The sequence below is a fragment of the Nocardiopsis sediminis genome (assembly GCF_042650565.1).
Taxonomy (GTDB): domain Bacteria; phylum Actinomycetota; class Actinomycetes; order Streptosporangiales; family Streptosporangiaceae; genus Nocardiopsis_B; species Nocardiopsis_B sediminis.
Genome location: NZ_JBHSBH010000008.1, coordinates 331635 through 444211 on the forward strand (window position 1 = coordinate 331635; position 112577 = coordinate 444211).

Here is a 112577-nt window from a genome sequence, read left to right on the forward strand (position 1 = left end):
CCCGCGGGCCGCCTGGGCACCCCTGAGGACGTCGCCGCCGCCATCGCCTACCTCGCCTCCGACGAGGCCGCCTGGGTCACCGGACAGACCCACGCCCTGGACGGCGGCCGCGCCCTGGGCGCGGGGATCGGTTAGGGCCCCGCTGGGGTGCCGAAGATCCGCCGTGTCCCACCGAACCGCAGGGGACGGGTTCCGGATTCACCCGGCCGGGGCGAAGACGGGCCTGCCGTTCGCGCCCTCGCCGAGTTCGTCGTCGGGGGCGCCGGTGTTCTGGCAGGCGGTGAGCAGCCAGCGCCCGTCCTCCTTGGCCATGACCCACAACGGAGTGCCCACATCCGGCCCGTCCGGGGTCCGGTAGAACTGGCGCACCTTGACGGCGGCGACGTCGGGGCGGATGAACAGCACGTACTCCAGCTCGAACGTCACCGAGGTGTCCTGCATCGAGCCGGGAAGCGCCTGGTGGGTGAAGGCCGCGATCGCGTCGAGGCCGAAGAGGCGCTTGCCGCCGCCCGTCGTCCAGACCGCGTCGGTGCGGAACAGGCGGAGGAACTCATCGGGGAGCTCGCTGTTCTGGGCGTGCTCGACCGCGGCGATCACCTGCCTGATCGCGTCGATCTCCGCCTCGCGTGCGCCCGTGCCGGCGCTCGATTCGCTCGTGTCGCTCATAGGGAGCACTCTGGAACATCAAGCGGACTCGAGGTCAAGGCCGCGGACCGGCGCCCCGGCGGGGAAACGGACATATCCGCATTTCACCGGCCCCGCGTTGCATGCATCTCGCCCTCTGGGGAAGATGGGAGGGGAGCGGTGGATACGGACGCCACCAGGCCGCACGCCCGCCTCGGACGCGGTCCGGCGCCCCCGCCGCCCGGCCCGGCGGCCCGGCCACGGCCCGTGCACCAGGGCGTGGCGCCATGGACGCGGGACCCCGCATCTGGAGACTCCGGCCGGAAGCCGCCTTCCGGTGCCCGTCCGGACGACACCATCGCTGGAGGTGGGCTCGATGCACACCACGAAACGCTGGAACGTCGACATCCTGGTCTCCGAGGAGACCGAAGGCGACCGCTCGCGGACGATGGCCGAGGTCGGGCTCGACGCCGACGACGGAACCAGCCTGCGCGGCCACGGCATGGCCCAGAAGAACCCGATCGACAGCGACGTCCCCGAGATCGGCGACGAGCTCGCCGTCTCCCGGGCGCTGGCCGACCTCGCCCGCCAGCTGCGGCTCGCGGCGTCGGAGGACATTTCGGACAACACCTCGACCCCGTGGATGCCGTGAGGACCCATCCCCGAACAGGAGCCGGATGACCGCCCTGCCCCCGCGTCCGGCCGCCCGGCCGGCCGCGGAGTACCCTCCGCGGCCGATCCGCGCATCCTCCGGGCCCCGGCGGCCACGGCCGGTTGTGGACGCGTCGCAGCGGGCTGATGTTCACTGGGGCGTGATCATGCTGGGGCAGACTCGGCGACTATGACGACCTCTTCTGGTTCGCAGGCGCAACCGGCCCGCGTCCTGGGCACCGCTGACGCGGTCGCGATCGGCGCCGGCGCCATGATCGGCGCCGGTGTCTTCGTCGTGTTCGGCCCCGCTGCGGGCGAGGCCGGAGCCTGGATGCCGGTCGCCGTGCTGATCGCCGCCGTGGTGGCCTACTGCAACGCCACGTCGTCGGCGCGGCTGGCGGCCCGCCACCCGCAGTCCGGGGGCACCTACGTCTACGGCCGCGAGCGCCTGGGCGACCTGTGGGGCTACATCGCCGGATGGGCGTTCGTGGTCGGCAAGACCGCCTCGTGTGCCGCCATGGCGCTGACCTTCGGCGCCTACGTGCTCCCCGGCTGGGAGCGGCCCCTCGCCGTGGCCGCCGTTGTGGCGCTCACGGCCGTGAACCACCGCGGCGTGCGCATGTCGGCGTGGCTGTCCCGGATCCTGCTCGCGTGCGTCCTCGCCGTCCTGGCCGCGGTGGTGGCGGTGTCGCTGGGCGGCGGCGAGGCCGACCCGGCCGAAGTGGCGGTCTCCTCGCACTGGCCCGGGTTCTTCGGCCTGCTCGGCGCCGCAGGCATGCTCTTCTTCGCCTTCGCCGGCTACGCCCGCATCGCCACGCTCGGCGGCGAGGTCCGCGATCCCCGCACCACCATCCCGCGCGCCATCGCCATCACCCTCGCCGGGGTCTTCGCCGTGTACTTCCTGGTGGGGGTGGCGGTGCTGACGGTGCTGGGCCGCCGCACCCTGTCCCACAGCAGCGCGCCCCTCATCGACGCCGTGGTCGCCACCGGCTGGCCGCAGCTGGTCCCGGCCGTTGCGGCGGGGGCGGCCCTGGCCAGCCTGGGCGCGCTGCTCTCCCTGACCCTCGGGGTCTCGCGGACGGTTTCGGCGATGTCGGCCGACGGGCACCTCCCGCGCTACCTGGCGGGCATCCACGAGCGCACCGGGGTCCCCCAGCGCGCTGAGACCGCCGTCGCGGTCGTGGTGTGCGTGCTGGTCCTCGTCGCCGACCTGCGCGGCGCCATCGGCTTCTCCGCCTTCGGGGTGCTGGCCTACTACGCCATCACCAACGCCTCCGCACTGCGCCTGGGCCCCGAGGAGGACCGCCCCCCGCTGCTGGTGCCCGTGGTCGGGCTGGCGGGCTGCGTGGTGCTGGCGCTGAGCCTGCCGCTGCCCTCGGTGGTCTCCGGGGCCGCGGTCATCGCCATCGGGGCCGGTGTCTGGCTGGCGCGCCGTGCCGCGGCGCTGCGCCGCGGCTGACCCCGTACCCGGCGGCGCGGCGGGCACGGGGCCGGGCTCTTATGCCTAGGCCGGGGTCCCGGACCCCAGGGCGTCCAGCGCCCGCCGGGCGGTCAGCGACAGGCGGATGCCCGGCAGCTCCTCAGAGGTGAACCAGGCGCAGTCGGCCGTGGACCCCGCCGTCTCGGTCACCCGCAGTGGGCGCGGATGGGCGATGTGGGCGTGGAAGAAGACCCACACCGCGTAGATGTCGGCGGGTCTGCCCTCCGGACCCATCTGGCCGGGACGGGCGTGGTGGGCGATGCCGACCACCCCGCCCACACCGCCGTCCTGGCCGGTCTCCTCGAAGATCTCCCGGCGCAGCGCCGCTCGGGCGTCCTCGCCGTGGTCCACGCCGCCCCCGGGCAGGTGCCAGGTGCCCGCACCGGGGAACCCCTCGGCGATCCTGGCCAGCAGCAGCCGGCCCGCCGGGTCGGTGACCACCCCGTAGGACGCGAACCGCCGCAGCGACGGTGCGGCCCGCTCCGGCTCCTCGGCGAGCAGCTCGGCGGGCCCGGGGCGGCAGGGCAGGCCCGCGGCGCCCGGCGCCCGCGGAGCAGGGCCGGGCGTGCCCTCGGTGTAGAACACCCGGTCGATGTGCAGCTCCACCGGGCCCTCGCCGCCGGCCACGGTGGCGATGTCGGTGCGGACGTCCCAGGCGCTCACCTGCGCGTCGGCGGGCAGCCCGGCCGCGGCGCGGGCGGCCTCGTCCGGATCGCCGCCGAACAGCACCCGGCGGCCCGCCAGCGCGCCGTCGGCGGGCACGAGGGGGGTACGGCCGTCGGGCGCGAGGCGCACCACGTGGGCCGTCACCCGGCGCCCGGTGCGGGGGGCGTCCTTCCCGCCGCCGTGCGGGGGTGTGGCCTGAGGGCCGTGTGCCGTGGGGTCGAAGTCCTGGTCCATGGACCCAGTCTCCCGCCGCGCGCGGCGTTCCCGACCACCGGGGCGACGCGTACCAGGGCACAACGGGGAGAAGGGGGCACAGGTGGGGCAGGCCGTGGGGGATGCGTGAACGCTCGGGCACTGCCGGCCGCCGGGGCGCGGGGGCGGTCACCGGGAAGGCCTGTGGGCGGGGGCCAGGGCCCGCGGCCGGTCGCCGCCGATGGGGTCGGCGCCGAGCGCGAGGGGGTCCGGGGACCGTGCGGCCGTGGAGCGCGGGGCGCGCCCGCGGTGGCGCGGGGCGCGCCGCCTCCGGTTGGGGTGCGGTGCCCGGGGCCGTCGTTCCGGGTGGGTGACGGCCGGGTCCGCACGTGCCCGCGGTAGCGGGCCGTCCTCGCACCGGGCCGGAGGCAGGGGCGCCGGGTGGGGCAACGAGGATCCGCCGGATGGGGCTGCGGCGGGGTCAGAGTATCCCGGAGGTGGCGGGGACGCCGGCCAGGCGCAGCAGCTGCTCCAGCCCGGTGATGGTGGGGAGTTCGGTCTGGCCGGCGTTGACGCCGTGCCGGTCGATCAGGATGGGGCGCAGCCCGCCGGCGAGGGCCCCCAGCGCGTCGGCCCGCAGCTGGTCGCCCACGTGCCAGGCGTGCTGGGGGGCCACGCCCAGGCGCTGGCAGGCGATGTGGAAGATCCGGGCGTCGGGCTTGCCGGCGCCCGCGCTGTCGGCGCACACCACCACCGGGAAGTGCTGGATGATGTCGAGCGTGGCCAGCTTCTCGTGCTGGAGCGCCTCGATGCCGTTGGTGATGACCCCCAACCGGATCCCGGCCGTCGCGATCGCGTTGAGCGCGGGGACGACGTCGTCGAACGTCCGCCAGGCGCTGCGGTGCGCGGCCAGGTAGCGCTGGTAGAGGTCGTCGCAGTGCTCGTCGGCGACCGTGGAGTGCCCCGCCTGGGTGGCCAGGGCCCGCACGCGCTCGCGGCGCTGCTCGGTCAGGGTCAGGCGCCCGGCGATGTAGGCGCCGAAGGAGAGGTCGGTCTGCACGTCCCAGAGGCGGCGGGCCGCCGGGAAGTCGGGGTGGCCCAGCAGGTCCATGAGCGCGTGCAGCCCGGCGGTGCTCGCCGCCTGGTCGTCCAGGAGGGTGTCGTCGAGGTCGAAGAAGATCGCCGCGGGCGCGGCGGAGATATCCGGCATGGTCATTTTTCCAACTCCCGTCAACAGGGCAAACAGCGACACGGTACCGGGCGAACAGCGGAAATGCGGCATCGGGGGCCATCCGCCGCGCCGTCGGCGGCCCTGTGCGGGCCGACGCGACCGAGTCGTCCAGGTTTACGCTATGCCCTGCGGGGAAGGAAAAACCGCCGCGCCGCGCCGGTCGGCGCGGAGCAGCGGTCTGTAGAAGCCTACAAACCTGGCCGGAACAGGTCAGGGCAGCCGCTGGAACCAGGCCAGCGAGGTCACGGCGGTGGCCGTGCCCAGCACCAGGGCCGCCAGCACGAACCAGTGGACGATCTCCTGGTCGACGGTCTCGCTGCCCAGCGAGGAGCCGATGTCGGCGTAGACGTCGCTCAGCTCGCCCTCGGACTCCGCCTCGTAGAAGTGCCCGCCGGTGCCGTCGGCCAGCCGCTCCAGCGCCTCCTTGTCGATGTCGGCCTCGACCGGCTCGCCGTTGATCTCGATGATCGCCGCACCGGTGCCGAAGGCGATCGTCGACACCGGGACCTCGGTGTCGCCCGCCTCGCGGCTGGCCGCCGTGATGGGCCGCCCGCTGGTGTTCTCCCCGTCCGACAGCAGCACCACCGCCGAGGGCGGCGGGTTCTCGCCCGCCTCCTCGTCGAAGGAGGTGATCGACTGGAGCGAGGTGAACACGCCCTCGCCGATCGCCGTGCCCGGCGACATCTGGAGGTTCTCGATGGAGTCGACCACGGCGCGGTGGTCCTGGGTGGGGGAGGACACCACGCTCGCCGCCGAGGAGAATGCGACCAGCCCCACATTGAACCGGTCGGGAAGGGACTCCACGAACCCCTGCGCCGACTCCTTGGCGGCGCTCAGCCGGTCGGGCGCCACATCGGTGGCGGCCATCGACGGCGACACGTCCATGGCGATGATGATCGTGGCGCGCTCACGCGGCACCTCCACCGGCATCGCCGGCCGCGCCATGGCGGCGATCAGCACCACCAGCATCAGGCAGAACAGCGAGGCGGGCACGTGGCGGCGCCACTCGGGCCGGCGCGGCGCCACATGGTCCAGCAGCGCCAGATTGGTGAACCGCAGCGTGTAGTCCTTGCGGCGGTATTGCAGCAGGACGTAGGCGGCGACGAGGGCGGCGAAGGGCAGCAGCAGCCACAGCCAGCCAAGGGACAGGAAGCTCACCCGTGGTCCTTTCCGCGTGGGTCGTGCAGGGGGCTGTGGGTCGGTGGGGTGCCCGCGCCGGGGCGGGCGTGGCGGGTCAGCGCGGGACCGCCGGTGTGTGCCGGGCGAGCCGGTGGGCCGTGCGCCGCTGCTCGACCACGAACCGGGCCATGTCCACGATCCAGTCCCGGTCGGTGCGCAGTACGAGGTGCGGGACACCGCACCGGCGCAGCCCCGCCTGGACGGCGGATCGCTGCGCCAGGGCGGCCTGCCGGTAGTCGTTGCGCACCCGGGGCGTGAGCGCGACCTCGCGCACCCGCCCGGACTCCGGGTCCTGCATCGTGACCAATCCTATGTCGGGGAGATCGAGCTCACGGGGGTCGATGACCTCGATCGCGATCACCTGGTGGCGGGTCGTGAGGCTGCGCAGGGGCCGCTCCCACGGCGCCGGCTCGGCGGCCGACGCGCCCGGCGGCGTGTCCAGGAAGTCGGAGATCACCACCCGCAGGCCCCGCCGCGCGCGGGTACGCGCCAGGTCGTCCAGGGCGTCGGCGAGCGTGGCCCCCTCGCCGCCGCCGGGATCGGTGCGCGGCGCCGCCGCCACCGTGGCCAGCAGCGACAGCAGCGCCGCCTTGCCCGAGCGCGCCGGCCACCTGCGGATACGGCCCCGGTGCAGGAAGTGCGCGCCGAAGCGGTCGCCGACCCGCTGGGTGAGGACGTTCACGGCCGCCAGCGCGCCGATGGCGATGTCGCGCTTCTCCTGCCGGCCGGTGCCGAAGTCCATGCTCGCCGACAGGTCCAGCAGGGTCCAGCTCTCCAGCTCGCGGTCGGCCACCAGGTCGCGCACGTGCGGGTGGGTGGTGCGCGCGGTCACCGCCCAGTCCATCAGCCGGACGTCGTCCTCGCCGGCCTGGTAGAGCCGGGCCTCGGCGGGCTCGCTGCCCGGGCCCAGGCGCAGGCCCAGGTGCTCGCCGTGCAGCAGCCCCTCCAGGCGGCGCACCACGCGCAGGTCGAGGTGGTGCAGGGCGGAGTGCAGGCGCGGGTCGAGTCCGCGCGAGGCCGGCGTGCGCATCGCGGGCTACCTGGCGGCCATCGCGGTCTGCTCGCCGCTGGCGGGATCGTCCCAGATCACCCGGGGCGGAGGGACGGCGGCCAGGACCCGGTCGACGATCTGGGTGGTGGTGACGCCGTCGGCCAGCGCGTCGAAGGACAGCACCAGCCGGTGGGCCATCACATCGCGCGCCAGCACGCGCACGTCCTCGGGCAGCACGTAGTCGCGACCCCGGATCAGCGCGAGCGCCCGCGATGCGGCCACCAGGCCCAGCGTCGCACGCGGGCTCGCCCCGACCTCCAGCACCCGGCGCAGCTCGGGCACGCCGTAGTTCTCGGGCTCGCGGGTGGCCATGACCAGCCGCACCACGTAGTCGGCGATGAGCTGGTGCACGTGCACGCGCTCGGCGTCGTGCTGGAGCTCGCGCAGCGTCACCGGGTCGAGGATCTGGTGGGCCTCGGGCGGCGTGGCGCTCATCCGCCGCAGGATCTCCATCTCCTCGTGCGCGCGCGGGTGCGGCACCACGACCTTCATCAGGAACCGGTCGCGCTGGGCCTCGGGCAGCGGGTAGACGCCCTCGGACTCCACCGGGTTCTGGGTGGCGATCACCACGAAGGGGTCGGGCAGCCGGTAGGTGGTGCCGCCCAGCGACACCTGCTTCTCGGCCATGACCTCCAGCAGCGAGGACTGGACCTTGGCCGGCGCCCGGTTGATCTCGTCGGCCAGGACGAAGTTGGCGAACACCGGGCCCAGCTCGACGTCGAACTGCTCGGTGGAGGGGTGGTAGATGCGCGTGCCCACGATGTCGGAGGGCACGAGGTCGGGTGTGAACTGCACCCGGGCGAACGACCCGCCGGTGACCTTGGCCAGGGTCGAGACGGCGAGGGTCTTGGCGATCCCCGGCACGCCCTCGAGCAGGCAGTGCCCGCGGGCGATCAGCGCCACCATCGTGCGCTCGACCATCTGGTCCTGGCCCACGATGACGGTGGAGACCTCCTGCATGGCGGCGCGCAGGAGGCGCGTGGGCTCGCCCGCGCCACCGGGCGCGGCGGCCCGATGCTCGCGGCCGTCGTCGCCTCCGGGCGCGGAGTCGTTTTCCGGCATGAGTCCACCCTTTCACCGAACGGTGCCGCCCCCACGGTGCCGCCGCCGGGTACGTTGGTCACGCATCGGTGATGCTACCCGTTCGAACCGTATGCGACCGGTCAATGCGGGACCGATCGGTGGCCGTGGCACAGGGGCAAGAGGAGGGCGAGAGTGCCGCTAGAGGACGCCGACCCACGTCAGCTCGGGGCCTTCAGGCTCGGCGACCGGGTCAGCACCACGCCCGAAGGTGTGGTGTACAGCGCGCGCGACTCCCGCGGGCGCCCCGTGAGCGTCGCGATGCTCAGCGCCGGCGCGGCGGCCGACCCCGCCGCGCGCGACCGGTTCATCGCGGCCGTGCACAAGGGCGTCGGCGTGTCGGGGTCGCCCAAGGTGCTGGCGTCCAACACCAGCGGCTCGACCGCCTCCTGGGTGGCCGTGAGCGGCGGCGGGGACCGGGCGGGCGCGTTCCTGGCGCCGGTGGGCGTCGGCGCCGCAGCCGCCACCGGAGGACCCTCCTATGCCCCCTACTGGGCCACGGGATCCCAGCCCCCCGCCACGGCCCGCTGGTCGTGGGCCGGCCGCGGGGGCGGTGCCGCGGGCTCGACCGAGACCGGCCCCACGTGGCGGGTGGTCGTGGCGCTGCTGCTGGTGCTGGCGTTGTTCATCGCGATCCTGATGATGCTGTTCATGTGGCTGTCGGGGCTGAACCAGCAGGCGAGCCCGCCGCCGGTGCCGCCGCCCAGCCCGTCGCCCTCGCCGTCCCCCTCGCCGGAGTCGGCGTCGCCCTCGCCTTCGCCGTCGGACGGCTCCAGCCCCACCAACGACCCGTCGTCCTCGCCCAGCATCGAGCCGTCCAGCGACATCCCCACCATCGAGCTCGACGAGGACGAGTACACCGACTTCCCGGCCGAGCCCAGCAACCAGGCCTGATGCGCTCCCGGAGGGGGCGGCGGAAAACGGTGTGACGGCGGGGGCCCGCATCGCGATGCTGGGCCCATGAGCGATCCCCGGGACCCCATCGTCGCGGGCCACCACCCCGACCTTCACCAAGTAACGGGAGGATGCCCCGGTCTTCAGGCTGGGGAGGAATCCGGCTTCCCGCGTAGCGGGGCCAGAGGTGGGCCGGATCGCCCGGGCGATCCGGTGTCCACCCTGGCGGCGTGGAGGCCGACCTCGAACGTGTACACCGGCGCGGAGCCAGAAGACAGCCGCTCGGACGGTGCGTGGGCGCGTCCAGTCACGGAGGCGGCCGGGCAGCCGAAAGCCGGAGCATTCTCACTCATCGTGGTGCTAGCATCACCGCATGTCGACGCCGGAGGGGACCGAGGACGCCGGGTATGCCCGGTGGACGTTCCGGCTGCGCGTGTCTTCCACTGCCCGCACGGCCCTTCTCGCCGAGTGGGACCGGTGCCGGTGGACCTGGAATGAGTGCGTGGCCAAATCCCAGCAGGTCCATGCCTGGAACACCTACCGGCCCGACGGCGCGGACAAGCAGACGTGCGGCCCGGCCCAGCTCGACAGGATGCTCACCCAGGCCCGGAGAGTGGCGCCGTGGCTGCGTGAGGGTTCCTCGGTACCGCAGCAGCAGATCATCCGCGACTTCGGGAAGTCGAAGGCCAAGGCGCTCAAGGACATCCGGGAACGGTTGCCGATGCACCGCCGGGCGGGGATGCCCCGGTACAAGAAGAAGCGCGAGGCGTCGGCGAGCCTGAACTACACCCGGCGCGGGTTCCGCCTCATCGACGGCTACCTGCACTTGGCGGGCGGGATCGTGCTGAGAGTGGTGTGGTCGCGCGACCTGCCCGCCGGCCCCTCCTCGGTGCGCGTCTACCAGGACGGCATCGGCCACTGGTACGCGAGCTTCGTCGTCCCCGCTGAGATCCACCCGCTGCCCGCCACCGGCCGGGTGATCGGCATCGACTGGGGCGTGAGGGAGACCGCGACCACCACCTCCGGCGCCCACGACCTCCCCCACGCCCGGCACGGCGCGAAGGCCCAGGCCAAGCTGTCCCGCTACGACCGGATGATGGCCCGCCGCAAGCCCGCGAAGGGGCGGGCCGTTTCGCGGGGCTACCGCAAGGCGAAGAAGCGGCGGGCCAGGACCTACGCGAAGATCGCCCGGCGGCGTCAGGACACGGCCCGCAAGTGGGCCAAGCGCGTGGTCCGAGACCACGACGCCCTTGCGGTGGAGGACTTCCGCCCGAAGTTCCTCGCCAGGACCACTATGGCCCGCAAGGCGGCCGATGCGGCGATCGGCGCCACCAAGCGGGCGCTGGTGGAGATGGGCCGCAAGCACGGCCGGGCCGTGTACCTGGTGCACCCGGCCCACACGACGATGGACTGCGGACAGTGCGGAGCGAGAGCCAAGCACGCACTGCCGCTGTCGGAACGCACCTACACGTGCACCGCGTGCGGATCCGTGTCCCCCCGGGACAGGAACTCCGCCCGCGTGATGCTCCTCCGGGCTGGTCTCACCCCGGCTGGTGCCGAGGGCGTAAGACCTCCGGGAGCGCCGCTCCCGGAGGCGGCCTGAGCCAGGAATCCCCCTTGTTCATGAGGGGGAGGATTCAACGGCCAGGTGATCAACACCGAGGGCGGGTTCGCGCGCTGGCGCGCCGGGGCACACGAGGGGTGACGGCGGCCGGACGGTAGTCCCGCCGATGCGGGGTAGCCACCCTAGGAGACGGCCACGGGTACCGAGGGGGCGAGGGAGGCCACCATGACGTTGCTCGACGAACAGCAGATCACCGAGGGCCTGGAACGGCTGGACGGCTGGGAATGGGACCGCGAGCGCGCCGAGATCCGCAAGACCGTGGAGCTGCCCGACTTCATGGGCGGTGTCCACCTGGTCACCGCGGTCGCCTACGCCGCCGAGGAGGCCGACCACCACCCCGACATCGACATCCGCTACACCAAGGTCACCTTCCACCAGACCACGCACGTCGCCGGCGGGGTCACGCTCGCCGACTTCGAGCTGGCGGCGCGGATCGACGAACTCATCGACGCCGCGATCCCCCGCGAATGAGCTAGCGCGGGGAACGCAGCCGGGAGCGGCGGATCTTGCCCGAGGGGGTCTTGGGCAGCTGCTCGGCGAAGGTGATCCGGCGGGGGTAGGCGTGGGCCGAGAAGCGGGTGCGCACGATGTCGCGCAGGTCGTCGGCGAGGGCGTCGTCGCCCCGCCAGCCGTCGTTGAGCACCACCGTGGCGGCGACCACCTGGCCGCGCAGGTCGTCGGGGACCCCGTAGACCGCGGTCTCGGCGACCGCGGGGTGCTCCAGCAGCGCGGACTCGACGTCGAAGGGGCCGATCCGGTACCCCGACATCAGGATGGCGTCGTCGTCGCGTGAGGAGAAGTAGAGGTAGCCGTCGCGGTCGCGGCTGCCGGTGTCGCCGGTGAGGAACCAGTGGCCGTCGGGGGTGAAGCGGGCGGCGGTGGCGGCCGGGCTGGCGAGGTAGCCCGTGAACCACATGGCCGGGCTGCCCTTGACGTCCACGGCCACGCGGCCGAACCCGCCGGGCGGGGCCTCGTGGTCGGCGACCTGGTCCAGGACGGTCACCGACCAGCCGGGCAGGGCGGTCCCCAGCGACGCCGGGCGCAGGTCGGTGGCGACGGAGTCGTGGTTGTGGTGGCCCACGCACATGCCCAGCTCGCTCTGGCCGTAGTGGTCGCGCACCGGCACGCCGAAGCGGTCGGTGGCCCAGTCGACGACGTCGGCGCCCAGCGGCTCCCCGGCGCTGGAGAGGCGGCGGACCGCGATCTCGGGCGGCAGCGTCTTCACGGTGGCGCGCAGCGACCGGAAGACGGTGGGGGAGGCGGCGAGGTTGGTGACGCCGTAGGTGGCGAGCACGTCGACTGTGAGTTCGGGGTCGAACCCGGCGCGCAGCTGGAGGGTGCGCTGCCCGGCCAGCAGCGGGGAGATCAGGCCGTGGTAGAGGCCGTAGGCCCAGCCGGGGTCGGCGGTGTTCCAGTAGACGTCGTCGTCGCGGACGTCGAGGCCGTAGCGGTGGTAGGAGTGCAGGGCGGCCAGCGCGCGCACGGGAACGGGGACTCCCTTGGGCGGTCCGGCGGTGCCCGAGGTGTGCAGCAGGACGAAGGGGGCGTCGCCGCCGACGGCGGCCGCCGGCCGCTCGTCCGGGCCGGAGGCGGCCAGCGATGCGAGGGTGTGGTCGCCCTCGTGCAGCGGGGCCGCGCCGGTGGTGGCGATGTGCCAGAGCGGCTCGGCGGGCATGTCGCGGCCGGGCTCCAGCTTGGGGCGCTGGTCGTCGTCGCAGACGATCAGGCGGGCGGCCGGGTGCAGCAGGCGGTGGGCGATGGCCGAGGGCGCGAAGGCGGTGAACAGGGGGACGTGCACCGCGCCCAGGCGCCAGATGGCCATGGCGGTGACGGCGAGGTCGATGCCCTTGCCCAGCAGGGTGGCGACGTGGTCGCCGGCGCCGATGCCCAGCCCCGCCATCCCGGCGGCCACCCGGGTGGAGCGCTCGGCGAGTTCGCCGTAGGTGAGGTCGCGCGGCAGCAGATCGGGGCCGATCTCGGTGACCGCGACGGCGTCGGCGGGGTGGCGGTCGCAGAGCAGCCGGGCCACCGATGCGGTGGGCGAGCCATAGGTGGCGAGCCAGTCGCGTATCTGCTGCGCCGGTTCGGGCATCGGTGGTCGTCCTCTTTTCGGTGGAGTGCGGTTTGGTAGCGCCCGTACCAGAATATGCCCCGCGATGTGAACTCGCCCTCACCGTATGGCGACGGCGGTCTCACCGACCGTGATCGTCGCCCGTTCCCGGGCGGAGGGTGTGCCGGACGCTTCGGCCCCCGCGGGGCGGGCGAAGATATGGGCATGGACGCTGCTGCTGTGGTCGACCGGTTGGGTCTGGACGAGTCCGTGCGCGGGTGGCTGGAAGAGGCCGCCGCGCTGCCGTTGCCGGAGGGGGGTGTGCCGCTGCCCGGCAGGGCGGGGGCGGCCGCGGCGCTGGCGCCGTTCGCGCCGGCCGAGCGCGACGCCGCGGAGCTGCTGGAGGCCTGGCCCGACCCCACCTGGCCCCTGGAGGCGTGGTGGCTGCTGGAGCGCATGTACGCGCGCGTGGCCGCCGACATCGCCGCAGACCGCCGGGAATGGCGCGCCTGGCCCAATCTCGTCGCCGCCGAGGACGTGCGGGCGCGCTGTGCCGTGGTCTACGCGCTGGCCGCCGCCGTCCCACTGCTGGACGCCGTCTACGACCGCCACGGCATACCGCCGCAGGTGCGTTCGGCCACCCTCGGCGACATCGGGCGCCACATCGGCCATACCCGCGCCATGTTCGGCCGGCTGGGCCTGGAGACCGCCACGTGGGCGGCGCTGCACTTCCGCGCCGGCCTCTTCGAGCTGGGGCGGCTGCAATACGAGCCCGCGACCCTGTTCACGGCGGGCGCGGTCACCTGGTACGGCCCCGGCGAGGCCGCCGGCCTGGGGCCGGAACTGGCCGAGGGCGCGCCTGCGCTGCGGCTGCACATCCCCGCCGACGGCCCGCTGGACCCCCCGAGCGTCCAGCGCTCGCTGGACGCGGCCCGCGGATTCTTCCGCTCCTGCTTCGCAGCCGACTACCCGGTGGCGACCTGCACGTCGTGGCTGCTGGACCCGCAACTGGCCGACCACCTGCCCCCCTCCTCCAACATCCTCGCCTTCCAGCGCAGGTTCACCCTCGTGGAGGCGGACGCGCCCGGCGACGCCGACGTCTTCCGGTTCGTGTTCCGCATGCCCGAGGTCGACCCCGAAAGGGCCCCCACCCGCACCACGCTGGAGCGCGCCGCGGCCGGCCACGTGCGCTCGGGCGGCTCCTGGCGGGTGCGCACGGGGTGGCTCCGGCTCGCCTGACCGGCGGCCGCCGCTGTCGGTGCCGGCTCCGACCGGCGCCGACAGCGGAGGACGCGCCCGCCGGGCCGCGCGCATCAGATCGCGAGCAGCCGCTGCGCGCCCGCTGTGTCCAGCTCCGCGCGCGGCCCCGCGTGGATCACCCGGCCGGCGTCCAGCACCGTGATGCTGTCGGCCAGCCGCAGCGCCACGTCGAGGTACTGCTCGACGAGCAGCACGGCCACCCCGTCGCCGGCGATGGCGGCGATGGCCTCCTCGATCTCGGCCACGATGGAGGGCTGGATGCCCTCGGTGGGTTCGTCCAGGATGAGCAGGGCGGGCCGGGCGACCAGGGCGCGGGCGATCGCGAGCTGCTGGGCCTGTCCTCCCGAGAGCAGCCCCGCCCGGCGCTCCAGCAGCGGGGCCAGCCTCGGGAACAGCTCCAGCGTCCGGTCGATCGCCTCGGGCCGTGCCCGCCCGGCCGCCTCGCGCGCGACCTGGAGGTTCTGGAGCACCGTGAGCGGGGCGAAGGACGCGTGCCCCTGCGGCGCGTAGCCCATACCGGCGCGCACCCGCGCATGGGCGGGCGCGCGGGTGACATCGGCGCCGTCGAAGGAGATCCGGCCCGCGGTCGCGGGGATCAGGCCCGCGACGGTGTTGAGCAGCGTGCTCTTGCCCACCCCGTTGCGCCCCATCACGCAGGTGACGCTCCCCGGCTCGGCGGTGAGGCCGACATCGAAGAGCACTTGGGCGCGGCCGTAGCCCGAGCACAGGCCCTGGACGGTCAGCATGTCAGCGTCCCTCCTCGTTCGCGGCGGCGGCCACCGGGCCGGCGGCGCCGGATCCGGCGCCACCGCGGCCCAGGTAGACCTCCTGCACCCGCGGGTCGGCCTGTACTTCGGCGACGGTGCCCTCGGTGAGGACGCGGCCCTCGTGCAGCACGGTGACGTCGCGCGCATAGCGGCGCAGAAAGTCCATGTCGTGCTCGACGACGATGACGGTGCGGTCGGCGGCGATCTCGGTGAGCAGTTCGCCGGTCCGCTGCCGCTCGTCGGCGTTCATGCCGGCCACCGGCTCGTCCAGCAGGAGCAGCCGCGGGTCCTGGGCCAGCAGCATGGCGATCTCCAGCCATTGCCGCCGGCCGTGGGAGAGGGTGCCGGCGCGGTGGTCGGCCAAGGCGGCGAGGCCCACACGGTCCAGGACGGCGGCGACGGGACCGCTCAGGCCGCGCCTGCGGCGCAGCAGCCCGATGGGGTTCATCCGGAACGACGCCGCGAGGTCGACGTTGTCGGCGACGGTCAGCTCCTCGAAGACCACGGCGGTCTGGAAGGTGCGGCCGATGCCGGCGCGCACCACGCGGTGCTCCCCGCGCCGCGTCAGCCGTCGGCCCGCGAAGGTGACGGTGCCGGAGGTGGGCCGGGTGCGGCCGGTGACGACGTCGATGAGGGTGGTCTTGCCCGCCCCGTTGGGGCCGATGAGGAAGCGCAGCTCCCCCTCGCCGACGGTCAGGTCGATGCCGTCGAGCGCGGTGAAGTCGCCGAAGACGACGCGGATGCCGGACAGTTCCAGGAGTGGGGTGCTCATCTGGTCCCTTCGGTGGCCGGGGAGGTCGGGGACGCGGGTGCCGCGGGTGCCGGGGAGGGCGCGGCCGGCCACCGGGCGCGCAGGCGCTCGGCGGCCGCGCGGGCGATGCCCGCCAGCCCTCCGGGCGCGAGCGCGATCACCAGGACGAACAGCGCGCCCTGGAGGTAGAGCCAGCCGCCCGCGAACGCCTCGGAGAACGTGGTCTGCGCGGCGTTCACCAGCACGGCGCCGGCCGCGGCCCCGGCCAGGCTGTACCGGCCGCCGATCGCCACGGCCAGCACCAGCATCAGCGAGGGGACCACCCCCAGCAGGGAGGGCGAGATGATGCCCATGACCGGCACGAACAGCGCCCCGCCCACGCCCGCGGCCATGGCCGACAGGGTGTAGGTGACGGTTTTGATCCAGGTCGGGTCGTAGCCGAGGAACCGCACCCGGTCCTCGCCGTCGCGCACGGCGATCAGCAGCGCCCCGTAGCGGCTGCGGGCGACCTGGCGGAACAGCAGGTACACCCCTGCCAGGGCGAGGACCGTGAGCACGTAGAGGCCCTGCTGCGCCTCAGGGCGGTAGAGGTCGATCCCCGCGAAGACCGGGAAGTCGGTCAGCCCGTTGGAGCCGCCGGTCAGGTGCTGGCGGCCGATGAGCAGGATGACGAATGCCGCGGCCAGCGCCTGGTTGAGGATCGCGAAGTAGGCGCCGCGCACACGCTGGCGGAAAACCGCCCAGCCCAGCAGCGCCGCGACGGCCCCCGGAACGAGGACCGCGGCGGCCAGGGCGAACACCGGGTCGGCGAAGGGCCGCCAGAAGAGGGGCAGCTCGGTCAGCCCGCTCCAGGACATGAACTGCGGCAGCGCGCCGGGATCGAGCGGATCGGCCGCGGAGTTGGCCAGGGTGAGGTGCATGGCCATGGCGTAGCCGCCCAGGCCGAAGTAGACGCCATGGCCCAGGGTGAGCATGCCGCCGCGCCCCCACGCCAGCGCGATGCCCACGGCGACGATCGCGTAGCACAGGTACTGGGCGAGCAGGTTGAGCCGGAACGGCTGCATCACCAGCGGCAGGACCAGGACGGCGGTGAGGAGCAGGACGGTGAACACCGCCGGGCCGCCCAGCCGCGCGAGGAGTCGGGCCGGGGCGGGGGCGGAAGGTGAAGACGTCACGTCAGGGCCCTCGTTCTCACGGTGAACAGTCCTTGCGGGCGCATCTGGAGGAAGGCGATGATCGCGGCGAAGACGACGACCTTGGCGAGGCTGGCGTCGCTCCAGAACTCCACGAGCGCGTTGAGCAGGCCAAGGGCGAACGCGGCGATCACGGTTCCGCGCAGCTGGCCCAGCCCGCCGATGACGACCACGAGGAACGCGTCGACGATGTAGTTGGTGCCCAGGGTGGGCCCTGTTGGCCCGATGAGGGTGAGCGCCACCCCGGCGATCCCGGCCAGGCCCGAGCCGATGAAGAAGGTGGCGGCGTCCACACGGCGGGTCGCGATGCCCGAAACCGCGGCGAGGTCGCGGTTGTGGATGACGGCCCGCATCTGCCGCCCCGGCCGGCTGCGGTTGAGGTAGTAGGCGATGGCGGCCACGCAGGCGATCGCCAGGGCGAGGATGAACAGCCGCGAATAGTGCAGCCGCACCCCGGCCAGGGTGATCCCGCCCGTCAGCCAGGCGGGCGCGGGAACGTCCACATTGGGTGCGCCGAACACGTCGCGCGCCAGCTGCTGGAGGACCAGCCCGATGCCGAAGGTGAGCAGCAGCGTGTCCAGAGGGCGGCCGTAGAAGTGCCGGATCACCCCCAGTTCGAGCAGCCAGCCCAGGGTCCCGGCGATCGCGAAGGCGGCGGGCAGGGCGATCACGAGCGAGGTCGAGGCCGGCAGGTGCACCCACGCCTGGAGCACGTAGGCGGTGTAGGCGCCCACCATGATGAATTCGCCGTGGGCCATGTTGACCACGCCCATCTGGCCGAACGTGAAGTTCAGGCCCAGTGCGGCGAGCAGCAGCACGGCGCCGATCGCCAGCCCGATCGGCAATTGGTTGACTATCGCGTCCATCGCATCTCTCTTGCCTTCCCGGGCGCCGGCCGGGAGGGCCGGGCACCCGGGGCGGGGGCGGGCAGGCGGACGCCGTTGTCCGTGCAGTGGGGAAGGGGGCGGGGGAGAGGGCGGAGAGGGCGTCAGCCGCCGCTGCCCGACAGGTCCTGCGCCCAGTCGTAGCCCTCCAGGAAGGGGTCGGGGGCGATCGGCTCGCCGGAGTCCCAGACCTGCTCGATCATGCCGTCCTCGCCGATCTCGCCGATCCGGGCGGTCTTGACCACGTGCTGGGTGGCGCCGTCGATGCTGATGTCGCCCTCGGGGGCCGCCAGCTCGATCCCATCCAGGGCGGCGCGCACGTCGTCGACCTCGAAGCCGCCCGCCTTCTCCACGGCCTCGGCCCACAGGTACACGGCGTTGTAGGCCGACTGCATCGGGTCGGAGGTGACCCGGTCCTCGCCGTTGGCCTCCTGGAACGCGGACACGAACCCCTCGTTGGCGGGGGTGTCGGTGGTCTGGTAGTAGTTCCACGCCACGAGGTGGCCGGCGATGTTCTCGGCGCCGATGCCCTCGATCTCCTCTTCGGCCACGCTGACCGACAGCACGGGGGTGTCCTCGGCGCTCACCCCGGCCGAGCGCAGCTGCTGGAAGAAGCTGACGTTGGAGTCGCCGTTGAGGGTGTTGAACACGGCATCGGGCTCGGAATCGGCGATCCTGCCGGTGATCGTCGAGTACTCGGTGTGGCCCAGCGGGGTGTAGTCCTCGGCGACGATCTCCATGTCGTTGGCCTCGGCATAGGCCGTGATGATCTGGTTGGCGGTGCGCGGGAAGACGTAGTCGCTGCCCACCAGGTAGATCGAGGTGTGGCCCTGCTCCTTGAGGTAGTCCAGGGCCGGGACGATCTGCTGGTTGGTCGTGGCCCCCGTGTAGACGATGTTCTCGGACGCCTCCAGGCCCTCGTACTGCACCGGGTACCACAGCAGGCCGTTGTTGCGCTCGAAGACGGGGAGCATGGCCTTGCGCGACGCCGAGGTCCACCCGCCGAAGACCGTGGCCACCTGATCGGACTGGAGCAGCTTCTGGGCCTTCTCGGCGAACACCGCCTCGTCGGAGGCGCCGTCCTCGATCACGGGTTCGATCTGCCGGCCGAGCACGCCGCCGTCGGCGTTGATCTCGTCGATGGCGAGCTGGACGGCGTCGCGGACCGTCACCTCACTGATGGCCATGGTCCCCGAGAGGGAGTGGAGCATGCCGACCCTGACGGTGTCGTCGGTGACCCCGCCCGGACCGGCGGACCCGCACGCGGTGGCCGTGAGGGCCAGGGCGGCGAGTGCGGATGTGAGGGCGGCGCCGGCGCGCATTGAGCCCACGCGCGTCCACCTCCTTGGTGTTGTGTTTCATCTGGGGATACCAAGGGGGAGTCTCGCGCCGACCTGTTTCCCTACCGGTCTCGTCCGGTTACGCAGCCGTTTCCGGATGGTTCGGCGTGTGAACGGAGGTGGTCCGTTATTCGTCGGCGCGCGGGCCGTCGTCGTGCTCGTCGACGGCCGACCAGCCCGCGGTGGTGATGCGCCCCCCGCCGGCGCAGTCGGGACAGCGCCGCGGCACGACCATTTCCCCGGCGAGGTCGCCCCCGGCGTAGCCGACGACATTGACCCGCAGCCCGCTGCCCTGGCACGCGGGACACACGATCACGATCTCCATCCCCGCAGGATAGGCGCCGGGGCCGCGCGGGACGGGGAATCCGGACGGATGGGGCGCTTCGAGCCGGGCGCGGACGCTCCGGGACGCCTCGGGGTGTGTGATCCCCCGCCCGGGCGGGTAGCGGGAGGGTTCCGCCACGCCGCGTGGCGGTGCCCGGCGTCCGCCCAGGGGGAGGCAAGGTCATGGCCCGCAACCTCATCACGCTGATCACCCGGGACCACCGCGAGCTGGAGAAGATGTTCGGCCCGTTGGGGCGGGCCCCCGAGAAGCGCGAGCGCCTCGTGCGCGAGGTGGCCGCGCGGTTCGTCGCGCACGGCAACGCGGCCGAGGAGTACCTGTACCCGGTGGCCGAGCACGAGGCGGGGGAGACCGACGGCGTCCGCGGCTGCGCCGCCGAGCACCACAAGGCCGAAGAGATCCTGGAGCGGCTGTCGGCCACCGACTGCGGCTCCCCGCTGTTCGACGACCGCCTGCACGAGCTGGTCGACGTGGTGCGCCGCCATGTCCGCCAGGAGGAGGACGAGATCCTGCCCGCCCTGGCCAAGGCGGTCAGCACCGAACGGCTGGAGGAGCTGGGTGCGGCCTTCGACCGCATGCGCCAGGAGGAGGTCCGCCGCATCCTGTCGGCGGGCAAGGCCCCGCTGACCCGCGACGAGCTCTACGAGCAGGCGGAGAAGATGGGCATCGAGGGCCGCTCCCACATGAACCGCGAAGAGCTCGCCGAATCCCTCCAGCGCCGCAAGGGGTAGCCGGCACGGGAACCCCGGCCGGGGCGACGGCGCTCAGGACACCCTGTTGGGAACCGCGGTGAGTGCAGCGGACATTCGATCCGGGAGGGCGGGGAGGTCCCTGACCCGGATCCCCGTGGCGTTGAAGACGGCGTTGGTGATGGCGGCGGTTACTCCGACGATGCCGATCTCTCCGACTCCCTTGCCTCCGACCGGACCGACCTGCAGGTCGGTCTCCTCTAGGAAGAAGGCGTCGATGTCGGGGATGTCGGCGTGTGCGGGCACGTGGTAGGAGGCCAGGTCCTGTGTCACCCAGCCGCCCAGGGTGGTGTCCGGTTCGGCGGCTTCGGTGAGGGCCATGCCCAGGCCCATGATCATCGCACCGACGACCTGCGAGCGCGCGGTCGCGTGGTTGATGATCCGCCCGCTGGCGAACACGCCGAGAAGGCGGTCCACGAAGACCTCCCCCGTGTAACGGTTGACCCGCACCTGCGCGAATTGCGCGCCGTAGCTCTGGCGGGAGTGTTGCGGGGGCAGCATCGCCTCCTCCGCGGTATCCACCGTGACTCGCAGACCCGCCGGCGGGATCGACTCTCGCGCCAGGGCACTCTTCACCTGCAGGGCCGCCTGGTGAATGGCCCATCCCCACGACCCGGTGCCCATGGAGCCTCCTGCAAACGGGGCGAGGCCTCGCGATGACCGTCCCATCTTCAGCTGGACGCTCTCCATCGAGACGCCGAGAGCTTCTGCTGCCAACTGGTGGAGCACGGTGCGTGAGCCGGTCCCGATGTCGGCGGCGCCGATCTCGACTTCGAAGTCGGTATGCGACCTGGCCACGATCGTCGCGGTCGAGGGGAACAGCAGCACGGGGTAGATGGCGGACGCGACACCCATGCCGTAGCACCAGTCGCTGTCGTGACGTGCTCCGGGTCGGGGATCGCGGTCGGACCACCCGAACCGTTCGGCACCCGTGCGCAGGCAGCGAACCAGCGACCGGCTGCTGAACGGGAGGCCGGACTCGGGGTCCACCTCGGGTTCGTTGCGGATCCGCAGCTCGACGGGGTCGTGACCGAGCTCGTGGGCAAGCTCGTCCATCGCGGACTCCAGGGCGAAGAGGCCGGGGGCTTCCCCCGGTGCCCTGACCCAGCCCGGAGTCGGGACGTCGAGCTGGACGACTCTGCTGACCGTCAGGCTGTGCGGGGCGTCGTAGAGGATCCGGGACATGCTGACGGTCTGGTCCACGTACGGGAGCAGTCGCGAACTTTGACCGGTCACCTCGTGAACGATGCTGATGATGGTGCCGTCCCGCTCGGCTCCCAGCCTGACTCGTTGCGCCGAGCGACTCCGGTGAGTCGTGAGAGTCGACGACTGCGGGCGGTTGAGGGCCACCTTCACCGGCCTGCCGACGAGCCGGGACGCCATCGCGGCCAGCATGGCCGGTGGGCGGGGGGCGGCCTTCGAGCCGAAACCGCCGCCGACGTACTCGGCCACCACCTCGACGTGATCGGTGGCGAGGCCGAAGAGCGCAGCGAACGTGACGGCGGTCCAGGACGGCCCCTGGTCGGAGCTGTACAGGGTCAGCCGGTCCGCTGCCTCCCACTGGGCGGTGGCGGCGTGCGGTTCCATCGGTTGCGCGAACTGTGCGGAGGTGGTGTAGGTCTGATCGACCTGGACGGGTGCGTCGGCCAGCGCCTGTAGCGGTGTGCCGCGCTCGACGCGGCCGGGGCTGAGGTCGTTGGTCATCTCCGGGACGATGCTCCGGGCATCGTCCGGGACCGCGGTCAGCTCAGGCTCCTCCGCGGCGTAGACGACATCGACCAGGGACGCGGCCTCACGTGCCGATTCGAGGGTCTCGGCGATGACGGCGGCAACGATCTGGCCCCGGAAGTGCACCCGGTCGTCCTGCATCAGGAGCAGGTCGGGCAGTGCGCCCGCGTGGGCCATCGCGATCTTCCCCTTGGCATCGAGCCGTGGCGCGTTCTGCGAGGTGAGCACCTCTAGGACCCTCGGGACCCTGTGCGCGGCCGCCGTCTCCACCGAGACGATGCGGCCCCGCGAGATCGTCGCCTGGACCGGCCACGCGTACACGGCGCCGGGGAGGTCATATTCGACGGCGTAGCGGGCGCGTCCGGAGACCTTGTCGGGTGCGTCGAGGCGCCTTGGTGCTTCCCCGGCCGTGCCCGGCGACGTGGCAGGTCTGCCCACGGCGGGGGCGGGGGCCGCGTGGTCGGCGCTCATCCGGCGGCTCCTTCGGGTCCTTCCGCCGGTGCCGGCGGGGTGTGGGGGGGCTCTGCTGGGCCAGGTACGTCGTGGGCTTGGTCGGGGGCGTTTTCGCCGCGGCCTGCCAGGAGGTCCCGGACGGTGGCCAAGCCGACTGCTTTGGCCATCTCGACCTTGAAGGCGTTGCCGGGCAGTGGTGTGGCGGCGGCGAACTCGGCGTTCAGCGCCGCGCGCACGAGCTCGTCCGTGAGCACGTGTCCCCGGAGGCGCTCTTCGGCCGTGCGTGCGCGCCACGGCCTGGGTGCGACACTGCCGAACGCGAGTCGCACGGTGCTCCCGTCGGGCCCCGCGGTGACCGCGGCGGCCACGCTGACGAGGGCGAAGGCGTAGGACTGCCGGTCGCGTACCTTGCGGTAGGCGGACCGATGCGGTCCCGGGTCAGGCAGGTAGACGGCGGTCACGAGCTCCCCGGGTGCCAGGACCGTGTCGCGTTCGGGTCGGTCCCCAGGCAGCCGGTGGAGTTCGCCGACGGGGAGTCTCGTCGCCCGGCCATCGGTGTGGTGGACCTCGACTTCGGCGTCGTACATGGCCAAGGCGACGGCCATGTCGCCGGGGTGAGTGGCGATGCAGGTTCCGGACCCGCCGATGACGGACAGCTCTCTGTGTGCGCCCGCCAGGGCAGGACAGCCGGTGCCGGGTTCGCGTTTGTTGCAGGGGCGGGTCACGTCCTGGAAGTAGGTGCAGCGAGTTCGTTGCAGCAGGTTGCCACCGACGGTGGCGGCGTTGCGGATCTGGCCCGAGGCGCCGGCCAGTAGGGCTGCGGCGAGCGCTGGGTGGCGGCCCCTGATGGTGCGGTGCCCTGCGAGGACGGCATTGCCGACCCCGGCGCCGATGCGGGTCGTGCCGTCGGGGAGGGTCTCGATCTCACGGGGGAGGGCGTCGGTGACGTCGATGAGGTGCGATGCCTCGAGCACGCCGAGCTTCAGCAGGTCGGTGACGTTGGTCCCCCCGGCGACGAAGTGGGCGCCGTCACGGTCTGCGAAGAGGTCGACGGCGTGGGCCGGCGTCCGGGCTCGGACGTAAGTGAACGGTTTCACTGCGACTGGTCTCCCGTCTCGGTCTCGACCTGGGTGGGCGGCGCCGACGTGTCACCGGTGGGAAGGACTGCCCGGACGGCGTCAACGATGCGCGGGTAGGCGCCGCAGCGGCACAAATTCCCGCTGAGGCGCTCGGCGATCTCGGCACGGGAGAGCGTGCCGGGGTCGACGTCGTGCGCGAGTCCAGAGGTGACGCGGCTGGGCCACCCCCGTCCCGCCTCGCGGAGGGCCCCCACGGCCGAACACACCTGACCTGGGGTGCAGTAGCCGCACTGCAGCGCGTCGTGTGCCACGAAGCTGTCCTGTAGGGCGCTCAACCGACCCTGGGGTCCGCACAGACCCTCGACGGTGGTGACTTCCTCGTTGGTCAGAGTGACCGCGAGCCGCAGGCAGCTCAGGGCGCGTTCACCGTCCAGGAGCACCGTGCAGGCCCCGCACTGGCCGTGGTCGCAACCCTTCTTGGTACCGGTCAGCGCGAGCTGTTCACGCAGGAGGTCGAGCAGGGTCGTGCGGTTGTCGACATCCACCTCGCGCAACTGGCCGTTGATGGTCAGGCGCAGGTGGGTCGTTGTCTCAGAGGGCATGTGGCGCCTCGCTTCGATGTCGGTTGTGGGGTGTGGCGAGTGCGTAGAGCAGTGCCGCTACCCAGGGCGACGTTCACGGCCGGGGGAAGGTGATACGCATCAACCTGCTGGCCGCCCAGTCTTCAAGCCGGGTCGGCCGGATGGTGCCGGGGTCGTGGGGCTGGTTGAGGTCAGCGACGATCTCTGACAGCACCGCCTGACGTTCGGCCGGGTCGGTCACGGGCGTGGCCTGAGCAGCGAGGTCCGCACGGACCCCGTTCTTCAGGTGGAAGGTGAAGCCGGGGTTGGCGAGGAGGTTCGCATGCCAGTCGGTCGCGGCCCCGCCGGCGCCGCTGCACAGGTAGGTCCTTCCGGCGGCTCGGTAGAAGAAGATCTCGATGCGGCGCGGTCTGCCCGTGCGGCGTCCCCGGGTCGTGATGTCGATGATCCGTTCGCGCGTCCCTGCGGCGGGGGTGATCTCGATGGCTCGCCGGATGCGTTCGGGGAGGTGCGACAACGACTCGTCTCGTGGGGAGTCGTTCGATCCAGCCGGGTCCTGGGTACTCACACGGGCTCGCTCTGAAGAGCGGGACCGAGCAGAAGACCACCGTCGATGACGTACTCCGACCCCGTTATAAACGCCGCTGCCGAGGAGCTAAGGAACAGGAGTAGCCGGGTGACGTCGGCCGGCTCCCCGAGCCGGGGGATGGCGAACGGCTCAGGCGAGTAGAAGTCGGCGATCGCTGCTGTGGCGCCGGCCGCCGGCTCGTTGATGAACGGCGTTGCGATCACACCGGGATGGATCGTGTTCACGCGGATACCGTCGCGGCCGAGCTCGAGAGCTGCGGTGCGGGTGAGCCCTCGCACGGCCCACTTGCTGGCGACATAGGGTGCGTAGTGGGCCGTGCCGCCGATGCTCATGGTCGAGGCGATGTTGACGATGGACCCTCCCGCAGCACGGCGCAAGGCGGGTGCGGCCACCTTCATGCCGAGGAAGGTGCCGGTGAGGTTGATGTCCAGAATGCGCGACCAGATCGCTTGGTCAGTGTGCTCGATCGGTGCCGGCGGATTTTGCACACCTGCGTTGTTCACCAGCACGTTCAGGCCGCCAAAGGTGTCCTCGGCAGCGCGGATCGCAGCAGACCATGACGTCTCGTCAGTGACGTCGAGTTTCGTGAAGTGAGCACGGGCGCCGAGCTCCTCGGCGAGCGCCGCACCGCGGTCGGCGTCGATGTCGCCGATCACCACGTTCGCGCCCTCGGCATGGAACGCGCGTACGTGGCTCGCGCCCTGACCGCCAGTTCCGCCGGTAACAAGCGCGGTCTGGCTTCTGAAGCGGGTCATGAAGCGTCCTTCACTAGGTAGGCAGACCGGACGAGATCGCTGACGACCTCGGAACCAGTGGTGAGTCGAGTGGCTCACCACTCGTCGAGAATAAGTTGCCGATTAGTGGCGAGTCAAGCCACTCACCTCACATGATCGGTTCATGAGCAGTGTTGTGCCCACGTACCACCGGCGCGTTGCCAAGGAGAAGCGCGCGCTGATCGTGACGGCCGCGCCGTCTCCCTGGCGTGCGTGTGCCACCTCGGCGTGATCGTCTCCTACGGTCTGACGGTCACGTCCGGCGTACCGAACAAGGAGCAGGCCGGGCGACCGGCCTGGTCACCGGGCCCCGGACCGGGCACGACGGCCCTCCGCCAGTTCGCCGACCGCGGCGGCGGGGTCGGCCGGCGCGCCTGCGCGCGAGCCGGGGACCGGGAGAGGGGACCGTGTTCCGCCGGTGCCAGAATGTCCCGCGGGTGCCGCGGGCTCCGCGGCCACGGCGCGGGGAGGCCCCTCATGGACCGGCGACTCACCAACTGGGCGGGCAACACCGTTTTCCGGGCCGGGCACGTGCACCACCCCGCCACCGTCGAGGAGCTGCGCGGCATCGTCGCCGCGGCCCCGCGCGTCCGTGCCCTGGGCTCCGGCCACTCCTTCAACGACATCGCCGATTCCCCCGGCGGAGCGCTGGTCTCCCTGGCCGCCCTCGACCCCGTGGCCGATCCCGACGCCGCGACGATGACGGTCCGCGTCGCCGCCGGGGTCCGCTACGGCGAACTGGGCCGCCGCCTGCACGCCATGGGATACGCGCTGCGCAACCTCGGCTCGCTGCCGCACATCTCGGTCGCCGGGTCGTGTGCGACCGGAACCCACGGGTCCGGCGACGGCAACGGCGGCCTCGCCACCTCGGTCTCCGCGCTGGAGATCGTCACCGCCGACGGCGACCTGCGCACCCTCGACCGCGCCGGGTACGGCGACCGCTTCGACGGGGCCGTGGTCGCGCTGGGGACACTGGGCATCGTCACCCACCTCACCCTTGAGGTCGTCCCCGCCTTCTACGTCCGCCAGCACGTCTACGAAGCCCTCCCGTTGGAGGCGCTGGACGACCACTTCACCGACATCACCTCCGCCGGATACAGCGTCAGCATGTTCACCGGCTGGCGCGGCCCGGCCATCGACCAGGTGTGGGTCAAGCGGCGCACCGATTCCCCCGGCGATGCGACACCCGGCCCCGGCGACCTCGGCGCGCGCCCGGCCGACGGCCCCCGCCACCCGGTGCCCGGCATGTCCCCGCACAGCTGCACCGCACAGCTGGGCGTGCCCGGCCCCTGGTTCGAGCGGCTGCCGCACTTCCGCCCCGACTTCACCCCCAGCAGCGGGGAGGAGCTGCAATCGGAGTACCTCGTCGCCCGCGAGCACGCGGTCGCCGCCGTCCATGAACTCGACGCCGTGCGCGACCGCATCGCCCCCGTCGTGCAGATCAGCGAGATCCGCACCATCGCCGCCGACCGGCTGTGGCTCAGCCCCAGCCATGGGCGCGACACCGTGGGATTCCACTTCACCTGGGTCAAGGACCCCGATGCGGTGCGCCCGGTGATGGAGCTGGTCGAAGAGCGGCTGCGGCCCTTCGGCGCGCGCCCCCACTGGGGCAAGCTCTTCACCACCCCGCCCGAGCGCATCGACGCCCTCTACGACCGCCTGCCCGACTTCCGCGCGCTGGCCGCCGACCTCGACCCCCACGGCAAGTTCGCCACCCCCTTCACCGCCCGCCACCTGCGCATCGCGCCCTGAGCCCCGGGCGCCACGCCCGCTCCCGGCGTTGCCGCCGGGGCCGGCGCTCTGCGACAGTGGCGCCCATGGACGACCCCGGTGTTCCCCCGGCGGACCGGCGCGGCCCGGCGGACGACGCGAACGCGACACCGGAACCGCTGGCCGGCGGCGCCTTCGCCGACGCCGTCCGGATCGGCGCCACCGTGCGCCGCACGCCCCCTCCGGGGCTCGGCTACGTCCGCCGGCTGCTCGCCCTGCTCGGCGACTGGCCCGGCGCGCCCCGCGACCTCGGCACCGACGCCGAGGGTCGCCAGGTCCTGGAGTACATCGACGGCTACGCCGCCTTCGGCGCCGACGCCGTGGCCGCCGCCGCGACGCCGGCCGCGCTCAAGCGGGTCGGGGAGCTGACGCGCGCGTTCCACGACCGCACCGCGGGTACCCCGCTCGCCGAGGGCGCGGAGGTCGCCTGCCACAACGACCTCAACCCCAAGAACACCGTCTACCGCGACACCCCCGAGGGGCCCCTCCCGCTCGCCTTCATCGACTGGGACCTCGCGGCGCCCGGGCGCCGCCTCGACGACATCGGGCACGCCTGCTGGCACTACCTCGCGCTCGGCCCGCATCGGCGTGGTCCCGTGGCCGAGGCGGCGGCCGGGATCGGCGCCATCTGCGACGGATACGGCCTCACCGACCGCACCGGCGTCGTCGGCGCCGTGGCCGCCATCCAGGAGCGCACCGCCACCGGGATCGAGGCGGAGGCCGCCGAAGGCCATCCGGTCATGGTGCGGCTGTGCGCTGCGGGCGTCCCCGATGAGGTGCGCGCCGCCCGATCCTGGGTGCTGCGCCACCGCGCGCTCCTGGCACCGCCGTCGCCCGCTCCGGCGTGAGCGGGGGCCGACGGCACCGGGCGGCCCGCACAGCGCCCACGGCGCGCGGCGCCCGCGACCGGCCGCGAACCGCTCGGCGCACGCCCCGGGGCTGCCATGATGGCGCCCATGTCCGCTCGCGAACTCACCGTCCTCGGGACCTCCAGCGCCGTACCGACCAAGCGCCGCAATCACAACGGGTACTTCCTGCGCTGGGACGACCACGGTGTCCTCTTCGACCCGGGGGAGGGGACCCAGCGGCAGATGCGCCACGCCGGGCTGTCGGCGCACGACCTCACCCGGATCTGCGTGACCCACTTCCACGGCGACCACTGCCTGGGCGTGCCCGGCATCGTCCAGCGCATCGCGCGCGACCGCGTGCCCCACGAGGTGCGGGCCGTCTTCCCCGCGTCGGGGCTGGAGTACTGGCGCCGGCTGCGCCACGCGTCGGTGTTCGACGACGCCGACGTGCTCGCCGAGCAGCCGGTCAGCGGGGACGTCGCCGACCTGGGCGGCGACAGCGGGTTCACGCTGACCGCCCGCCGGCTCACGCACCGCATCGAGACCTACGGCTACCGGCTGGCCGAGCCCGACGGCTGGCGGATGCTGCCCGAAGCCCTCGCGGCCCGGGGCATCACCGGCCCCGACATCGGGATCCTGGAGCGGGAGGGACGCGTCCGCGACGCCGAGGGTGCCTGGGTGGGACGGGGGGAGTGCGCCGTCCCGCGCCGCGGCCAGGTGTTCGCGTTCGCCATGGACACCGCCTACTGCGAGGCGGCGGTGGAGCTGGCCGAAGGCGCCGACCTGCTGGTCATCGAGTCGACCTACCTGGACTCCGAGGCCGACTTCGCCGCATCGCGCGGCCACCTCACCGCCGCGCAGGCGGCGCGCATCGCCGAGCAGGCCGGGGTGCGCACGCTGGTGCTCACCCACATCTCCGAACGCTACGAGGCGGCCGACGACGAGCGGTTCGTCGCCGAGGCGGCCGCCCACTTCGGCGGGGAGGTGGTCCTGGCCGCCGATCTCGCGACCATCCCCGTGCCCCACCGCCGCTGACCCGGCGGCGCGCCGGTGACGCCCGGACGGTCACCGGGGTGGGGCGCCGCCTTCGGGACAGCGGCGCAGGGCCAGGCGGCCCTCCCACGCGGCGGCCAGCCGGGACAGGCGGCCCGCGGTGGCCGCCAGCCGCCCCGGCCGCAGGGAGTAGTGGACCTCCCGGCCGTTGCGGGTTCCCGAGATCAGCCGGGCGCGCCGGAGCACGGCGAGGTGCTTGGCGACCGCCTGGCGGGTGACGGGCAGAGCGGCGGCCAGTTCGGTCGCCGTGGCCCGGCCCCGGGCGGCCAGCGCGTCGAGGAGGTCGCGCCGGGTGCGGTCGGCCAGCGCCGCGAAGACCAGGTCGTCGTCGCCGGCCAGGGGATCGGTGGGGGGCTCGGCCGGGCGACCGGTCGCGGAGTGCCCGGCGGGCCCACCCGGCGCCGGCCCGGGGGGTGGGGGCGCGGTGCCGGTCATCGCCGCACCCGCCCGGCCGGTGCGGCGCCGATCAGCGCAGCGTCGGGCAGCGGAGCGTGGTCCAGCCGAGCGCCGACGCAGGACGGAGCACGGACACCGCGGGCCGCCGCGCGCGTCCACCCCGGGGGTGCGTCCCGGGCCGGGCGGCCGCTCCGCCGCGCGGCCACGGCCCGCTCCCGGCAGGAGCGGGCCACCCGGTGCCGGTGCAGCACCGAGGCCATGTGTGACATTCCGTGATCATATCGTCGCACAGGCGATGTGTCCGTTCTCCCGCCCCGGGGCACGGGGGCCACGCCCCCGCGGTGCGGTACCGGACCGCCGATCGTGTCCACGGTCACACCGTAGGACCCGGTGCCGACGTTTCCGGGACATGCGGCACCGTGCACCTGCCCATCCTTCCCCCACCGGTACCCGCGGCGGCCCCACAGCCGCGGACCGGGCATGGCACGATCGCCTTGTGCACCGGCGCGACCGGCGACGGGTGCTGTGGCCCGCCGCAGGAGGATCGACATGAGAGGATCGCCGACCGATGGCAGCCGCCCCCAACGACAGCGCACTGTGGATCCGACGCTTCCATCCCGCCCCCGACAGCGCCATCCGGCTCGTCTGCCTGCCGCACGCCGGCGGTTCGGCCGCCGTGTATTTCCCGATGTCGCGGGCGCTCAAGGACGACGCCGACGTGCTGTCCGTGCAGTACCCGGGCCGCCAGGACCGGCGCGGCGAACCCGGCGTGCGCGACATGGCCGAGTACGCCGACCGGGTCTACGACGCGCTCCTGCCGTGGAACGACCGCCCGCTCGCCCTCTTCGGCCACAGCATGGGCGCCGTCATCGCCTTCGAGGTCGCGCGGCGGCTGGAGGGCGCCGGCACGGTCCCGGCGCGGCTGTTCGTGTCGGGCAGGCGGGCGCCGTCGCGCACCCGCGAGGGCGAGGACCTGCACCGGCGCGACGACGCGGGCCTCATCGAGGAAATGCGCCGCCTCGACGGCACCGACTCCTCGCTCCTGGACGACCCCGAGCTGCTCCCGCTCATCCTGCCCGCGCTGCGCAGCGACTACACCGCCATCGAGACCTACGCCTACCGCCCCGGCCCGCCCCTGGCCACCCCCGTCACCGCCCTGGTGGGCGACGCCGACCCGCGCGCCACCCTGAAGGAGGTCCGCGCCTGGAGCGACCACACCGGCGGCGCGTTCGACATGGAGGTCTTCACCGGCGGGCACTTCTACCTGACCGAGCACCAGGACCGGGTGGCCGCTCTCGTCTCCCGCCACCTGCGCGCCCTGCGGACCACCGGCCCGCGGCACTGACCGCCCGCCGCCCGGGGCGCCGCACCCCACGCGGCGCGGCGCCCCGGAGCGTCACTTCTTCGAGATCATGACCTCGTGGCCGTCGGGGTCGGTGGCCTTGATGTAGGTGCCCCAGGGCTCCTCGACCGGGTCGGTCACCTTCACACCCCTGCGGCGCAGGTCCGCCACGGTCGCCTCGATGTCGTCGCAGGCGAAGGTGAGGAACGCGCCCTCGCCAGGGGTGCGGTTGAACGCGCTCGCGCTGTGCAGGGTGATCGCGGTCTGCCCGCCCGAGGGCCGCACCTCCACCCACCGGGCCCCGGGCCACATCTCAGCGTCGACGGTCTTCTCGAAACCGAGCTTGCTGACATAGAAGTCCACCGACCGCTGCTGGTCGCGGACGTACATCACCGCGACGCTGATATGCGTGATCACCGGGCTCCACCTGCCTGTCCGTGTATCTGGCCTGCGTTGGAGCACCACGCTAGCCACGCGGGCGGACAATGCCGGGCGGCGCGCCGCCGGCGCCGGGCGGGCGTGGCCGGAACGGGTTCCGGCCACGCCGCGCAGCACATCACGGCCGCCCCGAGGGTGTCCGAAGCCCCCGCGGGCGGCCGCGAGCGCCCCCGAGAGCGCCGTCTCAGGCGGTCACGGGGGCGGGGGCCAGCCACTGGACCAGCTGGACCGTGACGCCGTTGGGGTCGCGCACCTGGAAGAGCCGCTCGCCCCAGTCCTCGTCGAGGAGGGGCAGGGTGATGTCCACCCCGGCGGCGCGCAGCCGCGCCTCCTCGGCCGCGGCGTCGGCGACCTCCAGCGCGATGATCACGCCCTCGGCGCGCGCCTGATCGGGGTGGGCGGCCCGCGGCAGCAGGATCAGCTCGCACGGGGTGCCGTCGTGGACGAGCTTGACGACCCATTCGCTGTCGAGGGCGGGGCGGAAGCCGAAGTGGCCGACGAGGAAGTCGCGGCCGGCGGCCACGTCGTCGACGTACAGGGCGGTGGACAACCTCGCGATGCGCATGGTCGGGCATCCTTTCCAGCAAGAACGTACGCTGTACCGTATCCGATACGAGATGCTACGTTGTACGGCGTCATCGCGGTGATCGGGGACACCACCCGGGCGAGGAGGGCCATGGCGGCGCGCAACAGCGGGGGCGGCGACCCCGCGCGGGGACTCGCCCTGCTGTGGCGGGCCCGGGAGCCCCAGCCCGCCGGGCGGTCCTCACTGACCGCGGACCGCATCGTCCACGCGGCCATCGCGATCGCCGACACCGAGGGCCTGGCGGCGCTGTCCATGCGCAGGGTCGCCGAGAGCCTGGGCGTGGGCACGATGTCGCTCTACACCTACGTCCCCGGCAAGTCCGAGCTGACCGACGCCATGCTCGACACCGTCTACGGCGAGGCGCTCGACGACGCCCCCGAGACCGCCCAGGCCCAGGACGGACACGACGCGCCCGAGACCGCCCAGGCTCAGCACGGCCATGACGCGGGCGGCGTCAGCGGCACCCCCGGCGACGGCGACGGCTGGCGGTCCCGGCTGGAGCGCATCGCCCGCGGCAACCGCGCCCTCCACCTGCGCCACCCCTGGATGGTGCAGGTCGCCACCGGCCGGCCCGTTCTGGGCCCCAACGAGACCGCCAAGTACGACCGCGAACTGCGCGCCGTCGACGGGATCGGCCTCACCGAGGTCGAGATGGACTCCGTGATCGGCCTGATCACCGGCTACGTGCACGGCGCGGTGCGCGGCGAGGTCGAATCCGCCCGGGCCGAGCGGCAGAGCGGCGTCAGCGACGCGGAATGGTGGTCGGCCCGCGCCCCGGTCCTGTCCCACCTCATGGACCCCGGCCGCTACCCCACGGCGGCCCGGGTGGGCCGCGCCGCCGCCGAACGCCACGGCGCCGCCCACGACCCCGACCACGACTTCGAATTCGGGCTGCAACGCGTCCTCGACGGCATCGACGCCTTCATCCGCGGCCGCACCGGCACCGACCCCGGCGCCTGACACCGGCCGTCGCTGGCCGGCCGTGCGCACGACCGGCCCGCCGCGGATCGCCCCCGGCCGGATCTCACCTGCGGGGTCTGTGGACGTCCATGGCCCGGTCCAGGCCGATGCACCGGAAGATCCGCTCGATCCGGCCGCCGGGGACGACGATGACGGTGAGCCCGCCCCCGTCGCACCCCGCCAGCCGCCGGTGCAGCCGCGTCAACGCCCCGAGTCCGGAGGAGTCGATGAAGGCGAGGTCGCTGAGGTCCACGTACAACCGCGGGCCGTACACGCTCTCCGCAAGCGCCGCCGCCTCCTCGAAAGCCCCCGTACTCGCCAGATCAAGGTCCCCCCGTATGCTCACGACGGCACGTCCATCGCGGTGGACCACCTCAACATGGGACATCGCTGCGACCTCGATTCACTGTGATCGCGCCCGGCGAGCGAGGTCCGGACCCGCGCGGACGCCTCCTATCCCGGAGCGACCACGCTAGTCGGCGGCCCCCACCCTGCGCAGGGGTTTGCGCAAACGCAAAACGGCGGTTTCGGCCTGCTCACCACGCGGACGGCCGGGGATCACCCGCCTCACACGCCGCCCATTGGTTAACATCCAGCTAGGGGGAGCGCCGGGCAGAGCAGGTGTCGACACACGCGTGACAAGCAAACGTGAGTCCGAGATCCGGGCACTCATCGCCGAACGCGCCCGCATCCGGGGCGGCCGGCCCACCCTGGAGGACGTCTGCGCCGCCTGCGGCGAGCGGGTGGGCGCCGACGGCGTCACCGTCTTCCTGGAATCGCGCGAGGCCCGCGAGCAGCCCGTGTGCACCACCGGCCCGCTCGGCCGCGCGCTCGCCGACCTCCAGGCCACCCTCGGCCAGGGACCCAGCGTGACGGTCCTGTCCACCGGCGACCCCGTGCTCGTCGCCGACCTCGCCCAGCGCCACCGGCACGCCGAGTGGCCGCTGTTCACCCCCGCCGCGCTCCAGGAGGGCGCCCGCGCGGTGTTCGCCTTCCCCTTACGCACCGGGGCCGTCAACCTCGGCGCGATCGAGCTCCAGCGCGCCGACCCGCTCCCGCTCGGCGACCGCGAACTCGCCGACGCGCTCACCTTCGCCGAGGCGGCGCTCGCTCTTATGCTGGACGACACGGTGCCCCTGCTGGACGACTCTTCCTCCGGGGAGGGGCTCGACCTGTTCAGCCACCACGTCGAGGTGCACCAGGCGGCCGGGATGATATCCGCGCAGATCGACGCCGACATCGAGGTGGCGTTCGTGCGGCTGCGCGCCTACGCCTTCCGCCACGAGCGGCGCCTGACCGACGTCGCCCACGACGTAGTACGACGAAAGCTGCGGTTTTCCCCCGAACCACAGGACGACTGAACGACCCTTCCGCGCAGTGCCCCCGCACCACCCCTCAGGAGGTCCGCCAGTGCCGCGGGAACAAGACTTGGCCAAGACGTTCGTGGAATTGGCCGACACCCTCGTCGCCGGGTTCGACGTCGTCGACTTCCTCCACGTCCTGGCCCGGCGCAGCGTCGAGCTGCTCAACGTCGACGCGGCCGGGATCCTGCTCGCCGACCACCGCGACCGGCTGCGGTTCATCGCCGCCTCCACCGAGCAGGCCCGCTTCCTGGAGATCCTGCAACTCCAGGACCAGGAGGGCCCGTGCATGGACGCCTACCGGCTGGGCGAGCAGGTCAGCTGCGACGACATCACCGGCTCCGCCCAGCGCTGGCCCCGCTTCAGCGAGGCTGCCCTGCGCGAGGGGTTCTCGTCGGTCAACGGGCTCCCGCTGCGGCTGCGCGACGAGACCGTGGGAGCGCTCAACCTCCTTCGGCGCTCGCCCGGCCCCCTCGACCCCGGCGACATCGCCCTGGGACAGGGGCTCGCCGACGTCGCGACCGTCGGCATCGTCAACTCCCGCAGCGTGCGCGAGCGCGACATGCTCGCCGAGCAGCTCCAGTCGGCGCTCAACAGCCGCATCGTGATCGAGCAGGCCAAAGGGGTGCTCTCCGAGCGGCGCGGGGTCGGCATGGACGAGGCGTTCGAGCTGCTGCGCTCCTTCGCGCGGACCAACAACCGCCGCCTGTCGGAGGTGGCCAGGGGCGTCGTCCGCCGCGAGCCCGACGTCGGCGAGCTCGTCGGCGCGCGCCCGGGTACGGGCCTGGGCTGACGGCGCCCCGCGCCCGGCCGGCCCGCCCCCGGCCTGCGGGCCCTTGGGGCGGTCTCCCGCCCGTGACCGGTGACTCTCCGTCCCGGGTTCCCGCGCGTGCGGTCACCGGCGCGCGAGACTGGGGCCATGTGCGGACGCTACGTCAGTGCCCGGAACGACCGTGAGCTGCGGCTGCTGTTCGACGCCGACGAGCGCGTCGGCGAGCACTCCCGGCCCTCGTGGAACGTCGCGCCGACCGACACGGTGCGCATCGTGCTCGACGATGCGCGCAAGGAGGGCCCGCCCGTCCGGCAGCTGCGCGACGTCCGCTGGGGGCTGCTGCCGGTGTGGGCCAAGGACCGCCGCTCCGGGGCCCGGATGATCAATGCGCGCTCCGAGACCATCACCGAGAAGCCCGCGTTCCGCTCCGCGGCCGCCCGGCGGCGCTGCGTGGTCCCGGCCGACGGCTACTACGAATGGCAGAAGTCGCCCGGCGGCACGACCCCGTTCTTCCTGCACGCCCCCGACGAATCGGTGCTGGCCTTCGCCGGGCTCTACGAGCGCTGGCCCGACCCCGACGTCGCCGAACACGACCCCGCCAAATGGGTGTGGACCTGCACCATCCTGACCCGCCCGGCCTCCGACACCCACGGCCACGTCCACGACCGCGCACCGGTGATCCTGCCCTTCGCCATGGTGGGGGACTGGCTCGACACCGCCACGACCCGGCCCGAGGCCGTGCGCGCGCTCGTCGACGCGATCCCCGAGGCGCACCTCGTGCCGCGCCAGGTCGACCGCGCGGTGGGCTCGCCCCGCACCGACGAGCCCTGGCTCACCGACCCCGTGGCCTGAACGGTGCCGCCTCGGCCCGCGGAGCGGGTGGCCCCGGGGCGCCGGTGCCGGGACCGATCCGGGGACACGGGCCGCGGATGGCGTGCGCGCGCGGTGACGGTGGGTAACGTCGACTCCGGCAGTACCCTTTGGCCTGGTCAGGGCCTGTCCGACCGAACCTGGAGAAGAGGGACCCGATGCTCCGCACCCCAGCGCTCACGCCCGGCCGTGCCCGCACCCCCGGCCGCCACGGGGCACTGGCGCGGCTCACGGCCGTTGCGACCGGGGCCGTGCTGGCCCTGGGGGTGGCCGCCCCCGAGGCCCGGGCGGGCGGCAGCGCCTGCACGTCGGACGCCCATCCGCAGGTGGCGGTCGCCATCGACGAGGTCATCGAGCGGATCACCGCCGAACGGGCCGGCGACATCGCGGTGGGGGTCGCCGCCTTCAACGGGGAGCTGACCTGCACCCACCGCTCCGGCGACGTCTTCGACGCGGTGAACGCCGGGGAGATCGTGGTCCTGGCCGCCCTGCTGCGCAGGGCGCCCGAGGAGGAGCGCGGCCTGAGCCCCGAAGAGGACCAGGCGGCGACCCGCATGATCACCCGCTCCGACGCGGCCGCGACCGGCTGGCTGCGCGACCACGTCGGCACCGACGCCATGCAGCGCTTCATCGGCCTCGCCGGCATGCCCGGCACCCGGCTGCACCCCGACGGCACCGTGGGGCTGATGAAGACCAACGCCGCCGACCAGCTGCGCCTGCTGGAGCTCATCACCGAGCCCAACGACGTCCTCGGCGACGACCAGCGCGCCTACGCCCGGCGGCTCATGGGCGAGGTGGACGACGAGCAGCGCTGGGGGGTGCTCGCGGGGGCGCCGGAGGGCGCCGAGATCGCGGCCAAGAACGGGTGGCTGCACAACGACGGCACCGATGCGTGGCGGGCCAACAGCGTCGGCATCGTTGACGGGACCGGGATCGGGCCCTACCGCATGGTCGTCCTCACCGACGGCAACACCGGCCGGGACTACGGCGTCCGGACCATCGAGCTGATCTCCCGCGAGGTCCACGCCGTCCTCAACGGCACCCCGGTCCGCGTCCCCGTCACCCCGGCGGGGGCGCCGGGCGCGGCCTGAGCGGCGGCCTCACCTCTGGCCACGCGGCCGAGACGGCCGAACGGCCCGGTCCCCGGTCCCCGGAGCACCGCCGGTGCGGGCCGGTGCGTTGGTAGGTTCTGTCCATGCGGCCAGAAAACAGCCAGGACGGCCAGAAGGGCAAGGAGCGCACCTTCATCGAGAAGGCGCGCCGTGCCCAGATCATCGGCGCGGCGGTGCAGACGATCGACGAACTGGGCTACGGCCAGGCGTCGCTCGCCCAGATCGCCAAGCGCGCCGGGATCAGCAAAGGCGTGATCTCCTACCACTTCACCGGCAAGGACGAGCTGATGGAACAGCTCGTCGAGCACGTCTACACCGCGATCATCGAAGCCATAGTGCCGCAGATCCTCGCCCAGGAGGACCTGCGCGAAGCGCTGCGCACCCACATCCTGGCCGTCGCGGAGTACATGCGGGAACACCCCGCCGAGCTCAACGCCCTCGGGGAGGTCTTCGGCAACTTCCGCACGGCCGACGGCAGCCTCCGCTACGGGCCGCACACATCGGTGGACCTCTACGAGGGCCTGGAGCAGATGTACCGCGCCGGCCAGAAGGCGGGGGTGTTCCGTCCCTTCGACACCCGGGTCATGGCCGTCACCGTGCAGGCGTCGATCGACGCCATGTTCGCCTACTGGAACCTCTTCCCCGACACCGACCTGATGGCGCACGCCCGCGAACTGGCCGACATCTTCGACCACGCGACCCGGGCCGAACCCGGGGCCGGCGCGGACGGCGCCGGACCCGCGGCCGCCGAGCAGGGGCCTGAGGCCGCGGACGCCGCCCGCCGACCGTGACGCCCGCTCCACGCCGGGCGGGCACGCGGAAGGGCGGCGGCGCGAACGGCGGCGAGCGCCGGTCCGCTCACGCTCCGAGGCCGGAGAAGGCGCGGCGGAGCCGCTGCACCCCCTCGGCGATCTCGGCGGGGCCCGAGGTCTCACCGAAGCTGAGCCGCAGGTGCGGGCCGGGCGGTTCGGCGGGGAAGTAGGAGTGACCCGGGGCGACCGCCACCCCCGCGCGCAGCGCCGCCGCGGCCAGCGCCGGCTCCTCCACGGAGTCGGGCAGCCGCAGCCACAGGTGGAAGCCGCCCGCGGGCAGGTGCGGCGCGGGCAGCCGCGGGAACGCCTCCAGCAGCGCCCCGGCCATGGCGGTCCGCCGCTCGCGCAGCCCGGCGGCGACGGCGCGCAGATGGCGCCCCCACGCGGGCGAGCCCACCAGCTCCAGCGCCGCCTCCTGCAACGGGCGCGGCACGAAGAAGCTGTCGACGACCTGGATCGCCCGCAGCCGGCGCAGCACCGGCCCCCGGGCGGCGATCGCGCCCACGCGCAGGCTGGGCGAGGTGGCCTTGGTCAGCGAGCGGACGTGCACGACGGTGCCGTCGGGATCGTCCGCGGCCAGCGGGGGCGGCAGGGCGCCGGCGTCGGCGTGGCCGAGGTGGCGCGCGAAGTCGTCCTCCACCACGAACGCCCCCGCCGCGCGGGCGATGCGCAGTACCTCGCCGTGGCGTTCCGGTGCGAGCACGGCCCCGGTGGGGTTCTGGAACAGCGGCTGGCACAGCAGGACCCGCGCGCCGGTGGCGGCCAGCGCCTCCTCCAGCAGGCCGGGGCGGATCCCGTCGGTGTCGACCGGGACGGGGACGGGGCGCATCCCGGATGCGCGGGCGATGGCCAGGATGCCGGGGTAGGTGGGCGACTCGACCAGAACGGGCGCCCCCGGCGGGGCCAGGGCGCGCAGTGCGGCGGTGAGCGCGCTCTGCCCGCCCGCGGTGATGAGCACGTCGGCGGCGTCGATCGCCCCTCCCGGGCCGCCGATCTCGCGCGCGAACCAGCCGCGCAGCTCGCCCACGCCGTCCACGGGCGGGCGCTCCCACGCCCCGGGCCGCCGCCCGGCGCGGGCCAGCGCGGCGGCCATCGCGCGTTCGGGCTGGAGGGAGGTGTGCAGGTAGCCGCCGTTGAACGCGATGACGCCGGAGGCGGGGGCGGCGAGCGTGGCCAGAACGCCCGTTGCGTCCACGGCCCGGGGGACCGGTTCGCCGGAGGCGGCGGCCGAATCCGCGCTCAGGGCGACCTGCTGCCAGGAGGTGTCGCCCGCCCGGCCCGCACCGGCAGGGGCCGTGCCGCCGCGGAAGGCGCCGGATCCGGGGCGGGTGACGACCAGGCCCTCGGCGGCCAGCGCCGCGATGGCCCGCGACACGGTCACCGGGCTCACGCCGTGCCGGTCCACCAGTGCGCGGCTGGACGGCAGCTTCGCCCCCGGAGAGTAGCGGTCGAACTCACTTCGCAGGACATCCGTGAGATCACGGACACTGCTACGCTGATTCATGAGAGTCCATGATAGCGCTACCGCCCCGGCGTGGGTAGCGGCATCCAACGGAACCCTGCTCGCCGCCCTCGGGGTCCTCGCGTTCTCCTTCACCTTCCCGGCGACCTCGTGGGGCCTGGAGGGCTTCGGGCCCTGGAGCGTCGCCGCCGTCCGCTGCGGGCTGGCCGCCGTCATCGCCGGCGCCTGCCTGGCGGTGGGGCGCGTTCCGGTCCCCGCCCGCGCGCACTGGCCGGGGATCGCGGCGGTGGCCGGCGGCGTCGTCATCGGCTTCCCCTTCCTGAGCACGCTCGCCGTCCAGGCGTCCTCGACCTCCCACTCCGCCGTCATCGTCGGCCTGCTGCCGCTGACCACCGCCATGGTCTCGGCGCTGCGCACCGGCGCCCGCCCCTCTCACGTGTTCTGGGCGGCGGCCGCCTGCGGGGCCGCCTCGGTGGTCGCGTTCGCGGTCGTCAGCAGCGGGGGAGCCCCCGGCGCCGCCGACCTCTACCTCGCCGCGGCACTGGTGGCGGCCGCGATCGGCTACGCCGAGGGCGGCCGGCTGGCGGCGTCCATTCCGGGGTGGCAGGTGATCGCCTGGGGGCTGGTCGCCGCGGCCCCGCTCAGCATCCCGCTGTCGGTGCTGGCCCTGGCCGCCGAGCCGGTCGACGCCGGGCCCCGTGCGCTGGCGGGCATGGCCGTCTTGGGCGTGGTCTCGCAGTTCGGCGCGTTCGTCGCCTGGTACCGCGGGATGGGCGCGATCGGCGTCGCCCGCGCCAGCCAGCTCCAGCTCGCTCAGCCCCTCCTCACCCTGCTGTGGGCGGTCCTCCTCGTCGGCGAAGAGCCGACGTGGGCCGCGTTGCTGGCCGCCGTGGCCGTCCTGATCTGCATCGCCGTCACCCAACGCGCCCGGGCCTGACCCGCGAGCGGTCGGCCGCGCCCCCGCACCGGGGCGGGGGCGGCGCTGCGCCCGTTCCCCGCGGGGTCCGCATGGGGGCGCCCGGGGGTGATCCGGGTCTCGCCGGCCCGCCCGCCGCGGCTGGGCCGCGAGGCGGGATCGCCGTCCCCGAAGGGGTCCGCGCCTTCCCCGGGGCGGAGTCAGGGTGCTCCCCGGTGGCCGTTCCGGGACATCCCGGATGGATTTCCGTCTGTTCGTGCTAGATTCTGGCCAAGCGGTCAAAAAATCAGTCGGGCGTCCTGAATGCGGCGCGCCATGTCCGACGGCCACCCCTCGGGACCGCACAGGAGACCACACCATGAGCGAACAGACGACCACCCCGCCCCTCGGGCAGCAGGAGGGGCGCCCCGCCCCGCCCGCTTCCCCTTCCCCCGCTCCGCGGCCGACCGCCCGGCGGCTCGCCTACATCGACAACCTGCGGATCGTGCTGACGGTCCTGGTGGTCCTGCACCACGTCGGCGTCACCTACGGCAACATCCCGGTGTGGTACTTCACCGAGCCCGCCCAAGACCCCTCCGGCCTGGCGCTGGACCTCCTGGTCGTTTTCAACCAGGCGTTCTTCATGGGGTTCTTCTTCCTCATCTCCGGCTACTTCGTGCCCGCCTCCTACGACCGCAAGGGGCCTCGTGCGTTCCTGCGCGGCCGGCTGGTCCGGCTGGGCATCCCGCTCCTGCTCTTCACGCTCCTGCTCCGGCCCTTGATCAACCAGGAGCAGTTCGCGGTCTGGGCCGCGGGCGCCGCCGAGCAGGGCGACACCCTGCCCTACTGGGTCTTCTACCTGATCAGCTGGGATCCGGGCCCGATGTGGTTCGTCGAGGTCCTGCTCGTCTTCTGCCTCGGCTACATGCTGCTCCGACGCATCCGCGGAACCGCGACCTCCGACGCCCCCGCCCGGCAGGCCGGGCCCCGGGTCCCGCATCCCGTGCCGCTGCTCACCGGCACGCTCGCCGTCGTCGGGTTCACCGCGGGGCTCATCGCGCTGACCTACGTCTGGCGCCTCCTGGTGCCGACGGGCAGCTACTGGCCCTTCGTCGGCCTGCCCACGCCCTATTTCCTGCCGCAGTACGTCCTGTTGTTCATCGTCGGCGCTCTCGCGTTCCGCCACGGATGGGCGGACCGCCTGCCGCGCGGCGCCGGATGGGCCGGACTGGCGGTGGCGCTGATCGGCGCCGCCGGCCACCTTTCCTCGCTCGACGGAACCGCGGCCACGGGCCTCCGGGCGCTGGCCGGCGCGGCCTGGGAGAACGTCTTCGCCGTCGGGATCATCATCGCCCTGACCGTCCTGTTCCGCGAGGTCTTCAACGGCCAGGGGCGGTTCGGCCGGTTCCTCTCCGACCAGGCGTTCGGCGTCTACTTCCTGCACCCGCTGGTCCTGGTCGGGCTGGGCCACGCCCTCAGCGGCTGGGAGGCGGTCGCCGTGGTGAAGTTCGCGGTCATGGCCGCCCTCGCCCTCCCGCTGTGCTGGGGAGCGGCCTGGCTGCTGCGGTCGGTGCCGGGCGCACGCAAGGTGTTCTGACCCGGGCGGCGCCGGACGGCCGGGCCGCGGTCGAGGTCGAGGTCAGCGGGACAGAACGGCGACGTGGCCGTTCTCCAGCGCGGCCCAGACCCGGCCCTCGGCGTCGACGGTGATGCCGTGCGGCTCCGACGACGCGTCGGGGAGCGGGAACTCGGCGATCCGCCCCTCGGAGGTGATGTGTCCGATGCGCCCGGTGCCCCACTCGGTGAACCAGCACGTACCGTCGTCCGCCGCGGTGATCGCGTGCGGGCGGCAGGCCGGGTCCGGCAGCGGGTACTCGGTGACCGCCCCGCCCGGGGCGATGCGGGCGACGGCGCCCGTGCCGATCAGCACCGCCCACAGCGCGTCCGGTGTCGCGCACAGCCCTACCGGCGCGGAGCCCTTCGTCGGCAGCGGGACGGTGGTGACCTCCCCGCCCGTCGTGATGCGGCCGACGGCGTCGGCCTGGTTCAGCGTGAACCACAGCGCGCCGTCCGGCCCGGTCGTGATCATCGATGGCGCGCCGTCGGCGACGGGCAGGTCGAACCCGGTGACCGAGCCTGCGGTGTCGATCCGGCCGATCCGGTCGGCGCTCATCTGGGTGAACCAGAGGGCACCGTCGGGGCCGGTGCAGATGCCGAACGGCGCCGCCCCCATGTCCGGCAACGGGAAGGTCGTGACGTCCCCGCCGGTGGTGATGCGGGCGATGGCGCCGACCTGGTTGAGGGTGCACCACAGGGCACCGTCCGGCCCCGCCGTGATCACCGTGGGACGCCCGTAGGGGAACCCCAGGTCGTGGACTGTCACCGAGCCCTCAACGGTCACCCGCGCGACGGCGCCGGCCTGGGCCAGGGTCGTCCACATTGCGCCGTCGGGCCCCGCGGCGATCCCGTAGGGGCCGCCGCCCTCGGGCCCGACCGGGATTTCCCGGATCCGCGGATCCGCCATGGGTGCCGACATCGATGACCACCTACCTGCCCTTGTCGCGTCCGGTGCGCCGGAATCCTCGCGCACCCGCTGCCCCGCGGCAACGGAATTAACGCCGGCCCGGCCCCGGCCGCCGTCAGCAGCGGACGGCCGTGACGCGCAGGCGCCGGTAGTCGGCCCACCAGGAGCCGTCGCGGTGCAGCTCGGGGCGGAGCCGTGCGTCCAGGGCGGACAGGAACGCCTCGGTGTCGGCCACGCCGGCGAGCAGGTGCGCGCCGAACATGCGCACCCACGCGGCCAGGCCGTCGTCGCCCGAGAGCCGGGTGGGGCGGTCGAACAGCCAGGCGCCGGTCACCTCGAACCCCGCACGCTCCAGGACCGCGGCGTAGCCGGCGATCCCCGGGAAGTACCAGGGGCTCGCGGGCGCGTCCAGACCCTCATGCGCGCGCAGCGCGCGGGCGGCGCCGTCGATGGCCGCGATGTTGCCGCGCCCGCCGAGCTCGGCGACCAGCCGGCCACCGGGCCGCAGGGCGCCGGCCAGCGAGGCGGCGGCCGCGTCGGCTTCGGGGATCCAGTGCAGCACGGCGTTGCTCAGGACGGCGTCGAAGCCGTCGATGGGCCCGAGGTCGCGCAGGTCGGCCACGCGCAGGTCGAGGTCGGGGAAGCGCTCCCGGGCGCGATCGATCATGTCGGGGCTGGCGTCGACCCCGACGACGTCGGCGCCGGACGCGGCCAGGCGGCCGGCGAGGTCGCCCGTCCCGCACCCGGCATCGAGCACCCGCTCGCCCGGCCGCGCGCCGAGCAGGTCCAGGAGGCCGGTGCCCAGGGACGCGACGAACCCGTGGCGGGCATCGTAGAGCTCGGCGTTCCACGTGTGTGCGCTCATGGGGCGAGCCTAGCTCCGCGTCTCAAAGAACGAAACCATGATCTCTGATAATGAGACGGGTGGAGGGTGGTCCCGGCCTCGGTCCGCGGTGATCACGGTTCGAGGGTGTGCGAGCGTTCCATGAGGCGGAGCATCGCCCGGTGGAACTCGTTGCGCTGGCGGGCGGTCCACCCTTCGGTGAGGTGGGCGAACGCCTCCTCCTGCCACCGGTGGGCGTCGCGGAGCAGGGTGCGGCCCCCGGCGGTGACCGACACCTCTCGGCGGCGGGCGTCGGCGGTGGACGGCCTCAGCTCCAGGTGGCCGGCGGCGACGGCGTCCTTCACCAGGCGGGACGCGCCGCTCTGGTCGATGCCGATCTCGCGCGCCACGTCGTTGATCGTCGCGCCGCCGCGGCGGCCCGCGAGGGCGTGCACGGCTTCGGTGACCAGGACGTGGCGGCCGCTCTGCGCGGCCTGCCCGTCGGCCGCGGTGTTCCACCGGCGCGACCAGTGCCGGACGAACGCGAAGAGTGCCTGCCCGGGGCCGGTCTCCGGCGGCCGAGGGGCGTCGGTGACGTCGGTGGTCATTCGGTGGCCGCCATCTCGCGGCAGATGTAGGCCAGCTCCAGGGCCGAGTGGAGGTCGGGCAGCCGCAGAGCGGCGGAGACGCGGTCCCCGGTGGCCCGGAACACGGTGGCCACCCGGGTCGGGCCCGTGCTCTGCGGCCACGCGGCGTCCTGCTCGACGACCATGAGGCGGTCGCTGATGGGATGCCAGGTCCGCGGGGTCAGGGTGATGCCGGACCGCGTCACCCAGTCGGCGAAGTCGGCGGGGCTGATCGGGCCCGCGCCCTTGGGGCCCAGGACGACGATCGGGTCGCTGACGGCTGCCTCGGTCCGGGCGGGGTGTCCGTCGTTCACGGCCGCGTGCCACTGGTTCACGGCGGATTCCAGGGAAGGTTCCATGCCGAAAGTATATGCAATTCGCATGTATTTCTTTCCGTGGCCCCGACACTCACCGGGTATCGGCACCATCCCGGCCCGCAGCGAATAGGGTCGACGGAACACCGGTGGCCGGACCCGGCCGCCGCGGGGGAGCGCCCGGCGGGCGGTGCCGGAGGCGGGGGAGTGAGGACGCCGAGATGATGATGAGGGGCATGACCGTGCTGATCACCGGGGCGACCGACGGCCTCGGACGGCACACCGCCAACCGGCTCGCCGCCCTCGGGGCGCACGTCATCGTGCACGGCCGCAACCCCGAGCGCGCGGCGCGGGTGGCTGAGGAGATCGCCGCCGCGGGCGGAAGCGCCGACGTCGTGCTCGCCGACCTCGCCGACCTGCGCGCCGTCAACCGGCTCGCCGACGAGGTACTGGCCTCCTACGAGCGGCTGGACGTGCTGGTCAACAACGCCGGCGTCGGCTTCGGCCGCCCCGGAGACGCACGTGAGGAGAGCGCCGACGGCATCGAACTGCGGTTCGCCGTCAACCACCTCGCCGGCCTCCTGCTGGCCAGACGGCTGCGCCCCCTCCTGGCCGGCTCCGCCCCGGCGCGGGTGGTCAACGTCGCCTCCATCGGGCAGCAGGAGATCGACTTCGCCGACCCGATGTTCCACGAGGGCTACGACGGCGTCTCCGCCTACCGAAGAAGCAAGCTCGCCCAGATCATGACCACCTTCGACCTCGCCGACGAGTTCGCCCCCGACCGGATCACCGTCACCGCCCTGCACCCGGCCACGCTCATGGACACCGCCATGGTCGGCGACGCCCAACGGCAGCCGCAGAGCACCGTGGACGAGGGCGGCGACGCGCTGCTGCACCTGGTGACCGCGCCCGAAGCCGAGATCGGCACCGGCCGCTACTACGACGGCCAGACGGAGTCCCGCGCGAACCCCCAGGCCTACGATCCCGATGCCCGCGCCCGGTTGCGCGACCTCTCCGCGGAGCTGATCGCCGGGGCGCTGGGCAGGTCCGTGTGAGCCCGCCGGGGGCGCCCCGCCAGGCCCGGCAGGCGACTAACATCCCAACGTCATATGACTTTCTGGGAGAATGCTCAGAAATGTCGGCTGCGTGACTTGTTCATAACGACGCCATCACGGCAACATAGGGGTTTCCGGTCCTGGGCGCCCGTGCCGTCCGGGGATTCGGACCCTACGCCCTGTCCCACCCGTGCCGTCTGGAAATGCGCTCCGTGACGACAGATACCCGTTCCGCATCCGCCGCCGCCGCTTCGCCGGCGGCCGCCGCCCAACGCCGATTCTTCCCCGAGGTCCAGGGCCTGCGCGCGGTCGCCGTCGTGCTCGTCCTCATCTACCACGTCGACAAGGACCTGATCCCCGGCGGCTACGCCGGTGTCGACGTGTTCTTCGTGATCTCCGGGTTCCTCATCACGACACTGCTGCTGCGCGAGGCGCGCGACCAGGGGCGGGTCTCCATCGCCCGCTTCTACGTCCGCCGCATCCGGCGCATCCTCCCCGCGGCCACGCTCGTGCTGCTGGTCACCGGAGCGGCGGCGTTCGCCCTGCTGCCCTCGCCCCGCCTGCTCGACACAGCGGGCCAGCTCATCGCCAGCGCCGCCTACGTGGAGAACCTCTACCTCGCCCAGCAGGCCGTCGACTACCTCGCGGCCGAGGCCGCGGCCAGCCCCGTGCAGCACTACTGGTCGCTCGCCGTGGAGGAGCAGTTCTACCTGGTGTGGCCGCTGCTGTTCGTGGGCTGGGCCGCGCTGGGGCGGCGCGGCCGCGGCGGCCACCGCGTCATCCTGGCGGCCACGGCGGCGGTGCTGGCGGTGTCCTTCGCCTGCTCCGTGCTGCTGACCGCCTCCGACCCGCAGGCGGCCTACTTCCTGCCGCAGACCCGGATGTGGGAGCTGGCGGTCGGCGGTGTCCTCGCCATCGCCCTCAGCCGGTGGGGGCTGCCCGCCCGGATGCGCTGGGCCCTGGGCTGGGCCGGACTCGGCGCCATCCTCGTGGCCGTCTTCACCTACGACGACGCCACCGCCTTCCCCGGCATGGCGGCGGCCCTGCCCGTACTGGGCGCCGCCGCGGTCATCGCCGCGGGCGAGAGCGGAACCCCCTGGTCGTCCTACGGCCTGCTCAGCACCGCCCCCGCCCGCTTCATCGGCGACATCTCCTACGCGCTGTACCTCTGGCACTGGCCGGTGATCGTCTTCACCCTCAGCCTCACCGAGAGCACCTCCCTGACCCCGCTCGGCGGCGTGGGCGTGATCCTCCTGTCTCTGGCCCTGGCCTGGGCGACCAAGATCTGCGTCGAGGACCCCGTCCGTGACGGCGGCCTGCTGCGCGCCGGCCGCAGCGCCGCCGCCTTCGCGATGGCCGCCACCCTCATCGTCACCGCTGTGGGCGGCGGCCAGTACCTGCGCGTCCAGTGGCTGCGGGCGGTCGAGTTCGACCCCGACGTGCACGTGGGCCCGCTGGCCCTCAGCGAGGACACCCCCGAGGGCGACCCCAGCGAACCCGTCTACCCCTCCCCGGTGGCCGTCGAGGACGACCTGCCCAGCGTCTACGCCGACGACTGCCAGGCGCCCAACCGCGCGCTCACCCCGCAGTCGTGCGAGTACGGCCCCGACGAGAGCGAGGCCGCGGCCACGGTCGCCATCGTCGGCGACTCCCACGCCGCCCATTGGGTGCCCGCGCTGCGCGCGGTCGCCGCCGAGCGCGACTGGCGCGTCCTCACCTACACCAAGTCCTCCTGCCCCTTCAGCGACACCCTGATCGAGGAGAAGGACAGCGCCTATCCGCAGTGCCCCGAGTGGAACACCGCCGTGACCGAGGAGCTGACCGAGGAGGTCCGGCCCGACGCCGTCTTCACCAGCTCTCACGCCGACGCCAGCGCCTTCGGTGCCGGATCGGAGGAGGAGAGCAAGGAGGAGATCGCCGCGGGCATGGCGCGCCTGTGGGGCGAGCTGGAGGACGCCGGCAGCGAGGTCGTGGCCATCCGCGACAACCCGGGGATGGAGGCCCGCCCCGCCGAATGCGTGGCCCGCCACGACTCCGCCCGCGACATGTGCACCCGGCCGCGCGACGAGGCCTTCTCCCACGAGGACCCGCAGCTCAGAGCGGCCGAGGAGCCGGGCAACTCCGCCCAGGTCGTTGACCTCACGGAGGGCTTCTGCACCGACGAGTCCTGCCCGGTGGTGGTCGGCAACGTGCTGGCCTACCGCGACAGCCACCACCTCACCGCCACCTACTCCGAGCTGCTGGGGCCGCTGCTGGCCCGCAAGACCGACGACCTCCTGGAGGGCTCCTGAGCCTTGTGCCCGGGCTCGTCGCCCGGGGCCGGGAGACGACCGTCCGGCCCCGGGGTGCGGGCCCGTGTGCGTAGGGCCGCCGAGTCCTCCTGAGTGAAACCGGCCACCGGGACCGGGTACGCGTACTCAGGCGCGCGGGCGCGGCGGGCACGAGCATGGCGGTATGAGCACACCACCGGTCCGCGCAACGACCACACCCGGGTTCTTCGTCCAGTCCGTCCTGTCCTTCGGCATCTCCGTGGCCGGCGTCTTCGTCGGCACCGTCTACCTCCCGGTCGACCCCTGGATGCGGGCCTTCGTCGCCCTGGGGCTCCTCTACGTGGTGACGTCGGCTTTCACTCTGGCCAAGTGCATCCGCGACCGGCAGGAGGAGTCCGCGGTGACCAGCCGCGTCGACCAGGCCCGCCTCGACCGCCTCATCGCCGAGCACGACCCGTTCCGCCTGGAGGACGCCTGATCTGCGGGGGAGCGCGTGTTCCCGGTGCCCGGCCGGGCACCGGGAACGGCGCGTCCTGACGGAAGTCCGTCCGGCTGTTCCCGAAAGGCCGTTTCCGGCCTGGCCGGATACGGCGGGCGGTTTCCCCTACCGGGCCCGGGGCGGCCGGTCTACGGTCGGACCGACCGGGGGACCACGTCCGAAAGGGGACCGAGATGATGTGGAAACGCGCCGCGCTGGTGGTGGGGGCGGCCCTGCTGGGCATCGGGGTGTCCGCCCCCGCCTACGCAGCCGACCTCAACGTCACCGGGGACAACCACGTCTATGGCGCCGGGGACATCTACCCCAAGAGCCTCGGCGACAACTGGGGCACCGGCTTCGGGAGCGTCTGGGGCTGACGGTGGTCGGCGGCGGCCCGGGACATCCTCCGGGCCCCGCCCTCCGTCCGGGAACGAACGCATATGGGAGCGCTCCCAATTCGCTCATATGCGTCCGGCCGTGCGAAGGGCGGGGGCAGTGCGGCTTATGGGGAGTCGCACCGGCCGCCAGTGTGGCCCGCGACACCTCTTCTCGTCAATACCTCGTGCAACCCCCCGTTTACAGAACGGCTCCGGTGGCGTAACGTGCGTGCTGGATGTGGGAGCGCTCCCAGGCGAGTTCGCACTCGCCGACCACGGCGGTTCGCCGCCGTCCCCCGCCCGGTTCCCCCCGACCCGCGCCGTCCGCCCGCAGCCCCCAGGGCCGGCCGCAACCACCCCCGTGCGGCGCCGGGCTGACCGCGCCCGCCAAGGAGTGCCGTGACCACCACCGACACCACCCCCGCCGGACACCCGCCCCTACACCCCCACACCGCCCCGCGGCGGCGCACCCCCCGGCCGCTGCGCCGGACCGCCGCCGCGGCCGCCGTCCTCCTGCTCGGCACCGGCCTCGCCGTAGGCGCCGCGGCGCCCGCCTCGGCCGCCGACCTGCCCGACGACACCGTGTTCTTCGCCGACCCCGAATCCCAGGTCGCCCAGTGGGTCGCCGCCAACCCCGGCGACGACCGCCGCCCCGTGATCGAGGAGCGCATCGCCGCCCACGCCCAGGGCATCTGGTTCTCCAACTACGAGCCCGAGACCGTCACGCAGGACGTGCAACGGGTCACCGACGCCGCAGCCCAGGCCGGCGAGGTCCCCGCGCTCGTCGCCTACCAGCTGCCCAACCGCGACTGCGGCGGCGCCTCGGCGGGCGGCGCCCCCGACATCCCCGCCTACAACGCCTGGATCGACGGCTTCGCCGCCGGCCTGGGCGAGGACCCCGTGCTCGTCGTGCTCGAACCCGACTCCCTGGCGCTGATCTCCTGCCTGGACGACCAGGAGCTCGCCGAGCGCAACGGCGCCCTCGCCCGCGCCGCCGGGGTCATCCACGACGCCAACCCGCAGGCCCGCGTCTACCTCGACGCCGGGCACTCGGCGTGGAACGACGCCGAGGAACAGGCCCAGCGGCTCCGTGCCGCCGGTGTCACCGAGGACGCCGACGGCATCTACACCAACGTCTCCAACTACCGCCACACCGACGACGAGCGCGCCTTCGCCACCGCGGTGCTCGCCCAGCTCGGCGACCCCGACCTGCGCGCCGTCGTCGACACCAGCCGCAACGGCAACGGCCCCGCGGCCGACGGCGAGTGGTGCGACCCCGCCGGCCGGGCGGTCGGCGAGCCGCCCACCGCCGCCACCGGCGACGCCCTGATCGACGCCTATCTGTGGGTCAAGCCCCCGGGCGAGGTCGACGGCTGCGCCGGCCCCGCGGGCAGCTTCTCGCCCGACTACGCCTACGGCCTGGCCACCAACTGATCCGCACCGCACCGGCCACCGCCCCGCGCGACCACGGCCGTTGCCCCGAACGGTGCTCCCCCACGCGATGGGGGAGCACCTCTATCCCCTCCGCCACGGTCGGCGATCAGTAGTCGTCGTCCCCGCGGGGGAAGACGGACTCGTACTCCTCGGCGAAGACCTCCATGGGTGTCCTGCCGCCGAGGCCGTCGAGCGGGGTGCCCATCGCCTCGAAGATGCCGGTGCGCAGCAGGTTCTCGCGGGCCGCCGTCAGTTCGTCGCCCTTGAGGGGCTTGCCCCTGGCGTCGAACATCGAGGGGTCGTCGGCGTGCTCCTCGGCGTAGCCGAGCGCCTCGCGGTAGACGTCGCGCAGTACCGGGTCGGCGACGTGCGCCGGGTCGACGCCCTCGATCTCCAGCGTCCGCACCGACGCCAGGTACGCCTCTTCGTGGGCGCGTCGCGACGCCTCCACGTACTCGCTGAGGTCGCCGCGGTTCCATTCGCCGCGGCGGTCCCGGGTGATGCCGCGCAACCCGTCGTCGGCCACCCGGTTGTAGCCCCGGTCGTCCAGGATGAGCGCCTGGGCGACCGCCGCCGACAGCTCGGCGTCGCTGTTGTAGGCGCCGCGGTCCACCCGCAGCACGGGCCGGCCGGTCTCGGGGTCGGTGTTGGCGTGGTCGATGTACGGAGAGCCGTGCCCCTCGTAGTCGATCACCGGCTCGGTCCGGCGCCACAGGTCGGCGATGCGGTCGGGGCCGAAGGTGCCCCGACCCGTTCCGGGCATGTTCCCGATGGTGTCGGTCACCGCGGCCGTGCGGGCGTTGTCCTGCGCGCGCAGCAGCGACACCTCGGCGGTGTCGGCCGCGTCCTCCAGGAGGCTCCGGCGCTGCGGGTCCTCCTCGTTGTCGGCCTGGCGGCGCAGGTCGGCGGCGATCGTCTCGGCCTGGCGCGCCTTGCGCTGCGCGGTGCGCACCCGGCCCCGGTCGGCGGCGGTCCCCGCCTCGTCGGCCAGCTCCGTCAGCTGCTCCAGCCGGTCGGCCACCCGCCGCCCCTTGCGGGTGGCGAAGAAGTCGCGCCGCTCCTGCTCGCGGGCGACGATGTCCTCCAGCGACCGGTCGCCGGTCACCCCGATGTCGCGGGCGAGCTGCTCGGCGGCGTCGCAGCCGCCGCCGTCGGCGAGGACCAGGCCTGCGGCCGGTGCCGCGACGGCCATGGGGACCGCCCCGCTGCCGCCCGGCCGGCCGGGGCCGGGGGCGGGGGCGGCGATCGGGCAGCCGGCGGCATCGGCCCGTTCGCGCAGGTCCTCGACCTTGTCCTCCAGCGACTCGATGGCCTCGTCGGCGGCGTCGAGGTCACCGTGCTCGGCCGCGTCGCGCGCATCGGCGAGGTCGGCGCGGACGTCCCCGGCCGAGGGGAGGTCGGGCAGGTCCTTCTTGCCGATGTGCTTGAACGCCTTGAACAAGCCGCCGATCGCCGCCGGAAGCCCGTAGGCGATCGCCTTGCCCGGCCCGCCCTCGCGCCAGTTCTCCACGAACGGCTCGGTGAACCCGTCCCACATCTGCTCCGCGGTGGTCAGCGGGCTCTGCCGGAAGACCTGCCCGATGGCGGACCAGTTCTCGCGGAACCCGTCGTGGGAGCACAGGTGGGCCAGGCACGCAGCCGAGGCGACGCCGTCCCAGAGGTCGCGGCCGCCCTGCGCGAAGCCGCCGCCGATCTTGCAGGCGACGTCGAAGACCTTCCCGCAGTCCCACGTGTAGTCGCCGCGGTCCTCGAATTCGAACCACTCCTCGTCCTCGGGCGGCATCCACTGCCCGAATTCGCCGCGCCGCTCCTGCTCCGCGGGGCGCGGCAGGTCCTCCAGAGGGACCAGCCACTCCGCGCCGTCGCCGGCACCCGTCACGCTCTGCGTCGCGCCGCCACCCGGGCGGTCCTGAGGGTCGGCGCAGTCGGCGGAGCCGAGGTTCTCCACGGTGCACAGGGCGGTGCCGAGGCTCTGCTCGACGCGTCCCGGCAGGCCCGCGCCCGCGACGACGACGGCGACGAGCCCCGCGACCAGCAGGATGATGGCGGCGTACTCGGGCAGGGACGCGCCGCGTTCGGGGGCATGGATGCGGTGCAGCATCGGTGATCGGCTCCGGTGGGACGCCGGCGCCCGGGGCAGGGCCGGGCACGGTGGGGGGCTGCGGCGCGGCCGCCGCCACGACGACGGACAGGCCGCCAACGTATGCCGCCGCGCCTCCGGGCGTCATGGGCCCGTGGGCCCAAGATCAGCGGCCCGCGCCCGGGCGCCCGCCCCGTGGCGCCGACGGAGTGGCCCCGCCGGGCGGCGGCGGAAATAAGCGGGGCCGCGGTCCGGTTGGGCAAAGGGTGACCCAGGTCGGTCCGGCCCGCCGGGTACGCGCCGATCCCGCCCCATCCCGATGAAAGGCCGCTGCCCGTGTCCCTCCCCATCTCGATCCTGGATCTGGCGCACATCGCCGAAGGCGGCACCGCGCGGGACAGCCTCGACACCAGCCTGGCCATGGCCCGCAGCGCCGACGAGCTGGGCTACCGCCGCATCTGGTACGCCGAGCACCACAACATGGCGACCATCGCGTCCTCGGCCACCAGCGTCCTCATCGCCCACATCGCGGCGAACACGACCCGGATCCGGCTGGGAGCGGGCGGCGTCATGCTGCCCAACCACGCCCCGCTCACCATCGCCGAGCAGTTCGGCACCCTGGAGACCCTGCACCCCGGGCGGATCGACCTCGGGCTGGGCCGCGCGCCGGGCAGCGACCAGAACACGATGCGGGCCCTGCGCCGCGACCCCTCCTCGGCCGACAACTTCCCCCAGGACGTGCTGGAGCTCCAGGGCTACCTGACCGGCAACTCGCGCATCCCGGGCGTCGACGCGACCCCGGGCAAGGGCACCAACGTCCCGCTCTACATCCTCGGGTCGTCGCTGTTCGGCGCCAAGCTCGCCGCCGCCCTCGGCCTGCCCTACTCCTTCGCCTCCCACTTCGCGCCCAATGCGCTGGAGGACGCGGTCGCCGCCTACCGGCGCGAGTTCACCCCCTCCGAGCAGCTCCAGGAGCCCTACGTCATCGCCGGCGTCAACGTCACGGCGGCCGAGACCACCGCTGAGGCCAAGGAGCAGGCGCACCTGGCCCGGCGCCGCATGGCCGCCCAGCTGCTGGCGCGCGGCCGCACGCTCACCCCCGAGGAGGCCGACGCGGCGCTGGAGTCGCCCGCCGGGCGGCAGGTGATGCAGATGGCCACCTACTCCGCCGTCGGCGACCCGGGCGAGGTCAAGGACTACCTCGACCGCTTCGCCGAGCACGCCCGCGCCGACGAGCTGATCATCGCGCCCCAGGCCGGGACCGTCGAGGCGCGGCTGCGCACCCTCGAACTCGTCGCCGCCACCGCCGACGGGGCGTGACGGCTGCGGGCGTGTCCTATGCGACCGGTATGCGCCGAAGATGTAGGTTGCGGCTACGGCGGACGGCGGCGCGCACCGGACACGCCCCCGGCCCTCGCCCGACGGCGACAGGAGGCCCATCCCGATGCGCACCCGACCGCTTCGCGCCGCAGCCACCCTGGCCGCGGCACTGGCCTTCACCGCCGCGGCACCCCTGGGCGCCGTCTCCGCCGCCGACACGCTCGCGGCCGAGGGCCGCTGCCCGCGGCTGTCGGTCGGCCTGCCCTGGTACGGCGACAACCGCGAGGACCTCCAGCGCGTGATCGACGAGCGGGGCCGCTGCACCGACCCCGGCGGGCGCCCCGTCGCCGCGTTCGACTGGGACAACACCGTCACCAAGAACGACGTCACCGACGCCACCCTGGCCTGGGCCCTCCACAACGACAAGATCCTGCGGCCGGAGCGCTGGAGCGACGTCAGCGCCTGGCTCACCCCGGCCGCCGACCGCGCCCTGACCGATGCGTGCGGAACGGAGGTGCCCGTCGGCGAACCCCTGCCGACCTCCACCAATACCCGCTGCACCGACGAGATCTTCGAGATCCGCGAGAACGCGGCGACCATGGACGGCGACCCCGCCTTCGCGGGGGAGTGGGACCACCGCCGCACGGTCCCCGAATACGCCTGGGTCCCCCAGCTGTTCGCCGGGCACACCCCCGACCAGCTGGCCTCCTACGCCTCCGCCGCCCGCGAGCGCGCCCTCGCGGCGCCGGTGGGCAGCACGCTGACCGTCGGGACCCACACCATCCCCGGCTACGTGCGCTACTACCCCCAGCAGCGCGACCTCATCCGCACCCTGCACCGCGCCGGGTTCGAGGTCTACATCGTCTCCGCGGGCTCCGAACCGGTGACCCGGGTATGGTCGGCCGGGGTCGGGATCGACGCCGAGCACACCATCGCCATCCGCAGCGTGCTCGACGACCGCGGCCGCATCACCGTCCGCAACGAGGGCTGCGGCGGCACCCCCGACAGCCAGGGCGCCGACATCCCCTACATCGAGGGCAAGCGGTGCTGGGTCAACCAGGAGATCTTCGGGGTCGAGGGCCCCGCCGCCTGGGAGCGGCAGGACCCCGCGAACCGGATCGCCCTGGGCAGCGGCGACGCCGACACCGACGTGTCCTTCGTCGCCGACGCCACCGATGCCCGCCTCGTCCTCAACCGCAACCGCGACGAGATCATGTGCCGCGCCTACGACGACGCCGACGGCCGCTGGCTCATCAACCCCATGTTCATCGAGCCGCTGGACCGCAAGACCGATCCCTACCCCTGCGCAACCGCCGGCTATACCCGACCCGACGGCACCCTGGGCCCGGTCCTGCGCGACGACGGCTCGGTCATCCCCGACCAGCAGGACACCGTGTACTGACCCGGCGCGGCGCGTCCTCAGGCCGGGGCGGCCTCAGTGGATGCCCGGTCGGGGGCGGTGGCCGGGGCATCCGGCAGCCGGCGCACGGTCCAGCCGGTGACCGCGACCACCAGCGACATCACCACCGAGAAGATCCCGAAGAAGTAGAACGGCAGGTAGGCGAGCGTGGCGACGCCCAGCGTGCCCGCGATGAACACGCCCCCGCTGCTCCACGGGAAGGTCGGGTCGTTGACGGTGCCGGTGTCCTCCAGTACCCGCGACAGGTTGCGCGGATCGAGGTGGAACTTCGCGTAGAGCGGGGCCAGCAGGGTGCCCGCCATCACCGCCGCGAAACTGAACGAGGCGCCCAGCGCGATGAGCAGCGGCACCAGGATCACGCTGGTGACCATGAGCCGTCGCTGCGTGGTGACCAGGCGCATGAACGGGCGGATCAGGCTCAGGATCATCCCCGAGTGGTTGAGCAGCCCCGCCATCCCCACCGCGAACATGAACAGGGCGACGGTCCCCAGCATGGACTCGATCCCGCCGCCGCTCACCAGCTCGTCGACCAGCCCGAAGCCGCTGTCGAGGGTGAACCCCGAATACAGGATCGCCGCGACCGAGGTCACCGACTCCCCCTGGTAGACCACGGCCACCGCCGACCCCGCGAGCGCCCCCAGGAAGATCGAGGGGAACGCCGGCCGGCGCAGCACGAGCAGGACGATCACCACGGCGACCGGTAGGAACGCCGGCAGGCCGAGGCGGAAGTTCTCCTCCAGCGCGGCCGTGATCGCCGCCGCCTCGCCGGCAGGGGCGCCTCCGGCGGCCTGGCCCACCCCGATCACGGTGAACACGCCCGCTGCGAGGACGATCGCGGGCACGGTGGTCCACATCATGTGCCGGATGTGGGCGATCAGGTCGACACCGACCAGCGCCGCATTGAGGTTGGTGCTGTCGGAGAACGGCGACATCTTGTCGCCGAAGTAGGCGCCGCTGACGATCGCGCCCGCCGTCAGGGCCATCGGGTACCCCAAGCCCTCGCCGACGCCGATCATCGCCACACCGACCGTCCCGATCGTCCCCCACGAGGTCCCCGTTGCCAGCGACACCAGCATGCAGATCAGCAGGGTCACCGGCAGGAACGCGGCGGGCGAGACGATCAGCAGCCCCACGCGCACCAGCGCCGGGATCGTCCCGGCCGCCGCCCACGAGCTGATGAGGGCGCCCACCGCCACCAGGATCATGATCAGGCCCAGGACGTTGCGCACGGAGTCGAAGGCCATCGCCTGCGTCCGCTCGAAGTCGTGGCCCAGCCGCATCACCAGGGGGATCAGGGCGACGATGCAAATGAACAGCAGCAGCTGGATCTGCGCCTGAAACGCGAGGCTGCCGATGAGCAGGATCGCGACGATCATCAGGACGGCGGAGAGCGCGTACCGGAACGTCGGCTCGCGCCCCGCGCCCGTATCGGCGCCGGGGGTGCCGGGCGCGGCCGGCTCTGTGTGGGTCTGCACTGTCGTCGTACCACCTTGGGATCGGCGCGGCCGCGGGGCCGCGTCCGGGGGTGCACCGTCGCACCCCCGGAACCACTTCGACGGATCGGCCAAGGTGGACGCCACACCAAGAACCGGTGAGCCCAGCATGAACGCGACCTTCGTCACAGGTCCACGCCGGATTTCCGAGGCTTGCCCAAGGCTCAGCCTATGGCTGCGCACCGTGACCCCGCCGTGCGGCTCAGCGCAGGGCCGCGCCGCCCGCGATCAGCAGGGTCTCCCCGGTCATGTAGCCGTTGTCGGGGGAGACGAGGGTCAGCACCCACTCGGCTATCTCCTCGGGCGCGGCCGCGCGCTTGAGCGGGACGCCCTGGAGCGCCTCGGCCATCCGGTCGTTGCCCCGGGTCCCCGGGGTGTCCACCCAGCCCGGGGCGACCGCGTTCACCCGCACGCCCTCGCCGGCCAGCTCCAGGGCCAGCGTCTTGGTCAGCGACACCACCGCGGCCTTGGAGGCGCTGTAGAGGAGCTGGCCGGGGGAGACGGTGAAGGCGTCGGCCGACGCGAAGTTGACGACGCTCGCGCCCAGGCCGTGGGCGCGGGCCGCCTCGACCGCCTCGGCGGTCACGTTGACCGTGCCCAGCACGTTCACGTCGAAGATCGACCGGTAGGTCGCAGGCGTGTAGTCGGCGAGAGTGGTGGGCGGGTAGATGCCGGCGGTGTTGACCACGGCGCGCAGTGGTGGCGCCTGCGACAGGGCCGCCAGCGCGTCGGCCACCTGCCCGCGGTCGGTGACGTCGGCGGCGCGCGGCAGGAAGCGGGGGCCGTGTGCGGCCGCCCGCTCCTCCAACGCCGATCGGTCCAGGTCCAGGGCGAGCACGGTCCAGCCCTCGGCCACCAGGCGGGCGGCAACGGCCAGGCCCATGCCGCTGGCGGCGCCGGTGACCACGGCGGTGGACACTCCCGGGACGACGCGGAGCGGGGTCTCGTTCATTCGGCGGTTCCTTGTCTTCGGTGGGGTGTGCAGGCGGGGCCGGGGGCGGCGGGGGCGGGGCGCTCAGTGGCGCCGCGCGGCGCGCTCCAGGCGGGCGGCGAAGGCGTGGGCGCGGTCCATGTCGGCCAGCCAGTGGCGGCGGATGAGGTCGACCCGGTCGTCCTGGGGCAGCACGCGCTGCGCGGCCTCCGACAGCCGCAGCCCAGGTCCAGGCGCTCTCTCGTGCAGGCCGATGAAGCGGGTGACCAGCTCCATCTGGGCGCTGTACACGGGGAACTGGGGCCCGCGCGGGGCGGCGAGGCCGACGAAGTAGAGCCGTTCCAGCCCCACCGGCAGGGTGCCTCCGGCGGTGCGCAGCGGTACCCGCCCGCTGCGGGTGAGCAGCTCCTCGGCCAGGAATGGGAAGGAGATGTCGAACCCGGTCGCCCAGATGACGGTGTCGAATTCCCGCCGGGTGCCGTCGGCGAAGGCGACCTCGCGGCCGCTGATGCGCTCGATCGCGGGGACGGCGGTGATGCGGCCGTGGTGCAGCCAGTACAGGAGCTGGTTGTTGACCACCGGCGGGTTGCGGTCCAGGTGCCGGTCGGCGGGGGCCGGGAGGCCCGGGTAGTCCTCGGGTGCGCCGAGGCTCACCCCGATCAGCGCCCGGGCCACGCGCTCTTGGAGGGCGGCCGGCAGGCGCACCAGCCACGGGATCTCGGCCCGCGGCCGGCCCAGGAGCGTCTTGGGCTGGAACATCTGCCCGTCGCGCACGCAGATGGCGGTCGTGAACCGCGCCTGGGCGGCATCCACGGCGATGTCGCACCCGGAGTTGCCCGAGCCGACGACCAGTACCCGGTCGCCCTTGATGTCCCCGGTGTTGAGGTAGCCGGAGGAGTGCACCGAGTGGCCGGTGAAGTCGCCGGCGACCGGCGGGACCGAGGGGTCCCACAGGTGGCCGTTGGCGACGATCACCCCGTCGAAGACGCCCTCGTCCCCCCGCGAGGTGTGCACGCGCCAGCCCGTGCGCCCGTTGCCGTCCAGCGGCTCCACCGCGGTCACCGGGGTGCTCAGCACGATGGACTCGGTGAGCCGGTGGTGCTCGGCGTAGCCGACCAGGTAGTCGCGCACCTGGTCGCGGTGGGGGAATAGCGGGTAGTCCCCGGGCATCGGCCGGTCGGGGAACCCCGACGACCCCCGCGGCGTGATCAGGTGCAGCGCCTCGTAGTCGGTATGCCAGTGCCCGCCGACCCTGTCGGTGGCCTCGAAGCCCACCACGTCGGCGCCCTGTTCGCGCAGCGACTTCACCGCGGCCAGCCCGGCCGCGCCCGCGCCGATGACGCAGTAGCGCCCCCCTGTGCCCAGGGGCGTTGTTGCTGAGGACATGGTGCGGCTCTCCCTCACCCGGTTCGTTCGCTCGGTCGTGGTGAAGTATCCGGGCGCGGTCCGGGGCCGGTGAAGAGCCGATCACCGTAGGAGGGGAGAGGGTGAGCCTATGGCTGGGCGCGCCGAGCGGGGCGCACCCGCTCGGCGCCCATGGGCAGCGGCCCGTTGAGGTGGTCGTGGATCATCCGCATCAGCTCCAGGGTGGCCGCCGAGGGGCGCGCGCCCTTGCGGGTCACGAAGCTGTAGGTCTCGTACAGGGGCGGCTCGAACCGGGACCAGGAGAGCGCGCCGGTGAAGCCGAGGCTGTCGGCCGCGGGCAGGGAGACCACGGTGTCGGCGACACCGCGGGCCGCCAGCTCCAGCGCCGCCTTCTGGAACTCCACCTCGATCGTGGGCTCCAGGGGCACCCCGGCCTTCTGGGAGCGTTCGCGCAGCTGGCGGCGGATGGGGTCGGTGTCGCTCCACCGCACCTCCGACAGCACCAGCGGCCGCGTGGCCAGGAGCTCGATGGTCATCGGCGCGGTGGTGCGCTCAGGGTCGCGGCTCAGGTACACGACCTCGTGTGTCATCACGGGGGGCCGCACGTCCAGCTCGCGGTCGTCGATGGGCAGCTGGACCAGGCCCGCCTCCAGATCACCTTCGCGTACGGCGTCGGCGACCTCCTGGGAGTTGAGGCCGAGGAAGCGCAGCCGCACCGCCGGGTAGCGGCGGCGGAACTCCTCGATGACGTCGGCCAGGAAGAACTGGAAGGCGGTGCTGAAGGTGCCGAACGAGGCCAGGCCGCCTTCCAGGGCCTGGATCTCGCGCACCGAGCTGCGGGCGTTCTCGAAGAGGGTGAGGGCCTGCTCGGCGTGGGGGAGCAGGGCCCGGCCGGCCTCGGTCAGCCGCAGCCGCCGGTTGGTGCGGATGAACACGGGGGCGCCCAGTTCTCGTTCGAGCCGGCGGATCTGCTCCGACAGGCTCGGCTGGGAGATGTAGAGCGCCTCGGCCGCCGCCGACAGCGAGCCATGACGCACCGCAGCCACGAAGTAGTGCATCTGCTGGAGCGTCATTCCCCCATGGTAGGAGGTCAGGCGGCGGTGCCCGGTTCCAGGCGGTGGGACCTGCGGTAGGCGGCCGGGGGCAGTCCGACCTCGCGGCGGAAGACGGCGCGGAAGTTCGCGGCCGTGCCGAAGCCCGCCGCCGCGGCGATGCGCTCGATGGGCCGGTCGGAGCCCTTGATTGAGCGTCGGTCAGCCGAGCGGCGGTTCGACGTCGTATTCGTGGGTGACGATGTGCCCGGGAGGGCACACCCATTCGCGGTACTCCACTGCCCCCTTGCCATCCGACCACACCGACGCTCCGGCCAGGATCGGTGCGCCGACCCGCAGATTCAGATGTCCGGCCTCGCGTTCGTCGGCGGCTCGCCCCTCGACGGCGTCAGTGCCGCGCGTGGCGACGCGGCCGGTCGATCGGGCGATGGCCCTCAAGCCGTTGACCAGGCGCGGTTCCAGGAGTTCCGGAGTGGTCTGGAACGCCCACGGCGCCGCCCACGAGACCGAGAGCCGGACGGGCGTGTCACCCCGGTAGGTCACGGCCTCGCGGCGGCTCGCCTTGCGTCCGCCGCTTTCGTCGGGCTCGATTCCCAGCAGGTCGGCCACGTAAGCGGGCGCGTCGACGATGTCGGCGCTGAGGACTTCGACGGCGTCGCTGTCGGCCGAGCCGGTGGGTTCGGCGATGACGTCGCGTCCGCCCTGGGCGGCGCGCATGGGGGCGACGTGGGTGCCGTGTGGCCGGGAGACGGTGACGAGTTTCTCCGCGCGCAAGGTCTCGATCGCCCGCTGCGCAGTCCGCTGGGAGACCTCCCACTTCTCCACGATGGCGGTGATCGACGGCAAGCGGTCGCCGGGTGAGAGTTCGCCGCGGGTGATCCGGTCGCGGTAATGGTCGGCGATCTGTGCGTACAGGGGGCGCTCGGGTCCCCGGTCGAGCCTGTCGTGCACGGGTGGTCCTTCTGTTCGGTCGCGCTTCCTGTCTCCGCTGAAGTATAGAGTATCTATACCTGGTATCTATACCTAGCATTAATGCGTGGTATAGTTAGCTCCTCGTTGGAGCCCTATCAAGGAGGCCGCATGCCCCCGACGATGGAACTCACCACTACCACGATCCAGGTCGTCAAGGGCGGAAATCCCGACGACGACGAGCTGGGTATCCGGCTCAGTGACGTTCGGAGTCCTATCGGGTCCTCCTACTCCGGGATGCCGTGTGCCTGTGGCCGCACCTATCTGCTGTACCGGCTATGGGAGGACCTGAAGCAGTACGACCTCTTCTCGCGCGGGACCGACCTTTGGCTGCGTGCCGTGGACGGTGACGACGCGCCACCCCTTCCCGCTGGTGCTGCGGTGATCGACCAGCGCACGGTCATGCTCGGGATCGGATGACCCGTTCCCGCCCGGGCGGGGCCCGCGAGACCGCGTATGGCAATCGATTGACAAAACGTGGTTCCGCGGGCTCCAATGGGGTCCATGCTCGGCCTGCGAAGAACTCACCCCGACCGGCTCCTGCCCGTCGAACCGGACACGCGGGCGATCGCGAGGGACCTCTACCACCGCGTCGCCGAGCGCCGGATCATCTCCCCGCACGGCCACGTCGACCCCGCGCTCCTGCGGTCCGACGCGCCGTTCGAGGATCCGGCCGAACTCTTCATCGTCCACGACCACTACGTCACCCGCCTGCTCCACGCCGCGGGGGCCGACCTCGCCTCGCTGGGGATCGGCCCCGGCGCCCCCAAGGGCGGATCCCGCGAGATCTGGCGGACGCTCGCCGAGCACTGGCACGTCTTCGCCGGGACCGCCACCGGCTACTGGCTGGAGGAGGAGCTGTCGGGGGTCCTCGGCATCGAGGAGGAGCTCGGGCCGCAGACCGCCGACCGCATCTACGACGAGATCTGCGAGCGGCTCGCGCAGCCCGCCTTCCGGCCCCGCGCGCTGTTCGAGCGCTTCGGGATCGAGGTGCTGGCCACCACCGACGACCCCCTCGACGACCTCGGCCACCACCGCGCACTCCGCGAATCCGGCCTGCCCGGCCGCATCGTCCCCACCTTCCGCCCCGACGCCTACCTCGACCCCTCCCAGCCCGGCTTCACCGCCCGGGTGGAGCGGCTGCTCGCCGCCACCGGCGCGCCCGCCACCTTCGCCGGCTACCTGGCCGCCCTCGAATCGCGCCGGGCCCACTTCATCGCGCACGGCGCTGTCTCGGCCGACCACGGCGTCGTCGAACCCCTCACCGCCGACCTCGACCCCGGCGAGGCCGAACGCCTGTTCCGGGCCGTCCTCTCCGGCGCCGCCGATCCGGCTCAACAGCGCGCGTTCCTGGCGCACATGCTCTTCCAGATGGCGCGCATGAGCGTCGACGACGGCCTGGTGATGACGGTCCACGCCGGCGTCCACCGCAACCACAGCCGCCCCACCCTGGAGCGCTTCGGGGCGGACACCGGGCACGACATCCCGCTGCCCACCACGTTCACCGAGGGCCTGCGCCCTCTCCTGGAACGGTTCGGTCTCCGCCGCGACCTGCACATCGTGCTGTTCACCGTCGACGAGACGACCTTCTCGCGCGAGCTGGCCCCGCTGGCCGGCTTCTACCCCGCGGTCTACGTGGGCGCACCGTGGTGGTTCCTCGACGCCCCCGACGCGATCGCCCGCTTCCGCTCGGCCGTCACCGAGACCGCCGGCTTCTACCGCACATCGGGGTTCATCGACGACACCCGCGCCTTCCTGTCCATCCCCGCCCGCCACGACACCGCCCGCCGGGCCGACGCCGCCTTCCTCGCCCGGCTGGTCCGGCAGGGCCGGCTGTCGCTGCCGCGCGCCGAGCGGATCGCCGACGACCTCGTCGACGCCATCCCGCGGGCGGTGTTCAAGCTATGAGCACGGTCCTGCCCGCCGCCCGCCTCTCCCGGGCCGCCCTGCGCGCCGCGGGCCACGCCGTTCCCGCGCCGCCGGTGCGCATCGTCCACCTCGGCATCGGCGCGTTCGCCCGCTCCCACCAGGCCGCCTACACCGCCCACGCCGCCGATGCCGCCGGCTGGGGGATCGCGGGCTTCACCGGGCGCGGCAGCGGGGCGGCCGACCGCCTCGCCGCGCAGGACGGGCTCTACACGCTGGTCGAACGCGGCCCGGCGGGCGACCGCACCGAGATCGTCCCCAACCTCGTCGCCGTGTACCCGGGCCAGCGCACCGACGCGCTCGCAGCGGCGCTGCGCGCCCCCGGGACCGCGGTCGTGACCATCACCATCACCGAGAGCGGCTACCGGGTCCGCGCCGACGGCGGTCCCGACACCGACGACCCCGTGGTGCGCGCGGACATCGCCGCCCTGCGCGCGGCCGGGGCCGGGGGCAGCGGTGCCGGGGCCCGGCCGGTGACCCCGCTGGCCCGCCTGCTGCTGGGCCTGGAGGCGCGGCGCCGCGCCGGTGCGCCGCCCCTGGCGGTCGTCTCGTGCGACAACCTCCCCGACAACGGCGGTCTCCTGCACCGCGCCCTGGCCGGGCTCGCCGAGGAGGCCGCGCCGGACCTCGCCGCCTGGGTGGACGGCGCGGTCTCCTGCGTCTCCACCTCCGTCGACCGGATCACGCCGCGGATCGGGCCGCACGAGGTCGGTGAGATCGCGGCGGCGACCGGATGGAACGACGCGGCGCCCGTGGTCGCCGAGCCGTTCGCCGACTGGACCCTCTGCGGCGACTTCCCGGCCGGCCGCCCCGACTGGGAGAGCGCCGGCGCCCGGTTCGTCGGCGACATCGGACCCTATGAGGCCCGCAAGCTCTGGCTGCTCAACGGCGCCCACACGCTGCTCGCCTCCCTGGGCTCCCTGCGCGGCCACCGGACGGTCGCCGACGCGATCGCCGACCCCGCCTGCCGGGCCGCGGTCGAGCGGCTGTGGGACGACGCCGTGCGCCACCTGCCCGGCGGCCTGGGACTGCCCGCCTACCGCCGCGCCCTCATCGAGAGGTTCGCCAACCGGCGCATCGAGCACCCGCTCGCCCAGATCGCCGACGACGCGCTCACCAAGCTGCGCCTGCGCGTGGTCCCGGTGGCCGAGCGCGAGCGCGCCCGCGCCCGGCCCGCGTCGGGCTGCGTCCTGCCCGTGGCGGCCTGGATCGCCGCGGTGATGGCGGACCCCGCGGCCGGCGGACCGGCCTCCGCCGAGATCGCGCGCGCCCTGGCCGCACCGTCCCCGCCCACCGCCCTGCTCACCCTCCTCAGCCCGGCCCTGGCCGGCGACGATGACTTCCGCCGCCGGGTGGAGGACGCACTGCGCCGCCTGCCCGCCGGCCGCCCCCACGGCTGAAACCCGCCCCCGAAGAGAAGGGACCCCCGACGATGACCCCCCTGCCGCCCGGCTTCCTCTGGGGCGCCGCCACCGCGCCGCACCAGGTCGAGGGCAACAACGTCAACAGCGACTGGTGGGCCCGCGAAGGGCACATGCCCGGGATGGAGCGCAGCGGCGACGCCATCGACAGCTATCACCGCTACCCCGAGGACATGCGCCTGCTGGCCGAGGCCGGGCTCACCGCCTACCGCTTCGGCATCGAGTGGGCGCGCATCGAACCGGTCCCCGGCCACATCTCCCGGGCCGAGCTGGCGCACTACCGCCGGATGATCGACACCGCCCTCGGGCTCGGGCTCACCCCCGTGGTCACGCTCCACCACTTCACCGTCCCGCGCTGGTTCGCCGAGGAGGGCGGCTGGACGGGCGACCGGGCCATCGAGCGCTTCCGGGCCTACGTCACGGCCGTCACGGGCATCCTCGGGGACGTCGGGTGGGTGGCCACCATGAACGAGCCCAACATGCTCGCCATGATGACGACCCTGGAGATCGCGATGCGGTCGGGCCAGGCCGGCGACTGGCAGAGCCCCACCGTGGACGAAGGGCCCCGGCCGCCGCTCCCGCCGCCCGATCCCAAGGTCGGCGCCCGCCTGGCGGAGGCCCACCACGCGGTGCGCGATATCGTCCGCGAACGCACGGACGCCGCCGTGGGCTGGACGGTCGCCAGCCGGGCGTTCGTCGCGCGCCCCGGCGGAGAGGCGAAGCTGCGCGAGCTCGAGTACATCTGGGAGGACCTCTACCTGGAGGGCGCGCGCGGCGACGACTTCGTGGGCGTGCAGTCCTATTCGAGCCAGTGGGTGACGGCCGAGGGCATCGAGCCCTACCCGCCGCACCCCGACAACACGCTCGTCGGCACGGCTTACCGGCCCGACGCCATCGGCATCGCCCTGCGGCACACGTGGGAGGCGACCGGCGGCATCCCCCTGCTCGTCACCGAGAACGGCATCGCCACGGGCGACGACACCCGGCGCATCGCCTACACCGCCGAAGCGCTGCGGCACGTGTCCGCGGCGCTGGAGGACGGAATCGACGTGCGCGGATACCTGCACTGGAGCGCGCTCGACAACTACGAGTGGGGGCACTGGGAGCCGACGTTCGGGCTCATCGCCGTCGACCGCGAGACGTTCGAGCGCCATCCGAAGCCGAGCCTCGCGTGGCTGGGCGGCGTCGCCCGGCGCGGCGGCCTCTGACGCCTAGGGCGTGCATCCAGGGAATTCGCAACGCTCCCGAAACATCTTTTGGCAATCGCTTGCCAAATCTCGCTCCGCCGTGTTTCCCTCGGACCACTCCGGGCCGCCCCCGCACCGCCGCGTAGGAGGAGCCGCAATGCTCAAGCCCCGACCCACCGCCACCCGCGAGCTGGTCAGCCTGGACGGGATCTGGCGGTTCGCCGTGGACGACGAGGCCGAGGCCGCGCCGTGGAGCGGCCCGCTCCCGGGCACGCTGGAGGCCGCCGTACCGGCGAGCTACAACGACCTCTTCGCCGACCAGGCGATCCGCGACCACGTCGGCCGCGTCTGGTACCAGCGCGACGTGCGCGTCCCCCGCGGCTGGGCGGGGGAGCGCATCTTCGTCCGCCTCGACGCCGCCACCCACGCGGGCAGCGTCTACATCGGCGACGCCCTCGTCGCCGAGCACACCGGCGGCCACACCCCTTTCGAAGCCGATATCACCGGCCACGTCGAGGCGGGGGAGGCCTTCCGGCTGACCGTGGCGGTCGACAACCGGCTGACCGATACCACGCTGCCGCCGGGCACCGTCACCGTGGCCCAGGACGGCTGCCGCGCCCAGACCTACCTGCACGACTTCTACAACTACGCGGGTCTCACCCGCTCGGTGTGGCTCCACAGCGCCCCCGCCCTGCGGATCGCCGACGTCACCGTCGTCACGGGCGTCGACGGCACCGCCGGAACCGTCGACTACACCGTCACCACCACCGGCGACGCCGACGTCGTGGTCCGCGTGCTCGATGCCGCGGGCGCCGAGGTCGCCACCGGCGCGGGGCCGGCCGGCCGCCTGCGCATCGCGGACGCGACCCTCTGGCGGCCCGGAGCGCCCTACCTCTACGACCTCGTCGCCGAGGTGCACGACGGCGGCACCGTCGTCGACAGCTACCCTCAGCCCTTCGGGGTGCGCACCGTCGAGGTCCGGGGAACCGAGTTCCTCATCAACGGCGAACCGTTCTACTTCACCGGCTTCGGCAAGCACGAGGACACCCCGGTGCGGGGCAGGGGCCACGACGACGCCTACCTCGTCCACGACTTCCAGCTGCTGGACTGGGCCGGCGCCAACTCCTTCCGCACCTCGCACTACCCCTACGCCGAGGAGGTGCTGGACTTCGCCGACCGGCACGGGATCGTCGTCATCGACGAGACCGCCGCGGTGGGGCTCAACCTCGCCGTCACCGGCGGCCTCACCGGGCAGGGCGCACAACCGACGTTCTCGCCCGAGACCTTCGGCGAGCAGACCCGGGCGGCCCACGCCGCGCACCTGCGCGAGCTGGTCGCCCGCGATAAGAACCACGCCAGCGTCGTCATGTGGTGCCTGGCCAACGAGCCGGCCTCGCACGAGCCGGGCGCGCGCGAGTACTTCGAACCGCTCATCTCGCTGGCACGCGAACTCGACCCCACCCGGCCGGTCACCATCGCCACGGTCATCTTCGCGACCTCCGAGAACGACCGCATCGCCGACCTGATCGACGTGGTCTGCCTCAACCGCTACTACGGCTGGTACGTCGCCACCGGCGACCTCGCCGCCGCCGAAGCCTATCTGGAGCAGGACCTGCGCGCCTGGGCCGGGAAGTTCGCCAAGCCGGTCATCATGACCGAGTACGGCGCCGACACCCTGCCGGGCGCCCATTCGATCTGGGACGCGCCCTGGACCGAGGAGTACCAGCAGGCCCTCCTGGCCATGTACCACCGCGTCTTCGACCGCGTCCCCGAGGTCGTCGGCGAGCACGTGTGGAACTTCGCCGACTTCCAGACCTCCAACGGCATCCACCGGGTGGAGGGCAACCGCAAGGGCGTCTTCACCCGCGACCGGCGCCCCAAGGCGGCCGCCCGCGCACTCCGCGAGCGCTGGAGGCGCATCGGCGGCCGCAAACCGACCAGCGAGGAAACCCAATGATCATCGACCGCGCCGACGTCGTCGTCACCAGCCCCGACCGCAACTTCGTCACCCTCAGGCTCACCACCGACGACGGCCTCACCGGGCTGGGCGACGCCACGCTCAACGGCCGCGAGCTCGCCGTGGTGGCCTACCTCCAGGACCACGTCGTCCCGCTGCTGATCGGCCGCGACGCATCGCGCATCGAGGACACCTGGCAGTTCCTCTACCGCGGCGCCTACTGGCGCCGCGGCCCCGTCACGATGGCCGCCATCGCCGCCGTCGACACGGCGCTGTGGGACATCAAGGGTAAGGCCGCCGGCATGCCCGTCTACCAGCTGCTCGGCGGCGCCTCCCGCGACGGGCTGCTCGCCTACGGCCACGCCTCCGGCAAGGACCTCGAGGAGCTGTTCGACAGCGTCCGCGCCCACCAGGAGCAGGGCTACCGCGCCATCCGGATCCAGACCGGCGTGCCCGGGCTCAACTCCATCTACGGCATCGCCTCCAACGCCACCTCCGCCGCCAACACCGGGGTGCGCTACGACCACGAGCCCGCCCAGCGCGGCGCCCTGCCCAACCAGGAGGACTGGGACACCCGCGCCTACCTGCGCCACGTGCCCGGGGTGTTCGAAGCCGTCCGCAACGAGTTCGGCCCCGAGCTCCCGCTGCTGCACGACGCCCACCACCGGCTCACCCCCGTCCAGGCCGCGCAGCTCGGAAAGTCGCTCGAACCCTACGACCTGTTCTGGCTGGAGGACGTCACCCCCGCCGAGAACCAGGAGGCGCTGCGGCTCGTGCGCCACCACACGACGACACCGCTGGCCATCGGCGAGGTCTTCAACACCGTCTGGGACTACCAGCAGATCATCCGCGAGCAGCTCATCGACTACGTGCGCAGCGCGGTCACCCACACCGGCGGCATCAGCCACCTCAAGAAGGTGCTGGACTACGCCGCCCAGTACCAGATCAAGTCCGGCATGCACGGCCCCACCGACATCTCGCCCGTCGGCATGGCGGCCGCGATGCACCTCGGCCTGGCCATCCACAACTTCGGCATCCAGGAGTACATGCGCCACGGCGCGGCCACCGACGCCGTCTTCCGGCAGTCCTTCACCTGGCGCGACGGCCACCTCCACCCCGGCGATGAGCCCGGGCTCGGTGTCGAACTCGACCTCGACGAGGCCGGACGGCATCCCTACGTCCGCGCCTATCTCCCCTACAACCGGCTCGCCGACGGCACCGTCCACGACTGGTGACGTGCGCGGCCGCTCCCCCCACCTTTCGCTGCGAAGGAGGCGGTCCTCATGCCGAAGGACCCGCTGTCCGCCCAGGAAGAGCCCGCCGCATCCGACCCCGCACCGCTGCCCACCGCCCCCCGCCCCCGCCCGCCCACCGACGGCGGCCCGCCGCCCGCCGCCCAGGCCGACCAGCCGCAGGAGAAGGCACCTGCGAGCTTCATCTTCTGGATGGTGGCCGCCAACTTCGGCGTTTCCATGGCCTACATCGTGCCGATGACCTACTCCCTCGCCGTCCGCATCGACGACCTCGCCCCCGGCCGCGAAGAGGTCCTGGGCTATGTGACCGGCACGGCCCAGTTCACCTACATCTTCCTCAGCCCCCTCCTCGGGGTCTGGAGCGACCGCACCCGTACCCGCATCGGGCGCCGCCGCCCCTTCATGATCGGCGGCGCCCTCCTTGGCCTCCTGGCTCTCGGCGGGATCTCCGCCGCCCCCAACCTGCCCCTCGTGGGTGTCAGCTGGGTGCTGGCCATGGTCGGATGGGCCTCCGTGGGCCAGGCCATCCTCAACACGCAGGCCGACCGCATCCCCGAGGAGCAGCGCGGCCGGATCTCCGGCCTGACCGGCCTCAGCGCCCAGGCGGCGCCGATCATCGGCATCGGACTCGTCTCCACGGTGACGTGGAGCACCACGCTCGTCTTCCTGCTGCCCGGGGCCGTCGGAGCAGCACTCGTGGCCGTCTTCCTCGTCATCGGCAGGGAGGCCGATTCGCGGGGCATGGCCGCCAAGGCGGGCGTCTCGGTGCGAACGCTGGTCGCCAGCTACGCGTTCAACCCGCGCGCCCACCCCGACTTCGGCTGGAACTGGCTCGGCCGGTTCATCTTCTTCATGGGCCTCTACTTCAACACGGCGTTCGCCACGTTCTTCTACGCCCAACGGCTCGACCTCCCGGTGCGTGAAGTGGCGGGGACGGTCGCGGTCATCGGCGCCGTCGGCGTGGCCACGGCCATGGCCGGTGCGGTCGGCGGCGGCTACCTCTCCGACAAGCTGGGCCGCCGCAGGCTGTTCACCCTCATCGGGGCGCTGCTCTTCGTCACGGGCGCCGTTGTCGAGGCGTTCGCCTACAGCTTCCCGGTCCTCATGGCCGGCGCCCTGCTGATGCAGCTCGCGATCGCCGCGTTCGGCGCCGTCGACCAGGCCATCGTCCTGGCCATCCTGCCCAGCCGAGCGGAGGCGGGCCGCTACATGGCGGTCAACGCGTTCTCCCAGAAGATCCCCAGCGGGCTCGCCCCGCTGCTCGCACCGTTCATCATCGCGATCGGCGCCACCGGCGGCGAACAGAACTACACGGTCCTCTACCTGTCCGGCGCGGTACTCGCCCTCATCGGCGGCCTGATCATCTTCACCCGCGTCAAATCCGTCCGCTGACCGCCGGGCGGAACCGCGCACGACCGCCCCGACCCCCCCGAGGAGCACAGATGGAGCCCCCGCCCCACGACCTCCGCACCGACAGCGGCGGCGACCGGTTCCCGGTCTCCGGGCCCCGGCCGATGCTGTCCTGGAAGCTCCCGCCCGGGTGGAGCGGCCAGGAGGGCTACGAGCTGCGGGCGCGCATCGACGGCGCCGGCCGGCCGCCGGCCGGCGCATCCTCGTCCCGTCACCTGTTCGTGGAGTGGCCGTGGCGGCCGCTGCGCAGCGGCGAAGAGGTCACCTGGGGCGTGCGTGTGCGCGCGGCCGGCAGGGTATCGGGGTGGTCGGCGTGGCACGCGTTCGAGGCCGGGCTGTGGGACGAGGACTGGTCGGCCCGGTGGATCTCGCCGCACGAGGACGCGGTCCCGGATCCGGGGACCCGCCCCGCCTACGTGCTGACCGGGCGCTTCGAGGTGCGGCGCGAGGTCGCCAGGGCGCGGCTCTACTCCACCGCCCTGGGCGTGTACGAGGCGTTCGTCAACGGCGAGCGCGCCGGTACCGCCGAACTCGCCCCCGGCTCCACCTCCTACGCCCACACGCTCTACGCACAGGCCGCCGACGTCGCGGCGTCGCTGCGGCCGGGCACCAACCTGCTGGAGGTGATCCTCTCCGACGGCTGGTACCGCGGCCGGACCGGCCCCTGGCGCACCCCCGCCACCTGGGGCACGACGACCGCGGCCCGCCTCGAACTCCACCTTCGCTACACCGACGGGACCGCGGAGACCATCCGCACCGGCTCGGACTGGACCTTCCGGACCGGCGACATCACCCGGGCCGACCTCATGGACGGCCAGACCACCGACCGCACCGCAGCGCCCACCGGCGAGCGCCCGGTCCGCATCGACGCCGTCATCGCACCGCCCATCGGCTGGTCACCGGCGCCGCCGGTCCGCCGCATCGAGCAGATCGCCCCCCGCTCGGTGACCCGCCTGCCCGGCGGCGCCCACATCGCCGACTTCGGGCAGAACGCCAGCGGGTGGATCACCCTGCGCGACCCGGGCCCGGCCGGCACCCGCACCGTGATCGACCACGGCGAGCACCTCGACACCGACGGCGACCTGACCACCACCCACCTCGACAGCATGCGGCCCGGCGAACCGCCCTTCCGCTTCGTCCAGCGCGACGAGGTGATCGCGTCAGGCGAGCCCGGGGAGGTGTTCGAGCCGCGCCACACCGTCCACGGGTTCCGCTACGCCCGCCTCACCCGGGGCGGGGCGCCGCTCGACCCCTCGGCCCTCACCATGCAGGTCGTCCACACCGACCTGCGCCGGACCGCGACCTTCGCGTGCAGCGACCCCGACCTGGACCGCCTCCACGCGGCGGCCGACTGGAGCTTCCGCGGCAACGCGGTCGACGTCCCCACCGACTGCCCGACCCGCGAACGGGCCGGCTGGACCGGCGACTACCAGGTCTTCGCCCCCACCGCCGCCCGGCTCTACGACGTCGCCGGCTTCAGCCGCAAGTGGCTGCGCTCGGTCCGCGACGACCAGCTCGACGACGGCCGCATCGCCAACATCGCACCCGACCCGGCACGGCGGAAGGTCCACCGCGACGATCCGCTGGCCGACGGGATCACCGGCTCCGCCGGCTGGGGCGACGCCATCGTGCTCGTGCCTTGGGTGATGTACGAGACCTACGGCGACCACGCGGTCCTCGCCGAGAACTGGGACGCCATGGTGCGCTGGGTGGAATGGGCGCTGACGACCGCGCGCACCGCCCGCCACCCCTCGCGGATCGAGCGCTCGGCGCAGCCGCTGCCGCACGAGGAGTTCATCTGGGACGGCTCCTTCCACTGGGGGGAGTGGCTGGAGCCCAAGAAGCGCGCGGCCGACGGCTCCCTCATCGACCCGATCCAGGCCGACCCCCGCGCCTGGTACCTGGCCGACAAGGGCGAGGTCGGCACCGCCTACCTCTTCCGCTCCGTGCAGACCCTCGCCGCGATCGCCGGCGTCCTGGGCCGCTCCGGCGACGCCGGGCGCTACAGCGCGATCGCCGAGCAGGTGCGGGCGGCGTGGCGAAGCGAGTTCTGCGACCCGCAGGGGCGCATCACCCCCGACACGCAGGCCGCCCACGTGCGCGCCCTCGCCTTCGGCCTGGTGCCGACCCACCTGCGGGCGCGCGCCGCCGACCGCCTGGTGGCGCTCATCGCCGAGGCCGGCGGGCACCTGGGCACCGGGTTCCTCTCCACCGCCGACCTGCTGCCCGTGCTCGCCGACACCGGCCACGCCGACACCGCCTACGCGCTGCTGCACCAGCGGACCTCCCCGTCCTGGCTCGGCATGCTCGACCGCGGCGCGACCACCATCTGGGAGGACTGGGACGGCGTCGACGCCGATGGAACCGCCACCGCGTCGCTCAACCACTACAGCAAGGGGGCGGTCGTGGGCTTCCTGCACACCCACACCCTCGGGCTGCGGCAGGCACCGGGGTCGGTGGCGTGGGAGTCCTTCACCGTCGCCCCGGCCGTGGACCCCTCGCTCACCTGGGCGCGCGGCACGTTCGAGAGCCCCCAGGGCACCATCACCGTCGGCTGGCGCATCGAGGACGGCGACCTCGCGATCACCGTCGACGTGCCCCCGGGGTCGGCGGCGGAGGTCCGCTTCCCCGACGGCACGACCCTCCGAGGCGGACCCGGCTCCCTCTCGGACCGCCGCCCCCTGCCCGGATGAGCCGGCCCCGGCGTCTCGAACCGCTCGCCGCCCGATCCGTCGACGCCGTCAGCGGCCGGGGGCCGCCGTCGACCCCCGCAGGATGAACTCGGTGCCGACCCGCCGGGGCTCCGGGGCACCGGCCTGCCCTGCCTCCCCGGCGTCCTCGGCGGTGGTGGCGATCAGCCGGTGCACCGCCTCCTCGCCCGCGAGGTCGAGCGGGGTCCGGATCGTCGTCATCGGCGGGGAGGTGAAGTCCGACCCGAAGATGTCGTCGAAGCCCACGATGCTCAGGTCGCCGGGGATGTCCATGCCGGCGCCGCGGTAGGCGTCGAGCAGGCCGATGGCCATCAGGTCGTTGTAGGTCACCACCGCGGTGACCCCCGACGCCCGGACCCGGCGCAGCGCCGCGCGGCCGCCGTCGCGGGTCGGGTCGTTGGGGCCGATCTCCACGATCGCCATCCCGCGCTCGGGCGCCTCGTCCAGCAGCGTGTTCCAGCGGAGCTCGTTCATCCACGACACGCCGGGCCCCGACAGGAAGGCGATGGACCGGTGGCCCAGCGACGCCAAGTGGTCCAGGGCGTCGCGGATGCCGGGCACGACATCGGGCACGATCCCCGGAACCGCCCCCACCCGCCGGTTGACGGTGATGAGCGGCTTGCGGTCGGCCAGCGCCTCGATGTGGTCGTCGTCCATCCGGGAGGAGACCAGGACCAGCCCGTCGACGGACAGCAGGAGCCGCTCGGCCGTCTGCGCCTCCAGCTCGACGGACTCCTGCGACTCGGCGAGGACCAGCGTGTAGCCCGCGGCCGCGGCGATGCGCTCGGCGCCGCGCACGAGGGTGAAGTAGACCGGGTTGGTGATGTCGGAGAGGATCAGCCCGATGGTGCTGGTCCGCCCGGTGGGCAGCGCCCGCGCCATGGGGTTGAGGCGGTAGTTGAGCTCGGCGGCCGCCTCGCGGATCCGCTGCTCGGTCTTGGCGTTGATCCGCCCCGGCTTGTTGAGCGCCCGCGACACCGTCGAGGGGCTCACCCCGAGATGCCGGGCGATGTCGTAGATGGTGGCGTGTGGCTTCCGGTTGCCGTTCGAGCGTCGCGCCGCGCTGTGGTGCTCCTCGGGGGCCACGGTTCTCCTCGTCAAGGTCGGTGTCCCCTCATGGTGGCATACGGCCTTCCCCGGAGGGCCCGCTCCGGAGCCGGGGCTCCGGCGCGGGTGGCAAACGATTGTCGGTTTCAGGGTCACCCGATGGGCCGCCGCGCGCTGTGTCCGCGGGGCCACCTGCGCCCCTTCGCTCATCGCCGGCGGCGAACGCGGCGCCGTCATCGGCCTCGACGGCGCCGTGAACCGGCTCCGGATACGTCCCGCCGGAACGTGACACCGAGCCGAAAACCTATTTTTCCTACCCATATGGTATGTTTTCTGCTCGTGGTCCAGAGTTCCGCTGTCCGGCTCGGCGGGCGGAACAGCAACCCTCGTGCGGCGGTGGGGTGCTCCCGAGCGCGACCAGGCGCCCGCCGGCCCGCCCGACGGACGCAAGCGCCCCCCGTACCCTGCCTCGCCCCCGCGAACGGTCGCCCGCGCCGGCCCTCCCCCTGAGAGGAAGAACGTGTCCCACTCCACCACGTCGGTCCGCGCCCTGGCCCTGGTGGCCGCGTTCGCCGTCCTGGCGCTCACCGGCTGCGGTCAGGACTCCTCCGCCGGCGCAGACGGCGAGCCCGTCACCGGCGGCAGCCTGGTCTACCTCGAACACCAGGCCCACGACAGCCTGTATCCGCCTTCGGCCGGCTTCTACCCCAACGGCGGACTCGTCAACAACATCACCGACCGGCTCGTCCACCAGGACCCCGAGACCCTGGAGCTGGAGCCCTGGCTGGCCACCGACTGGGAGGTCAACGACGACGCCACCGAATACACCTTCACCCTGCGCGACGACGTCACCTTCTCCGACGGCTCACCCCTGACCGCCGAGGTCGTCGCCGCGAACTTCGACCTCTACGGGCTGGGCGACCAGGACCGCGCCCTCATCGTCTCCGAGGCGATCAACAACTACGAGCGCAGCGAGGTCGTCGACGACACCACCGTGCGCTTCCACTTCAAGGAGCCCTCGCCCGGCTTCCTCCAGGCCACCTCCACCATCAACTCCGGCATCCTCTCCGCAGAGACCCTCGAACGGGCCTTCGAGGACTTCGGCCCCGGCAACTCCACCGAGATCATCGGCACCGGCCCCTTCGTCATCACCGAAGAGGAGGTCGGCACCGAGCTCACCCTCACCGCCCGAGAGGACTACGCCTGGGCCCCGCCCGGCAGTGACAACCAGGGCCGCGCCCACCTCGACGAGATCCTCATCAGCGTCACCCCCGAGGACAGCGTCCGCGTGGGCTCCCTCACCTCCGGGCAGGCCGACGTCGTCCGCTACGTCGAGGCCCAGGACGAGGAGCAGGTCGAAGAGGCCGGGTTCAGCGTCCACGCGCCCCAGACCAACGGGGTCAACAACAGCCTGGGGCTGCGCTTCGGCAACGAGATCCTCTCCGACATCCGGGTCCGCCAGGCGCTCATCGCCGGCATCGACCGCCAGGAGGTCGTCGACACCGTCTACACCGACCGCTACCCGGTGGCCACCTCCATCCTCAGCAGCACCGCCCTGGGCTACACCGACCAGTCGCAGCACCTGGAGCACGACCCCGAACGCGCCGCCGACCTGCTGGAGGAGGCCGGGTGGACCCCCGGCCCCGACGGGATCCGCGAAAAGGACGGCACCCCGCTGACCCTCGTCGTCAACGAGGCCGCACCCCAGCCCCGCTCATTCGAGGCGCTCACCCTCATCAGCCAGCAGCTCGCCGGGATCGGCGTGGACCTCCAGATCCTCACCGCCGACGCGGGGACCTACGCCGAAGCAATCAACGACCCCGACCAGGTGCAGATCTACCACTCCATGGTGGGGCGCGCCGACCTCGACGTCATCAAGAGCCAGTTCCACTCGCAGAACCGCAACACCCTCCTCAACCGCGACCCCGGCGACGACTCCATCGAGGACCCGGAACTGGAGGAACTCCTCGAAGAGGTGGCCTCCACCCCCGACCCCGGCGAACGCGACGCCGCCTCCGCCGCCGTCCAGGAGTACCTGGCCGAACAGGCCTACGTCATCCCCCTGTTCGAAGAGCCCCAGGTCTACGGCAGCGCACCCTACGTGCACGGCCTCGCCTTCGAGTCGGTGGGCCGGCCCGCCTTCCACGAGGCGTGGCTGGCGGACTGACCCCGCGCCCGCCCCGGCCCCGGTCTCCGGGGCGGGCCCCGCCACCCGCCACCACACACATCCGAAGAGGTCGGATTGAACCACGCTCTACGGCGGTCCGGGCAGGCCCTCGTGGTCCTGCTCGCCGCGTTCACCGCCGCCTTCATCCTGCTCCAGGCCATGCCCGGCGACGCCGTCATGATCAAGTTCGAGAACCCCGAACTGGGGCTGTCCCCCGAGCAGATCGCCGCCCTGCGCGCTGCCTACGGCGTCGACGCCCCGCTGTACCAGCAGTACCTGCACACCCTGCTCGGGTTCCTGAGCGGCGACTTCGGCCACTCCGTGCAGACCGGCACCCCCGTGCGGCTGCTGCTGGCCGAAGCGCTGCCCCACACCCTGCTGCTCGCCGTCCTCGGCTTCGCCGCCGCCGCCCTGCTCGCCGCGGCCATCGCGTTCCTGTCCACCTACCCGCGCCTGGCCTGGATCCGCGGCTCGCTACGTGCCGTGCCGTCCCTGTTCGTCTCGGTGCCGGTGTTCTGGCTGGGCATCGTCCTCGTCCAGGTGTTCTCCTTCCAGCTGGGCCTGGTCGCGGTCGTGCGCCCCGGCCCGGTGGAGGGGTTGATCCTGCCGGTGCTCACCCTCGCCGTGCCCATCGCCGCACCCCTGGCCCAGATCCTCACCCGCAGCATCGACGACGTGCACACCCGCCCCTTCGTCACCGTGGTGCGCGCCCGCGGCGCGAGCCGCTCCCGCGTGCTGTGGCGCAACGTCGCCAAGAACGCCCTGCCGCCCACCCTCACCATGGCCGGGGTGCTGTTCGGCGAACTCGTCGGCGGCGCCGTGGTCACCGAGACCGTCTTCGGCCGGGCCGGGATCGGCCGCCTCACCGAACAGGCCGTCGCCCAGCAGGACGTCGCGGTCCTCCAAGCGGTCGTCCTGCTCGCCGCCACCGTGTTCGTCCTCATCAACCTGATCGTCGACCTGCTCTACCCGGTACTGGACCCACGTCTGAGGAACAAGGCGGGCGCCACCGCATGAACCACCCCACCCCCTCCGCACCCCACCGGACCCCGCTGCCGCTGTGGCGGCGCCTGCGCCGCTGGGAACCCGCCACCGTGCTCGCGATCGCCGTCATCGCGGTCGCGGTCGCCTGGGCGCTGGCCCCGGGCCTGTTCACCTCCGCCGGCCCCACCACCGGCGTGGCCGCCGACGCCCTGCACCCGCCCGGCGCCCACTACTGGTTCGGCACCGACGCCACCGGCCGCGACGTGTTCACCCGCGTTGTGCACGGCTCGGTCCACTCGCTGTCGGGCGCCCTGGTCGCCGTCACCGTCGGCCTGGTCCTGGGCACCCTCATCGGCGCCACCGCCGGGGCCGTCGGCGGCATCGTCGACGACGTCCTCATGCGCATCGTGGACGTGCTCCTGGCCGTCCCCGCCCTGCTGCTGTCGCTCAGCGTCGTCATCGTCCTGGGCTTCGGCACCACCCAGATCGCCGTCGCCGTCGGCGTCGCCGGGGTCGCCGCCTTCGCCCGCCTGGCCCGATCCGAGGTGATCCGGGTCCGCCGCACCGACTACGTCGAGGCCGCCTTCGTCTCCGGCGGCCGCCTGCCCGCCGTTCTGGTGCGCCACGTCCTGCCCAACTCGATGACCTCCGTGGCGGCCCTGGCGGCCCTGCAATTCGGCACCGCCATCCTCGCCATCTCCACCCTGGGGTTCCTCGGCTACGGCGCGCCCCCGCCCACCCCCGAATGGGGGCTGATGATCGCCGAGGGACGCGACTACGTCGCCACCTCCTGGTGGCTGACGACCCTGCCCGGCCTCGTCGTGGTCGCGGTCGTCCTCGCCGCCAACCGCATCAGCGCCGCGATCGCACGACGGGGGACACCATGACCCGCACCGCACACCCCACCGCCGCCGACATCGCCGCGCCCGACCCCGGCACGCCCGTGCTGGCGGTCGAGGACCTGTCCGTCGCCTACACCGGCCGCACCACCGAGACCCGCGTCCTGCACGGGGTATCGCTCACCGTGGACCCCGGCGAGGTCGTCGCCGTCGTCGGCGAATCCGGGTCCGGCAAGAGCACCACCGCCCAGTCCGTCATCGGGCTGCTGCCCGGAAACGGCCGCGTCCTGGGCGGCCGGATCCTCCTCAACGGCACCGACATCACCGCGTGGGGGGAGCGGCGCATGGAGGCGGTGCGCGGCGCCCGCATCGGCCTGGTCCCCCAGGACCCCGGCGACTCCCTCAACCCCGTCAAGCGCATCGGCGACACCCTTGCCGAGGCGCTGGACATCCACCGGTGGGGCGACCGGCGCCGCGTCCGCGCCCGGGTGCTGGAGCTGCTGGAACGCGTGGGCATCCCCGACCCCGTGCGCCGCGCCCGCCAGTACCCGCACGAGCTCTCCGGCGGGATGCGCCAGCGCGTCCTCATCGCCGCGGCCATCGCCCTGCGCCCGGACCTGGTCATCGCCGACGAGGCCACCAGCGCCCTGGACGTCACCGTCCAGAGGACCGTCCTGGACCTGCTCGACGACCTGCGCCGCGAGGACGGCACCGCGGTCCTGCTGGTCACGCACGACCTGGCGGTGGCCGCCGACCGCGCCGACCGGGTCGTCGTCCTCAAGGACGGCCGGGTGCGCGAGAGCGGACCCACGGCCACCGTCCTCACCCGGCCCGCCGACGACTACACCCGCACCCTGCTGGCCGACGCCCCGTCCCTCACGGCGGCCGGGCGCAGCCGCGCGCCGGCCGCCACGGACGGGCGAACAGGGATCCACGCGCCGTCCCGCACCGATGCGGGGCCCACCCCCGCACCGGCCGCATCGCAGCTCCGGCCGGCGATCGACGTCCGCGACCTCGTCCAGGACTTCGGCTCCCGCCGCGACCCCTTCCGCGCCGTCGACGGCGTCTCCTTCACCGTCGCCCCCGGAACCACCCACGCCCTCGTCGGCGAGTCCGGATCGGGCAAGACCACAACCGCCCGCGTCGTCATGGGCCTGACCCGGCCCACCTCCGGGCACGTCACCGTCGCCGGCCGCGACCTCGCCGGCCTGTCCCGCCGCGACCTGCGCGAGCTGCGGCGCAACCTGCAACTGGTGTACCAGAACCCCTACGGGTCGCTGGACCCCCGCCGGAGCGTGCGCGACATCGTCGCCGAACCCCTGCGCAACCACGGCATCGGCGACCGCGGCGCACGCGCCGCCACCGTCGAGGAGTTCCTGGACCGGGTGGCCCTGCCCGGCCACCTGCGCGGCCACCGCCCCCGGGAGCTGTCCGGCGGGCAGCGCCAGCGCGTCGCCATCGCCCGCGCCCTGGTGCTGCGCCCCGATGTGGTGGTGCTCGACGAACCCGTCTCCGCCCTGGACGTCACCGTCCAGGCGCGCATTCTCGACCTGCTCGAACGCCTCCAGGACGAACTGGGCACCACCTACCTGTTCATCTCCCACGACCTGGCGGTCGTGCGGCGCCTGGCGCACACCGTCACCGTGATGACCCGGGGCCGAGCGGTGGAGTCCGGGCCGGTGGGGGACGTCTTCTCCGCCCCCCGCCACGACTACACCCGAGCGCTCATCGACGCCATCCCCGGCCACCAGGCGGCCACCGGCAGCGTCCGGCACGCCCCTGCACCGACCGGGCCGACCGGCCCGAGGGCTCCCCAGGGGGAGCCCGTACGCTCCGACGGAAAGGTGAGATGAATGGGTTTTCCCGAAACGCTCGACCACCTGGTCTACGCGGTGCCCGACCTGGAGGCGGCCTCGGCCGCATTCGAGGAGCTGACCGGCGTGCGCCCGAAACCGGGCGGGCGGCACCCGGTGGGCAGCGCCAACACCCTGGTGGCGCTCACCCGCAATGGGGAGCGGGCACCGCACTACCTGGAGATCATCGGCCCCGACCCGCAGCGGGCCGGCTCCGGCCCGGTGCCGGTGTTCGGCCTGGCCCACCTGGAGCGACCGCACCTGGCCACCTTCGCGGTGGGCGTGCGGGACCTGGACGACGCGGTGGCCCGCGCCCGTGCAGCGGGCTACGACCCGGGCGACCCCAAGCCGTGGTCGCGGGCCACACCTGACGGCGGCGAACTGCACTGGTCACTGGCCAAACGGGAGGACCGGACCTACCCGGCGCCGGTGCCCTTCCTCATCGACTGGGGCGCCACCCCACAGCCCGGCCTGGGCGACCTGCCCACCCTGGAACTGGTGTCCGTGCGCGCCGAGCACCCCGACCCCAAGGCGGTGGGACGGTCGCTGGCCGCACTGGGCGTGCGACTGACCCTCGACGAGGGCCCGGAACCGGTCCTGGAGGCCGTCCTGCGCGGCCCGAAGGGGGACACCGTCCTGCGCTGACCCACGACCGACCCGCGGCGTCGCTAGGTCGCGTCGGGTCGGTCGCGCGGCGGCCGGTCGGGGGTCTCCTGGTGATGTTCCAGGTACCGCAGCAGCGCGTCGTGCCGGAACTGGTAGTGGGCCCCGATCTGGCGGAGTACCTCCCAGCGGTGGGCGTCGGCGAGGAAGGTGCCGAGGCGCAGCGGCAGGCTGCCGCCGGCGGCGAGCCACAATCGCACCGGGACATAGGGCGTCCACGCGGTGAACATCATCGCGGCCGCGACGCCGCCCGGGACCAGCGCGGTTCCGGCCGTCCACCCGCCCATGACGAGGTCACCACCGAACGCCAGCGTCGCGCCGGCGCCCGAGCAGAAGGCGACGGCCACACCGAACATCGCCATCAGGGCGAGGCTCGCGACCCGATCCCGGGCCAGGGTGCTCGCGGGGGTGGCGGCCCGCACCGTGGCGAATCGGACCTCCACCTTCGGGCGGCTCAGCAGAACCCCGGCCACCAGGCCGATCACGATTCCCGCGGCGATCGCGACGGTGACGGCGATGAGCAGCCCCAGAGCGGACGCGCGCGGGTCGACCGGTGGCGCAGCAGGCGGCGACCACCGGCCGGCGGCACCGGCGAGGGCCAGCAGCCCCGATCCCGCCGCCAGGGCGAACGCGAGGACCAGGTACCCCGTGGCGAGCCATCGTCCGATCGTCGCCGGGGCGACCGCGGCACGGAATCCGCCGACCGAGCGCTGCGGAGACCACGCCCGGCGCACGCTGGCGTAGGCGAGGTCGAATCCGACACCGAACAGCAGCCCGAGGGCCGGCCCGGCCACGAGCCCGAGCCCGCGCCACCCCAGCGGGGCGACCAGCAGAGCCAGGGCCACACCGACCGCGGCTCCCCAGCCCGCCTCGACCCCGAACGGGGCGGCGAACCACCGCAACTCCCACCACGCCAGCGTGGCCCGGTGGGCCCGTCCCATACGGGAGGCGAGGAAGCCCAGCCACCGGAGCGGAGCATCGCCCCGGTGGTAGGGGCGAGCCCGTTCCCGCAGCTCTTGGTCCGCCGACCATAATCGGTCGTCATAGACGGTCCCGAAGAACGCGTGCAGCAGGTGCGCCTCGACGTCGGCCGTCCGCAGCAGCGGCTCGGGGCTCCGGTCGGCGGGGCCGTGGACGCTGCGCGCCAGCGCCACCATGAGCGGGGTGCTCAGCGCCCGAGCCAGTGGGCCGTCCGGTGAGCCGCGCAGCCGGTCCCTGACATCATCCCAGGCGGGGGCGTGCCGCGGCGGCGCCCCCGCGCTGATGTAGTCGACCACCGCTTCGTCGGCCGAGAGCGGGCGCAGCCGGACGATCGGGGTGCGGTCGAACCCCAGGTGGTTCTGCCGAAGCCACTCGACGACGGCCGTGAACTCGGTGACGCGGCTGGTCAGCACGTACGGCGCGCCGATCCTGACCAGGGCCTCGGCCGCCAGGTTGCGCGGCCCCATCTCATCGAGACCGTCGAGGACGGGCAGCACCGCGCCGCGGTCGACCAGGAATTGCGCGATCGACTTGGGCTGGTCGTCCGCGTCATCGATGACGACGGTGTCGAAGCCCGTGTAGTCCTGGGTGATGCGCTCGGCCAGCCAGCCACGGAAGTCCTGAGCGGTCGGATCCCACAGCGCCGCGGGCAGGTACACCGGAACAGGGGTGGCCACGGCCCAGGCGGGCACGGATTCGATCAGCTCCAGGGTGAACCGCAGTGCCAGGATCGTCTTGCCGGAACCGCCGTCACCGGTGATCACGAGCCGCTGCGCGGTGGGCGGCAGTTTCCGGAACGTGGCGAGTATGTCGGCGGCCCGGCCCGTCCGGGGGAAGTCCAGGCCTGCCGTAGCCGAGGCGAGTTCATCGGGGATGGACCACTCCACCGTAAGGGGTGGGAACCGCATCCGGGTGTGCCACTCGCGGGTCCATTCGTCGTGGACTTGGCGCGCGAGGCTCGTCTTGAGCCGGGCGAGGTCCCCGTGGCCGTACCGGTCCCCGGGCCGGTGCCGCGTCCACAGCTCCACGGCGGCGATCACGGCTGCGGCCACGGCCGCGAGCAATGCGAGGACGGCTTCCAGGATCCGCAGCGGACCCGAGAGGCCGTCCATGCCCGACGCGACCACCATCAGGCCGATCGCCAGGGCGATGAGGAGGGTCAGCAGCAACGCGACCCCGTGGACCGAGAGCACGAGCCGGACGTGGAAGTGCTGGTCGCGGCCTGCGACGTAGGCGTCCCTGCCGGCACCGACATACCCCTCGCCCCTGGGCGGGAGGCCGGCCGGCGTGTTCACGGGCGCCGGCCGGGCCCGAATCCGAAGTTCTGGTCGCGCCCCGCCGCGAACGCGTCGCGGCCGGCCTGGACCTGCTGAACGGCGTCATGACCGCCGCCCGACACGACCTGCGGTCCCGGCCCGGGATCCGTTGCCGCGGACCGCCCGTCCCGCAGCTCGGTGAGAAGCCCTTCCATGGCGGCCCGAACGTCATCGTGCTCGGCGAGGAGTCCGCGCAGGAGCGTCTCCCAGGTCGCCTCCTGCCGGATCACCTCCCGTTCCAGATCGGGCTCGGCCGCGGCTTCGAGGGCGGCGGTGGAACGTTCGAGCTCGGCGCCGGCCGCCTGCTCCCCGGCCCGGCCCCTGCGCCGGAACAGCGCGGGCACCTTCTTCACCAGCTCGGTGAGGCCCCCGACCATGGTCTGGACGATCGCTTTGGCCAACTCGGTTTCGATCGTGACCATCGCGTCGGACACGGCTTCTCCTCTGGGATGGGGCAGCGGGGCGGAACGCAGGCCGTGGGTGACCACGGTGTCACGGACGGGCACCCGTAGGACGCGGTGCCCGTCGGTTTTGTTTCCGCCGCGCCGCCACAGTCCACTGTCGCCGCGGACACAGGACTCTTCCGCGCGGCGCACGACGAGGCGCGACGCCGACGGCGGTCCGGGCCGCCGGCTCGGGTCAGAAGGACATGAGCAGGAGTGGGGCCGCGGTGTAGGCCGCGACGAACCCGCCGGCGATGAGCGCCGTGACCCCCGTCGCCACCAGGGCGGGGCGCCAGGCCGGGAACCGGCGGACGATGGCCCAGCCGAGCATGCCTGCGCCCACGGCGATCGACCCCCACCAGTACGGCGGCGAGGTCGTGTCCGCGATGACGGTGAGGCCATAGGCGCCCTCGCCCACGAGTACCCCGCTCATCGCGCCGATCGCGGCCGGCGCGAATTGGGAACGGGTGCGCACCGCGCTGCCGCCCAGGCCGAGGAAGGGGCCCACCGCGACGGCGGCGACCAGCCAGAAGGCCGAGGCGCCCAGCGACGTGGCGTAGCCGCGGAGTCCGGAGGCGATGTCGTAGCCGGCGACCATCGCGAGCAGCGCGAGCACGCCCATCGCGGCGGCGACACGCGGCCGCGGACAGGCCGTCGCCACCAGGAAGGCGATCAGGCTCCACGACCCGGAGGAGTTGGCGAGCGAGTTGAGGTGGTCCGGGAGCAGGCCCTGGCCGAAGGAGGTCGCCAGGCCGACGAGCAGGCCGGCGGCGAGTGCTGCCCCCAGGTAGGCCAGTGGGCTGCGAGTGGCCCGTTCGTGGGGCGTGATGGCCGCTTCCGACATGTGGTCCCTTGCCGAGTAGGGGAGGGGAGCGGCCCACTGTACCGGCCGCGCCCCGTGCCCCCGCGGCGATCATCCCGGGCCGGCGCTCAGCCGTCCCGCAGTGCCGCGGGGAGTCCGAAGTGGATGGATTCGCGCACCGTCTCGCGCTCCTCCACGGTGACCTCGCCGAGACCGCCGAGCGCGGCGATCACCTCGTACACGAGCTCGGACGGGGCCGATGCCCCGGCGCTGACGCCGATGGTGGCCGCTCCCGCCAGCCATTCGGGCCGGATATCCGCGGCACTGTCGATCAGGTGCGCGGGCCTCCCCTGGCGCCGTGCCAGCTCGACGAGGCGCACGGAGTTCGACGAGTTCTGCGATCCGACCACCAGTACCAGGTCGGTGTCGGCGGCCACCCGCCGCAGCGCATCCTGCCGGTTGGTGGTGGCGTAGCAGATGTCCTCCGACGCGGGCTCCCGCAGCGCCGGGAACCTGGTGCGCAGCGCGTCCACCACTTCGGCGGTCTCGTCCACCGCGAGCGTCGTCTGGGTGAGATAGGAGACCTTGCCGACGTCCGTGACCTCCAGCCGCCGGACGTCCTCGACATTCTCGACCAGCACCGTCGCCTCAGGGGCCTCGCCCATGGTGCCGTCGACCTCCTCGTGGCCGGCGTGGCCGATGAGGACCACGGTGTCCCCTCGGCCCGCGTAGCGCCGCGCCTCGGCGTGCACCTTCGTCACCAATGGGCAGGTGCCGTCGAGCACATCCAGGCCGCGGGCGCTCGCCTCCGCGCGTACGGCGGGAGAGACCCCGTGCGCGGAGAAGACCGCGGTGGCGCCGTCCGGAACCTCATCGAGTTCGTCGACGAAACGCGCACCCCGGCGCTCCAGGTCCTTGACCACGTGGGTGTTGTGCACGATCTGCTTGCGGACGTAGACCGGCGCCCGCCGCGTCTCGAGCGCCCTCAGGACGATCTCGATCGCCCGCTCCACCCCCGCGCAGAACGAGCGGGGGCTCGCCAGCAGGACGGTGCGCGGCCCCGCGACACTCCGCCAGGAGCCGATGACCTCGGCGGCCAGCGCCCGGTCGCCGTCGACGGCGGCGATCGCGAGGCCCAGCTCGCCATCGCCGGAGGTCACCAGGGCGACCGCCGCCTCTCGGCCGCAATCCGCCGGCCGTAGGGCGGCGATGTCCGCCTGGGCCCCGCGGCGGCGCAGGTCGCCGGCCAGCAGCGCGGCGGCAGGGCAGTCGATCCTACGACCGTCGACGAGCAGTTCGGATGCGACGAGGAGCCGCCCCGGCCCGGCGCCGGCCGCGGTCGTCGTCGGGGATCCGGAACCGTTGGTGGGAGCGGCAGCCATATCGTGCATCGCCTTTCTTCTTCAGCCGGATCGGGACGTCCTGGCTCACGCGCTTTCTCCGGCGTAGCGCGGGGACCTCGCGTTCCAGGAAATGAGTCCGGCGGCGAATCGGTTCATCCCGTTTACATACGGGGAGATGCCGCCGCCGGTCTCCTCGATCAGCCGGTCGGACAGCTCGCAATGCCGTTCCACGGTGGCCTGGAAGAGCTCGATCGTCAGTTTCGCGGCCTCTATCGTGGTGATGTCGCGGCTGCGGGCGATGACGCTCACGGCGTTCTCCTCTCCTTCACCGGCCAGGATCTCCTTGTGCAGGGACTGGAGGTCCTGGAGGAGGACGACCCGGTCGATGTCGCACGTGTGGAGGGCCTTCAGGAGAGGTCTGTCCAATTCGGTGGAAAGGTCGATACCCAGACTGATTTCGATGAGGACATGGTCGATGGCCTGCCCGATGGTGCGGCGCCGGGCCCGGAGGTATGCGTCGAGATCGTCGTAGGTTTCCGCGGCCGTGCGCCGTTCGGCGGTTTCGAGGCAGCCGTGGAAATAGTCGAGTACCGCGCTGGTGAGGCGGTCCAGCTGCGCGGGCGGGACGTAGCCGCGCAGCCGGTCCCAGACGAGCTTCATGAGTGGACCGAACAGTTCTTCGTTCGTGCTGGTGAAGCCCGACTCCGCATCCGCGATGCACGCCTTGAGCATCCCGAGCACATCGTGATCGCCGTCGGCGTCGATGACGTCGTCGCGTTCGACGAAGGTCAGGCTGATCGCCGAGAAGTCCCACAGTGCCGCGGGGCCGCATGCGGGCCAGCACAGCGCCGCGCACTGCACGTAGTCCGCGGCGATGATCCTCGGCTCGTCGGCCTGCGGGAACCGCCCGCGGGCGAAGACGGTCGGGTAGAAATCACTGTTGCGCACCTCCCAGTAGTGCGGGCTTTCCGTGGCGCGTTCCACCGGCGTCAGGCTGTGCCGTAGTTGCGCCAGCGACGTCGGACGCGGATGCATTGCGGCTTCTCCCGTGTTGATGGCGAGCTCCTCGCGGTCTCTTGCGTAGCCGTCGGTGTCCAGGGACCTCACCGGGCCGCGACCTTCCGGGCGGCGAGGCGCATGGGCAGCCGGCGCGGCGTCATCACGCTCCCGATAGCGGCCCTGACCTTGACGTTCGGAACGGGCTCCGGCTTCCACCGGGCGACGATGGTCGCCAGGGTGATGACCGCCTCAACGGTGGCGAACTTGTCACCGATGCATTTGCGTGCCCCGCTGCCGAACGGGACCATCGCCTGGCGGGGCGGCAATCGCCTGCCGTCGGACGCGTCCCACCTTCCGGGGTCGAAGGCGGCGGGCCGGGTGAAGTGCTCGGCGCTGCGGTGAACGATGTAGGGGCTGTAGGCGATGGTGGTGCCGGCGGGAATCCTGTGCTCACCCAAGGTGGCGTCGGCGGTCGACTTCCGCGTCAGGAACCAGCCGGGCGAGTACAGCCGCAGGGTCTCCTTGACGACGCGGTCGGTGTACTCCAGCCGGGGCACATCGTCGTAGGTGGCGGTGCGACCGGCGAGGACCTGGTCGACCTCCTCGTGCAGCAGCCGCTGCGCCTCCGGGTTCTGGCCGAGAGCGTGCAGTGCCCAGGCGACGACGGTCGCCGATGATTCGCCTCCGGCGAACAGGAACGAGATGACGGCGTCGGAGATCTCGTCGTCGCTGAGGCGTTCGTTGGCACTTTCCGCGTCACGGGCCGACACCAGGGCGGACAGCAGATCGCCGTGATCGGCGCCGCTGGCACGACGGCGCGCGATGATCTCGTGGGTGGTCGTGGTGAGGCGTTCCTTCGCCTTGAGGAACGACCGGTTCCCCGGCACCGGGAGCCGGGTCAGCCACTCCGGCATGAACATCTGCCGGTAGAAGCCTTCGAAGACCACCCCGACATCGCCGATCATCTGCTCGAGCGTCTCGTCGGGCAGGGTGTCGGAGAAGACGGCGGTCATCAGGATCCTGTTGGTCGCCCGCATGATCTCGCCGGGCACGTCCACGACCTGCCCGTCGCGCCAGGAGTCCACCACCTCCTCGACATGGTCGCTCATCACCTCGGCATAGGCGGGCAGCCGCGCCCCGTGGAAGGCGGGCTGGAGCAGCCGCCGCAGCCGCCGGTGCCCCTGGTACGGGCACGACCCCGGACCGTTGCCCAGGACTTCGCGGACGCGGTCGAAGAGCACCCCGCCCTTGTCGAACGTGCGATCGTCGCGAAGAACCCGCTGAGTGAGGTCCGCGTCGCAGACCACGACCATTCCGATGGGGCCCACCCGGATTCGCACGAGGTCGCCGACCGGGGCCAGAGAACCCAGGAACTTCTGCGGGTCCCTCAGCAAAGGCAGGCTGTGGCCGAGCAGGGGAAGCGCTTTCGGCGCGGTCGGCACGGTATCGATGACTGGCATACGCTCCTACTTCCGCGGATGAGGGAGGGAGGTGAAGGTGGCTGCGGATTCAGGCCGGTATCACGCGCTGCGCCGGGTGGCGGAGTCCGCCAGGTGGTGCAGGACGGGCAGGGCGCCCGGGTGGATCGCACCGCGGGCGGACAGCAGTTCGCCGATGCGGTCCCGGTGCCGGGCGATCATGTCCTCGATGTCGTCCCGGGCGCCGGTCGCGATCAGGACGGCCCGGACCCGCTCGGCCTGGGCATCGGTGAGGTCGGGCCGGCCGAGCAGATCGCGCAGCAGGTCGGCGGAGGGTCCCGAAGCGGCGCGCAGAGCGAGGGCGACGAGCGCGGTGTGCTTGCCGTCGCGCAGGTCGTCCATGCGCGGTTTCCCGGTCGCGGCGGAGTCCCCGAACGCGCCGAGCAGGTCGTCGCGGAGCTGGAACGCCTCGCCGAGCGGCAGCGCGTAGTCGGTCAGCGCGTCGAGGAGGTCGTGGCCGGCCCCGCCGAGGACGGCGCCGATGTGCAGGGGCCGCTCGACGCTGTACTTGGCGGTCTTGTACCGCGCGATGGTCAGCGCCTGCTCGACATCATCGGTGGGCGAACCGGTGGCGGCGAGGTCCAGGTACTGCCCGTACATGACCTCCGCGCGCATCATGTCGATCAGGGGCAGCAGCCCGGAGAGTTCGCCGGGTGTGAGGTCCGCGGTGTGGACGAGTTCGTCGGACCAGGTCAGCACGAGGTCGCCGACGAGGATGGCGCCGCCGACCCCGAACCGCTCGGCCGACTCGTGGCTGTCACCCGACGCGATGCGCTGACCGGTCAGGGCGCGGTGCACGGTCGGCTCGCCTCGACGCAGCGAGCTCTGATCCATGACGTCGTCGTGGATGAGGGCGACGGCGTGGAACATCTCCAGCGCGGCCGCCACCCGGATGACGGCCGGCGGCGGAGTCCGCTCGCCGACGGCGGCGTGCCAGCCGGTGATGCACAGCAGCGGCCGCAGCCGCTTGCCGCCGGCGGCCAGGAAGTCGGCCACGACCTGAACGAATGATCCAGGCAGGTGCTCCCGCTCCGCGACGGCGGCCTTCTCACGCAGGAATTCCGCCAATACGGCGTCGATGCTTTCCCGTAGGCCCGCCAGGGCCGGTGTCGCCTGGGCGGCGCGCCACGGAGTTCGGGCCGGTGGGGGACGTTCCCTTTCGCCGTCGGCATTCCATGACCGCGTATTCCCGGCGAGCGTTTCCAGATATCCAAAGGGCTCGTCCGGTTTGAGTACCCCGGACGCGCCCTTGGCCGACCGATTTTCCGTGGTCTCTCCCATTGACACCAATCCCTCGGGTGATCACGTGTGCCGAAAAGAGGTAGGACGGCCTCTCGGCGGCGCGGCGACGGGATCCAGGAAAGACCGTGCCTCTACGGCACACTCAAGATCAGCAGAATGTGATCAAGAACACTCGAGTGGGGTGGCGGTAATCGGGAGGCACCGACAAGGAGGCCGGGGCCGGATTCGATACCGGAAATGCGCACCTCAAAGGCCTGCGATTCGCTCCAGGGCTTTGGTGTTCCGTGCGCCACACGACGCCGGTACGCCGCACGAGGGCGGTGGCGGCCGCGGCGCCGGGTGAACCCGTCGGCCTACCGGGTGGTCACCGCCGGTGCGGTCATGTCCCGGATGCGGCGTGCCTGCTTGATCAGCTGGGAGGAGCCCGCGCGGGACGCCAGCTCGGCGATGCCCGGGATCTCGGCGCCCTGGGCCTGGGCTCCGCAGAGTTCGGCGCAGTCCGCCGCCAGCGTGAGGACGGCCGAGGTGCCGTGCGGCGGCTCGCCTCGCAGCATGACGGCCAGCGACCCCGACAGGACCGACCACACCAGGACGTGCGCGCTGGCGCGGGAGGCCTCGCGCAGGGCCGCCACCCAGCGCTGCGTCTTGAGCCGGCGCAGGGCGGTGAGATCGGCGAGGTCCGCGCCGAGGCGGGCCGCGTCGAGCTGACCCCGGGCGGCCAGGGTGAGCAGCGCGTCCACGGCGTACATCTGCGACTCGAAGCGCCGGCCGCCGAGGCCGTAGGCCACGAGGAGGTGGGTCGCGGGCCCGGCCGGGCCGCCCGACTCGGCCAGGGCGGGCAGCACGGGCGCGTACTCCTCGATGTGGTCGAACTCGGCGCCGATCGAGAACGACACCAGCATGCGTCCCGCGATGATCTCGCGGTGCTGCGGCAGGACCGCCAGCGCGAGCGCGGTGCAGGCCCCTCCGCGCTCACACCTGCACGGGTGCGCGATGGGATCGTGCTCGGCGAGCAGGGACCGGAACGGCTCGGGCCATGCTTCGTGCCCGGGGAAGGCCTCGGTGCGGACGAGCACGCCCGGGCGGGGCGACCGCAGCCGGAGCGGCTCGACGCCGCGTGTGGCGACAGGGTCGGGCAGCCCGCCCGAGGCGAGCCACTCCGCGAGCCGCTTCCCCGCCGGGGACGTCAACCGCTCCGCGGCCGTGCGCGTCTCCGGCGACGCCTCGCGGTCCAGCCGCAGCAGCGCCTGCCGGAAGTCGGCCGGGCCGGGTTCGATGCCGGAGCGCTCGTAGGCCGCCAGCCGCTCCACCAGGTCGGCCGGGTCGATGGCCCCCGTCGACCAGGTGGGCGTGGCCAGCAGGAACGGCAGGGGGTCGTCGAGTATCCGCAGCGCGATCTCGGCCCAGCGCGCAAAGGGGACCGAGTGGAGCGCCGAGTGCGGGCACTGGTCCTCCTCCGTCCAGGAGCGGACGACATCGGGATCGCGCTGAGCGAAGCCGTGCACGACGGCGTAGACGACGGACCACAGCCCGTCCATGGCGTGCGCCCCGCTTCCCCGGAGCCGGTTCTGGCGTGCCGCGACCGGTTCCAGGGCGGCGCGCAGGCCCGCCAGGTCGGCGCGGGCGTGTACCACGAGACCGTTGAGCACCCTCTCCTCCTGAGCGGGGGTGCCGCCGCTGTGCAGCACCACCGCCACGTCCTCGGCGAGTTCGGCGGCGGTGAGCGGAGGCGGCGCCAGACGCTCAGGCACCGGCGCGGGAGGCAACGGGGACTCCGCGGGCACCGGGACGCCGGCCGCCTCCGCCGTCGCGCCGGGTGGGGCGGTGCCGAACGCCTCCTCTGCCCGCCGGCGCAGGTCCGCGGCGAGCGGCCCGGCGCTCGCGGCCAGTTCGGCGAGGACGGCGGGGTCCGCGTGCCGGCGATGGCGCACCGCCAGGGCGAGGGCTCGCTCCTGGAGGCTGTGCTCCTCCTGACCGAACGCCTCGGCGGCCACGGGAAGCAGCGCATTCGTTCGCGACCGGTCGCGCTTCATCGCCGCGTCGAGCAGGGCCAGCTGCGCCCGCACGATCTTCTTCTCGGGCCGGACCAGGGCGGCCCGCGACGCCTCGACCAGGTGCTCGTCGGCCAACCGGCCGGCCTCGTCCAGCGCGGCCAGCGCCTGCTGGGCGCGCGCCGCCGTCTGCGGGTGCGCGTGGGGCAGCATGCCCACCCAGGTGAGGAGGTGCCGGGCGTGCTCGTCCTCGGTCGGGCAGAGCTCGTCCAGCAGGACGAGGAAGCCCCGCACCAGGCCGGGCCGGGTCTCGCGCAGCAGCCGCGACAGGCAGCCGTCGACCATCATCCCGCGGTCGAGCAACCCGTCCGCGGTGAGCGCGGCCAGCGCGGTGGCCCACGCCGACGGCTCCCCCGGCCAGGAGTCCACGAGACCCGATCCCCCCTCGGGGACCTCGAACAGCCGCGGCACCATCGCGGTCAGCAGCGGGTCGTCGCGGAGGCTGTCCTCGACCGGCCGGCGGCCCCGGCCCCAGACCTGCCGCTCCCAGCCGAGGACGATGCCGTCGGTCGTGGGGAGCTCGCAGCCCGCCGTGCGCGCCATAGCGGCGATGAGTGGATACTCATCCTGCGCCACCGTGCGGCGTTCCGCGAGCCGGCGGACGACCTGGGCCAGCCACTCCGGCCCGCGATGGGCGATCACGGAGACGACCAGCGCGTCGTCGCGGTTGCCGACCCAGCGCGGATCGGCACCGGCGATCCACTGTGCCGCGGCCGCCGCACCCGTGCTGCACCCCGCACCGGCGTACAGCAACGCCGCGCGCATGGCCCTGTGGCCGACGTCCCAGTTGTCGCGCGCGGCCCTGCGCCATGTCTTGAGTACCGGCAGGCACCGACGCCGCTCGGCGTCGGGGAGGGGGGCGAGCAGTGCGGGGACGGCCTGCCCGTGGCCCTCGCGCACGGCGTGCAGGAGGGCGCGCATGCCCGCGGTGGTGGCCTCGTCGGGGATGTCGTAGGTGGGGTCGTCGTTCATCGGGTGGCTCCGGTGGGAGGGTGGGGAGGGTGGTGGTCTTCGCGGTGTGCTGATCGTGCACTAAGGGCCGGCGGGGCGGCGGCCGGGCGATGGGCTTGGAGGGCGTCCTGAGCCCGGCCGCGTGCGGTCGCGTGATCTAGCCGGCGCGGCGGGCGATGCCGACGGCGAGGGCGTGCGTGCACGGGCCGCGTCCGCCGCGGTACTCGGCCCACCACCGGCAGGTGCACGTGAGGAGTCCTCCAGCGGACCGGACGCGGTGGACGTGGTCGTCGACGGTGACCGTGGCCGGTCCGTCTCCGTCGAGGCGGACCGCACCGGCCTCGACCAGCGCGCGGGCGGCACGCAAGCGGGGGTTGTCGCGCTCGGCCCGCTTGGTGTCGTAGGGCAGTTCGCGGTGGAAGTACGCCGCCTCGGCCACGTCGTAGCCGATGCGCCCGGCCGTGCCGAGCCGGGTGAGCGCCGCCCGCACGCGCTCGGCGGTGAGCCCGGACTGCGCGGCCAGCTCCGCGACGTCGACCGTGGGCTCCCAGGAGAGCAGCACCGACACCAGTTCGGCGTCGTCGGCCGACTCCTCCGACGCCAGGGCGTCGAGGACGCCGCCTTCGCCCGAGAAGCCGCGCGCTGCGTCCGGGGAGAGGGTGAGCGTGAGGCGCATCCCGGGAAGGAGGACCTCCCAGGCGCTGGCCACGGGGCCGCTGCCCGCGGTGACGGCGGGTCCATGGATCCGTAGGCCGGTGGCGTGGCGCAGTACCCGCGTCAGCACGGTGAGCCGTTCCGGGCCGGCCAGGCACACGGCCCCGGGCACCGCGCGGGCGGTGGTCCGCAGGGTGCGGCCGGCCGGCACCGCCCAGAGCGCTCCGCGTGACGCGCCCCGGGCGCCCGGGCGCGGCAGCGACCGCAGGAAGCGGACGGCGTCGGCGGGGGAGAGCTCGGCGCGCAGGTCGAACCCCGAGGCGACCACCTGCGTCTCGGCGAAGCCGCGCAGCCAGCGGTCGGGCAGCGGCACCTTCTTCTCCACCACCGGGCCGTCGAAGGTCGTGACGGTCAGGTCGTCGGGGCCGACCTCCAGGTGCAGCGGATCGCCCGGGCCCACGCGGTTCAGGGCGTCCGAAAGGGGGGTGTTCACGTCGACGTTGGTCGTGCCGTGCCCGATGTCGTCGCCGTCGAGCGCCTCGCCCAGCAGGTCGAGCCGCGCGTACACACCGCAGCAGCCGGAGAACGACTCGAACCGGAGCCGGTCGCCGTTCCCGGTGACCACCGGGTCGAGCGACGCGATGCGCTCCGGCCGGTAGTAGCGGGCCGCGGCGATGTCGGCGACGCACAGCAGCCCGGACGCCGCGATCCGGGGGGCCGTCAGGAAGCCCGTGAAGAAGCGGGGATGGGCGGCCCGCCCGGCCGGGGTGATGCCCCCGGAGGTCTGGAGGCTGAGCGTGTCGCCCGCCGCGGTGCCGTGCACGGCGGAGGGGCGGAGGTAGGCGTAGGTCTGCGCGGTGGGCGGCATGGGCGCAAGGCTAGTTCGCCCCACCGACAACGGTTCCCGGGCCGGACGGCCGCGCGGTCGGCGTCCGGTACGCCGTGGCGGCACCGGAGAACGGCGGCGGACCCGGGCCTCTTCGGCCGCCCGGGCCCACTGCCGGTCATGCCGCTACTCCTCCATTGCGAAGCTGGGATGCGGGGGCTGGTTGTAGGCGGTCTGCTGCCAGGCCAGGGCCAGGCGGTACTGGCGGTCCTGGGTCAGGGACGGGCGGGAGTGGTCGGTGGGGATGTCGGTGGAGTAGATCCGCAGGGCGGTGTTGTCCGACGTGCGCCAGATGACCTCCTCGCGCCAGTCGCCGAGGATGTCGCCGCTGAACACCGGGGTGGCCTTGGTCCCGTTGTTGGCGGCCACGCCGCTGCCGGTGAGCAGGCGGGTGTCGCCGTCGGGGCCGTACTTGTCGATCTGGGTGCGGTCGAGCAGCTCGCGGCTGAGGTCGCCGTCCCACCAGACCAGGAAGTTGATCGACCCCGGCTTGCGGCCCACCGATTCGCCTTCGGCGTTGAGCAGGTTCCCGCTGCCGTTGGACGACCAGAACTCCGCGCCCGGGTTGTCCGGGTAGATGTCGGCGGCCACGCCGCGGCCGTTGTCGCCGCCGTTGGACGGCGTGGTGAAGATCGTCTCGCCGGTGGCCCCGTCCACGAGCCAGGAGCTGGGCGAGCCGCCGTTCTCGGCGACCCCGTAGACCTGCACCCCGTCGCGGCCGGGCACGAACGCGCCCACGTGCAGGGCGTCGCCGTGGCCGTAGCCGGTGTTCCACAGGCCGTGGCCGTTGTCGTCGATGGCCATGGCGCCGTAGGCGATCTCGTCGCGGCCGTCGCCGTCGAGGTCGGCGACGGAGAGGCTGTGGAACCCCTGCCCCTCCCACTCGGGCCCGTTGGTGGAGCTGCGGCTGTCGAAGGTCCACTGCCGGCTGAGGGTGGAGCCGCTGAGCCGGTAGGCCGACACGACCGTGCGCGTGTAGTAGCCGCGCGCCATGATCAGGCTCGGGTTCTCGCCGTCGAGGTAGGCGACGCCGGCCAGGAACCGGTCGACGCGGTTGCCGTAGTCGTCGCCCCAGTCGGCGACGTTGCCGCGCGGGGGCACGTAGTCGACCGTGGTGCGCGCGGTGCCATCGCCGCCGTTGAACACGGTGAGGAACTCCGGCCCGGACAGGACGTAGCCCCCGGAGTTGCGGTGGTCGGCGCCGCCGTCCCCGATCACCGTCCCGCCCCCGTCGACGGTGCCGTCGGCGGTCTTGGCCGCGACCTCGGCGCTGCCGTCGTTGTCCAGGTCGTAGACGATGAACTGGGTGTAGTGCGCGCCCGAGCGGATGTTGCGGCCCATGTCGATCCGCCACAGCTGCGTGCCGTCGAGCTCGTAGGCGTCGATGAAGGTGTTGCCGGTGGCGCCCGACTGGGAGTTGTCCTTGGCGTTGGTGGGCTGCCACTTGAGCACGATCTCGTACTCGCCGTCGCCGTCGAGGTCGCCCACGCTGCCGTCGTTGGCCTCGTAGGTGTAGTCGCCGCCCGCCGGCGGCGGGGAGACGGGGATGTCCGTCGACCCGTTCTCCAGCCGCAGGGCGGGGTCGGATGCCGGGCTGCGCACCTCTTCGGAGCCGACCACCGGCGCGACGGTGTACTCGGCGTCGGCGGGCGCGCCTTCGTCGAGGTAGGAGGTGGTGCCGGTGATGGGCTCGTCGTTGACGCGGGTATCGCCCCGGTAGAGGTTGAAGCCGGTGTCCGCGGGGTCGCCGGCGAGCAGCCGCCAGCTCACCAGGTTGCCGTCGCCGGTGCCGACGCTGACCGCGCCGCGGCCCAGGTTCGCCGTCTCGGCGGGGACACCGGCCGGGGCGGGCGGGGCGTCGGTGGAGTCGGCGGCCGAGGAGGAGGCGTGCAGCCCGTAGGCGGCGGTCACCAGCGCCGCGAAGGTGGCGCCGGCGGCCAGCAGCGCCCGGTGCCTCCGGATTCGGCGCGCGGTGGGGGATGTATCGGATCGGCTCATTTCCGTGGTCACTCCTTGTCACCAGGAGGGCCCCGTGCGTGGGGGGTAGGGGCCGTGAGCCCCCGCGGACGTGGGGTATCCGTGGTGGGGACGGGGGCTCGGGGGGCCGTGATTGTCGCAGCGCCCTACCGCCTCCGGGGGTGGGGCGGGTGGAAACCGTGGTTTGTTGCCGCCGTGTTTCGCTGAGAGCGAAATCCGCTGACGGGCGGCTGTCCGAAATGCAAGGCGCCGGAGATCGCCGGTCGACCCTGCTGCCGAGGACACCGGCAGTGGCTTGGAAAGCGCTTACATTGCGTGGGCGGTTTCGGCGCGTGTCCGGTTTGGCCGAAACCTGGGGGAAGGGGCCGGGAGCACCGGCGACCGGGTGACCGGGCTCGGCGGACCGGTGGCCCGGCCCCGGCCCGGTGGCCTTACTCCCCGGACACTTATTGGGGCGCGGCCCAACGGCCGCGCCCCGCAGCGAACTGCCCCCGCCCCGGTCAGCCGGTGCGGGTGATGCGCCCCGCGCCGCCCTCGGGGTAGTCGGCCGCCGTGACCGCCCCGCCGAGGTCGTCGGAGAGGAAGGTGAGCAGCGCCTGCTGGTAGGTCACCCCCACCGACGTGAACGGCAGCCCGCGGAACGGGTACTGGTCGCCGCCGCGCGCCGAGAAGTCGTTGGTGGCCACGGAGATCCCCGCGCCCTCCACCACCCGGCCGTCCTCCACGATGACCGTGCCGTCGTCCAGGACCACCTCGCGCACGCGCTCGCCCGGCGTCTGCACCACGCCCTCATCGTCGACCACCTGCGCGGTGCGCGCCGGGTCGTAGGTGAAAGAGAACCCGGCCACCTGGGCGAACCGGCCGTCGGCACCCGGCGCCACCGACACCGCGTTCTCCAAGACCTCCTTCACCTGGTCACGCGGCACATCGGGCACCACCGCCACGAAGTTGGAGAACGGCGCCACCGCGTAGGTGTCCAGCTCGCTGACACCGCCGGCGGGCAGCAGCGAGTTGTTCCGGATCCCGCCGCTGTTCTGCAACGCGATCTGCGGGGCGGCGACGCCGTACTGTTCGGCGTTGTCCCGGCCCGCGTCCAGCAGCGCGTCGGCGAGCAGGTCGCCGAGGTTGGTCTCCTCGGTGCGCACGCCCGGGTCGCGTCGGCCCTCAAGGGCGACCTCGCTCTCGGCGACCACGTTGTCGGCCATGGCGTCGACGTAGGCCTGGACGGGCTCGACCACGTCGCTCTGCACGGCGGGGTCGGCCTCCACGGCGTCCTCGCCCGTGCCCGAGACCCGGACCAGGCCCGAGCGCTCGGGGACGGAGACGACGCCGCCGTCGCGGTCGAAGTTGACCACGATCCGGCCCACGTACTTGTAGTCGCCCGCGGTGGTGACGATGGGCACGTCGACCCCGTCGGCGTCGGGCACCCACAGCGGGTAGCGGTAGGGCTCGCCGGTCTCGGGGTCGGTGGTGATGGTGTCGCCGGGCACCAGCGGGACGTCGTCGTCGGCCTGGAGCTCGTCGCCGCCCCCGGCGATGACGACGTCGACGTCGCGCAGCTCGGCGGCCAGGGCCCGGTCCTCGGTCAGCCCCTGGAGGTGCGAGACCAGGACGATCTTGTCGATGCCGCGGCCGGTGAGCCGGTCGACCTCTTCCTGCACGGCCGCGCGCACGTCCTCGTCCACGACGACGTCGCGCGGGCTGGAGATGGACGCCAGCGCCGGGGTCGTCGCGCCGACGACCCCGATCCGCTCGCCCCTCTCGCGGATCACGGTGCTGGAGGCGATGCGGTCCCCCAGCTCGGCCAGGTCGGGTTCGGCCGAGACGTCCAGGTTGGCAGACAGGAACGGGGCGTCGCCGGGCACCCCGCTGATGAAGTCGCCGAGCGTCTCGGGGCCGAAGTCGAACTCGTGGTTGCCGATGGCCAGCGCGTCGTAGCCGATCTCCCCGGCGGCGAGGGAGTCGTAGAAGGGCACGCCGCGCTCCAGGCTCGCCGCGAACTGCGGGCCGGCCAGGTAGTTGTCGCCGGAGGAGAGCGTGAGCACGCCGCGGCGCGGCGACTCGTCCCCGGAGGCGGCGGTGGGCGAGGCCTCGGCGTCGCGCAGGTCGCCGACGAGCGTGGTGAAGCGCGCGACGCCCCCGTAGGCGGGGTCGGCGGGCGCGCCCAGCAGCTGGGACTCGCCGTCGTTGTTGTGGAGGATCGTGAGCGTGAAGTCGGTCGCGGAGGGCCGTCCGGGGCTCCCCGGGTTGCCGTCGGCGGCGGACTCGGCGGTGGCCGGAGCGGCGAACCCCGTGAGGAGGACGGCGGTGGCCAGCAGGGCGCCGCCGCGCCGGGCGGCGGAGGGGTGTCTGGGCATCAGGTTGCGGATCCTGTCGGGGGAGCGTGCGGGAACAGGCCGAGCGTACAGACGGCGGGGCCACCGGCGGGTGTGGGTTGGATAGCGATTGGGACACCGAAGCCTCCGGTGGCCTCGCGGTGACGGGCCTCCTCGCCGTCGCCTGAGAGCGCGTCCGGTCGGCGCGATCGGCCACCCGCCCGTTCTCGCGCAACTCTTACCCAGGCGCCCATTGCGCCCGTGTGCTCCGGTTTCGGCGGGACTGCCAGGGTTCTCCCAGGAATTTCCGCGGGCCTTCACGCACCTTTCGGCTTGAGTTTCCTCCGTAGACATCTCCGATGGAGGACCACCGCGTGACAGCAGCGAACACAGCACGAGGACAGACCGCCCCCGACAGAGCAGCGGCGGAGGCCGAGGACCGCGACACCGACGGCCAGAGGGGAGCGGCGGGCGACAGGTTGCGGGCGCCGAGCAGGCTGCACGCCTTCAACCGCTACGAGCTCAAGTACCTGCTGCCCGTCGCCCAGGTGGCGGACGTCCGCGCCGAACTCGCCGCCCGCATGGACACCGACGGCAACGCCGGCGCCGGCGGCTACGGGGTGTGGAGCCTCTACTACGACACCCAGCGGCTCCGGTTCTACTGGGAGAAGATCGAAGGGCTGAAGTTCCGCCGCAAACTGCGCATCCGGCGCTACGGCGAACTCGGAACCGGGGCCGACGACACCACGGTGTCGGTCGAGATCAAGCAGCGCGTCAACCGCGTGACCCAGAAACGGCGCGTGCTCCTGCCCTACGACCTCGCCCGGGACCTGTGCGACCGGCGCGTCCGGGTGGAACACCCCGACGCCGACCAGGGCTTCGTCGACGAGGTGCTCGACCTCGTCCACCGGCTGGACCTGCGACCGACCGCCATGACCGGCTACCGGCGCGAGCCCTACGTCGGGGTCGGCTCCGACCTGGGGCTGCGCGTGACGCTGGACCACCGGGTCCGCGGCCGCGACCGCGACTTCGACCTGCGCTCCGAAGCCGAGAGCCGCTACATCATCCACCCCGGGTTCGTGGTCATGGAGGTCAAGGCCAACGAGCGCGCGCCCTACTGGGTGACCGACATGGCCGCCCGCCGGGGGCTACAGGTGCAGCGCATCTCCAAGTACTGCCAGAGCGTCGAGGCGTTCGGCAAGGCGCCCCGTTCGGTCTTCCACGTCCCTGAGGACGACCCGGTGGCCGAGTCCCGCCCGCTGAGCGCCGAGGCGGCCCGGCCGGCCTGAGGCCCCGCGCCGGTCCGTGGCCGTGCCCGGCCGGCCCTCGCTCGACCCACCAATCACACCGCCCACACGAAAAGGCCCTGACCCCACCATGAACCTCGACTTCGGCATCACCGACCTGTCCGGCACCTTCAGCGTCATGGACGTGGTCCTGTCGCTCTCGCTGGCCTTCCTGACCAGCATCGTCGTGGCCTGGACCTACCGGGCCACCCACCGCAACATCTCCTACAGCCAGAGCTACGTGCACACCCTCGTCATCCTGGGCATGCTCATCGCGCTGATCATGCTGGTGGTGGGCTCCAACATCGCCCGGGCGTTCGCCCTGGTCGGCGCCTTGTCGGTGGTGCGCTTCCGCAACGCCATCAAGGAGACCCGCGACGTCGGCTTCATCTTCCTGGTGATGGGCGTGGGGATGGCCTGCGGTACCCGCTTCTACACCCTGGCGATCATCGCCACCGTCGTCATCTGCGTGGTCATCCTGCTCATGAACCGCTTCAACCTGTTCGCGCTCAATGTGCAGCGCCAGGTCGTCAAGGTCCAGGTGCCCGCCGACGAGGGCGACTACGGGCCCGCCATCGAGGACGTCCTCATCTCCGCCACCGACGAGTTCGAGCTCATCAGCACCGAGTCCGTGCGCGGCGGCTCCCTCCTCGAACTGGCCTACACCGCACGCCTGAAGAAGGGCGTCAAGCCCGGCGACCTGATCGGCCGGCTGCGCGACCTCAACGCCGGCCAGAAGGCGACCGTGCTCACCGGCTACGACCAGACGGACCTCTGATCCACATGGCGGACGCAGAGACGACGAAGCCGCGCACGACGCGCGCCCGGCTGCGGCACCGCATCCCCGTGCGCCTGCGCCACCACTGGAAGCCGGCCGCGGCCGCGTGCGCGGCGGTGCTGGCCGTGACGGTGGTCTTCGGGGAGGCGCGGGTGCGGCCCTACATCACCTCCGAACTGGTCTCCGACGACACGGTGACGCAGAACATCGCCGGTACCGGCGACCTGTTCGACGGGGGAGACCACTCCATCGAGGTGACGTTCAACGAATCCGAGTACGCCGACATGATGGCCACCTTCCGCAACGAGGGCGAGAAGCAGTTCATCCGGGCCGACATCACCATCGACGGGACCACCGTCAACGACGTCGGGCTGCGACTCAAGGGGAACTCCACCCTCATGAGCCTGCGCGGGGACGGTGCCGGGCCGGCCATGCCGATGCCAGGCCAGGACCAAGCCCAGGAGGGCGCGGGCCCGGAGGACACCGTCCAGGGACAGGCACCTCAGGACGGACAGGCACCCCAGGAGCAGGAGCAGGAGCAGGGAGAGGGGGCGGACTTCGAGTTCGGCATGGGAGGACCGGGCGGGGTCGCCCTCTCCGAGGACGAACCCGAGATGCTGCCGTGGCTGATCAGCTTCGAGGAGTTCTCCGAGGGGCGCGCCTACCAGGGGCACACGGAGATCGCGTTGCGCCCCGCGACGTCGGCGTCCGACACCGCGCTGAACGAGGCGCTGGCACTGGACCTCACCGCGGCCAGCGGGCAGACGACGCAGGACTACACGTTCACCTCCGTCACCGTCAACGGAGGCGACTCCGTCTCCCGCATCCTGCTGGACTCACCCGACGCGGCCTGGGCCGACGGGTACGGCGACGGCGTCCTGTACAAGGGCCGCGCGGGCGGCTCCTTCGACTACCTCGGCGACGACCCGACCGACTACGAGGAGGCGTTCCGCCAGGTCAACTCGGAGGGCGGCTACGACATGCAGCCGATCATGGACCTGCTCCGCTTCGTCGACGAATCCGACGACGAGACCTTCGCGAGCGAGCTGGACTCCCACCTGGACGTGGACTCCTTCGCCCGCTACCTGGCCCTCCAGGACCTGATGTCCAACGGCGACGGGATGGACGGCCCCGGCAACAACTACTACCTCTGGTACGACACCGGCGAGGGCCGGTTCACCGTTCTGTCGTGGGACCTGAACCTGTCGTTCTCGGGGATGGGCATGATGCTCGAAGGTATGGAGTTCCCAGAGGGCGGTGGGCCACCGGAAGGGATGGAGCTTCCCGAGGGCATGGAGATTCCTGAAGGGATGGAGATCCCGGAGGGCATGGAGCTTCCCGAAGGGATGCAGATGCCACAAGGCGGCGAGGGCGGACGCGGCGGGATGGGCGGCAGCGGGGCGCTCAAGGACCGGTTCCTCGACGACGACGGCTTCCGCGAGCTCTACGAACAGGCCTACACCGAGCTCTACGCCGACCTGGTCGACAGCGGAACCGCCGACTCCCTCCTCGAATCGGCCGTGTCGCGCGCGGAGGCGGCGGGCGACGACGGCGCCGCGGCCGCAGGAGAGGAGCTGGCGACCGCGATCGCCGACATCTCGCCGACCCCGCCGGACGAGGACGAACAGGGAGCAGGTCCGCAACGTCCGGCGGACACCGAGTAGCGGGGGAGCGGTCCCGGGCCGCTCTGCGTGCCCGGCGCGAGCCTTGGGGGCGGCGCCGGGCACACTGCCGTTCACCGGCCGTATCCGCCGCCGGGGAAGAGAACGGCATCCGCCGGGCGTTGCCCAGGGGGTGCCGTGGGACGGAGAACAGCCAGGTGGCAAGGTGTGGATGGACACCTGGACACCCCCGGACACCGGTCCGGCGCCCGAACGCCGTCCGGCCCGGACACCGGCGGTCGAGGGCCGGGGACACGCCGCGCCACCGCACCGCGACCGACGCGGAACCCGCCGGACCGCTGCGCTTCAAGCGCAGCGGTCCGGCCGCGTCCGCAGTGCGGATTCACGGCACACACGCCAAGCGGTGCAGATTGCGGCGCCCCTGACCGGGCCCCGATGCCCGACGTCCCACGACCCGACGAGAGAGGACCCCGTACATGGCCACCCCGATCGGCCCCACCGACTCCAGCCGCGTCCCCCGCTTCGCGGGCCCCGCCACGTTCGCGCGGCTGCCGCGGCTGGACCAGGTCGACCACGCCGACATCGCGGTCGTCGGCGTCCCCTTCGACACCGGGGTCTCCTACCGCCCCGGCGCCCGCTTCGGACCCGCCGCCATCCGCGAGGCCAGCCGGCTGCTGCGCCCCTACCATCCGGCGCTCGACGTCTCCCCGTTCGCCGAACTCCAGGTGGCCGACGCCGGGGACATCGCCGTCAACCCCTTCTCGGTGGGCGACGCCGTCGAGACCATCGACGAGGCGGCGACCGGGCTGGCCCGGCCCGGGACCCGCCTGGTCACCCTGGGCGGCGACCACACCATCGCGCTGCCGCTGCTGCGCGCCCTGCACCGCCGGCACGGCCCGATCGCCATGCTGCACTTCGACGCCCACCTGGACACCTGGGACACCTACTTCGGCGAGCCCTACACCCACGGCACCCCGTTCCGGCGGGCCGTGGAGGAGGGCATCCTCGACACCGAGGCGATAGCCCACGTGGGCACCCGCGGCCCGCTGTACGGCAAGAAGGACCTGGAGGACGACCGGCGCTTCGGGTTCGGCATCGTCACCTCCGCCGATGTCATGCGCAAGGGGGTCGACGAGATCACCGACGCCCTGCGGCAGCGGATCGGCGACCGCCCGCTCTACGTCTCCGTCGACATCGACGTGCTCGACCCCGCCCACGCGCCGGGCACCGGCACCCCCGAGGCCGGAGGGCTGACCAGCCGCGAACTCCTGGAGATCCTGCGCGGCCTGGCGGGCTGCCGCATCGTCGGCGCCGACGTGGTCGAGGTCGCTCCGGCCTACGACCACGCCCAGATCACCTCCACCGCCGCCTCGCACGTCGCCTACGACCTGGTCAGCGTGCTCGCGCTGAACGCCGCCGGTCGCTGACGGCGGCCCATGGCGGGCGTCGGGGCGGTCGTGGGACGGCCGGGGGACGGTCCACTGCCTTGCGAAGGAGTGGAAGACACAGCGGAGGGGCGGCCCAACGGGCCGCCCCTCCGCGTACGTCAGTCCCTCGGGCGACGGCAGGGCGCCCACGGGCGGACCCCTGCCGAGAGCGAGCCGCGTCGGACGGACGTCCGGCGCCTCGGCGACGCAGTGCGGATCCCCAGGTGGCACGGTGTCCGCGGGGAGTACGCCGAACGGGCGTCCGGCCGAGGCGGCACGGGGCCGCGCCCCGGCTCCGGCCGCGTCACGGGGTACCCGCCGGGGCGCCGTCTCCGGAGACCGGGCCCGATGCGGCACCGGCATCGCCCGGCGCGGCGGCGGGTGCGCGCCGCGCCCAGTACGTGGCGAGCAGCGCGCCGGAGAGGTTGTGCCACACCGAGAACAGCGCCGCGGGGAGCGCGGCGAGCGGGGCGAAGTGCCCGGCGGCCAAGGTGGCGGCCAGCCCGGAGTTCTGCATCCCCACCTCGACGCTGACCGCCCGCCGGGCGGTCTCCGGCAGGCCGGTGATCCGGGCGGCGCCATAGCCCAGGGCCAGGCCCAGCCCGTTGTGCAGGATGACGGCGAGCGCGACGAGCGGCCCGGCGCTCAGCACCGATTCGGAGTTGGCGCCCACCACGCCCGCCACGACCAGCACGATGCCGCCGACCGAGACCAGCGGCAGCAGCGGCAGCACCCGCTCCACGAACCGCCCGGCGACCAGGCGGACGATCACACCGGCCAGCACGGGGCCCAGCACGACCTGGAGGATCGACACGACCAGTCCGGTGGCGTCCACCGGCAGGGTCGACCCGGCCAGCCACAGCACAAGCAGCGGGGTGAGCACGGGGGCGAGGAGGGTCGAGATCGACGTCATCGCCACCGACAGCGCCACGTCGCCGCGCGCGAGGTAGACGATCACGTTGGACGCGGTCCCGCCGGGGGCGGCGCCCACGAGGATCATCCCCACGGTCAGCATCGCCGGCAGGCCCAGAGCCCAGGCCACCCCGAAGCCGAGCAGCGGCATGATCACATACTGGGCGACGATGCCCACCAGAACGGCCCGCGGGTGGGTGAGGACGATCGCGAAGTCGGACGGGCGCAGCGACAGCCCCATGCCGAACATGATCACGCCGAGCAGGACCGGGATCCACGGCGCGAGCTGCGCGGCCTGTCCGGGAACGACGAGCCCGGCCACCAGACCGATCAGGATCAGCGCGGCGAACCACCGGCCGGTGGCTTCCGCGATACGCGTCAGAAGCGCCATGGTGAATTCCTTTCGTCCGACCGTCCGCCGATCGAATGCGCTCCAGGATGACACCCTCAAGATTTCCGCGCGATGTCGCCCCTGCCCAGAGGGGGTGCTTTGGCGCGCTGGGGCCGCCGGAGGCCAGCCGAGGGACGTCCAAGGGGTGAAAGTCGTTCCGCAGGGCTACCTTGGGACCGGACCTGACACAGATCCAACCGAACGGTACCCGGGCGGTCGTAAATCCCCAGGTCAATTAGTGTCCGCCCCGCGCAGGCGGGGATGGCCCGCGGATCAGACGGCGCCGCACGACGACCGGATCGTCCGCCCCGCGCAGGCGGGGATGGCCCGGCCGTCGTCGGCGAATCGGGGGACAACGTGGAGTCCGCCCCGCGCATGCGGGGAACCCCGAGGACTTACTCGTGAGGGTGCACCCGGCTTCGCCGGGTGCACCCTCTGGCCGTCTCGGGAGGCCGTCCTTTCCCCCGAGACCTGGCACCGCGGTGGTCAGCGGATCCCGGCGGCGGCCGGGTCAGGGGGTAATGGGGCCCTTTCCGGCTCCCGTCGTCTTGAGGACGGTCGCGACCGTGGCGATGTCCTCGGGGGAGAGGGTGACCCGGTCGGCGCCCGCCCAGCCGTCGACCTGCTCAGGCGTCCGCGCGCCGACGATCGCGGCGGTGACTCCCGGCCACGCCAGCGCCCAGGCGATCGCCGCCGATCCGACCGTTGTGCCGTGGCGCTCGGCGACGGTGCGCAGGGCCTCCGCGACCTCCAGGTTGCGGTCGAGGTGGTCGGTGAAGTCCGGGCTGTTCCGGCGCCAGTCGTCTTCCGCCAGTGTGGCGATCCGCTGCCGGGAGAACGCCCCGGTGAGCAGGCCGGACTGCATGGGCGAATAGGCCAGGACGGCCGTACCGTTCTTGGCCGCCCACGCGATGTCGGGGGCCGCGGAGCGGTCGAGGGCGGAGAACGGCGGCTGGACGGCGTCGACGTGTGCGATCGCCTCGGCCGCGTCCAGCAGGTCCGGGCCGTGGTTGGACAGCCCGATGGCCCGCACCTTGCCCTCGGCCTTGAGGTCGGCCATCGCCTGCCAGTACTCCTCGACCGGTGTCACCCGCTCTGCCGGGACACCGGTGCGGGCGCCCGATGCCGCGCCGCCGTCGTCGGGCCAGTGCACCTGGTACAGGTCGATGGCCTCGACGTCGAGCCGCCGCAGGGACGCCTCGACCTCGCGGCGGACGGTGTCGGGCCGGATGATGCGCCGGGGCGGCGCGGACGGATGCTCTTCGTCCCACAGCAGGCCCGCCTTGGTGAAGACGTAGGGGCGCTCGCCCGCCGGGAGCCCGGCCAGGGCGCGGGCGACGACCTCCTCGGAGTGGCCGAGCCCGTAGACCGCTGCGGTGTCGATCCAGTTCACGCCGTGGCCGACCGCGCGGTGGATCGCGGCGACCGAATCGGTGTCGTCGGTGGTCCCCCACGTGGAAGCCCAGCCGTCGCCGCCGATCGCCCACGCGCCGAACCCGAGCCTGCTGATCTGCATGTCCGCGATGTCCATGCCGGAAACTATGCTCCGGGCCCGGGTTCCTTCCCAGGGGTGCGCCAGTCCTAGGTCCGGTGGCACCAGGATCGGCCGCGCACATCCCGCGTCGGCGGACCGCATGATACTGGAGGGATGCACAGCGGAATGGGCGATTTCCTCCGGTCCCGGCGCGCGCGGATCGGCCCCGGCGACGTCGGCCTGCCGACCTACGGCGGCCGGCGGCGTGTTCCGGGGCTGCGCCGTGAGGAGCTGGCGCATCTGGCCGGGGTGAGCGTCGACTACTACGTCCGGCTGGAGCAGGGCCGCACCGGCACGGTCTCCGATGAGGTGCTGGAGGCGCTGGCGCGGGTGCTGCGCCTGGACGACGACGAGCGCAGCTATCTGTTCAGCCTGGCCAAACCCGCGCGCCGTGCCCGGCCGTCGCGGCGGACGGTCAGCCCGCACCTGCGCTTCCTGCTGGACGCGATGGAGACGACGCCGGCCTACGTCATCGATCACCGGACCGACGTCCTCGCCTGGAACCCCCTTGTGGTGAAGCTGATCCTCGATTTCGGGGCCGTGCCGCCCGAGCGCCGCAACTGGGTGCGCCTCGCCTTCGAGGACCCGCGCTCGGAGCGGATCTTCCCGGACTGGACGGGCAAGGCCAGCGAGACCGTTGCGCACCTGCGGATGCAGGCGGCGCTGCACCCCGACGACGAGGGGCTCGCCGGGCTCGTCGCTGAGCTGTCGCGCACGAGCGAGCGGTTCCGCGGGATGTGGGAGGACCACAACGTGCGGGAGCGGAGCCGCGGCGCCATCCGCATCCGCAACGACGTCGTGGGCGAGGTGTCGCTGCACTTCCAGACGCTCAAGGTGGCCGGCGAAGCCGACCAGTGGCTCGTGGCCTACGCCGCCGAGCCCGGGTCGGAGGACGACAAGGCGCTGCGCGCGCTGGCGGCCTGGTCGCCGGGCGACGACGGCCCCGCGCCCGATGACGGCGGGGCCGGCTCCGTGTAGAGCGGCGACGGCCTCGGCCGCGCGCGGAGGCCATCGCCGCTCACCCCCGGTCCTCGCCGCCCTCGGGTGGTGCGGGGCCGGGCAGGGTGGCGCCCGACGCGATGTCGCGCAGCGCCCGGACGTGGCGGTCGAATGCGGCCCGTCCTTCGGGGGTCAGGGAGAGGTGGGTGCGCGGGCGCCGGCCGGCGAAGGACTTGCGTACGTGCACGTACCCGGCCTCCTCCAGTGTGGAGACCTGTTTGGACAGTGCGGAGTCGGTGATCTCGACGGTGTCGCGCACGAACCTGAACTCGGCGCTGTCGACCGCCGCCAAGGCGGCGACGATGGACAGCCGCACGGGCGCGTGGATCACGCCGTCGAGCCGCGAACGGGGGTGGCTCACCGCGCCGCCGCCACGCCCGCGGGGCGCCGCACCGCGACCGCGGCGGCCACCAGCGGCGGGACCGCGGTGAGCAGGGCGCCGGGCACCCACCAGGCGGGGTCGCCGCGGAAGCCGGTGGTGCCCCCGAACATGACCACCATGTAGATCACGCCCCACGCGACGATGGAGGACGTGTGCAGCAGGGCATACCGGCGCGGCGCGACCGGCCTGCGCAGGGCGTAGGTGGACAGCGCGCCGACGGCGATCAGCCAGAGGACGGTGCCGCCGCCGATCGTCCACACGCTCGGGGCGAGCCCCACCGCGAGGGTCAGCGCCACCGACATGGCCGCGTAGACCACCGAGTAGAGCGCGTACCAGCGCCCGCTGCGTGCGGCGGCCCCGCCGCTGGCCTCGGCCACGGCCAGGGCCTGCCGTGCCTGGTCGGCGTCGATCTGTTCGCTCATGGGGGGCGCCTCGCTCTCGTCCGGGGGGTGATGCTCTCCATGTTGGCAACTACTTTCCAAGTTGGCAAGTTGATTCGGGTATGGAAAGTCATCGGTCGAGGGAGTGCAGGGCGGAGCCCCCTGGTGTCCCAGCCGGTTCCTGCGCGGGCACGCGATCCCGAGGGGTGGTCAATGGGCGGGTCCGGCCACGGTGCGCAGGGTCACCGAAACCCGGCGGCCGCGCGGGACGCGCCCCGCCGGGCCGGGGTCGCTCTTGCGGGCGGCGATGGCGTGCCACCACTCGTACCGGGCGGGCCCGGACATGACGCACAGGCTCCCCGGAGGGGTGGGGGAACAGGTGTTCGGGGAATTCGGTCATGGGAGCAAAGTAGCGGCCGGCGCCTCCGCGGGCGCCGGCCGCCTTGTCCGAAAACCCCGGGGGCGTTCCTACGGCTTGCGGCCGACCGCGCAGTACTGGGCGACCGGGGCGACCGAGCCGATGTCGACCCCGTCGGGGCGCCACAGCGAGCACGAGGAGACGCCCGGGTCGACCAGTTCGAGCCCGTCGAACAGCCCGGCGAGCTGTTCGGTGTCGCGCAGCACCAGCGGGGTGGAGCCGCCCTCATTCCACAGCCGGGCGGCCTCCCGCATGGCCTCGCCGTGGACCTCGTCCGTGGAGTGGGAGACCACCAGGAAGCTGCCGGAGGGGACGGCGGCCAGGAGCCGGCCGATGATCGCGGACGCCTGGGCGGTGTCGGGGACGAACTCCAGGATCCCCAGGAGCATGATCGCCACCGGGCGGTCGAAGTCCAGGGTGCGCGCCGCCCCCTGGATGATGTCGTCCGGCGAGCGGAGGTCGGCGTCGATGTAGTCCGTGGCACCCATGTCGCCGCCCACCATGAGGGCGCGGGCGTGGGCGAGCACGATCGGGTCGTTGTCGACGTAGACGACGCGGCAGTCCGAGACGATCGACTGCGCCACCTCGTGGGTGTTGCCCGCGGCCGGGATGCCGGTCCCGATGTCCAGGAACTGGCGCACGCCCTCCTCGGTGACGAGGTGGCGGACGGCGCGGCCGAGGAACTCGCGGTCGGCGCGGGCGTTGGCGACCATGTCGGGGATGGCGGCGAGGATCTGGTCGCCGGTCTCGCGGTCGGCGGCGAAGTTGTCCCGGCCGCCGAGCCAGTAGTCCCAGATGCGCGCCGGATGGGCGACCGAGGTGTCGATGTCGCGGGGGACGGCGGTTTCTTCTTCAGGGGCGGGCTTCATCCACGCCGGTGTTTCGCTCATGAGGAGGGGGTCCCGCTTTCGGGGCTCGTGGTGCTGTCGATCACCCGAATCCTAGCGGCGGCCGATTTCGCGGCGTGTGTGGCCCGATGCCGGATTCCCCACGGGTACGGGCTTTCGCGGCCGGGGGCGGGGCCGCGGGGCGTGGGCCGCCGTCATTCCCCGATCTTGGGGGCCGGGGCGGAGGCGGAGGCCTCGGGATCGGGCGCGCTGTTGGCGGGGCGGCAGTTGAAGCAGTTCAGCCGGAAGACCTCTTCGCCCCCGACGGTGCCGAGGTAGGAGCCCGGCAGGCTCTCGTCGGCGGCGTCCTGGTCCGCCACGGCATCGTGGTCGATCCTGCCCTCGAAGCGGGCCTGGGCGTTGTCGCGGGTGGTCCCGTTGCATTCGACGGTGGCGGCCTCGTCGTCCTTCTGCGCGGCGCACTCCAGCCCGCCCTTGATCCGGTGCCCCTTGCGCTCGAACTCCGTCTCCACCTTGGGGCGCAGGAGGGCCGAGGACAGGTCGCCCACTGTCGCGCGCAACGCGGCGGCCTCGTCGGCCGCTCCGCCGGAGCAGCCCGTTGCCGCGAGGGCGACGGAGGCGAGGACGGCCGCCAGCGCGGCCCTGGATCGACCGGGCATCGTACGGCTCCGTTCGCTGTGCTGTTCCCTGCTCATCCGCACATGATCACTATCGCGCCGGGGTGGCTCGGCATCGAGGAGCGCCACGGGGGGCGGGGGCCAAAGAATGGGCATGATCCGGCAAACAGGCAGGTCAGAGCGCTGATGAGGTGGTGTGCGTGTGGCTCGAATGCGGATATTAAAGATCTACGATGTCAAGGTGGCCGTTGTGTTCCGCCCTTGTCCGACAACGGGGGCCACAGGTCCCGACACAGACAACGGGGCCCGGCTCAGTCCATGAGAAGAGCCTCCGCGTCGCCCAGCAGGGCCCCGATGCGCTCCGGCCAGTCGGGGGAGCGCGAGGCGAACGGCGCGTGGGCGATCCGCAGCAGGGCCCCCGCTGTTGCGCGGGACAGGGCCGGGCGCACGGCCTCGACGAACCCGGGATCGGCCGCCGCGCGGTAGCCCTCCCACAGCGGGCCCAGCGCGGCCTCCGCTCCGCCGCCCGCTGTCGCGGCCCCCGCGGCGATCCGGGCCGCCGCCGCCGCGGCCAGGTCGGTCGCCGGATGCGCCGCCCGCGCACGCCCGGGATGCAGCAGCGCGACACCTCGTGCGGTGGCGACGTACCCGCCCGGTGCGCCGCCAACGGACAGGACAGCGGGGCCGTCCTCGGGGCCGGGCGCGCACGCCCGGGCCAGGCCGGCGGCCCGTTGCGCCGCCTTCGGGAGGAGCCGCCCGACCGCCTGCGCAGCCCGTTCCGCCCCGGCGGCCTCACCCCGGCCCGGTGCGGGGAGTTCACGCGGGGGAGGGACGGCGTGGACGCGGGCGAGGAGCTCCCCGATCCCGGCCAGGACATCGTCGCCGTCCCTCGCTGTGGCGAGGTCCCCCTCCAGCCATGCGGTGGAGACGACCCCGAAGCGGTTGACCCGGATCAGGTCGGGCACCGCGATGCCCGCTGCGGCCAAAGCGATGTGCGCGGCCACGTTGACACCGCCCGGACGGCAGCGCACGGCGGCCAGCGGCCGCCCCTCCGCGTCGTCGATCCGGCCCGTCCAGCGCTCCCCCTGCCGGAAGCGCAGGGTGTGCAGCGTGGCGGCCCCGGGCCCGCCGTAGGCCGCCGGGGAGCCGGCCACGCGCAGGATCGCCGACAGCGCCGGGTCGTGGGTCGGCGCCGTCACCGTCACGCCCGAGCCGGGGTCGGACAGCAGGCCCGGCCAGCCCGGCGGCGCCAGCCCGGCGGTCGCGTCCGGGGCGGGCCCCTCCGCCCCGCCCGTGTCCGCCGGGTTCTCCCTGGTCGCCGCCGGGGCCCGCAGCCCCAGCACGTGGCGGCCCGCCGGGTGATCGACGGTGAGCTCGGCGGTGGCGCCGGCCGCGAGCCGCACGCGGGCGGCGCGTACCGCGGCCGGGCGCGGCAGGCCATCGGGGAGCAGCCCCGCCACCAGCTCGTCCAAGGCGGCGGGGTCGAGCACGGCACCCAGCTCCGGGACATCGGGGCGTCGCCGGACCAGTTCGGCATCAGCGGGCTGGAGCAACGGATGACCTCCTCGGGGGACCGGGTCGATTCTCCCCGTGGCGCCCGCTCGCCGACAGCCCCCGGCCCGGGTACGACCGGCCGCGGTGGCGCCGGGGTCAGTCCGGTGACGCCCCGGGGCGGGTGGCGATGATGACCGTGGCCTGGTGGTCGTCAGAGGCGGCGGCCCGGGCCGTCAGGCCGCTCCGGTCGCAGGCGGCCACGGCCGCCGGCGCTTGGTCGTCGCCGGTCTCGACCAGCAGGTGGCCGCCGGGTGCGAGCCACTCCGGTGCCCGCGCGGCCACCCGCCGCAGGAGGTCGAGCCCGTCGGCCCCGCCGTCGAGCGCCGTGCGCGGCTCGTGGAGGCGGGCCTCGGGCGGCAGGAGGGCGACCGCGGCGGTGGGCACGTAGGGCACGTTGGCGATCAGGACGTCGACGCGGCCGCGCAGCGTGGAGGGCAGCGCGTCGTAGAGGTCGCCCTCGTATACCCGGCCGCCGAGGGGGACGACGTTGCGGCGGGCGCATCGTACGGCGGCGGGGTCGATGTCGGCGGCGTGCAGCTCTGCCCGGCCCAGTTCCGTGGCGACGGTGACGCCCACCGCGCCCGACCCGCAGCACAGGTCGACGACGGCGGGCGCGCCCGATCGGGAGGGGATGGGGCGGCCATCGGGGGCAGCCGCCCGGCGCGCCAGGGAGACGGCCTGCCGGGCGAGGAATTCGGTGCGGCGGCGGGGGACGAACACGCCGGGGTCGACGGCGATGCGCAGGCCGCAGAATTCGGCCCGGCCGATGACGTGTTCGAGCGGGCGCCCGGAGACGCGCTGGGCGACCATGGCCGCGAGCCGGGCAGGTGTCCGCGCGGCGGCGGCGAGCAGCCGCGCCTCGTCTTCGGCGAAGACGCAGCCGGCGTCGCGGAGGGCCGCGGCGATGGCGGATGGGGAGAGCGCGTGGGAGCGCGGTGAAGGTGAGACCGGCATGGGTGCCTTTCGGGGGTTCCGTCGGGCGCCCATCCGGCCACCTAGACCCGGTGGGTCGCGTGGCAGCGAGGTGGGAGCGCCCGGGTCGGTCGTGCGTGAACGGGTCTCACCTCCTCGGCCGGTGCTGCTGGGAACGCCCACGTTACCGGACGTCGGGCCGGTGCCCGGGTACGGCGTCCGGGGCGGCCCCGTTGTGGCGGCACGTTGGCCGGCGCGGTCAGGGGGTGCGCCGACGCGGCCGGGCCAGGCCCGCGGTGCGGGGGCGCATGATGAGGGCGGCGACCGCGTAGCGGGCCGGTGTGGTGCCCGGGTTGGCGTAGCCGTGGACGGTGTCGGGGGAGAAGTACAGCGAGTCGCCCGCGGCCAGGTCGACCACGCGCTCGCCCAGCGTCATCCGCAGGGTGCCCTCGTCGACCGCGATGAAGATGTGGGAGCCGGGTGCGTAGGCGGGGAACTCCCCGGCGTCGCAGCCCGGCGGGAGCTCCGTGCGCACCCACTCGAAGTTGACCCCGGGCACGACGGGGGTCAGGACGGTGCGCCGCCAGCCGCCGGGTTCGTCGACGGTGTCCTGGTCGGCGGCGCGGCGCACGATCACGGAGTCGTCGGGGTCTCGGGTGACCAGCCGGTCCAGGGGCACGCCCAGCCCGCCTGCGATGCGGTCGAGGACGACGATGGTGGCGGCCTTCTCGCCCCGTTCGACGGCGGAGAGCATGCCGACGCTGACGCCGCAGGTGTCGGCGAGGCCGCGCAGGCTCAGTCCGCGGCCGGTCCGCAGCCGCTGGATGTGGGCCCCGAGAGCGGGAAGATCGAACATGTTCTCTATAATATCGGTCATGTTCACTATAGAGGAAAATGGAGGAGGGTCCGGGGTGCCGCCCGACGAGACCGTGATCCGTGCGGCGTGCGAGGCCGACGTGGCCGCCGTCGCCCGGATCTATGCCCACTACGCAGTGCACACCTGCGTCACGTTCGAGGAGCCCGCCCCCGATGCGCGGGAGTGGGGGCGGCGCTTCGCGGCGGTGACGGGTGCCGGGCTGCCGTTCCTCGTCGCCGAATCCGGCGGTGAGACCGTGGGGTATGCGTACTGCTCGCCCTGGAAGGCACGGCCCGCCTACCGGTTCACGGTGGAGAACTCCATCTACCTGGCGCCCGGCGCGGCCGGCCGGGGCATCGGCTCGGCACTGCTGGGCGCGCTGCTC

At 73.2% G+C, this 112577-nt stretch carries 102 protein-coding genes and 1 riboswitch (1 of these 103 only partly in view); of the genes, 46 read left to right on the forward strand and 56 right to left on the reverse strand.

Annotated features, from left to right (window positions below; translation table 11 throughout):
• On the forward strand, nt 1–135 hold a 135-nt coding region (locus tag ACFOVU_RS13255), incomplete at its 5' end, for an SDR family oxidoreductase (protein ID WP_378533567.1).
• A gap of 63 nt (nt 136–198) precedes the next feature.
• Here ACFOVU_RS13255 and ACFOVU_RS13260 read toward each other — a convergent pair.
• Nucleotides 199–666, reverse strand: a complete 468-nt coding sequence (locus ACFOVU_RS13260; RefSeq protein ID WP_378533351.1) for an SgcJ/EcaC family oxidoreductase — start codon at nt 664–666, stop codon at nt 199–201.
• A 334-nt stretch (nt 667–1000) separates the two neighbouring features.
• Between ACFOVU_RS13260 and ACFOVU_RS13265 the strand changes: the two genes are divergently transcribed.
• Nucleotides 1001–1276, forward strand: coding sequence for a DUF1876 domain-containing protein (locus ACFOVU_RS13265; RefSeq protein WP_378533353.1), 276 nt, complete (start codon nt 1001–1003; stop codon nt 1274–1276).
• Between the two features lie 189 nt (nt 1277–1465).
• Entirely contained in the window at nt 1466–2734 is a 1269-nt protein-coding gene (locus ACFOVU_RS13270; protein WP_378533355.1) for an APC family permease, read from the forward strand.
• 45 nt (nt 2735–2779) lie between these two features.
• On the opposite strand, the gene ACFOVU_RS13275 is transcribed toward ACFOVU_RS13270, so the two are convergent.
• From ACFOVU_RS13275 to ACFOVU_RS13295, 5 genes are all read right to left on the reverse strand, one after another.
• The gene (locus tag ACFOVU_RS13275; protein ID WP_378533357.1) at nt 2780–3655 is read right to left on the reverse strand and encodes an NUDIX hydrolase; all 876 of its coding nucleotides are present in this window, start codon (nt 3653–3655) and stop codon (nt 2780–2782) included.
• 439 nt (nt 3656–4094) lie between these two features.
• A complete protein-coding gene (locus tag ACFOVU_RS13280; protein ID WP_378533569.1) occupies nt 4095–4823 on the reverse strand; it encodes an HAD family hydrolase in 729 nt (242 codons plus the stop codon).
• Between the two features lie 231 nt (nt 4824–5054).
• Nucleotides 5055–6002, reverse strand: coding sequence for a VWA domain-containing protein (locus ACFOVU_RS13285; protein ID WP_378533359.1), 948 nt, complete (start codon nt 6000–6002; stop codon nt 5055–5057).
• Between the two features lie 76 nt (nt 6003–6078).
• Nucleotides 6079–7053 carry a DUF58 domain-containing protein gene (locus ACFOVU_RS13290; protein WP_378533361.1) on the reverse strand — a complete coding sequence of 325 codons (975 nt, stop codon included), beginning with the start codon at nt 7051–7053 and terminating at the stop codon, nt 6079–6081.
• A gap of 6 nt (nt 7054–7059) precedes the next feature.
• The gene (locus ACFOVU_RS13295; protein ID WP_378533363.1) at nt 7060–8136 is read right to left on the reverse strand and encodes an AAA family ATPase; all 1077 of its coding nucleotides are present in this window, start codon (nt 8134–8136) and stop codon (nt 7060–7062) included.
• Between the two features lie 153 nt (nt 8137–8289).
• Between ACFOVU_RS13295 and ACFOVU_RS13300 the strand changes: the two genes are divergently transcribed.
• The 3 genes from ACFOVU_RS13300 to ACFOVU_RS13310 all read left to right on the forward strand — a co-directional run bounded on the left by ACFOVU_RS13300 (nt 8290) and on the right by ACFOVU_RS13310 (nt 11143).
• Nucleotides 8290–9048 (forward strand): hypothetical protein, encoded by a 759-nt coding sequence (locus ACFOVU_RS13300; RefSeq protein ID WP_378533365.1) that lies wholly within the window; start codon nt 8290–8292, stop codon nt 9046–9048.
• A gap of 373 nt (nt 9049–9421) precedes the next feature.
• Nucleotides 9422–10651, forward strand: a complete 1230-nt coding sequence (locus ACFOVU_RS13305) for an RNA-guided endonuclease InsQ/TnpB family protein (protein WP_378533367.1) — start codon at nt 9422–9424, stop codon at nt 10649–10651.
• A gap of 186 nt (nt 10652–10837) precedes the next feature.
• Complete coding sequence (locus ACFOVU_RS13310) at nt 10838–11143, forward strand: 4a-hydroxytetrahydrobiopterin dehydratase (protein WP_378533369.1); 306 nt, start codon at nt 10838–10840, stop codon at nt 11141–11143.
• 1 nt (nt 11144) lies between these two features.
• Here the strand turns inward: ACFOVU_RS13310 and ACFOVU_RS13315 are convergent, their stop codons facing one another.
• Nucleotides 11145–12764: an AMP-binding protein gene (locus tag ACFOVU_RS13315; RefSeq protein ID WP_378533370.1), complete on the reverse strand. Its 1620-nt coding sequence runs from the start codon at nt 12762–12764 to the stop codon at nt 11145–11147.
• A 183-nt stretch (nt 12765–12947) separates the two neighbouring features.
• Between ACFOVU_RS13315 and ACFOVU_RS13320 the strand changes: the two genes are divergently transcribed.
• Nucleotides 12948–13961, forward strand: coding sequence for an acyltransferase domain-containing protein (locus tag ACFOVU_RS13320; RefSeq protein ID WP_378533372.1), 1014 nt, complete (start codon nt 12948–12950; stop codon nt 13959–13961).
• A gap of 74 nt (nt 13962–14035) precedes the next feature.
• Here ACFOVU_RS13320 and ACFOVU_RS13325 read toward each other — a convergent pair whose 3' ends face one another.
• The 6 genes from ACFOVU_RS13325 to ACFOVU_RS13350 form a co-directional block, all read right to left on the reverse strand.
• The gene (locus ACFOVU_RS13325; RefSeq protein WP_378533374.1) at nt 14036–14728 is read right to left on the reverse strand and encodes an ATP-binding cassette domain-containing protein; all 693 of its coding nucleotides are present in this window, start codon (nt 14726–14728) and stop codon (nt 14036–14038) included.
• A gap of 1 nt (nt 14729) precedes the next feature.
• A complete protein-coding gene (urtD, locus tag ACFOVU_RS13330; protein WP_378533376.1) occupies nt 14730–15521 on the reverse strand; it encodes an urea ABC transporter ATP-binding protein UrtD in 792 nt (263 codons plus the stop codon).
• Nucleotides 15518–16675: an urea ABC transporter permease subunit UrtC gene (gene urtC / locus ACFOVU_RS13335; RefSeq protein WP_378533378.1), complete on the reverse strand. Its 1158-nt coding sequence runs from the start codon at nt 16673–16675 to the stop codon at nt 15518–15520. The genes urtD and urtC overlap by 4 nt, the downstream gene beginning before the upstream one ends.
• A complete protein-coding gene (urtB, locus tag ACFOVU_RS13340) occupies nt 16672–17559 on the reverse strand; it encodes an urea ABC transporter permease subunit UrtB (RefSeq protein ID WP_378533380.1) in 888 nt (295 codons plus the stop codon). Before urtB ends, urtC begins: the two co-directional genes overlap by 4 nt.
• 122 nt (nt 17560–17681) lie before the next feature.
• Nucleotides 17682–18899, reverse strand: a complete 1218-nt coding sequence (gene urtA, locus ACFOVU_RS13345; RefSeq protein WP_378533570.1) for an urea ABC transporter substrate-binding protein — start codon at nt 18897–18899, stop codon at nt 17682–17684.
• A 145-nt stretch (nt 18900–19044) separates the two neighbouring features.
• Entirely contained in the window at nt 19045–19242 is a 198-nt protein-coding gene (locus ACFOVU_RS13350) for a hypothetical protein (RefSeq protein WP_378533382.1), read from the reverse strand.
• A 182-nt stretch (nt 19243–19424) separates the two neighbouring features.
• Between ACFOVU_RS13350 and ACFOVU_RS13355 the strand changes: the two genes are divergently transcribed.
• Entirely contained in the window at nt 19425–19991 is a 567-nt protein-coding gene (locus tag ACFOVU_RS13355) for a hemerythrin domain-containing protein (RefSeq protein WP_378533384.1), read from the forward strand.
• A gap of 33 nt (nt 19992–20024) precedes the next feature.
• Here the strand turns inward: ACFOVU_RS13355 and ACFOVU_RS13360 are convergent, their stop codons facing one another.
• From ACFOVU_RS13360 to ACFOVU_RS13380, 5 genes are all read right to left on the reverse strand, one after another.
• Nucleotides 20025–22208 carry a xanthine dehydrogenase family protein molybdopterin-binding subunit gene (locus ACFOVU_RS13360; protein WP_378533386.1) on the reverse strand — a complete coding sequence of 728 codons (2184 nt, stop codon included), beginning with the start codon at nt 22206–22208 and terminating at the stop codon, nt 20025–20027.
• Nucleotides 22205–23287 (reverse strand): FAD binding domain-containing protein, encoded by a 1083-nt coding sequence (locus ACFOVU_RS13365; protein ID WP_378533388.1) that lies wholly within the window; start codon nt 23285–23287, stop codon nt 22205–22207. Before ACFOVU_RS13365 ends, ACFOVU_RS13360 begins: the two co-directional genes overlap by 4 nt.
• A complete protein-coding gene (locus tag ACFOVU_RS13370) occupies nt 23284–23871 on the reverse strand; it encodes a (2Fe-2S)-binding protein (protein WP_378533390.1) in 588 nt (195 codons plus the stop codon). The genes ACFOVU_RS13365 and ACFOVU_RS13370 overlap by 4 nt, the downstream gene beginning before the upstream one ends.
• Before the next feature lie 73 nt (nt 23872–23944).
• Entirely contained in the window at nt 23945–24418 is a 474-nt protein-coding gene (locus ACFOVU_RS13375) for a nitroreductase/quinone reductase family protein (RefSeq protein WP_378533392.1), read from the reverse strand.
• Nucleotides 24415–25194, reverse strand: a complete 780-nt coding sequence (locus ACFOVU_RS13380) for an SDR family NAD(P)-dependent oxidoreductase (protein ID WP_378533394.1) — start codon at nt 25192–25194, stop codon at nt 24415–24417. The genes ACFOVU_RS13375 and ACFOVU_RS13380 overlap by 4 nt, the downstream gene beginning before the upstream one ends.
• A 495-nt stretch (nt 25195–25689) precedes the next feature.
• Between ACFOVU_RS13380 and ACFOVU_RS13385 the strand changes: the two genes are divergently transcribed.
• The 3 genes from ACFOVU_RS13385 (at nt 25690) to ACFOVU_RS13395 (ending at nt 28865) form a co-directional block, all read left to right on the forward strand.
• Nucleotides 25690–26964 carry an FAD-binding protein gene (locus ACFOVU_RS13385; protein ID WP_378533396.1) on the forward strand — a complete coding sequence of 425 codons (1275 nt, stop codon included), beginning with the start codon at nt 25690–25692 and terminating at the stop codon, nt 26962–26964.
• Nucleotides 26965–27029: 65 nt separating this feature from the next.
• Entirely contained in the window at nt 27030–27830 is an 801-nt protein-coding gene (locus ACFOVU_RS13390; protein WP_378533398.1) for a phosphotransferase, read from the forward strand.
• Nucleotides 27831–27938: 108 nt separating this feature from the next.
• Nucleotides 27939–28865, forward strand: coding sequence for a ribonuclease Z (locus tag ACFOVU_RS13395; RefSeq protein WP_378533400.1), 927 nt, complete (start codon nt 27939–27941; stop codon nt 28863–28865).
• A 30-nt stretch (nt 28866–28895) separates the two neighbouring features.
• On the opposite strand, the gene ACFOVU_RS13400 is transcribed toward ACFOVU_RS13395, so the two are convergent.
• On the reverse strand, nt 28896–29318 hold the full coding sequence (locus ACFOVU_RS13400; protein ID WP_378533402.1) for an ArsR/SmtB family transcription factor: 423 nt from the start codon (nt 29316–29318) through the stop codon (nt 28896–28898).
• 529 nt (nt 29319–29847) lie between these two features.
• Between ACFOVU_RS13400 and ACFOVU_RS13405 the strand changes: the two genes are divergently transcribed.
• Nucleotides 29848–30624 (forward strand): thioesterase II family protein, encoded by a 777-nt coding sequence (locus tag ACFOVU_RS13405; protein WP_378533404.1) that lies wholly within the window; start codon nt 29848–29850, stop codon nt 30622–30624.
• Nucleotides 30625–30675: 51 nt separating this feature from the next.
• Here the strand turns inward: ACFOVU_RS13405 and ACFOVU_RS13410 are convergent, their stop codons facing one another.
• Complete coding sequence (locus ACFOVU_RS13410) at nt 30676–31038, reverse strand: VOC family protein (RefSeq protein ID WP_378533406.1); 363 nt, start codon at nt 31036–31038, stop codon at nt 30676–30678.
• Between the two features lie 205 nt (nt 31039–31243).
• Nucleotides 31244–31624, reverse strand: a complete 381-nt coding sequence (locus ACFOVU_RS13415) for a VOC family protein (RefSeq protein ID WP_378533407.1) — start codon at nt 31622–31624, stop codon at nt 31244–31246.
• A gap of 111 nt (nt 31625–31735) precedes the next feature.
• On the opposite strand from ACFOVU_RS13415, the gene ACFOVU_RS13420 reads away from it, so the two are divergent.
• The gene (locus tag ACFOVU_RS13420) at nt 31736–32605 is read left to right on the forward strand and encodes a TetR/AcrR family transcriptional regulator (protein WP_378533409.1); all 870 of its coding nucleotides are present in this window, start codon (nt 31736–31738) and stop codon (nt 32603–32605) included.
• A gap of 64 nt (nt 32606–32669) precedes the next feature.
• On the opposite strand, the gene ACFOVU_RS13425 is transcribed toward ACFOVU_RS13420, so the two are convergent.
• On the reverse strand, nt 32670–32993 hold the full coding sequence (locus tag ACFOVU_RS13425) for an STAS domain-containing protein (RefSeq protein WP_378533412.1): 324 nt from the start codon (nt 32991–32993) through the stop codon (nt 32670–32672).
• 247 nt (nt 32994–33240) lie between these two features.
• On the opposite strand from ACFOVU_RS13425, the gene ACFOVU_RS13430 reads away from it, so the two are divergent.
• The 5 genes from ACFOVU_RS13430 to ACFOVU_RS13450 all read left to right on the forward strand — a co-directional run bounded on the left by ACFOVU_RS13430 (nt 33241) and on the right by ACFOVU_RS13450 (nt 37511).
• Nucleotides 33241–33966 (forward strand): GAF and ANTAR domain-containing protein, encoded by a 726-nt coding sequence (locus ACFOVU_RS13430; RefSeq protein ID WP_378533414.1) that lies wholly within the window; start codon nt 33241–33243, stop codon nt 33964–33966.
• 67 nt (nt 33967–34033) lie between these two features.
• Nucleotides 34034–34759, forward strand: a complete 726-nt coding sequence (locus tag ACFOVU_RS13435) for a GAF and ANTAR domain-containing protein (protein WP_378533416.1) — start codon at nt 34034–34036, stop codon at nt 34757–34759.
• 126 nt (nt 34760–34885) lie between these two features.
• Entirely contained in the window at nt 34886–35590 is a 705-nt protein-coding gene (locus ACFOVU_RS13440) for an SOS response-associated peptidase (protein ID WP_378533418.1), read from the forward strand.
• A gap of 176 nt (nt 35591–35766) precedes the next feature.
• Nucleotides 35767–36699, forward strand: coding sequence for a serine hydrolase (locus ACFOVU_RS13445; protein ID WP_378533420.1), 933 nt, complete (start codon nt 35767–35769; stop codon nt 36697–36699).
• Nucleotides 36700–36803: 104 nt separating this feature from the next.
• Nucleotides 36804–37511 (forward strand): TetR/AcrR family transcriptional regulator, encoded by a 708-nt coding sequence (locus ACFOVU_RS13450; RefSeq protein WP_378533422.1) that lies wholly within the window; start codon nt 36804–36806, stop codon nt 37509–37511.
• A gap of 67 nt (nt 37512–37578) precedes the next feature.
• On the opposite strand, the gene ACFOVU_RS13455 is transcribed toward ACFOVU_RS13450, so the two are convergent.
• Nucleotides 37579–39036, reverse strand: a complete 1458-nt coding sequence (locus ACFOVU_RS13455; RefSeq protein WP_378533424.1) for an aminotransferase-like domain-containing protein — start codon at nt 39034–39036, stop codon at nt 37579–37581.
• On the opposite strand from ACFOVU_RS13455, the gene ACFOVU_RS13460 reads away from it, so the two are divergent.
• Nucleotides 39035–39931, forward strand: a complete 897-nt coding sequence (locus ACFOVU_RS13460) for a DMT family transporter (RefSeq protein WP_378533426.1) — start codon at nt 39035–39037, stop codon at nt 39929–39931. The genes ACFOVU_RS13455 and ACFOVU_RS13460 overlap by 2 nt on opposite strands.
• Nucleotides 39932–40268: 337 nt before the next feature.
• Nucleotides 40269–41486, forward strand: coding sequence for an acyltransferase family protein (locus tag ACFOVU_RS13465; protein WP_378533428.1), 1218 nt, complete (start codon nt 40269–40271; stop codon nt 41484–41486).
• A gap of 42 nt (nt 41487–41528) precedes the next feature.
• Here the strand turns inward: ACFOVU_RS13465 and ACFOVU_RS13470 are convergent, their stop codons facing one another.
• From ACFOVU_RS13470 to ACFOVU_RS13485, 4 genes are all read right to left on the reverse strand, one after another.
• On the reverse strand, nt 41529–42425 hold the full coding sequence (locus ACFOVU_RS13470; RefSeq protein WP_378533430.1) for a Vgb family protein: 897 nt from the start codon (nt 42423–42425) through the stop codon (nt 41529–41531).
• A gap of 103 nt (nt 42426–42528) precedes the next feature.
• Complete coding sequence (locus tag ACFOVU_RS13475) at nt 42529–43278, reverse strand: class I SAM-dependent methyltransferase (RefSeq protein WP_378533432.1); 750 nt, start codon at nt 43276–43278, stop codon at nt 42529–42531.
• Between the two features lie 92 nt (nt 43279–43370).
• The gene (locus ACFOVU_RS13480) at nt 43371–43844 is read right to left on the reverse strand and encodes a MarR family winged helix-turn-helix transcriptional regulator (protein WP_378533434.1); all 474 of its coding nucleotides are present in this window, start codon (nt 43842–43844) and stop codon (nt 43371–43373) included.
• Nucleotides 43841–44221: a hypothetical protein gene (locus tag ACFOVU_RS13485; protein ID WP_378533435.1), complete on the reverse strand. Its 381-nt coding sequence runs from the start codon at nt 44219–44221 to the stop codon at nt 43841–43843. Before ACFOVU_RS13485 ends, ACFOVU_RS13480 begins: the two co-directional genes overlap by 4 nt.
• A 191-nt stretch (nt 44222–44412) precedes the next feature.
• Between ACFOVU_RS13485 and ACFOVU_RS13490 the strand changes: the two genes are divergently transcribed.
• The 5 genes from ACFOVU_RS13490 to ACFOVU_RS13510 all read left to right on the forward strand — a co-directional run bounded on the left by ACFOVU_RS13490 (nt 44413) and on the right by ACFOVU_RS13510 (nt 49790).
• On the forward strand, nt 44413–45231 hold the full coding sequence (locus tag ACFOVU_RS13490; RefSeq protein WP_378533437.1) for an SDR family NAD(P)-dependent oxidoreductase: 819 nt from the start codon (nt 44413–44415) through the stop codon (nt 45229–45231).
• 203 nt (nt 45232–45434) lie between these two features.
• On the forward strand, nt 45435–47522 hold the full coding sequence (locus ACFOVU_RS13495; RefSeq protein WP_378533439.1) for an acyltransferase family protein: 2088 nt from the start codon (nt 45435–45437) through the stop codon (nt 47520–47522).
• A 163-nt stretch (nt 47523–47685) separates the two neighbouring features.
• Entirely contained in the window at nt 47686–47979 is a 294-nt protein-coding gene (locus ACFOVU_RS13500; protein ID WP_378533441.1) for a YiaA/YiaB family inner membrane protein, read from the forward strand.
• A 194-nt stretch (nt 47980–48173) separates the two neighbouring features.
• Complete coding sequence (locus tag ACFOVU_RS13505) at nt 48174–48356, forward strand: hypothetical protein (protein ID WP_378533442.1); 183 nt, start codon at nt 48174–48176, stop codon at nt 48354–48356.
• A gap of 399 nt (nt 48357–48755) precedes the next feature.
• Complete coding sequence (locus ACFOVU_RS13510; protein ID WP_378533444.1) at nt 48756–49790, forward strand: glycoside hydrolase family 6 protein; 1035 nt, start codon at nt 48756–48758, stop codon at nt 49788–49790.
• A 106-nt stretch (nt 49791–49896) separates the two neighbouring features.
• Here ACFOVU_RS13510 and ACFOVU_RS13515 read toward each other — a convergent pair whose 3' ends face one another.
• Nucleotides 49897–51891 carry a hypothetical protein gene (locus ACFOVU_RS13515; RefSeq protein WP_378533447.1) on the reverse strand — a complete coding sequence of 665 codons (1995 nt, stop codon included), beginning with the start codon at nt 51889–51891 and terminating at the stop codon, nt 49897–49899.
• A 315-nt stretch (nt 51892–52206) separates the two neighbouring features.
• On the opposite strand from ACFOVU_RS13515, the gene ACFOVU_RS13520 reads away from it, so the two are divergent.
• Together ACFOVU_RS13520 and ACFOVU_RS13525 are read left to right on the forward strand one after the other, a co-directional pair.
• On the forward strand, nt 52207–53190 hold the full coding sequence (locus ACFOVU_RS13520; protein WP_378533449.1) for an LLM class flavin-dependent oxidoreductase: 984 nt from the start codon (nt 52207–52209) through the stop codon (nt 53188–53190).
• 124 nt (nt 53191–53314) lie between these two features.
• Entirely contained in the window at nt 53315–54592 is a 1278-nt protein-coding gene (locus tag ACFOVU_RS13525) for a haloacid dehalogenase-like hydrolase (RefSeq protein WP_378533451.1), read from the forward strand.
• A gap of 17 nt (nt 54593–54609) precedes the next feature.
• On the opposite strand, the gene nhaC is transcribed toward ACFOVU_RS13525, so the two are convergent.
• The 6 genes from nhaC to ACFOVU_RS13555 form a co-directional block, all read right to left on the reverse strand.
• Nucleotides 54610–56085, reverse strand: a complete 1476-nt coding sequence (gene nhaC / locus ACFOVU_RS13530; RefSeq protein ID WP_378533453.1) for a Na+/H+ antiporter NhaC — start codon at nt 56083–56085, stop codon at nt 54610–54612.
• Between the two features lie 220 nt (nt 56086–56305).
• Nucleotides 56306–57055, reverse strand: a complete 750-nt coding sequence (locus tag ACFOVU_RS13535) for an SDR family NAD(P)-dependent oxidoreductase (RefSeq protein WP_378533455.1) — start codon at nt 57053–57055, stop codon at nt 56306–56308.
• A gap of 63 nt (nt 57056–57118) precedes the next feature.
• Nucleotides 57119–58420, reverse strand: coding sequence for a flavin-containing monooxygenase (locus ACFOVU_RS13540; protein WP_378533457.1), 1302 nt, complete (start codon nt 58418–58420; stop codon nt 57119–57121).
• Nucleotides 58421–58527: 107 nt separating this feature from the next.
• Complete coding sequence (locus ACFOVU_RS13545; RefSeq protein WP_378533459.1) at nt 58528–59472, reverse strand: LysR family transcriptional regulator; 945 nt, start codon at nt 59470–59472, stop codon at nt 58528–58530.
• A 17-nt stretch (nt 59473–59489) separates the two neighbouring features.
• Nucleotides 59490–59744 carry a helix-turn-helix domain-containing protein gene (locus ACFOVU_RS13550; protein WP_378533461.1) on the reverse strand — a complete coding sequence of 85 codons (255 nt, stop codon included), beginning with the start codon at nt 59742–59744 and terminating at the stop codon, nt 59490–59492.
• Nucleotides 59653–60402, reverse strand: a complete 750-nt coding sequence (locus tag ACFOVU_RS13555; RefSeq protein WP_378533463.1) for a GntR family transcriptional regulator — start codon at nt 60400–60402, stop codon at nt 59653–59655. The genes ACFOVU_RS13550 and ACFOVU_RS13555 overlap by 92 nt, the downstream gene beginning before the upstream one ends.
• Before the next feature lie 129 nt (nt 60403–60531).
• On the opposite strand from ACFOVU_RS13555, the gene ACFOVU_RS13560 reads away from it, so the two are divergent.
• From ACFOVU_RS13560 to ACFOVU_RS13595, 8 genes are all read left to right on the forward strand, one after another.
• Nucleotides 60532–60840 carry a hypothetical protein gene (locus ACFOVU_RS13560; protein ID WP_378533465.1) on the forward strand — a complete coding sequence of 103 codons (309 nt, stop codon included), beginning with the start codon at nt 60532–60534 and terminating at the stop codon, nt 60838–60840.
• Between the two features lie 84 nt (nt 60841–60924).
• Nucleotides 60925–62328, forward strand: coding sequence for a glucuronate isomerase (uxaC, locus tag ACFOVU_RS13565; protein ID WP_378533467.1), 1404 nt, complete (start codon nt 60925–60927; stop codon nt 62326–62328).
• Nucleotides 62325–63746: a mannitol dehydrogenase family protein gene (locus ACFOVU_RS13570; protein WP_378533469.1), complete on the forward strand. Its 1422-nt coding sequence runs from the start codon at nt 62325–62327 to the stop codon at nt 63744–63746. Before uxaC ends, ACFOVU_RS13570 begins: the two co-directional genes overlap by 4 nt.
• Nucleotides 63747–63778: 32 nt before the next feature.
• Complete coding sequence (locus ACFOVU_RS13575; protein ID WP_378533471.1) at nt 63779–64975, forward strand: glycoside hydrolase family 1 protein; 1197 nt, start codon at nt 63779–63781, stop codon at nt 64973–64975.
• A gap of 136 nt (nt 64976–65111) precedes the next feature.
• On the forward strand, nt 65112–66911 hold the full coding sequence (gene uidA / locus ACFOVU_RS13580) for a beta-glucuronidase (protein WP_378533473.1): 1800 nt from the start codon (nt 65112–65114) through the stop codon (nt 66909–66911).
• A complete protein-coding gene (manD, locus tag ACFOVU_RS13585; protein WP_378533475.1) occupies nt 66908–68146 on the forward strand; it encodes a D-mannonate dehydratase ManD in 1239 nt (412 codons plus the stop codon). Before uidA ends, manD begins: the two co-directional genes overlap by 4 nt.
• A 48-nt stretch (nt 68147–68194) precedes the next feature.
• Nucleotides 68195–69556 carry an MFS transporter gene (locus ACFOVU_RS13590; RefSeq protein ID WP_378533476.1) on the forward strand — a complete coding sequence of 454 codons (1362 nt, stop codon included), beginning with the start codon at nt 68195–68197 and terminating at the stop codon, nt 69554–69556.
• A 50-nt stretch (nt 69557–69606) separates the two neighbouring features.
• The gene (locus ACFOVU_RS13595) at nt 69607–72267 is read left to right on the forward strand and encodes an alpha-L-rhamnosidase (RefSeq protein WP_378533478.1); all 2661 of its coding nucleotides are present in this window, start codon (nt 69607–69609) and stop codon (nt 72265–72267) included.
• Nucleotides 72268–72315: 48 nt separating this feature from the next.
• On the opposite strand, the gene ACFOVU_RS13600 is transcribed toward ACFOVU_RS13595, so the two are convergent.
• Nucleotides 72316–73386 (reverse strand): LacI family DNA-binding transcriptional regulator, encoded by a 1071-nt coding sequence (locus ACFOVU_RS13600; RefSeq protein ID WP_378533480.1) that lies wholly within the window; start codon nt 73384–73386, stop codon nt 72316–72318.
• A 287-nt stretch (nt 73387–73673) separates the two neighbouring features.
• Nucleotides 73674–73791: riboswitch (SAM riboswitch) on the forward strand.
• A gap of 61 nt (nt 73792–73852) precedes the next feature.
• On the opposite strand from ACFOVU_RS13600, the gene ACFOVU_RS13605 reads away from it, so the two are divergent.
• The 5 genes from ACFOVU_RS13605 (at nt 73853) to ACFOVU_RS13625 (ending at nt 79820) form a co-directional block, all read left to right on the forward strand.
• Nucleotides 73853–75499 (forward strand): TIGR04028 family ABC transporter substrate-binding protein, encoded by a 1647-nt coding sequence (locus tag ACFOVU_RS13605; RefSeq protein ID WP_378533482.1) that lies wholly within the window; start codon nt 73853–73855, stop codon nt 75497–75499.
• 75 nt (nt 75500–75574) lie between these two features.
• On the forward strand, nt 75575–76516 hold the full coding sequence (locus ACFOVU_RS13610) for an ABC transporter permease (protein WP_378533484.1): 942 nt from the start codon (nt 75575–75577) through the stop codon (nt 76514–76516).
• Nucleotides 76513–77370 carry an ABC transporter permease gene (locus ACFOVU_RS13615; RefSeq protein ID WP_378533486.1) on the forward strand — a complete coding sequence of 286 codons (858 nt, stop codon included), beginning with the start codon at nt 76513–76515 and terminating at the stop codon, nt 77368–77370. The genes ACFOVU_RS13610 and ACFOVU_RS13615 overlap by 4 nt, the downstream gene beginning before the upstream one ends.
• Nucleotides 77367–79175: a dipeptide ABC transporter ATP-binding protein gene (locus ACFOVU_RS13620; protein ID WP_378533489.1), complete on the forward strand. Its 1809-nt coding sequence runs from the start codon at nt 77367–77369 to the stop codon at nt 79173–79175. The genes ACFOVU_RS13615 and ACFOVU_RS13620 overlap by 4 nt, the downstream gene beginning before the upstream one ends.
• Complete coding sequence (locus ACFOVU_RS13625) at nt 79176–79820, forward strand: VOC family protein (RefSeq protein WP_378533491.1); 645 nt, start codon at nt 79176–79178, stop codon at nt 79818–79820.
• Nucleotides 79821–79843: 23 nt separating this feature from the next.
• Here ACFOVU_RS13625 and ACFOVU_RS13630 read toward each other — a convergent pair whose 3' ends face one another.
• From ACFOVU_RS13630 to ACFOVU_RS13680, 11 genes are all read right to left on the reverse strand, one after another.
• Entirely contained in the window at nt 79844–82114 is a 2271-nt protein-coding gene (locus tag ACFOVU_RS13630) for a hypothetical protein (protein ID WP_378533493.1), read from the reverse strand.
• On the reverse strand, nt 82111–82569 hold the full coding sequence (locus tag ACFOVU_RS13635; protein WP_378533495.1) for a hypothetical protein: 459 nt from the start codon (nt 82567–82569) through the stop codon (nt 82111–82113). Before ACFOVU_RS13635 ends, ACFOVU_RS13630 begins: the two co-directional genes overlap by 4 nt.
• Nucleotides 82570–82774: 205 nt before the next feature.
• On the reverse strand, nt 82775–83422 hold the full coding sequence (locus tag ACFOVU_RS13640) for a DUF6518 family protein (protein ID WP_378533497.1): 648 nt from the start codon (nt 83420–83422) through the stop codon (nt 82775–82777).
• Between the two features lie 86 nt (nt 83423–83508).
• The gene (ispH, locus tag ACFOVU_RS13645) at nt 83509–84771 is read right to left on the reverse strand and encodes a 4-hydroxy-3-methylbut-2-enyl diphosphate reductase (protein WP_378533499.1); all 1263 of its coding nucleotides are present in this window, start codon (nt 84769–84771) and stop codon (nt 83509–83511) included.
• A 36-nt stretch (nt 84772–84807) separates the two neighbouring features.
• Nucleotides 84808–85830 (reverse strand): terpene synthase family protein, encoded by a 1023-nt coding sequence (locus ACFOVU_RS13650; RefSeq protein ID WP_378533501.1) that lies wholly within the window; start codon nt 85828–85830, stop codon nt 84808–84810.
• Complete coding sequence (locus ACFOVU_RS13655) at nt 85827–87182, reverse strand: cytochrome P450 (RefSeq protein ID WP_378533503.1); 1356 nt, start codon at nt 87180–87182, stop codon at nt 85827–85829. Before ACFOVU_RS13655 ends, ACFOVU_RS13650 begins: the two co-directional genes overlap by 4 nt.
• Nucleotides 87183–87242: 60 nt before the next feature.
• Complete coding sequence (locus tag ACFOVU_RS13660; protein ID WP_378533505.1) at nt 87243–88268, reverse strand: polyprenyl synthetase family protein; 1026 nt, start codon at nt 88266–88268, stop codon at nt 87243–87245.
• A 527-nt stretch (nt 88269–88795) separates the two neighbouring features.
• The gene (locus tag ACFOVU_RS13665; protein WP_378533507.1) at nt 88796–91465 is read right to left on the reverse strand and encodes a DUF6493 family protein; all 2670 of its coding nucleotides are present in this window, start codon (nt 91463–91465) and stop codon (nt 88796–88798) included.
• A 136-nt stretch (nt 91466–91601) separates the two neighbouring features.
• Entirely contained in the window at nt 91602–92966 is a 1365-nt protein-coding gene (locus tag ACFOVU_RS13670) for an SWIM zinc finger family protein (protein ID WP_378533509.1), read from the reverse strand.
• A gap of 144 nt (nt 92967–93110) precedes the next feature.
• Nucleotides 93111–94982 carry a rhamnogalacturonan lyase gene (locus ACFOVU_RS13675; protein ID WP_378533511.1) on the reverse strand — a complete coding sequence of 624 codons (1872 nt, stop codon included), beginning with the start codon at nt 94980–94982 and terminating at the stop codon, nt 93111–93113.
• A 479-nt stretch (nt 94983–95461) separates the two neighbouring features.
• The gene (locus ACFOVU_RS13680) at nt 95462–97318 is read right to left on the reverse strand and encodes a bifunctional metallophosphatase/5'-nucleotidase (protein ID WP_378533513.1); all 1857 of its coding nucleotides are present in this window, start codon (nt 97316–97318) and stop codon (nt 95462–95464) included.
• A 332-nt stretch (nt 97319–97650) separates the two neighbouring features.
• Between ACFOVU_RS13680 and ACFOVU_RS13685 the strand changes: the two genes are divergently transcribed.
• The 4 genes from ACFOVU_RS13685 (at nt 97651) to speB (ending at nt 102389) form a co-directional block, all read left to right on the forward strand.
• A complete protein-coding gene (locus tag ACFOVU_RS13685) occupies nt 97651–98565 on the forward strand; it encodes a polyphosphate polymerase domain-containing protein (RefSeq protein WP_378533515.1) in 915 nt (304 codons plus the stop codon).
• An 88-nt stretch (nt 98566–98653) separates the two neighbouring features.
• Complete coding sequence (locus tag ACFOVU_RS13690) at nt 98654–99340, forward strand: DUF4956 domain-containing protein (protein WP_378533517.1); 687 nt, start codon at nt 98654–98656, stop codon at nt 99338–99340.
• Nucleotides 99341–99345: 5 nt separating this feature from the next.
• The gene (locus ACFOVU_RS13695) at nt 99346–101004 is read left to right on the forward strand and encodes a CotH kinase family protein (protein ID WP_378533519.1); all 1659 of its coding nucleotides are present in this window, start codon (nt 99346–99348) and stop codon (nt 101002–101004) included.
• 434 nt (nt 101005–101438) lie between these two features.
• Nucleotides 101439–102389, forward strand: coding sequence for an agmatinase (speB, locus tag ACFOVU_RS13700; RefSeq protein ID WP_378533521.1), 951 nt, complete (start codon nt 101439–101441; stop codon nt 102387–102389).
• A gap of 304 nt (nt 102390–102693) precedes the next feature.
• On the opposite strand, the gene ACFOVU_RS13705 is transcribed toward speB, so the two are convergent.
• Nucleotides 102694–103692: a bile acid:sodium symporter family protein gene (locus tag ACFOVU_RS13705; RefSeq protein WP_378533523.1), complete on the reverse strand. Its 999-nt coding sequence runs from the start codon at nt 103690–103692 to the stop codon at nt 102694–102696.
• A gap of 511 nt (nt 103693–104203) precedes the next feature.
• Nucleotides 104204–105223 carry an aldo/keto reductase gene (locus tag ACFOVU_RS13710; RefSeq protein ID WP_378533525.1) on the reverse strand — a complete coding sequence of 340 codons (1020 nt, stop codon included), beginning with the start codon at nt 105221–105223 and terminating at the stop codon, nt 104204–104206.
• Nucleotides 105224–105352: 129 nt separating this feature from the next.
• Between ACFOVU_RS13710 and ACFOVU_RS13715 the strand changes: the two genes are divergently transcribed.
• Complete coding sequence (locus ACFOVU_RS13715; RefSeq protein ID WP_378533527.1) at nt 105353–106204, forward strand: helix-turn-helix transcriptional regulator; 852 nt, start codon at nt 105353–105355, stop codon at nt 106202–106204.
• A 40-nt stretch (nt 106205–106244) separates the two neighbouring features.
• Here ACFOVU_RS13715 and ACFOVU_RS13720 read toward each other — a convergent pair whose 3' ends face one another.
• The 8 genes from ACFOVU_RS13720 to ACFOVU_RS13755 form a co-directional block, all read right to left on the reverse strand.
• A complete protein-coding gene (locus ACFOVU_RS13720) occupies nt 106245–106586 on the reverse strand; it encodes a winged helix-turn-helix domain-containing protein (RefSeq protein WP_378533528.1) in 342 nt (113 codons plus the stop codon).
• Nucleotides 106583–107029 carry a hypothetical protein gene (locus ACFOVU_RS13725; protein ID WP_378533530.1) on the reverse strand — a complete coding sequence of 149 codons (447 nt, stop codon included), beginning with the start codon at nt 107027–107029 and terminating at the stop codon, nt 106583–106585. The genes ACFOVU_RS13720 and ACFOVU_RS13725 overlap by 4 nt, the downstream gene beginning before the upstream one ends.
• Nucleotides 107030–107197: 168 nt before the next feature.
• Nucleotides 107198–107341 (reverse strand): hypothetical protein, encoded by a 144-nt coding sequence (locus tag ACFOVU_RS13730; protein ID WP_378533572.1) that lies wholly within the window; start codon nt 107339–107341, stop codon nt 107198–107200.
• Between the two features lie 114 nt (nt 107342–107455).
• Nucleotides 107456–108295, reverse strand: coding sequence for an SAM-dependent methyltransferase (locus ACFOVU_RS13735; RefSeq protein WP_378533532.1), 840 nt, complete (start codon nt 108293–108295; stop codon nt 107456–107458).
• A gap of 152 nt (nt 108296–108447) precedes the next feature.
• Nucleotides 108448–108912 (reverse strand): hypothetical protein, encoded by a 465-nt coding sequence (locus tag ACFOVU_RS13740; RefSeq protein ID WP_378533534.1) that lies wholly within the window; start codon nt 108910–108912, stop codon nt 108448–108450.
• A 269-nt stretch (nt 108913–109181) separates the two neighbouring features.
• Nucleotides 109182–110423: a hypothetical protein gene (locus ACFOVU_RS13745; protein ID WP_378533536.1), complete on the reverse strand. Its 1242-nt coding sequence runs from the start codon at nt 110421–110423 to the stop codon at nt 109182–109184.
• Between the two features lie 97 nt (nt 110424–110520).
• Nucleotides 110521–111378 carry a putative protein N(5)-glutamine methyltransferase gene (locus ACFOVU_RS13750; protein ID WP_378533538.1) on the reverse strand — a complete coding sequence of 286 codons (858 nt, stop codon included), beginning with the start codon at nt 111376–111378 and terminating at the stop codon, nt 110521–110523.
• Nucleotides 111379–111595: 217 nt separating this feature from the next.
• Entirely contained in the window at nt 111596–112213 is a 618-nt protein-coding gene (locus ACFOVU_RS13755) for a helix-turn-helix domain-containing protein (RefSeq protein ID WP_378533540.1), read from the reverse strand.
• Here ACFOVU_RS13755 and ACFOVU_RS13760 point away from each other — a divergent pair.
• Nucleotides 112212–112577: the beginning of a nitroreductase family deazaflavin-dependent oxidoreductase gene (locus tag ACFOVU_RS13760; protein WP_378533543.1), read on the forward strand. 810 nt of this gene lie beyond the right edge of the window; only the first 366 of its 1176 coding nucleotides appear in the window; the start codon lies at nt 112212–112214; the stop codon falls past the right edge of the window. The two genes, ACFOVU_RS13755 and ACFOVU_RS13760, sit on opposite strands and share 2 nt — an antisense overlap.

Excerpts from the sequence above, each read along its gene's own strand:
- ACFOVU_RS13380 (WP_378533394.1), bottom strand. The coding sequence starts at position 25,194 with ATGACCCGCTTCAGAAGCCAGACCGCGCTTGTTACCGGCGGAACTGGC.
- ACFOVU_RS13640 (WP_378533497.1), bottom strand. The coding sequence starts at position 83,422 with ATGTCGGAAGCGGCCATCACGCCCCACGAACGGGCCACTCGCAGCCCA.
- speB (WP_378533521.1), top strand. The coding sequence starts at position 101,439 with ATGGCCACCCCGATCGGCCCCACCGACTCCAGCCGCGTCCCCCGCTTC.
- ACFOVU_RS13595 (WP_378533478.1), top strand. The coding sequence starts at position 69,607 with ATGGAGCCCCCGCCCCACGACCTCCGCACCGACAGCGGCGGCGACCGG.
- ACFOVU_RS13620 (WP_378533489.1), top strand. The coding sequence starts at position 77,367 with ATGACCCGCACCGCACACCCCACCGCCGCCGACATCGCCGCGCCCGAC.
- ACFOVU_RS13425 (WP_378533412.1), bottom strand. The coding sequence starts at position 32,993 with ATGTCCCATGTTGAGGTGGTCCACCGCGATGGACGTGCCGTCGTGAGC.
- ACFOVU_RS13440 (WP_378533418.1), top strand. The coding sequence starts at position 34,886 with ATGTGCGGACGCTACGTCAGTGCCCGGAACGACCGTGAGCTGCGGCTG.
- ACFOVU_RS13680 (WP_378533513.1), bottom strand. The coding sequence starts at position 97,318 with ATGCCCAGACACCCCTCCGCCGCCCGGCGCGGCGGCGCCCTGCTGGCC.
- ACFOVU_RS13465 (WP_378533428.1), top strand. The coding sequence starts at position 40,269 with ATGAGCGAACAGACGACCACCCCGCCCCTCGGGCAGCAGGAGGGGCGC.
- ACFOVU_RS13480 (WP_378533434.1), bottom strand. The coding sequence starts at position 43,844 with ATGACCACCGACGTCACCGACGCCCCTCGGCCGCCGGAGACCGGCCCC.
- manD (WP_378533475.1), top strand. The coding sequence starts at position 66,908 with ATGATCATCGACCGCGCCGACGTCGTCGTCACCAGCCCCGACCGCAAC.
- ACFOVU_RS13500 (WP_378533441.1), top strand. The coding sequence starts at position 47,686 with ATGAGCACACCACCGGTCCGCGCAACGACCACACCCGGGTTCTTCGTC.
- ACFOVU_RS13670 (WP_378533509.1), bottom strand. The coding sequence starts at position 92,966 with ATGCCGCCCACCGCGCAGACCTACGCCTACCTCCGCCCCTCCGCCGTG.
- ACFOVU_RS13395 (WP_378533400.1), top strand. The coding sequence starts at position 27,939 with ATGTCCGCTCGCGAACTCACCGTCCTCGGGACCTCCAGCGCCGTACCG.
- ACFOVU_RS13260 (WP_378533351.1), bottom strand. The coding sequence starts at position 666 with ATGAGCGACACGAGCGAATCGAGCGCCGGCACGGGCGCACGCGAGGCG.
- ACFOVU_RS13750 (WP_378533538.1), bottom strand. The coding sequence starts at position 111,378 with ATGCCGGTCTCACCTTCACCGCGCTCCCACGCGCTCTCCCCATCCGCC.
- ACFOVU_RS13495 (WP_378533439.1), top strand. The coding sequence starts at position 45,435 with ATGCGCTCCGTGACGACAGATACCCGTTCCGCATCCGCCGCCGCCGCT.
- ACFOVU_RS13655 (WP_378533503.1), bottom strand. The coding sequence starts at position 87,182 with ATGCCAGTCATCGATACCGTGCCGACCGCGCCGAAAGCGCTTCCCCTG.
- ACFOVU_RS13505 (WP_378533442.1), top strand. The coding sequence starts at position 48,174 with ATGATGTGGAAACGCGCCGCGCTGGTGGTGGGGGCGGCCCTGCTGGGC.
- ACFOVU_RS13625 (WP_378533491.1), top strand. The coding sequence starts at position 79,176 with ATGGGTTTTCCCGAAACGCTCGACCACCTGGTCTACGCGGTGCCCGAC.
- ACFOVU_RS13355 (WP_378533384.1), top strand. The coding sequence starts at position 19,425 with ATGGCCCGCAACCTCATCACGCTGATCACCCGGGACCACCGCGAGCTG.
- ACFOVU_RS13405 (WP_378533404.1), top strand. The coding sequence starts at position 29,848 with ATGGCAGCCGCCCCCAACGACAGCGCACTGTGGATCCGACGCTTCCAT.
- ACFOVU_RS13560 (WP_378533465.1), top strand. The coding sequence starts at position 60,532 with ATGCCCCCGACGATGGAACTCACCACTACCACGATCCAGGTCGTCAAG.
- uxaC (WP_378533467.1), top strand. The coding sequence starts at position 60,925 with ATGCTCGGCCTGCGAAGAACTCACCCCGACCGGCTCCTGCCCGTCGAA.
- ACFOVU_RS13475 (WP_378533432.1), bottom strand. The coding sequence starts at position 43,278 with ATGAGCGCACACACGTGGAACGCCGAGCTCTACGATGCCCGCCACGGG.
- ACFOVU_RS13305 (WP_378533367.1), top strand. The coding sequence starts at position 9,422 with ATGTCGACGCCGGAGGGGACCGAGGACGCCGGGTATGCCCGGTGGACG.
- ACFOVU_RS13265 (WP_378533353.1), top strand. The coding sequence starts at position 1,001 with ATGCACACCACGAAACGCTGGAACGTCGACATCCTGGTCTCCGAGGAG.
- ACFOVU_RS13270 (WP_378533355.1), top strand. The coding sequence starts at position 1,466 with ATGACGACCTCTTCTGGTTCGCAGGCGCAACCGGCCCGCGTCCTGGGC.
- ACFOVU_RS13755 (WP_378533540.1), bottom strand. The coding sequence starts at position 112,213 with ATGACCGATATTATAGAGAACATGTTCGATCTTCCCGCTCTCGGGGCC.
- ACFOVU_RS13315 (WP_378533370.1), bottom strand. The coding sequence starts at position 12,764 with ATGCCCGAACCGGCGCAGCAGATACGCGACTGGCTCGCCACCTATGGC.
- ACFOVU_RS13400 (WP_378533402.1), bottom strand. The coding sequence starts at position 29,318 with ATGACCGGCACCGCGCCCCCACCCCCCGGGCCGGCGCCGGGTGGGCCC.
- uidA (WP_378533473.1), top strand. The coding sequence starts at position 65,112 with ATGCTCAAGCCCCGACCCACCGCCACCCGCGAGCTGGTCAGCCTGGAC.
- ACFOVU_RS13525 (WP_378533451.1), top strand. The coding sequence starts at position 53,315 with ATGCGCACCCGACCGCTTCGCGCCGCAGCCACCCTGGCCGCGGCACTG.
- ACFOVU_RS13715 (WP_378533527.1), top strand. The coding sequence starts at position 105,353 with ATGGGCGATTTCCTCCGGTCCCGGCGCGCGCGGATCGGCCCCGGCGAC.
- ACFOVU_RS13675 (WP_378533511.1), bottom strand. The coding sequence starts at position 94,982 with ATGAGCCGATCCGATACATCCCCCACCGCGCGCCGAATCCGGAGGCAC.
- ACFOVU_RS13350 (WP_378533382.1), bottom strand. The coding sequence starts at position 19,242 with ATGGAGATCGTGATCGTGTGTCCCGCGTGCCAGGGCAGCGGGCTGCGG.
- ACFOVU_RS13295 (WP_378533363.1), bottom strand. The coding sequence starts at position 8,136 with ATGCCGGAAAACGACTCCGCGCCCGGAGGCGACGACGGCCGCGAGCAT.
- urtB (WP_378533380.1), bottom strand. The coding sequence starts at position 17,559 with ATGGACGCGATAGTCAACCAATTGCCGATCGGGCTGGCGATCGGCGCC.
- ACFOVU_RS13360 (WP_378533386.1), bottom strand. The coding sequence starts at position 22,208 with ATGAGCGCCGACCACGCGGCCCCCGCCCCCGCCGTGGGCAGACCTGCC.
- ACFOVU_RS13570 (WP_378533469.1), top strand. The coding sequence starts at position 62,325 with ATGAGCACGGTCCTGCCCGCCGCCCGCCTCTCCCGGGCCGCCCTGCGC.
- ACFOVU_RS13550 (WP_378533461.1), bottom strand. The coding sequence starts at position 59,744 with ATGGCAAGGGGGCAGTGGAGTACCGCGAATGGGTGTGCCCTCCCGGGC.
- ACFOVU_RS13540 (WP_378533457.1), bottom strand. The coding sequence starts at position 58,420 with ATGTCCTCAGCAACAACGCCCCTGGGCACAGGGGGGCGCTACTGCGTC.
- ACFOVU_RS13515 (WP_378533447.1), bottom strand. The coding sequence starts at position 51,891 with ATGCTGCACCGCATCCATGCCCCCGAACGCGGCGCGTCCCTGCCCGAG.
- ACFOVU_RS13415 (WP_378533407.1), bottom strand. The coding sequence starts at position 31,624 with ATGCGCATCGCGAGGTTGTCCACCGCCCTGTACGTCGACGACGTGGCC.
- ACFOVU_RS13575 (WP_378533471.1), top strand. The coding sequence starts at position 63,779 with ATGACCCCCCTGCCGCCCGGCTTCCTCTGGGGCGCCGCCACCGCGCCG.
- ACFOVU_RS13460 (WP_378533426.1), top strand. The coding sequence starts at position 39,035 with ATGAGAGTCCATGATAGCGCTACCGCCCCGGCGTGGGTAGCGGCATCC.
- ACFOVU_RS13450 (WP_378533422.1), top strand. The coding sequence starts at position 36,804 with ATGCGGCCAGAAAACAGCCAGGACGGCCAGAAGGGCAAGGAGCGCACC.
- ACFOVU_RS13455 (WP_378533424.1), bottom strand. The coding sequence starts at position 39,036 with ATGAATCAGCGTAGCAGTGTCCGTGATCTCACGGATGTCCTGCGAAGT.
- ACFOVU_RS13665 (WP_378533507.1), bottom strand. The coding sequence starts at position 91,465 with ATGAACGACGACCCCACCTACGACATCCCCGACGAGGCCACCACCGCG.
- ACFOVU_RS13590 (WP_378533476.1), top strand. The coding sequence starts at position 68,195 with ATGCCGAAGGACCCGCTGTCCGCCCAGGAAGAGCCCGCCGCATCCGAC.
- ispH (WP_378533499.1), bottom strand. The coding sequence starts at position 84,771 with ATGCACGATATGGCTGCCGCTCCCACCAACGGTTCCGGATCCCCGACG.
- ACFOVU_RS13275 (WP_378533357.1), bottom strand. The coding sequence starts at position 3,655 with ATGGACCAGGACTTCGACCCCACGGCACACGGCCCTCAGGCCACACCC.
- ACFOVU_RS13740 (WP_378533534.1), bottom strand. The coding sequence starts at position 108,912 with ATGCCCGGTCGATCCAGGGCCGCGCTGGCGGCCGTCCTCGCCTCCGTC.
- ACFOVU_RS13370 (WP_378533390.1), bottom strand. The coding sequence starts at position 23,871 with ATGCCCTCTGAGACAACGACCCACCTGCGCCTGACCATCAACGGCCAG.
- ACFOVU_RS13445 (WP_378533420.1), top strand. The coding sequence starts at position 35,767 with ATGCTCCGCACCCCAGCGCTCACGCCCGGCCGTGCCCGCACCCCCGGC.
- ACFOVU_RS13690 (WP_378533517.1), top strand. The coding sequence starts at position 98,654 with ATGAACCTCGACTTCGGCATCACCGACCTGTCCGGCACCTTCAGCGTC.
- ACFOVU_RS13725 (WP_378533530.1), bottom strand. The coding sequence starts at position 107,029 with ATGAGCGAACAGATCGACGCCGACCAGGCACGGCAGGCCCTGGCCGTG.
- ACFOVU_RS13485 (WP_378533435.1), bottom strand. The coding sequence starts at position 44,221 with ATGGAACCTTCCCTGGAATCCGCCGTGAACCAGTGGCACGCGGCCGTG.
- urtD (WP_378533376.1), bottom strand. The coding sequence starts at position 15,521 with ATGAGCACCCCACTCCTGGAACTGTCCGGCATCCGCGTCGTCTTCGGC.
- ACFOVU_RS13385 (WP_378533396.1), top strand. The coding sequence starts at position 25,690 with ATGGACCGGCGACTCACCAACTGGGCGGGCAACACCGTTTTCCGGGCC.
- ACFOVU_RS13470 (WP_378533430.1), bottom strand. The coding sequence starts at position 42,425 with ATGTCGGCACCCATGGCGGATCCGCGGATCCGGGAAATCCCGGTCGGG.
- ACFOVU_RS13290 (WP_378533361.1), bottom strand. The coding sequence starts at position 7,053 with ATGCGCACGCCGGCCTCGCGCGGACTCGACCCGCGCCTGCACTCCGCC.
- urtA (WP_378533570.1), bottom strand. The coding sequence starts at position 18,899 with ATGCGCGCCGGCGCCGCCCTCACATCCGCACTCGCCGCCCTGGCCCTC.
- ACFOVU_RS13280 (WP_378533569.1), bottom strand. The coding sequence starts at position 4,823 with ATGCCGGATATCTCCGCCGCGCCCGCGGCGATCTTCTTCGACCTCGAC.
- ACFOVU_RS13490 (WP_378533437.1), top strand. The coding sequence starts at position 44,413 with ATGACCGTGCTGATCACCGGGGCGACCGACGGCCTCGGACGGCACACC.
- ACFOVU_RS13535 (WP_378533455.1), bottom strand. The coding sequence starts at position 57,055 with ATGAACGAGACCCCGCTCCGCGTCGTCCCGGGAGTGTCCACCGCCGTG.
- ACFOVU_RS13320 (WP_378533372.1), top strand. The coding sequence starts at position 12,948 with ATGGACGCTGCTGCTGTGGTCGACCGGTTGGGTCTGGACGAGTCCGTG.
- ACFOVU_RS13710 (WP_378533525.1), bottom strand. The coding sequence starts at position 105,223 with ATGGACATCGCGGACATGCAGATCAGCAGGCTCGGGTTCGGCGCGTGG.
- ACFOVU_RS13735 (WP_378533532.1), bottom strand. The coding sequence starts at position 108,295 with ATGAGCGAAACACCGGCGTGGATGAAGCCCGCCCCTGAAGAAGAAACC.
- ACFOVU_RS13325 (WP_378533374.1), bottom strand. The coding sequence starts at position 14,728 with ATGCTGACCGTCCAGGGCCTGTGCTCGGGCTACGGCCGCGCCCAAGTG.
- ACFOVU_RS13390 (WP_378533398.1), top strand. The coding sequence starts at position 27,030 with ATGGACGACCCCGGTGTTCCCCCGGCGGACCGGCGCGGCCCGGCGGAC.
- ACFOVU_RS13310 (WP_378533369.1), top strand. The coding sequence starts at position 10,838 with ATGACGTTGCTCGACGAACAGCAGATCACCGAGGGCCTGGAACGGCTG.
- ACFOVU_RS13420 (WP_378533409.1), top strand. The coding sequence starts at position 31,736 with ATGGCGGCGCGCAACAGCGGGGGCGGCGACCCCGCGCGGGGACTCGCC.
- ACFOVU_RS13545 (WP_378533459.1), bottom strand. The coding sequence starts at position 59,472 with ATGACGCTCCAGCAGATGCACTACTTCGTGGCTGCGGTGCGTCATGGC.
- ACFOVU_RS13705 (WP_378533523.1), bottom strand. The coding sequence starts at position 103,692 with ATGGCGCTTCTGACGCGTATCGCGGAAGCCACCGGCCGGTGGTTCGCC.
- ACFOVU_RS13695 (WP_378533519.1), top strand. The coding sequence starts at position 99,346 with ATGGCGGACGCAGAGACGACGAAGCCGCGCACGACGCGCGCCCGGCTG.
- ACFOVU_RS13615 (WP_378533486.1), top strand. The coding sequence starts at position 76,513 with ATGAACCACCCCACCCCCTCCGCACCCCACCGGACCCCGCTGCCGCTG.